99 protein-coding genes, 1 tRNA gene and 2 pseudogenes (1 of these 102 cut by a window edge) are annotated in these 114,513 nt (G+C 71.3%); 39 read left to right on the top strand and 63 right to left on the bottom strand.

The window, feature by feature from the left end; translation table 11 throughout:
• Positions 1-429: pseudogene (locus AB0A95_RS08200) on the top strand (hypothetical protein); the annotation flags it as partial.
• A 1-nt stretch (position 430) separates the two neighbouring features.
• Entirely contained in the window at positions 431-1,129 is a 699-nt protein-coding gene (locus tag AB0A95_RS08195) for a class F sortase (protein WP_357554909.1), read from the top strand.
• Between the two features lie 73 nt (positions 1,130-1,202).
• On the opposite strand, the gene AB0A95_RS08190 is transcribed toward AB0A95_RS08195, so the two are convergent.
• Positions 1,203-6,284, bottom strand: coding sequence for an NAD-glutamate dehydrogenase (locus tag AB0A95_RS08190; protein ID WP_357554908.1), 5,082 nt, complete (start codon positions 6,282-6,284; stop codon positions 1,203-1,205).
• Positions 6,285-6,573: 289 nt separating this feature from the next.
• On the opposite strand from AB0A95_RS08190, the gene AB0A95_RS08185 reads away from it, so the two are divergent.
• Positions 6,574-8,538, top strand: coding sequence for a penicillin-binding transpeptidase domain-containing protein (locus AB0A95_RS08185; protein WP_357554907.1), 1,965 nt, complete (start codon positions 6,574-6,576; stop codon positions 8,536-8,538).
• 740 nt (positions 8,539-9,278) lie between these two features.
• Here AB0A95_RS08185 and AB0A95_RS08180 read toward each other — a convergent pair.
• From AB0A95_RS08180 to AB0A95_RS08155, 6 genes and pseudogenes are all read right to left on the bottom strand, one after another.
• A pseudogene (locus tag AB0A95_RS08180) lies at positions 9,279-10,247 on the bottom strand (arginase family protein); the annotation flags it as partial.
• Positions 10,248-10,313: 66 nt separating this feature from the next.
• Positions 10,314-11,237 (bottom strand): tetratricopeptide repeat protein, encoded by a 924-nt coding sequence (locus AB0A95_RS08175; protein ID WP_357554906.1) that lies wholly within the window; start codon positions 11,235-11,237, stop codon positions 10,314-10,316.
• 220 nt (positions 11,238-11,457) lie between these two features.
• The gene (locus tag AB0A95_RS08170; protein ID WP_357554905.1) at positions 11,458-13,146 is read right to left on the bottom strand and encodes a methylmalonyl-CoA mutase family protein; all 1,689 of its coding nucleotides are present in this window, start codon (positions 13,144-13,146) and stop codon (positions 11,458-11,460) included.
• Between the two features lie 118 nt (positions 13,147-13,264).
• A complete protein-coding gene (locus AB0A95_RS08165) occupies positions 13,265-13,666 on the bottom strand; it encodes an Asp23/Gls24 family envelope stress response protein (RefSeq protein WP_357554904.1) in 402 nt (133 codons plus the stop codon).
• A gap of 99 nt (positions 13,667-13,765) precedes the next feature.
• A complete protein-coding gene (meaB, locus tag AB0A95_RS08160; RefSeq protein ID WP_357554903.1) occupies positions 13,766-14,770 on the bottom strand; it encodes a methylmalonyl Co-A mutase-associated GTPase MeaB in 1,005 nt (334 codons plus the stop codon).
• Positions 14,767-15,966: an acetyl-CoA C-acetyltransferase gene (locus AB0A95_RS08155; protein ID WP_357554902.1), complete on the bottom strand. Its 1,200-nt coding sequence runs from the start codon at positions 15,964-15,966 to the stop codon at positions 14,767-14,769. The genes meaB and AB0A95_RS08155 overlap by 4 nt, the downstream gene beginning before the upstream one ends.
• A gap of 62 nt (positions 15,967-16,028) precedes the next feature.
• On the opposite strand from AB0A95_RS08155, the gene mce reads away from it, so the two are divergent.
• The 7 genes from mce to AB0A95_RS08120 all read left to right on the top strand — a co-directional run bounded on the left by mce (position 16,029) and on the right by AB0A95_RS08120 (position 23,809).
• On the top strand, positions 16,029-16,505 hold the full coding sequence (mce, locus tag AB0A95_RS08150) for a methylmalonyl-CoA epimerase (protein WP_357554901.1): 477 nt from the start codon (positions 16,029-16,031) through the stop codon (positions 16,503-16,505).
• Positions 16,506-16,795: 290 nt separating this feature from the next.
• A complete protein-coding gene (gene ccrA, locus AB0A95_RS08145) occupies positions 16,796-18,151 on the top strand; it encodes a crotonyl-CoA carboxylase/reductase (RefSeq protein ID WP_357554963.1) in 1,356 nt (451 codons plus the stop codon).
• A gap of 314 nt (positions 18,152-18,465) precedes the next feature.
• Positions 18,466-19,725 (top strand): DivIVA domain-containing protein, encoded by a 1,260-nt coding sequence (locus tag AB0A95_RS08140; protein ID WP_357554900.1) that lies wholly within the window; start codon positions 18,466-18,468, stop codon positions 19,723-19,725.
• Positions 19,726-19,902: 177 nt separating this feature from the next.
• Positions 19,903-22,098 (top strand): hypothetical protein, encoded by a 2,196-nt coding sequence (locus tag AB0A95_RS08135; protein ID WP_357554899.1) that lies wholly within the window; start codon positions 19,903-19,905, stop codon positions 22,096-22,098.
• A gap of 65 nt (positions 22,099-22,163) precedes the next feature.
• Positions 22,164-22,445 (top strand): Scr1 family TA system antitoxin-like transcriptional regulator, encoded by a 282-nt coding sequence (locus AB0A95_RS08130; RefSeq protein ID WP_357554898.1) that lies wholly within the window; start codon positions 22,164-22,166, stop codon positions 22,443-22,445.
• The gene (locus AB0A95_RS08125; protein ID WP_357554897.1) at positions 22,436-22,600 is read left to right on the top strand and encodes a DUF397 domain-containing protein; all 165 of its coding nucleotides are present in this window, start codon (positions 22,436-22,438) and stop codon (positions 22,598-22,600) included. The genes AB0A95_RS08130 and AB0A95_RS08125 overlap by 10 nt, the downstream gene beginning before the upstream one ends.
• Positions 22,601-22,615: 15 nt before the next feature.
• Positions 22,616-23,809 carry an AI-2E family transporter gene (locus AB0A95_RS08120; protein ID WP_357554896.1) on the top strand — a complete coding sequence of 398 codons (1,194 nt, stop codon included), beginning with the start codon at positions 22,616-22,618 and terminating at the stop codon, positions 23,807-23,809.
• Between the two features lie 72 nt (positions 23,810-23,881).
• On the opposite strand, the gene AB0A95_RS08115 is transcribed toward AB0A95_RS08120, so the two are convergent.
• The 7 genes from AB0A95_RS08115 to AB0A95_RS08085 form a co-directional block, all read right to left on the bottom strand.
• Positions 23,882-24,691, bottom strand: coding sequence for an alpha/beta hydrolase (locus AB0A95_RS08115; protein WP_357554895.1), 810 nt, complete (start codon positions 24,689-24,691; stop codon positions 23,882-23,884).
• A gap of 129 nt (positions 24,692-24,820) precedes the next feature.
• A complete protein-coding gene (locus tag AB0A95_RS08110) occupies positions 24,821-25,150 on the bottom strand; it encodes a hypothetical protein (protein WP_357554894.1) in 330 nt (109 codons plus the stop codon).
• A 37-nt stretch (positions 25,151-25,187) separates the two neighbouring features.
• Positions 25,188-26,249, bottom strand: coding sequence for a hypothetical protein (locus AB0A95_RS08105; protein WP_357554893.1), 1,062 nt, complete (start codon positions 26,247-26,249; stop codon positions 25,188-25,190).
• Positions 26,246-26,740 (bottom strand): SigE family RNA polymerase sigma factor, encoded by a 495-nt coding sequence (locus tag AB0A95_RS08100; protein ID WP_357554892.1) that lies wholly within the window; start codon positions 26,738-26,740, stop codon positions 26,246-26,248. Before AB0A95_RS08100 ends, AB0A95_RS08105 begins: the two co-directional genes overlap by 4 nt.
• 40 nt (positions 26,741-26,780) lie before the next feature.
• Positions 26,781-28,571 (bottom strand): 3-hydroxybutyryl-CoA dehydrogenase, encoded by a 1,791-nt coding sequence (locus tag AB0A95_RS08095; RefSeq protein WP_357554891.1) that lies wholly within the window; start codon positions 28,569-28,571, stop codon positions 26,781-26,783.
• Between the two features lie 128 nt (positions 28,572-28,699).
• Entirely contained in the window at positions 28,700-29,773 is a 1,074-nt protein-coding gene (locus AB0A95_RS08090) for an alpha/beta hydrolase (RefSeq protein ID WP_357554890.1), read from the bottom strand.
• An 84-nt stretch (positions 29,774-29,857) separates the two neighbouring features.
• On the bottom strand, positions 29,858-30,274 hold the full coding sequence (locus AB0A95_RS08085) for an FHA domain-containing protein (protein WP_357554889.1): 417 nt from the start codon (positions 30,272-30,274) through the stop codon (positions 29,858-29,860).
• 255 nt (positions 30,275-30,529) lie between these two features.
• Between AB0A95_RS08085 and AB0A95_RS08080 the strand changes: the two genes are divergently transcribed.
• Positions 30,530-32,026 carry an aldehyde dehydrogenase family protein gene (locus AB0A95_RS08080; RefSeq protein WP_357554888.1) on the top strand — a complete coding sequence of 499 codons (1,497 nt, stop codon included), beginning with the start codon at positions 30,530-30,532 and terminating at the stop codon, positions 32,024-32,026.
• Positions 32,027-32,105: 79 nt separating this feature from the next.
• Positions 32,106-32,765 carry a class I SAM-dependent methyltransferase gene (locus AB0A95_RS08075; RefSeq protein WP_357554887.1) on the top strand — a complete coding sequence of 220 codons (660 nt, stop codon included), beginning with the start codon at positions 32,106-32,108 and terminating at the stop codon, positions 32,763-32,765.
• Between the two features lie 5 nt (positions 32,766-32,770).
• Here the strand turns inward: AB0A95_RS08075 and nucS are convergent, their stop codons facing one another.
• Positions 32,771-33,430 (bottom strand): endonuclease NucS, encoded by a 660-nt coding sequence (gene nucS, locus AB0A95_RS08070; protein ID WP_357554886.1) that lies wholly within the window; start codon positions 33,428-33,430, stop codon positions 32,771-32,773.
• A gap of 71 nt (positions 33,431-33,501) precedes the next feature.
• On the opposite strand from nucS, the gene AB0A95_RS08065 reads away from it, so the two are divergent.
• Together AB0A95_RS08065 and AB0A95_RS08060 are read left to right on the top strand one after the other, a co-directional pair.
• Positions 33,502-34,119 (top strand): DUF4126 domain-containing protein, encoded by a 618-nt coding sequence (locus AB0A95_RS08065; protein WP_357554885.1) that lies wholly within the window; start codon positions 33,502-33,504, stop codon positions 34,117-34,119.
• A 170-nt stretch (positions 34,120-34,289) separates the two neighbouring features.
• A complete protein-coding gene (locus AB0A95_RS08060) occupies positions 34,290-34,586 on the top strand; it encodes a DUF1540 domain-containing protein (RefSeq protein WP_357554884.1) in 297 nt (98 codons plus the stop codon).
• 14 nt (positions 34,587-34,600) lie between these two features.
• Here AB0A95_RS08060 and AB0A95_RS08055 read toward each other — a convergent pair whose 3' ends face one another.
• On the bottom strand, positions 34,601-36,607 hold the full coding sequence (locus AB0A95_RS08055; protein ID WP_357554883.1) for a protein meaA: 2,007 nt from the start codon (positions 36,605-36,607) through the stop codon (positions 34,601-34,603).
• A 151-nt stretch (positions 36,608-36,758) separates the two neighbouring features.
• Between AB0A95_RS08055 and AB0A95_RS08050 the strand changes: the two genes are divergently transcribed.
• Genes AB0A95_RS08050 through AB0A95_RS08040 form a run of 3 tightly spaced genes read left to right on the top strand, consistent with a single transcriptional unit; the run spans position 36,759 to position 39,181 of the window.
• Complete coding sequence (locus AB0A95_RS08050) at positions 36,759-37,610, top strand: ABC transporter ATP-binding protein (RefSeq protein ID WP_357554882.1); 852 nt, start codon at positions 36,759-36,761, stop codon at positions 37,608-37,610.
• Entirely contained in the window at positions 37,607-38,452 is an 846-nt protein-coding gene (locus AB0A95_RS08045; RefSeq protein WP_357554881.1) for an ABC transporter permease, read from the top strand. Before AB0A95_RS08050 ends, AB0A95_RS08045 begins: the two co-directional genes overlap by 4 nt.
• Positions 38,453-38,500: 48 nt before the next feature.
• The gene (locus AB0A95_RS08040; protein WP_357554880.1) at positions 38,501-39,181 is read left to right on the top strand and encodes an alpha/beta hydrolase-fold protein; all 681 of its coding nucleotides are present in this window, start codon (positions 38,501-38,503) and stop codon (positions 39,179-39,181) included.
• Between the two features lie 44 nt (positions 39,182-39,225).
• Here the strand turns inward: AB0A95_RS08040 and AB0A95_RS08035 are convergent, their stop codons facing one another.
• The gene (locus AB0A95_RS08035) at positions 39,226-40,074 is read right to left on the bottom strand and encodes a 3-hydroxyacyl-CoA dehydrogenase family protein (protein ID WP_357554879.1); all 849 of its coding nucleotides are present in this window, start codon (positions 40,072-40,074) and stop codon (positions 39,226-39,228) included.
• Between the two features lie 304 nt (positions 40,075-40,378).
• Positions 40,379-41,821, bottom strand: coding sequence for a UDP-N-acetylglucosamine 1-carboxyvinyltransferase (murA, locus tag AB0A95_RS08030; RefSeq protein ID WP_357554878.1), 1,443 nt, complete (start codon positions 41,819-41,821; stop codon positions 40,379-40,381).
• On the opposite strand from murA, the gene AB0A95_RS08025 reads away from it, so the two are divergent.
• Positions 41,820-42,392: a cob(I)yrinic acid a,c-diamide adenosyltransferase gene (locus AB0A95_RS08025; protein WP_357524736.1), complete on the top strand. Its 573-nt coding sequence runs from the start codon at positions 41,820-41,822 to the stop codon at positions 42,390-42,392. The genes murA and AB0A95_RS08025 overlap by 2 nt on opposite strands.
• Positions 42,393-42,878: 486 nt before the next feature.
• Here the strand turns inward: AB0A95_RS08025 and AB0A95_RS08020 are convergent, their stop codons facing one another.
• From AB0A95_RS08020 to glyA, 13 genes are all read right to left on the bottom strand, one after another.
• A complete protein-coding gene (locus tag AB0A95_RS08020) occupies positions 42,879-43,334 on the bottom strand; it encodes a DUF2550 domain-containing protein (RefSeq protein ID WP_357554877.1) in 456 nt (151 codons plus the stop codon).
• 12 nt (positions 43,335-43,346) lie between these two features.
• Positions 43,347-43,628 carry a F0F1 ATP synthase subunit epsilon gene (locus AB0A95_RS08015; protein WP_357066889.1) on the bottom strand — a complete coding sequence of 94 codons (282 nt, stop codon included), beginning with the start codon at positions 43,626-43,628 and terminating at the stop codon, positions 43,347-43,349.
• Between the two features lie 88 nt (positions 43,629-43,716).
• Positions 43,717-44,862, bottom strand: a complete 1,146-nt coding sequence (locus AB0A95_RS08010) for an LCP family protein (protein ID WP_357554962.1) — start codon at positions 44,860-44,862, stop codon at positions 43,717-43,719.
• Positions 44,863-45,085: 223 nt separating this feature from the next.
• Complete coding sequence (atpD, locus tag AB0A95_RS08005; RefSeq protein ID WP_357554876.1) at positions 45,086-46,522, bottom strand: F0F1 ATP synthase subunit beta; 1,437 nt, start codon at positions 46,520-46,522, stop codon at positions 45,086-45,088.
• Positions 46,522-47,451, bottom strand: a complete 930-nt coding sequence (locus AB0A95_RS08000; RefSeq protein ID WP_357554875.1) for a F0F1 ATP synthase subunit gamma — start codon at positions 47,449-47,451, stop codon at positions 46,522-46,524. Before AB0A95_RS08000 ends, atpD begins: the two co-directional genes overlap by 1 nt.
• A gap of 4 nt (positions 47,452-47,455) precedes the next feature.
• The gene (gene atpA, locus AB0A95_RS07995; protein ID WP_357554874.1) at positions 47,456-49,108 is read right to left on the bottom strand and encodes a F0F1 ATP synthase subunit alpha; all 1,653 of its coding nucleotides are present in this window, start codon (positions 49,106-49,108) and stop codon (positions 47,456-47,458) included.
• 117 nt (positions 49,109-49,225) lie between these two features.
• Entirely contained in the window at positions 49,226-50,047 is an 822-nt protein-coding gene (locus AB0A95_RS07990; protein ID WP_357554873.1) for a F0F1 ATP synthase subunit delta, read from the bottom strand.
• The gene (locus AB0A95_RS07985; protein ID WP_357246368.1) at positions 50,047-50,586 is read right to left on the bottom strand and encodes a F0F1 ATP synthase subunit B; all 540 of its coding nucleotides are present in this window, start codon (positions 50,584-50,586) and stop codon (positions 50,047-50,049) included. Before AB0A95_RS07985 ends, AB0A95_RS07990 begins: the two co-directional genes overlap by 1 nt.
• A 27-nt stretch (positions 50,587-50,613) precedes the next feature.
• Complete coding sequence (locus AB0A95_RS07980; RefSeq protein ID WP_357246371.1) at positions 50,614-50,856, bottom strand: ATP synthase F0 subunit C; 243 nt, start codon at positions 50,854-50,856, stop codon at positions 50,614-50,616.
• A 64-nt stretch (positions 50,857-50,920) separates the two neighbouring features.
• Positions 50,921-51,718 (bottom strand): F0F1 ATP synthase subunit A, encoded by a 798-nt coding sequence (gene atpB / locus AB0A95_RS07975; protein WP_357554872.1) that lies wholly within the window; start codon positions 51,716-51,718, stop codon positions 50,921-50,923.
• Positions 51,719-51,729: 11 nt separating this feature from the next.
• Positions 51,730-51,966 carry an AtpZ/AtpI family protein gene (locus AB0A95_RS07970; RefSeq protein ID WP_039908965.1) on the bottom strand — a complete coding sequence of 79 codons (237 nt, stop codon included), beginning with the start codon at positions 51,964-51,966 and terminating at the stop codon, positions 51,730-51,732.
• A 181-nt stretch (positions 51,967-52,147) separates the two neighbouring features.
• A complete protein-coding gene (locus AB0A95_RS07965) occupies positions 52,148-52,573 on the bottom strand; it encodes a hypothetical protein (RefSeq protein ID WP_357554871.1) in 426 nt (141 codons plus the stop codon).
• Positions 52,566-53,855, bottom strand: a complete 1,290-nt coding sequence (gene glyA / locus AB0A95_RS07960) for a serine hydroxymethyltransferase (RefSeq protein WP_357554870.1) — start codon at positions 53,853-53,855, stop codon at positions 52,566-52,568. The genes AB0A95_RS07965 and glyA overlap by 8 nt, the downstream gene beginning before the upstream one ends.
• A gap of 35 nt (positions 53,856-53,890) precedes the next feature.
• Between glyA and AB0A95_RS07955 the strand changes: the two genes are divergently transcribed.
• A complete protein-coding gene (locus AB0A95_RS07955) occupies positions 53,891-55,351 on the top strand; it encodes an SDR family oxidoreductase (protein WP_357554869.1) in 1,461 nt (486 codons plus the stop codon).
• 256 nt (positions 55,352-55,607) lie between these two features.
• On the opposite strand, the gene AB0A95_RS07950 is transcribed toward AB0A95_RS07955, so the two are convergent.
• The 4 genes from AB0A95_RS07950 to prmC all read right to left on the bottom strand — a co-directional run bounded on the left by AB0A95_RS07950 (position 55,608) and on the right by prmC (position 60,038).
• Positions 55,608-57,722: a transglycosylase domain-containing protein gene (locus AB0A95_RS07950; RefSeq protein WP_357554868.1), complete on the bottom strand. Its 2,115-nt coding sequence runs from the start codon at positions 57,720-57,722 to the stop codon at positions 55,608-55,610.
• A 106-nt stretch (positions 57,723-57,828) separates the two neighbouring features.
• Entirely contained in the window at positions 57,829-58,443 is a 615-nt protein-coding gene (locus AB0A95_RS07945; protein ID WP_357554867.1) for a phosphotyrosine protein phosphatase, read from the bottom strand.
• A complete protein-coding gene (locus AB0A95_RS07940) occupies positions 58,444-59,091 on the bottom strand; it encodes an L-threonylcarbamoyladenylate synthase (protein ID WP_357554961.1) in 648 nt (215 codons plus the stop codon). It lies immediately after the preceding gene.
• Positions 59,091-60,038 carry a peptide chain release factor N(5)-glutamine methyltransferase gene (gene prmC / locus AB0A95_RS07935; protein ID WP_357554866.1) on the bottom strand — a complete coding sequence of 316 codons (948 nt, stop codon included), beginning with the start codon at positions 60,036-60,038 and terminating at the stop codon, positions 59,091-59,093. The genes AB0A95_RS07940 and prmC overlap by 1 nt, the downstream gene beginning before the upstream one ends.
• Before the next feature lie 74 nt (positions 60,039-60,112).
• Here prmC and AB0A95_RS07930 point away from each other — a divergent pair, with 74 nt between their 5' ends.
• Positions 60,113-61,657, top strand: coding sequence for a GGDEF domain-containing protein (locus tag AB0A95_RS07930; RefSeq protein WP_357554865.1), 1,545 nt, complete (start codon positions 60,113-60,115; stop codon positions 61,655-61,657).
• Between the two features lie 51 nt (positions 61,658-61,708).
• On the opposite strand, the gene prfA is transcribed toward AB0A95_RS07930, so the two are convergent.
• Both prfA and rpmE read right to left on the bottom strand, forming a co-directional pair.
• Positions 61,709-62,797, bottom strand: a complete 1,089-nt coding sequence (gene prfA, locus AB0A95_RS07925; protein WP_357554864.1) for a peptide chain release factor 1 — start codon at positions 62,795-62,797, stop codon at positions 61,709-61,711.
• Positions 62,798-62,930: 133 nt separating this feature from the next.
• The gene (rpmE, locus tag AB0A95_RS07920; RefSeq protein WP_007464546.1) at positions 62,931-63,155 is read right to left on the bottom strand and encodes a 50S ribosomal protein L31; all 225 of its coding nucleotides are present in this window, start codon (positions 63,153-63,155) and stop codon (positions 62,931-62,933) included.
• Between the two features lie 326 nt (positions 63,156-63,481).
• Here rpmE and AB0A95_RS07915 point away from each other — a divergent pair, with 326 nt between their 5' ends.
• Positions 63,482-64,378, top strand: a complete 897-nt coding sequence (locus AB0A95_RS07915) for an AAA family ATPase (RefSeq protein ID WP_357554863.1) — start codon at positions 63,482-63,484, stop codon at positions 64,376-64,378.
• Between the two features lie 76 nt (positions 64,379-64,454).
• Here the strand turns inward: AB0A95_RS07915 and rho are convergent, their stop codons facing one another.
• The 9 genes from rho to argS form a co-directional block, all read right to left on the bottom strand.
• Positions 64,455-66,605, bottom strand: coding sequence for a transcription termination factor Rho (gene rho / locus AB0A95_RS07910; protein ID WP_357554862.1), 2,151 nt, complete (start codon positions 66,603-66,605; stop codon positions 64,455-64,457).
• A 299-nt stretch (positions 66,606-66,904) separates the two neighbouring features.
• Positions 66,905-67,849, bottom strand: coding sequence for a homoserine kinase (gene thrB / locus AB0A95_RS07905; protein ID WP_357554861.1), 945 nt, complete (start codon positions 67,847-67,849; stop codon positions 66,905-66,907).
• Between the two features lie 168 nt (positions 67,850-68,017).
• The gene (locus AB0A95_RS07900) at positions 68,018-69,262 is read right to left on the bottom strand and encodes an MFS transporter (RefSeq protein WP_357554860.1); all 1,245 of its coding nucleotides are present in this window, start codon (positions 69,260-69,262) and stop codon (positions 68,018-68,020) included.
• A gap of 11 nt (positions 69,263-69,273) precedes the next feature.
• Positions 69,274-70,095 (bottom strand): polysaccharide deacetylase family protein, encoded by an 822-nt coding sequence (locus AB0A95_RS07895; protein WP_357554859.1) that lies wholly within the window; start codon positions 70,093-70,095, stop codon positions 69,274-69,276.
• Between the two features lie 169 nt (positions 70,096-70,264).
• A complete protein-coding gene (locus AB0A95_RS07890) occupies positions 70,265-73,531 on the bottom strand; it encodes an efflux RND transporter permease subunit (protein WP_357554858.1) in 3,267 nt (1,088 codons plus the stop codon).
• Positions 73,532-73,672: 141 nt separating this feature from the next.
• Positions 73,673-74,722 carry a threonine synthase gene (gene thrC / locus AB0A95_RS07885; protein WP_357554857.1) on the bottom strand — a complete coding sequence of 350 codons (1,050 nt, stop codon included), beginning with the start codon at positions 74,720-74,722 and terminating at the stop codon, positions 73,673-73,675.
• 140 nt (positions 74,723-74,862) lie between these two features.
• The gene (locus AB0A95_RS07880; protein ID WP_357554960.1) at positions 74,863-76,173 is read right to left on the bottom strand and encodes a homoserine dehydrogenase; all 1,311 of its coding nucleotides are present in this window, start codon (positions 76,171-76,173) and stop codon (positions 74,863-74,865) included.
• A gap of 8 nt (positions 76,174-76,181) precedes the next feature.
• Positions 76,182-77,567 carry a diaminopimelate decarboxylase gene (lysA, locus tag AB0A95_RS07875; protein ID WP_357554856.1) on the bottom strand — a complete coding sequence of 462 codons (1,386 nt, stop codon included), beginning with the start codon at positions 77,565-77,567 and terminating at the stop codon, positions 76,182-76,184.
• A gap of 1 nt (position 77,568) precedes the next feature.
• Positions 77,569-79,236, bottom strand: a complete 1,668-nt coding sequence (gene argS, locus AB0A95_RS07870) for an arginine--tRNA ligase (RefSeq protein ID WP_357554855.1) — start codon at positions 79,234-79,236, stop codon at positions 77,569-77,571.
• 97 nt (positions 79,237-79,333) lie between these two features.
• On the opposite strand from argS, the gene AB0A95_RS07865 reads away from it, so the two are divergent.
• The 4 genes from AB0A95_RS07865 to AB0A95_RS07850 all read left to right on the top strand — a co-directional run bounded on the left by AB0A95_RS07865 (position 79,334) and on the right by AB0A95_RS07850 (position 82,028).
• The gene (locus AB0A95_RS07865) at positions 79,334-80,140 is read left to right on the top strand and encodes a DUF3105 domain-containing protein (RefSeq protein ID WP_357554854.1); all 807 of its coding nucleotides are present in this window, start codon (positions 79,334-79,336) and stop codon (positions 80,138-80,140) included.
• A gap of 8 nt (positions 80,141-80,148) precedes the next feature.
• Complete coding sequence (locus AB0A95_RS07860; RefSeq protein WP_357554853.1) at positions 80,149-80,823, top strand: DUF305 domain-containing protein; 675 nt, start codon at positions 80,149-80,151, stop codon at positions 80,821-80,823.
• Positions 80,824-81,171: 348 nt separating this feature from the next.
• Positions 81,172-81,864: a winged helix-turn-helix domain-containing protein gene (locus AB0A95_RS07855; protein ID WP_357554852.1), complete on the top strand. Its 693-nt coding sequence runs from the start codon at positions 81,172-81,174 to the stop codon at positions 81,862-81,864.
• A gap of 92 nt (positions 81,865-81,956) precedes the next feature.
• Positions 81,957-82,028: transfer RNA gene (locus AB0A95_RS07850), tRNA-Arg, on the top strand.
• 92 nt (positions 82,029-82,120) lie between these two features.
• Here the strand turns inward: AB0A95_RS07850 and AB0A95_RS07845 are convergent.
• On the bottom strand, positions 82,121-83,089 hold the full coding sequence (locus tag AB0A95_RS07845; protein ID WP_357554851.1) for a WYL domain-containing protein: 969 nt from the start codon (positions 83,087-83,089) through the stop codon (positions 82,121-82,123).
• A 111-nt stretch (positions 83,090-83,200) separates the two neighbouring features.
• On the opposite strand from AB0A95_RS07845, the gene AB0A95_RS07840 reads away from it, so the two are divergent.
• Positions 83,201-83,626 carry a VOC family protein gene (locus AB0A95_RS07840; protein ID WP_357554850.1) on the top strand — a complete coding sequence of 142 codons (426 nt, stop codon included), beginning with the start codon at positions 83,201-83,203 and terminating at the stop codon, positions 83,624-83,626.
• Between the two features lie 36 nt (positions 83,627-83,662).
• Here AB0A95_RS07840 and AB0A95_RS07835 read toward each other — a convergent pair whose 3' ends face one another.
• The 5 genes from AB0A95_RS07835 to AB0A95_RS07815 all read right to left on the bottom strand — a co-directional run bounded on the left by AB0A95_RS07835 (position 83,663) and on the right by AB0A95_RS07815 (position 89,487).
• Complete coding sequence (locus AB0A95_RS07835; RefSeq protein WP_357554849.1) at positions 83,663-86,044, bottom strand: excinuclease ABC subunit UvrA; 2,382 nt, start codon at positions 86,042-86,044, stop codon at positions 83,663-83,665.
• Between the two features lie 30 nt (positions 86,045-86,074).
• Complete coding sequence (locus AB0A95_RS07830) at positions 86,075-86,485, bottom strand: VOC family protein (protein WP_357554848.1); 411 nt, start codon at positions 86,483-86,485, stop codon at positions 86,075-86,077.
• A gap of 5 nt (positions 86,486-86,490) precedes the next feature.
• Positions 86,491-86,940 carry a helix-turn-helix transcriptional regulator gene (locus tag AB0A95_RS07825; protein WP_357554847.1) on the bottom strand — a complete coding sequence of 150 codons (450 nt, stop codon included), beginning with the start codon at positions 86,938-86,940 and terminating at the stop codon, positions 86,491-86,493.
• A 71-nt stretch (positions 86,941-87,011) separates the two neighbouring features.
• Positions 87,012-88,031: an ATP-dependent DNA ligase gene (locus AB0A95_RS07820; protein ID WP_357554959.1), complete on the bottom strand. Its 1,020-nt coding sequence runs from the start codon at positions 88,029-88,031 to the stop codon at positions 87,012-87,014.
• Positions 88,003-89,487, bottom strand: coding sequence for an MFS transporter (locus AB0A95_RS07815; RefSeq protein WP_357554846.1), 1,485 nt, complete (start codon positions 89,485-89,487; stop codon positions 88,003-88,005). Before AB0A95_RS07815 ends, AB0A95_RS07820 begins: the two co-directional genes overlap by 29 nt.
• A 76-nt stretch (positions 89,488-89,563) precedes the next feature.
• Here AB0A95_RS07815 and AB0A95_RS07810 point away from each other — a divergent pair, with 76 nt between their 5' ends.
• The 3 genes from AB0A95_RS07810 to AB0A95_RS07800 all read left to right on the top strand — a co-directional run bounded on the left by AB0A95_RS07810 (position 89,564) and on the right by AB0A95_RS07800 (position 92,926).
• Complete coding sequence (locus AB0A95_RS07810; protein ID WP_357554845.1) at positions 89,564-89,998, top strand: helix-turn-helix domain-containing protein; 435 nt, start codon at positions 89,564-89,566, stop codon at positions 89,996-89,998.
• 100 nt (positions 89,999-90,098) lie between these two features.
• Positions 90,099-90,686, top strand: coding sequence for a TetR/AcrR family transcriptional regulator (locus AB0A95_RS07805; RefSeq protein ID WP_357554844.1), 588 nt, complete (start codon positions 90,099-90,101; stop codon positions 90,684-90,686).
• On the top strand, positions 90,686-92,926 hold the full coding sequence (locus AB0A95_RS07800; RefSeq protein ID WP_357554843.1) for an MMPL family transporter: 2,241 nt from the start codon (positions 90,686-90,688) through the stop codon (positions 92,924-92,926). The genes AB0A95_RS07805 and AB0A95_RS07800 overlap by 1 nt, the downstream gene beginning before the upstream one ends.
• Positions 92,927-93,032: 106 nt before the next feature.
• Here AB0A95_RS07800 and AB0A95_RS07795 read toward each other — a convergent pair whose 3' ends face one another.
• Both AB0A95_RS07795 and AB0A95_RS07790 read right to left on the bottom strand, forming a co-directional pair.
• Positions 93,033-94,289, bottom strand: a complete 1,257-nt coding sequence (locus tag AB0A95_RS07795; RefSeq protein WP_357554842.1) for an erythromycin esterase family protein — start codon at positions 94,287-94,289, stop codon at positions 93,033-93,035.
• Positions 94,290-94,438: 149 nt separating this feature from the next.
• Entirely contained in the window at positions 94,439-95,341 is a 903-nt protein-coding gene (locus AB0A95_RS07790) for a Gfo/Idh/MocA family oxidoreductase (RefSeq protein ID WP_357554841.1), read from the bottom strand.
• Between the two features lie 183 nt (positions 95,342-95,524).
• Between AB0A95_RS07790 and AB0A95_RS07785 the strand changes: the two genes are divergently transcribed.
• The 3 genes from AB0A95_RS07785 (at position 95,525) to AB0A95_RS07775 (ending at position 96,807) form a co-directional block, all read left to right on the top strand.
• A complete protein-coding gene (locus AB0A95_RS07785; protein WP_357554840.1) occupies positions 95,525-95,887 on the top strand; it encodes a cupin domain-containing protein in 363 nt (120 codons plus the stop codon).
• Between the two features lie 118 nt (positions 95,888-96,005).
• Positions 96,006-96,398, top strand: a complete 393-nt coding sequence (locus tag AB0A95_RS07780) for a hypothetical protein (RefSeq protein WP_357554839.1) — start codon at positions 96,006-96,008, stop codon at positions 96,396-96,398.
• Complete coding sequence (locus AB0A95_RS07775) at positions 96,391-96,807, top strand: hypothetical protein (RefSeq protein ID WP_357554838.1); 417 nt, start codon at positions 96,391-96,393, stop codon at positions 96,805-96,807. Before AB0A95_RS07780 ends, AB0A95_RS07775 begins: the two co-directional genes overlap by 8 nt.
• A gap of 115 nt (positions 96,808-96,922) precedes the next feature.
• Here AB0A95_RS07775 and fabG read toward each other — a convergent pair whose 3' ends face one another.
• Positions 96,923-97,681, bottom strand: coding sequence for a 3-oxoacyl-ACP reductase FabG (fabG, locus tag AB0A95_RS07770; RefSeq protein ID WP_357554837.1), 759 nt, complete (start codon positions 97,679-97,681; stop codon positions 96,923-96,925).
• A gap of 172 nt (positions 97,682-97,853) precedes the next feature.
• On the opposite strand from fabG, the gene AB0A95_RS07765 reads away from it, so the two are divergent.
• Positions 97,854-101,582 (top strand): S8 family serine peptidase, encoded by a 3,729-nt coding sequence (locus AB0A95_RS07765; RefSeq protein ID WP_357554836.1) that lies wholly within the window; start codon positions 97,854-97,856, stop codon positions 101,580-101,582.
• 84 nt (positions 101,583-101,666) lie between these two features.
• Here the strand turns inward: AB0A95_RS07765 and AB0A95_RS07760 are convergent, their stop codons facing one another.
• Positions 101,667-103,319: an alpha-amylase family protein gene (locus AB0A95_RS07760; protein ID WP_357554835.1), complete on the bottom strand. Its 1,653-nt coding sequence runs from the start codon at positions 103,317-103,319 to the stop codon at positions 101,667-101,669.
• A 57-nt stretch (positions 103,320-103,376) separates the two neighbouring features.
• Here AB0A95_RS07760 and AB0A95_RS07755 point away from each other — a divergent pair, with 57 nt between their 5' ends.
• Together AB0A95_RS07755 and AB0A95_RS07750 are read left to right on the top strand one after the other, a co-directional pair.
• A complete protein-coding gene (locus AB0A95_RS07755; protein ID WP_357554834.1) occupies positions 103,377-103,991 on the top strand; it encodes a DUF1349 domain-containing protein in 615 nt (204 codons plus the stop codon).
• A gap of 58 nt (positions 103,992-104,049) precedes the next feature.
• Positions 104,050-104,721, top strand: a complete 672-nt coding sequence (locus AB0A95_RS07750) for a DedA family protein (RefSeq protein WP_357554833.1) — start codon at positions 104,050-104,052, stop codon at positions 104,719-104,721.
• A 4-nt stretch (positions 104,722-104,725) separates the two neighbouring features.
• Here the strand turns inward: AB0A95_RS07750 and AB0A95_RS07745 are convergent, their stop codons facing one another.
• Both AB0A95_RS07745 and AB0A95_RS07740 read right to left on the bottom strand, forming a co-directional pair.
• Positions 104,726-105,472, bottom strand: a complete 747-nt coding sequence (locus tag AB0A95_RS07745) for a membrane protein insertase YidC (protein WP_357554832.1) — start codon at positions 105,470-105,472, stop codon at positions 104,726-104,728.
• Positions 105,473-105,573: 101 nt separating this feature from the next.
• Positions 105,574-105,867, bottom strand: coding sequence for a DUF6412 domain-containing protein (locus tag AB0A95_RS07740; RefSeq protein WP_357554831.1), 294 nt, complete (start codon positions 105,865-105,867; stop codon positions 105,574-105,576).
• Between the two features lie 161 nt (positions 105,868-106,028).
• Between AB0A95_RS07740 and AB0A95_RS07735 the strand changes: the two genes are divergently transcribed.
• The 3 genes from AB0A95_RS07735 (at position 106,029) to AB0A95_RS07725 (ending at position 109,609) form a co-directional block, all read left to right on the top strand.
• On the top strand, positions 106,029-107,165 hold the full coding sequence (locus tag AB0A95_RS07735) for a glutamate--cysteine ligase (protein ID WP_357554830.1): 1,137 nt from the start codon (positions 106,029-106,031) through the stop codon (positions 107,163-107,165).
• Between the two features lie 24 nt (positions 107,166-107,189).
• Complete coding sequence (locus tag AB0A95_RS07730) at positions 107,190-108,569, top strand: FAD-dependent oxidoreductase (RefSeq protein WP_357554829.1); 1,380 nt, start codon at positions 107,190-107,192, stop codon at positions 108,567-108,569.
• Positions 108,570-108,640: 71 nt separating this feature from the next.
• Positions 108,641-109,609, top strand: coding sequence for a LacI family DNA-binding transcriptional regulator (locus AB0A95_RS07725; protein ID WP_357554958.1), 969 nt, complete (start codon positions 108,641-108,643; stop codon positions 109,607-109,609).
• Positions 109,610-109,859: 250 nt separating this feature from the next.
• On the opposite strand, the gene AB0A95_RS07720 is transcribed toward AB0A95_RS07725, so the two are convergent.
• From AB0A95_RS07720 to AB0A95_RS07710, 3 genes are all read right to left on the bottom strand, one after another.
• Complete coding sequence (locus AB0A95_RS07720) at positions 109,860-110,813, bottom strand: carbohydrate kinase (RefSeq protein ID WP_357554828.1); 954 nt, start codon at positions 110,811-110,813, stop codon at positions 109,860-109,862.
• Entirely contained in the window at positions 110,810-112,075 is a 1,266-nt protein-coding gene (locus AB0A95_RS07715; RefSeq protein ID WP_357554827.1) for an AGE family epimerase/isomerase, read from the bottom strand. Before AB0A95_RS07715 ends, AB0A95_RS07720 begins: the two co-directional genes overlap by 4 nt.
• Before the next feature lie 331 nt (positions 112,076-112,406).
• The gene (locus AB0A95_RS07710) at positions 112,407-113,387 is read right to left on the bottom strand and encodes an NmrA/HSCARG family protein (protein WP_357554826.1); all 981 of its coding nucleotides are present in this window, start codon (positions 113,385-113,387) and stop codon (positions 112,407-112,409) included.
• 101 nt (positions 113,388-113,488) lie between these two features.
• On the opposite strand from AB0A95_RS07710, the gene AB0A95_RS07705 reads away from it, so the two are divergent.
• Entirely contained in the window at positions 113,489-113,968 is a 480-nt protein-coding gene (locus AB0A95_RS07705; RefSeq protein ID WP_357554825.1) for a MarR family transcriptional regulator, read from the top strand.
• A gap of 39 nt (positions 113,969-114,007) precedes the next feature.
• Here AB0A95_RS07705 and AB0A95_RS07700 read toward each other — a convergent pair whose 3' ends face one another.
• Together AB0A95_RS07700 and AB0A95_RS07695 are read right to left on the bottom strand one after the other, a co-directional pair.
• On the bottom strand, positions 114,008-114,433 hold the full coding sequence (locus AB0A95_RS07700; RefSeq protein ID WP_357066782.1) for a nucleoside deaminase: 426 nt from the start codon (positions 114,431-114,433) through the stop codon (positions 114,008-114,010).
• Positions 114,430-114,513, bottom strand: the 3' portion of a protein-coding gene (locus AB0A95_RS07695) for a TIGR03619 family F420-dependent LLM class oxidoreductase (protein ID WP_357554824.1). Its footprint extends 792 nt past the window's final position; only the last 84 of its 876 coding nucleotides appear in the window; the start codon falls outside the window, past its right edge; the stop codon is at positions 114,430-114,432. The genes AB0A95_RS07700 and AB0A95_RS07695 overlap by 4 nt, the downstream gene beginning before the upstream one ends.

Raw genomic sequence — 114,513 nt, 5'->3', positions numbered from 1 at the left:
GACGAGTACGGCTCCGACAAGAGCTGGGACTCCAAGGACAAGGACGAGGACGAGTACGGCTCCGACAAGAGCTGGGACTCCAAGGACAAGGACGAGGACGAGTACGGCTCCGACAAGAGCTGGGACTCCAAGGACAAGGACGAGCACGGCTCGGACGAGGACCGCTGGGAGAAGGAGCGGGAGTTCGTCTACTACGGCGAGGCCAAGATCGACAAGGATGCCAAGCCGGGTCGCTACGAGCTCAAGGGTTCGTGCGGCGAGGGCGAGCTCGTCGTGCTGCCGCACGGCGGTGTCGACGGTGGTGACGGTGGCGCCAGCACCGGTACCGACCGTGGCCTGGCCACCGGCGGGGCGGGTCTGCTCGGCGCTGCCGCGCTGGGCGGGATCGTGCTGATGCGTCGCCGGCGGACCGATGGTTCGCTCGTCTGACGTGACGACGACACGGGCCGGCGGCCGTCACGGGAGACCGTGGCGTGCCGCCGGCGCGGCCGTCGTCGTCACCATGGCCATGATCGGCGCCGGCATGATCGGCGCCGCACTGAAGACCACTCCCCCGGCCCGCCCGCCGCAGCCACTGGCCCAGGCCGGTCCGACGGTGAGCGGGCCGACCGCCACCGCCAACCCACCTGCCGACGGACAGCCAGCCGGACCGGGGGACGTACCGGCCGGGCTGGCGCGCTCCGTGCCGACCAGCATCGAGATCCCCCGGATCGGCGTCCACGCGACGATCATGTCGCTCGGCACCAACCCGGACGGCACCGTCCAGGTCCCCCCGTTGGAGCAGGCCGACCAGGCCGGCTGGTACGAGCCGGGCGCGAGCCCCGGCGAGACCGGTAACGCGGTCATCGTCGGGCACGTGGACTCGGCGAAGCTCGGCCCGGCGGTCTTCTTCGACCTCGGCGCTCTCGTTCCCGGCGACACGATGACGGTGCAGAGGGCGGACGGCCGGCCCGCCACGTTCCGGGTCGACTCGGTGGCGTCGTACCCGAAGACGGCCTTCCCCACCGAGTTGGTGTACGGGCCCGGTGACCGGCCCGGCCTGCGGGTGGTCACCTGCGGTGGTCAGTTCGACGAGGCCGCCAAGAGCTACCCGGACAACATCGTCGTCTTCGCCACCCTGGCGGGGTGACCCGCGGCGAACGACAGCGGTCCGGCCGGTCGGGGGTGACCCGACCGGCCGGACCGCGTCCGGCGTACCTGACTCAGGCGGCTGCGGAGGTCCGCACCAGGGTGCGGATCTGGCGCAGCAGCACCGACAGGGCGGCGAGATCCGCCCGCGACTCGTCGAACTCCCCCATCGCCCGGCGGGCGCGGTGGATCGAGGTGGCGTTCGACTGCTCCCACTGCTGCACCCGCTCGTGCGGCGGCAGATCCTCCGGAGTGGAGCCGAGCACCTCCGCGGTGAGCGCGGCCAGCGCGGCGTACAGGTCGTAGCGCAGCGCCATCCGGGCCAACGTCTGCCAGCGGTCCTCACGGGGCAGCAGGGAGATCTTCGACAGCAGCGAGTCCACCCGGAACAGGTCGGACAGCACGAAGTAGACCGAGGCCACCTCGCTGACGTCCCGCCCGCTGGCGTTCGCGGTCTCCACCACGTCCATCAGGCCGAAGCTGTACATCAGCCGGGTCGCCCGCTCGGCCAACTCGCGGGGCAGCCCACGGTCGGTCATCGAGTCCATGTGCGCGGCGATGCCCTGCCGCTCGTTGCCGTAGAACAGCTCCTCCAGCCCCGGCAACAGCCGGGTGACGCCGTCGCGCAGCCGGGCGATCTCGGCCGGCACGTCGATCGGCGAGCGCCGGTTCGACACCAGCCACCGCACCGCCCGGTCGAGCAGCCGGCGGGTGTCCAGGTAGACGCTCGTCTGCAACTCCGGTGCGACCTTGTTGTCCAGCGCCTCGACCGCGTCCCACAGGTCGCGCAGGCCGAACACCTCGCTGACCACCACGTACGCCCGGATCACGTCCGCGGCGCTGGCCGCGGTCTCCTCGACCACCCGGAAGACGAACGAGATACCACCCCGGTTGATCGCCTCGTTGACCAGCACCGTGGTGACGATGTCGCGGCGCAGGCGGTGCCGGCCCATCCGGTCGGCGAACCGCTCGCGCATCGGCGTCGGGAAGTAGTTGACCAGGACGTCGGTCGTCCACTCCTCGTCCGCCAACCCCTCGGTGAGGATCTCCCGTTCCAGGACGATCTTCACGTACGCGAGCAGCACCGCGAACTCCGGCGCGGTCAGCCCGGACTCGCTGCGGACCGCCAGCTCCTCGTCCGGCGGCAGCGCCTCCAGCGCCCGGTCCAAACCACCCGAGCGCTCCAGCTCGTTGATCATCCGACGGTGCACCGGGAGCAGCGAGGCGGCCTGGGCCTGGGCGTTGTTGATCGCCCGAGCCTGGTCGTAGTTGTCCCGCAACACCAGCTCGGCGACCTCGTCGGTCATCCCGGCCAGCAGCTCGTCCCGCTCGGCCGTGGTCAGCTCCCCGTCGGCCACCGCCGTGTTCAGCAGGATCTTGATGTTCACCTCGTGGTCGGAGGTGTCCACCCCGGCCGCGTTGTCGATGAAGTCGGAGAAGATCCGGCCGCCGGTCAACGCGTACTCGATCCGGCCGAGCTGGGTCCAGCCCAGGTTGCCGCCCTCGCCCGCGACCCGGCACCGCAGGTTGCGCCCGTCCACCCGGATCGCGTCGTTGGACTTGTCGCCGACCTCGGCGTTGGTCTGGGTGGACGCCTTGACGTAGGTGCCGATGCCGCCGTTCCAGAACAGGTCCACCGGAGCGGTGACGATCGCCTTCATCAGCTCCTGCGGTGACAGGTGCGTGACGTCGCCGTCCAGGCCGATCGCCGCCCGGACCTGCGGCGTGATCGGGATGGACTTCGCGGTACGCGGGAAGATGCCGCCGCCGGCCGAGATCAGCTCCGGGTTGTAGTCCTCCCACGAGGATCGGGGCAGGTCGAACAGCCGCCGCCGCTCCGTGTACGAGGTGGCCGCGTCCGGCTCCGGGTCGAGGAAGATGTGCCGGTGGTCGAAGGCGGCCACCAGCCGGATGTGCTCGGACAGCAGCATCCCGTTGCCGAACACGTCGCCGGACATGTCGCCGACGCCGACCACTGTGAAGTCCTGGGTCTGGGTGTCCAGCCCCAACTCCCGGAAGTGGCGCTTGACCGACTCCCAGGCGCCCCGGGCGGTGATGCCCATCTTCTTGTGGTCGTAGCCGGCGGAACCACCGGAGGCGAACGCGTCGCCCAGCCAGAAGTTGTGCGCCGTGGAGATCTCGTTGGCGATGTCGGAGAACGTGGCGGTGCCCTTGTCCGCCGCCACCACCAGGTACGGGTCGTCGCCGTCGTGCCGGACCACGTCCTCGGGCGGCACGATCTGCCCGCTGACGATGTTGTCGGTGACGTCCAGCATCGCGCCGACGAACTCCTGGTAGCAGGCGACCGCCTCGTCCCGGTCACCCGGCTTCTGCTTCAGCACGAAGCCGCCCTTGGCGCCCACCGGCACGATCACGGTGTTCTTCACCATCTGCGCCTTGACCAGACCCAGCACCTCGGTCCGGAAGTCCTCCCGACGGTCCGACCAGCGCAACCCGCCCCGGGCCACCGGCCCGAACCGCAGGTGTACGCCCTCGAACCGGGGCGAGTAGACGAAGATCTCGAACTTCGGGCGCGGCGCGGGCAGGTCCGGAATGGCCTGCGGGTCGAGCTTGAACGCCACGTACGCCTTCGGCCGCCCGTCGGCGCGCCTCTGGTAGAAGCTGGTCCGCAGGGTCGCCTCGATCAACGTCAGGTACGAACGCAGGATCCGGTCCTGGTCCAGGCTGGCCACGTCGTCCAGCGCGCCCCGGATCGTCTCCACCAGCTCACCGCTGCGCTGCTGCCGCTGCTCGGCGCTCAGCTCACCCGGCGCGAACCGGGTCTCGAACAGCTCCACCAGCAGGCCCGCGAGCTTCGGGTACGCGATGAAGGTCTGCTCCATGTAGTCCTGCGAGAAGACAGTGCCGGCCTGCCGCAGATACTTCGCGTACGCCCGCAGCACCACCACCTGCCGCCAGGTCAGCCCGCCGCGCAGCACCAACTCGTTGAACCGGTCCACCTCGGCCTCACCGCGCCAGGCCGCCGCGAAGGCGTTCTCCACGTGCGGGCGCACCTCGGCCAGCTCGTGGTGCCCCTCGGGCAGCATGAGGCCGAAGTCGTACAGGTAGACCCGCCCGTCGATCCGGTCCACCTCGTACGGGTGCTCGTCGACGACCCGCACACCGAGGGAGTGCAGCACCGGCAGCACGGCGGAGAGCATCATCGGTTCGCCGTACCGGTAGACCTTGAACCGGACGTCCATGGCCTCGGCCAGGTCCGCACCGGGCACCCGGGTGCCGGGGCGGGGTGCGAGCTGCTTGCGGAACAGGTGCATCTCCAGCTGGCCGGGCTCCTCCAGCAACTCCAGCTTCGCCAGGTCCTTCATCGCCTCGTACGGCGTGTGCCCGTCCTTGTAGCCCTCCGGGAACGCGTCGGCGTACCTGGTGAACAGGTGTTTGGCCTGCTCGTCGCCGAGCTTGCGTTCCAACACCAGCCGGTAGTCGTCGTCCCAGAGCCGGGTCGCGTCGGCCAACTCCTCGGCCAGCAGGTCGGCGTCGATGTCGCCGGGCGGCCGGGTCGGGTCGGTACGCACGATGAAGTGCACCCGGGCCAGCATCGACTCGGTGACGCGGGTGGTGTAGTCCACCCCGACACCGTTGAGCTCACGCAGCAGGATGTCCTGCATGCGGAGGCGGTTCTGAGTGGTGAACCGGTCCCGGGGGAGGTAGATCAGGCAGGAGATGAACCGCCCGTACGCGTCCCGGCGCAGGAAGACCCGCAGCTGCCGGCGACCGGCCATCCGCAGCACACCGATCACCGCGTGGTAGAGGTCGTCGGTCTTGATCTGGAACAGCTCGTCGCGCGGGTAGGTCTCCAGGATCTGGATCAGATCCTTGCCGGAGTGGCTGCGCCGGCTCAGGCCGGAGCGGTCCAGCACCTCGGCCACCTTGCGGCGCACCACCGGCAGCTCCCGGACGCTGGTCCGGTACGCGGCGGTGGAGAACAGGCCGAGGAAGCGCCGCTCGCCGATCACCTCGCCGGCCTCGTTGAAGATCTTGAAGCCGATGTAGTCCAGGTACGCCGAGCGGTGCACGGTGGCCCGCGAGTTGGCCTTGGTGATGATGAGCAGGCGCTTCTCCAGCACCTTCTCGTGTGCCTCGGGTGTCATCGACGCCAGCGGTCGGGCCTCCGGCGCGTCGGAGCGCAGGATGCCCAGACCGGTGCCGAGCACCGCTTCGAGGGCCTTGCCGTCGACCGGGTCCGCCGTGTCGCCGCCCGGGGCGTCCACCAGCCGGTACTCGCGGTAGCCGAGGAAGGTGAAGTGGTCGTGGGCGAGCCACCGCAGCAGCTCCACCGAGTCGGTGATGTCCTTCTCCGGCACCGGCGGGCGGTTGTCGGAGGTGCGCGCGGAGGCCAACTCGTCGGCGAGCGCGAGGGAACGCTGCCGCATCTTCGGCCAGTCCTCCACCGCCTCCCGCACGTCGGTGAGCACCCGTTGCAGCTCGCGGCGCAGCCGGTCCCGCTCGGCCGCGTCCCGGACCGGGTCGATCTCGATCCGCATCCAGCTCTCGATGATGTCGCCGGCGATCGCGTCGTCCGGCTCCACGTCCGCGGAGACCTCGGTGAGGCGGCCCAACGGCTCACGCCGGACCACCACCAGCGGGTGCACCAGCAGGTGCACGTCCAGGTGGTACGAGTTGAGCAGCGCGGTCACCGAGTCGACAAGGAACGGCATGTCGTCGGTGACGATCTCGACGACCGTGTGGTGCTGGTCGGCGTGCGGTTCGTGGATCCGCAGCTTCAATTCGCCGGGCACCCGTTGTTGGGCGAGGTCCCGGTGTGCCCGGGCCGCGTCGAGCATCTCTTCCGCCGTGAAGCCGACCAGCTCCTCGTCCGGTGCGAACCGCCAGAAACGGCCGACAAGTGTCGCCGCGTCGTGGTCGTCCCCGGCGAGCGCGACAGCCTGGGCCACCAGGCGCTCCGCGTTGGGAACTGGTTCGTCGAGCTCGGCGTCCTCCACGTCGTCGGCCAACGCCTCGGTGGGCAGGCCCAGATCGTAGATGGTGTCGATGCTCGACCCGGTCAGCCCGGTGACGCCCGTGTCGAGCCGGCCGTAGCCGTCCCCGTCGGTCGCCGAATCGAAGCTGTCGTCGTCCCGGCCGGAGTCATCCTGCCGGAGGTCGGGTTCCGGTTTGATCGCCGGACGCCGGTCCATCGGTGCCACTCCCCTCGACCCACCGCGTTGTGGGTCACTCTGCCGCCCAGCCTAGGCCCTGCCGTTGTGCGCCTTCGTCGGCGGACCACTGGCCAGACGTCCGGATCGGGACTTTGTCCTTTCACCCGTTGCGGGTCCGAGGTTGGCCGGCTGCGGGATACCCCGCCACGCGATGTTCATCACACTGGCCCGGCCCGTCTTTGAGCGCGGCCACCGCCGTGGGGGACGTTGGGGACGCCCTCGGCGTACTACCGTGCGAAGGCGCTCCGAGATCGGAAGGACCAGCTTCATGCCCTCGTCGTACCCCCGGCCCCACCGGCCGAACCCCGCCCGCCGCACGCTCGCCGGCCTCACCGCGGCGCTGCTCGTGGCCGGTGTTCTGGCTGGCTGCTCGGGTGACGACGGGCCGGAGCGCACCGTGGACGCGTTCCTCGCCGGCTGGCGCAGCGGCGATCTTCAGGCGGTCGGCCTGATCGAACCGACCGGCGGCAAACTGCCCTCGGCCGACGTGAGTCGCGAGATCAAGGAACTCTCCGGTGAGCTGGCCGCCACCCCGCCCACGCTGACGCGTCGCGGCGAGCCGAAGGTCACCGCGGACATCGCCACCACAACGGTGCAGGTGGAGTGGAACCTCCCCGGCCAGACCCGCTGGACGTACGACAGGGAGGTGCGTCTCGCCCAGGGCGACGACGACCAGTGGCAGGTGATCTGGGATCCGAAGGTGGTGCACGAGCAGCTCAGCAAGGGTGACCGATTGGCGTTGCGCCGCGACGCCAGCACCCGTGCGGGGGTGCTGGACGCCGCCGGGCAACCGATCGTTGCGCCCCGCCCGGTGGTGCGGGTCGGCGTGCAGCCCGACGGGGTCACCGACATCAACAAACTCGTGAAGGATCTCGACGCGGCGTTCAAGGCGATCCGCCCGGCGCTGGTCCCCGCCGTCGACCTGGCCGACCTGCCCGAGCGCGTCGCGAAGGCCGAACCGGGAGCGTTCGTCGAGGTGGTGTCGCTTCGGGAGGAGGCGTACCGCCAGATCAAGCCCCGGATCTACGACCTGCCCGGCACCAAGTTCACCTCCGACAAGATCGACCTGGCACCGACCCGGGAGTTCGCCCGTGCGCTGCTCGGCACCGTCGACCCCGCGCAGGCCGACGACCTCGCCGCACACCCCGACCGGTACGTCGTCGGCGACCTGGTCGGGCACGGTGGTTTGCAGGGCCGCTACGACGAACGGCTGCGCGGCGGCCCCGGGCTGACCGTGGTGGTCGAGCGTCCCACCGAGGGCGGCAAACTCGAACCCACCGGCACCGAGCTGTTCCGCCGTGAGCCGCAGCCCGGTCAGGCCCTCAAGACCACGCTGGACGTCGCCGTCCAGAACGCCGCCGACGGGGCACTGCGCGCCGAGCCACTGCGATCCGCGCTGGTGGCGCTCCGGATCAGCGACGGTGCGGTGCTCGCCGCCGCGAACGGTCCCGGCCCGGCCGGAGAGAATCTGGCCTTCGACGCTCAGGTGCCGCCCGGCTCCACGTTCAAGATGGTCAGCGCGCTGGGCCTACTGGACGGGGGCGCGGTCACCCTGGACGGGCCGGTGGCCTGCCCGAAGACCTTCACCGTTGACGGTCGATCCTTCAAGAACTCCGACAACTTCGAGCTCGGCTCGGTGCCGTTCCGCACCGACTTCGCCAAGTCCTGCAACACCGCGTTCGCCTCGCTGGCGCCGAAGCTCGGCGGCGACGGGCTGGCCGCCGCCGGCCGCAAGGTGGGCCTGGAAGGTCAGTGGGACCTCGGCACCGACGCCTTCACCGGCAAGGTGTCCACCGGCGGCAGTCCGGCCGAGCAGGCCGCGGCGTCGTTCGGGCAGGGCACCACGCTGGTCAGCCCGCTGGCCATGGCCGGTGCCACAGCGGCGGTCGCCCGAGGCCGCTTCGAGCAGCCGAAACTCCTGATCGACCCGGCACCGGCCAAGCCGGCCCCGCCGGGCGAGCAACTCAAGCCGGAATCGGTCGCCGCGCTGCGCGCGATGATGCGCGAGGTGGTCACCACCGGCACCGCGAGCGCCCTGAAGGACGTGCCGGGCGAGGTCTACGGCAAGACCGGCACCGCCGAGTACGACGACAACCCGGCACACACCCACGCCTGGTTCGTCGGCTGGCGGGGCGATGTGGCGTTCGCCGTCTTCGTGGAGAAGGGTGGCTCCAGCACGGCGTCCGCCGTCCCGATCGCCGAGCGTTTCCTGCGCGCCCTCCCCAAGTCCTGACACCAACGCCGCACAGACGCGCCAAGCCCCGACCCCACGCACCCGCCCCCGCGCCAACCCCACCCACCGCCCACGCGGCACCCCCGCCCACCGCGCAGGCGTTGATCGACTCGGTTTTCCTGAAACTGCGGTATCCGAGCCACCCGGACCCCGCGACATCAGGAAAGCCGAGTCGATCTTGGCCGGGCGGCTCGGCACCCAGACCTGGCGGCTCGGCATTCGGGTCAGGCAGTGTCGGCTTTGTGGTGGTCGGGGATGTTTTCTGGCGGTGGGGCGGAACGGCGGAGCAGACCTGGGCCGGCCGACGCGGGTGGGCCGACCGGCTCCCGCTCGGCCGTAGCCGGGATCTGGGCCGCGCCCTCGGCCGAGTCACCGCCGAATCGGCCGGTAGCAGCCAGCGCACCGTCGGAGCCGTCGATGTCGGCCCGATCGGCGGCGGCTCCCGGGTTGGAGGACCCGGCCTCCGTGAGCGGCGTGGCATCGACGGTCGTGTCCCACGAGGTGGCATCGGCGAAGGACGCCGCGCCGCCGATCACGCCAGCCGCCCCACCGGCCCGCTCGGCGCGAGCCAGCCCGCCAACCGCCTCGGCGCGATCCGCCCCACCGAGCCCCTCGGCGCGATCCACCCCACCGGCCCGCTCCACACGGGCCAGCCCACCGGCCCGCTCCACACGGGCCAGCCCACCGACCCGCTCCGCCCCATCGGGTCGCTCGGTCGGGGCCGGGGACCGCCCGTCACCGCGCCGAGGGCCGGGAGTCGGCCGGGACGACAGCAGTCGGGGCGGCACCGCCTCCGGGGCCGTGACCGGGGCCAGACCGGCGACCACGGTGTTGACGATCTCGGCCGCGTACGAGCCGTCGGGGTCGTAGTCGGGGTCGAAGACTGTCAACTCCACCCCGAGGCAGTGCGGGGTGTCGACAAGGCCGGCGAGCAGGATCTCCAACTCGGCGAAGGCGATCCCACCCGGATCGGGGGCGTCCACGGCGGGCATCACCGCGGGGTCGAGCACGTCCACGTCGATGTGCACCCAGTAGCCCGCGCAGTCGGCGAGTTGCTCGTGCGCCCACTGGGCCGTCCGGGCGGCGCCCTCGGCCCGCAGCGCCGGCACCGGCCGGGTGGTGATCCCGGCGGCCTGGAGGTCGAGCCGGTACTCGTCCTGGGCTCGGATGCCGAGCACCACGACGTCGACGTCACGGAAGTAGGGCCGTCGCCCCTCGATCGCGGCCAGGTCGGCCTGTCCCCGGCCGGTGACGAGGGCGAGGTCCTCCCCGGCTGCCGCACCGACGTACGAGGCGTTGCCGGGGTGCCGGAAGTCGGAGTGCCCGTCGACGAAGACCAGCCCGATCCGCCCGCCGACGGCCTCACCGAGGCGGTGCATGGCCAACGCCGAGCCCAGCAGCACCGAGCAGTCGCCGCCCAACACCACCGGGAACTCGCCCCGGTCGATGATCGAGCCGATCCGTTCGGCGAGGGCCAGCGAATAGTCGGCGATCTCCCGGGCGTGGCACACCCCGTCGCCGGGTCGCCAGTCGCCGGGGTCGTACCGGGCCGGGGTGACGCAACCGGCGTCGCGGGCGCGCAGCCGGGCCAGCAGGTCGTGGTCGCGCAGTGCGCCTGGCGCCTTGGCGCAACCGGGCACCGACGTGGACGTCGGTGGTCGCAGACCGAGATTTGTCGGCGCGTCGAGGACGGCGATCCGGCGCATCATGAGCTCCCGTCCTCGTTGGTCGGGCGGGCCGGCCGGAACGCCGGCCCGCGCTGGCGTGCTAGGAACTCAGAACAGGGCGCTGGCCAGTGCCCGGCGTGCCGAGGCGACGGCCGGGTCGTCCGGGCCGGCGATGGTGAAGAGCGAGACCAGGTGCTGGCGGGCCGTCTCCCGGTCCTCGCCGGCGGTGCGCCGGACCAGACCGACGAGCCGGGCGTACGCCTGCTCGGCCAGGCCGCTGAGCACCTCGATGTCGGCGGCCAGCAGTTGGGCGGCCACGTCGTCGGGGGCGCTCTCGGCGGCGGCCAGCGCGGCGGCCGGGTCCGCGCCGGCGACCCGGCGGGCCACGCCGACCTGGGCGAGCCCAGCCGTGGCCGCGGCGTCCGCCGGGGCATCGGCCAGAATCTTCCGGTACGCCTGCTCGGCCGCGTCCAGATCGCCGCTCATCAGGGCGTCGTCCGCCTCGTCGAGGCGGGGGTCCTCCGGCTCGGCCACTGTCACGCCGCCGGCCTTGAGCACGGCCTGGATCCACTGCCGCAGCTGCGCCTCGGGCACCACCCCGGAGAAGGCGTCGACCGGCTGACCGCCGACGACCGCGTAGACCATGGGGACGCCCTGGACCCGGAACATCTGGGCGATGCGCGGATTTTCCTGCACGTCGACCCGTGCCAGCACCCAGGTGCCGCCGCTCTCGGCGTTCAGCTGCTCCAGGACCGGGGCGAACTCGTCGCTCTCCGGGAAGCCGGCCGCGCCGAAGAACACGACGACGGGCATCGCCATCGACCGTTCGAGCACCTCGGACTGGATTGTCGCCTCGGTGACGTCGACGATGGCGGTGCCACCGCCGGCGGCGGGCGTGCCGGGGGTGCCGTTGGACGGGCCGCCCTGCGGGGGCGTGCCGGGGCGCGTACTTGCTGGTGCGGGGCCACGCAGCGTGCTGAGGTCGACCGCGCCGCGGGTGAAGATCGACGAGGTGATCCGTGGGTCGCTCATGGTTACCTAGTCTCGCACGTGAGCCCCCGATCTCAGGTCACCCACAACCCCGACGTTGCAACTCTCACCCTGCCCCAACCACCCCACCCACACCCCGCCCCGCACCCCGCGATCTTGCACTCTCTGTCGCCGGTACGCGGCATTCACCCTTATGCGGGGACAGAAAAGTGCACGATCGCGGGAGCCGGGAGGCAGCGCGGGGACGGGGTGTGGGGTGGAGTTAGAAGCGGGCTGGTTCGCGGTGGGTGCCCCATTCGGCGCGCAGGGCGTCGCAGATCTCGCCGAGGGTCGCTTCGGCGCGTACGGCGTCGAGCATGGCGGGGATCATGTTCTCGTCGGTGCGGCTGGCGTCGACCATCCGGGCCACCGCCGCGCGGACCGCCGAGGAGTCCCTCGCGCCCTTGCGCTCGGCGAGCACCCGGCGCTGCTCCAGCTCCACCTCGTGCGAGATGCGCAGGATCTCCAGCTCCTTGGCGACCGTACCGGTGTGGCAGTTGACCCCGACGATCTTCTTGTCGCCCTTCTCCAGGGCCTGCTGGTAGACGAAGGCCGACTCGGCGATGTGCCCGGTGAACCAGCCGTCCTCGATGCCGCGCAGGATGCCCGAGGTCATCGGGCCGATCTGGTGCGGCCCGTCCCCGCCGAGCTGCCGGATCCGCGCGAAGATCTCCTCCGCCTCGGCCTCGATCTTGTCGGTCAGCGCCTCGACGTACCAGGAGCCGCCGAGCGGGTCGGCCACGTTGACCACGCCGGTCTCCTCCATCAGCACCTGCTGCGTACGCAGGGCGATCTCGGCGGACTCGTCGGTGGGCAGGGCCAGGGTCTCGTCCAGTGCGTTGGTGTGCAGCGAGTTCGTGCCGCCGAGCACCGCGGCGAGAGCCTCGACGGCGGTGCGTACGACGTTGTTGACCGGCTGCTGCGCGGTCAGCGACACCCCGGCGGTCTGCGTGTGGAACCGCAGCCAGAGGGCCTTCTCGCTGGTGGCACCGTAGACGTCGCGCAGCCAGCGGGCCCAGATCCGGCGGGCGGCGCGGAACTTGGCGATCTCCTCGAAGAAGTCCAGGTGCGAGTCGAAGAAGAAGCTCAGCCCCGGCGCGAAGACGTTCACGTCCAGCCCGCGCGAGAGGCCCAGTTCCACGTACCCGAAGCCGTCGGCCAGGGTGTACGCCAACTCCTGCGCGGCGGTCGAGCCGGCCTCGCGGATGTGGTAGCCGGAGACCGACAGCGGCTTGTAACGCGGGATCTCGGCCGCGCAGTATTCCATCAGGTCGCCGATCAGGCGCAGGTGCGGCTCCGGGTCGAAGAGCCACTCCTTCTGCGCGATGTACTCCTTGAAGATGTCGGTCTGTAGCGTGCCGTCCAGCTTGGACAGGTCGGCGCCCTGCCGCTCGGCGGCGACCAGGTACATGCAGAACACCGGCACGGCCGGGCCGGAGATGGTCATCGAGGTGGTGACGTCGGCCAGGTCGATGCCGTCGAAGAGCGCCTGCATGTCGGTGGCGGTGTCGATGGCGACGCCACAGTGGCCGACCTCGCCGAGCGCCTGCGGGTCGTCGGAGTCGCGGCCCATCAGCGTCGGCATGTCGAACGCGACAGAGAGGCCGCCACCGCCAGCGCCGAGGATCATCTTGTAGCGCTCGTTGGTCTGCTGGGCGTTGCCGAAGCCGGCGAACTGCCGGATCGTCCAGGTCCGCCCCCGGTATCCGGTCGGATACAAACCCCGGGTGTACGGGTACTCGCCCGGCCAGCCGATCCGCTCGAAGCCCGGATACGCGCTGCCCTCGGGCGGCCCGTAGACCGGCTCCACCGGCATCCCGGAGAGCGTGGTGAAGTCCGCGTCGCGCTTGCGCGCGGTGTCGTACCGGGCCTGCCAGCGCGCCCGTCCGGCGTCGATCTCGTCGGCGTCCATGAGCAGGGCTCCTCCTCGGGTCCTCGACTGCACGTCGAGTGTAGGACCCTTACCTGAACGATCGCTAAGTCCCGCCGTACCGACGGGTAACCTGCGACCGGGACGCCCCGCCGCGCGCCTAGGCGGTCGGCCCGCCCATCGCCACGTCGTCGACCCGGATGTTGACCTCGTCGACCCGCAGCCCGTACGCCTCGACCGCCTCGGTGACCCGGGCCCGCACCTGACCGGTGATCTCCGGCACCGGCTGGCCGGCCTGGATCACCAACACCAGGTTGACCACGGCGGCGTCCCCGGTCACGTGGGCCGAGCAGCCCCGCCGGGCATCGCCCACCTGGTCCAGCCCGACCCGGTCGAGCACCGAGTTGAAGAAGCGGGCCACGTCACCGCCCAGCTCGGCCACGCCGGGCACCGCGCGGGCGGCCGCGACGGCGATCTTCTCGATCACCTCGTCGGAGACCCGCGTCGTTCCGCCGGCCACCGCCGACGCCGTGGTCAGCTCCTGCGTCGCCTCGTGCTCCATCGCAACTCCCCTGGTCCTCGCGCCACCGCCCGGCCCACCGCCGTGGGGCGCTGCGAGCCTACAAGGACGACGTACCGCCGAGGTGTCCCCGGTGGACGGTCAGCGGGCGAGCTGGGCGAGCAACTCGTCCGCCGCCGTGTACGGGTCGATCGCACCCCCGGCGACCTTGGTGGCGAGCGTGCTCAGCTCCGTACCGTCACGCAGGGAGCCGATGCGGGCGCGCAGGGTGCCGAGCGCGATCGCCTCGACCTCGGCGGCGGCCCGCGCCTCCTGGCGGCGGCGCAGCTCGCCGTGCTCGACCAACCAGCCCCGGTGCTTGTCGATCGCCGCCGCGATCTCGTCGATGCCCTCGCCGCGCGCGGCGACCGCGCGGACCACCTGCGGCCGCCACTGCCCCGGGCCGCGCTCGCCGAGGGCGATCATGCCCTGGATGTCGCGGACGGTGGCGTCGACGCCGTCGCGGTCGGCCTTGTTCACCACGAACACGTCGGCGATCTCCAGGATGCCGGCCTTGACCGCCTGGATCGCGTCACCCATCCCGGGGGCCAGCAACACCAGCGTGGTGTCGGCGAGCGAGGCGACCTCCACCTCGGCCTGCCCGACGCCGACGGTCTCCACCAGCACCACGTCACAGCCGGCGCCCTCCAGCACCCGCACCGCCTGCGGCGTCGCCGCGGCCAACCCGCCGAGGTGACCCCGGCTGGACATGGACCTGATGTAGACGCCCGGGTCGGTGGCGTGGTCCTGCATCCGCACCCGGTCGCCGAGGATCGCGCCGCCGGTGAACGGGCTGGACGGGTCGACCGCCAGCACGCCGACCCGATGCCCCTGCGCCCGCAGCGCGCGGACCAGCTCGTTCGTGGTGGTCGACTTGCCCACCCCGGGCGAACCGGTCAGCCCGACGACCTGGGCCTGCCCGGCGTACGGCGCCAACGCGGCGGCGATCGCCGGCAGCAGCGCGTCGCCATTCTCCACAAGGGTGATCAGCCGGGCCACCGCGCGAGGATCACCCGCACGGGCCCGCTCGACGAGCATCGGTACGTCCCGACTGCGGCGCACCGACGTGGTGCCCGCGGACGGGACGTGCGCGGCCGCCTCGCTCACCGGGCCGACTCAGCCTTGCCCGGCACGTGGATGATCAGCGCGTCGCCCTGGCCACCGCCACCGCAGAGGGCCGCCGCGCCGGTGCCGCCACCGCGCCGCTTCAGCTCCAGGGCGAGAGTGAGGACGAGACGCGCGCCGGACATGCCGATCGGGTGCCCCAGCGCGATGGCGCCGCCGTTGACGTTGACCCGGTCCGAGCTGATGCCGAGGTCCCGGGTGGACTGCACGCCGACCTGCGCGAACGCCTCGTTGATCTCGACCAGGTCCAGGTCGGCGACGCTCAGCCCACCCTTCTTCAGGGCGTGGTTGATCGCGTTGGACGGCTGCGAGTGCAGGGAGTTGTCCGGGCCCGCCACGTTGCCGTGCGCGCCGATCTCGGCCAGCCAGGTCAGCCCCAGCTCCGTGGCCTTGGCCTTGCTCATCACGAGCACCGCCGCGGCACCGTCGGAGATCGGCGACGAGCTGCCGGCGGTGATGGTGCCGTCCTTGGCGAAGGCGGGACGCAGCTTGGCCAGCGACTCGACAGTGGTGTCCGGGCGGATGCCCTCGTCCTCGCTGATCACCAGCGGGTCACCCTTGCGCTGCGGGATCACCACCGGGGCGATCTCGTCGGCGAAGTGGCCGTTCTTCTGGGCGGCGGCGGCCCGCTGGTGGCTGGCCGCGGCGAAGGCGTCCTGCTCCTCGCGGGTGATGCCGTGCCGGGCACCGAGGCGCTCGGTCGACTCGCCCATCGAGCAGCAGTCCCACGCGTCGCTGAGCCCGTCGTGCGCCATGTGGTCCTTGACCACCACGTCGCCGTACTTGTAACCGGTGCGCTGGCCCATCAGCAGGTGCGGGGCATTCGTCATCGACTCCATGCCACCGGCCACGACGATGTCGAACTCGCCGGCACGGATCAGCTGGTCGGCCAGGGCGATCGCGTCGAGACCGGAGAGGCAGACCTTGTTGATGGTCAACGCCGGCACGGACATCGGCACACCAGCCTCGACCGCGGCCTGCCGCGCCGGGATCTGGCCGGCGCCGGCCTGCAACACCTGCCCCATGATCACGTACTGGACCTGGTCGGGGCTGACCCCGGCACGCTCCAGCGCGGCCTTGATGGCGATCCCGCCGAGCTTGGTGGCCGGGAGGTCCCTGAGGTTGCCCAGCAGCCGCCCCATGGGGGTCCGCGCGCCGCTGACGATCACCGAAGCCATGCCTGCCTCCGAGGGGGGTGCCGTGCTGTACGCCTTAACGATTGTTCGGCCAGACTAGCGCCATGACTGAGAACTCCTCCGCCGAGCCCGGTGCCGACTCCGTCACAGACATCGGGCTTCGCAAGATCGACCACGTCGGGATCGCCGTGGCCGACCTGGACGCCGCGATCGACTTCTACCAGCGGACGTTCGGAATGCGCTGCGTGCACGTCGAGACCAACGCCGAGCAGGGCGTGCGGGAAGCGATGCTGACCGTCGGACCGACCACCGAGGGTGGCTGCGTGCAACTGCTCGCCCCGCTCACCCCGGAGTCGACGATCGCCAAGTTCCTGGATCGCAGCGGGCCGGGAGTCCAGCAGGTCGCGTACACCGTGGTGGACATCGACGCGGCCTGCGCGGCGCTGCGCGCGCGTGGGATGCGGCTGCTCTACGACGCACCGCGGCGCGGCACCGCGGACAGCCGGATCAACTTCGTCCACCCCAAGGACGCGGGCGGCGTCCTCGTCGAACTCGTCGAACCCGCCCCCACCCCCCACTGACCCCCGTGCCCCGCCGCGCGGGCGGGGCGCGGCGCACCCCCGCGACCTCATTTCGGAGGTCGCGGCGCACGTCGGTGCGCGATTGGCGGGGCGGCCGGGCATCTTCACGCATCGGCGGATGCAGTTTTTCACAGAGGACTTCCCGGCCTAGCTACCGTTCAGTAACGTCCGCCCCCACCGGAGCACGACCGGTGCTGGATGTGTCGAATGCCGACATGGCGGTCGTGTCCACCGGCCCCGACGATGGCAGCACCCGGGCCCGTGCGGGTGCGGACGAACCGGAGGTCACCGTGCAGGACATCCTCGATGTGATCATGGCGGCGGAGGAGTCGAACGATCCGGACCGCGAACTCGCCGGCGTCGCCGGGCTGCCCGTACCGGAGAGTTACCGAGGCGTCGTGGTCCGCGCCGAGGAGGCCCGGATGTTCGACGGTGTGCCCACCCGGGACAGGGACCCGCGCAAGGCGCTGCACGTGCAGGAGGTGCCGACCCCGGAGTTGGCGCCGGGCGAGGCATTGGTCGCGGTGCTGGCGAGCGCGATCAACTACAACACGGTCTGGACCAGCATCTTCGAGCCGCTGCCCACCTTCACGTTCCTCCGACGCTACGGCCGGGTGTCCGAGCTGACCCGCCGGCACGACCTGCCGTACCACGTGGTCGGCTCGGACGCGGCGGGCGTGGTGCTGCGTACCGGCCCCGGGGTGACCCGGTGGGCGCCCGGCGACGAGGTGGTGGCGCACTGTCTCTCCGTCGAGCTGGAAGACGCCGCCGGGCACGACGACACCATGCTGGACCCGCAGCAGCGGATCTGGGGCTTCGAGACCAACTTCGGTGGGCTGGCCGAGCTGACGGTGGTCAAGGCCAACCAACTGATGCCCAAGCCGCGTCACCTGAGCTGGGAGGAGGCGGCCAGCCCCGGGCTTGTCAACTCCACCGCGTACCGGCAGCTCGTCTCGCACCACGGGGCCAACATGAAGCAGGGCGACGTGGTGCTGATCTGGGGTGCCTCCGGCGGCCTCGGCGGGTACGCCACCCAGATGGCACTCAACGGCGGTGCGATCCCGGTCTGTGTCGTCTCCTCGCCGGAGAAGGCGGAGCTGTGCCGTCGGATGGGCGCGGACCTGGTCATCGACCGCGCGGCGGAGGGTTTCCGCTTCTGGAAGGACGAGGTGACCCAGGACCCGGACGAGTGGAAGCGCTTCGGCGAGCGGATCCGCGAGCTGACCTCCGGCGAGGACCCGGACATCGTCTTCGAACACCCGGGTCGGGAGACGTTCGGCGCCAGCGTCTACGTGGCCCGGCGCGGTGGAACGGTCGTCACCTGCGCCTCCACGAGCGGTTTCCAACACCAGTACGACAACCGCTACCTCTGGATGCACCTCAAGCGGATCGTCGGCAGCCACTTCGCCAACTATCACGAGGCGTGGCAGGCCAACCGTCTGGTCGCGCTCGGAAAGGTGCACCCGACGGTGTCCCGCACCTACCCCCTGGAGCAGACCGGCCAGGCCGCGTACGAGGTGCACCGCAACGCCCACCAGGGCAAGGTCGGCGTGCGCTGCCTCGCACCGACGGACGGCCTGGGCGTACGCGACGGGGAGTTGCGGGCCCGACACGAGGACGCGATCAACCGGTTCCGGGGGCACTGACCGGCGACGCCGGCCCGGGGGCACTGAGCCCGGCCACCGGCCGGACGGGTGAGACCTCGATGACCATTGCGGTGATCGGACATTGTTCTTCCGCTCCCATTAGCGGAAAACCCGCCCGGATCGAACAAAGGGCCTCGGGGCAACCCCGGGGCCCTTTTTCACGTCACGCTGCGTGGCGTCCGACCCGCCCGGGACCTGCCAAGATCGCCGATTGGTCCCGCCCCGCCGATGGTGGCAGTTGACCATGTAAAGAGGCCACGAAAGCTGCGCACCGCTCTTGCGAAGCACCCTGGGGCGTCTGCCAGTATGTCCCAATGCCCCAGCAGCAGTCCTCCCCTCTCGCGTTCTTCGATAACGCGAACTCGCAGCCAGACTTCACCGTCGGCCTGCGCGGTTACAACACCCACCAGGTCGATGACTTCCTCGGCCGGATGACCGCCGCGCTGACCCAGTCCGAGCAGGCCCGTGCCGAGGCCGAGCAGCGGATGAACGACGCCCAGCGTCGGCTCCGCCAAGCCGAACAGCGCATGAGTGCGCTGGAGCAGAAGCTCACCGACACGAACAAGCAGCTCGAAGAGAACAGCCGGCCCACCCTCTCCGGGCTCGGCACCCGCGTCGAGCAGATCCTCCGGCTCGCCGAGGAGCAGGCCAACGACCACCGCAACGAGGCCAAGCGCGAGTCGGAGGGCATCCTCTCCGCCGCCCGCCTGGAGGCCCGCGAGATCACCGACAAGGCGCGTGCCGAGGCCGCGGCCATGAAGGCCAGCGCCGAGCGCGAGGCGGGCAACCTGCGCACGGCCGCGGAGCGGGAGGCCGCCGAGGTCCGGGTGCAGGCCCGTCGCGAGGCTGACACGTTGCGCGCCGACGCCGACCGCGAGACCAAGCAGCTGCGTACGGTCACCGCGCACGAGGTGGCCGAGCTGAAGTCGACAGTCGAGCGGGAGGTGGCCACTCTCCGGGCCACCGCCGAGCGGGAGATCACCCAGCAGCGGGCCAAGGCCGCCCGCGAGGCCGAGGAGAAGCGCGCCGAGGCCACCAAGCTGCTCACCGACGCGCGGGACAAGCGCGACAAGGACCTCCAGGCCCTGGAGCTTCAGCTGGCCGAGCGCCGCGAGAAGGCGGAGCGCGAGGAGTCCGAGCGGCACGCCGCCCAGGTCGCGCAGACCCAGAAGATGGTCAGCGAGGCCGAGCAGCGCGCCCGCGCCGCCCAGGAGCGCGCGAAGGAGATCGAGCAGCGCGCCGAGGCCCGCCGGGTCGAGTCGGAGCGCAACGCCGCCGAGACGATCGACAAGGCCAAGGCGCACTCCGAGAAGACGCTCAACGAGGCCAAGGCCGAGTCGCAGCGCCTGCTCACCGAGGCGCGCACCGAGGCGGAGCTGACCACGCAGGCCGCCCGCCGCGAGGTCGAGGACCTCACCCGGCAGAAGGACGCGGTCACCTCGCAGCTGGGCCAGATGCTCTCCGGGCTTGCCGGCATCGTGCCGGGGATGCCGGCGGCCGCTCCGGCGGCCAAGGCGGAGGCCAAGAAGACCGAGGGCGGTCAGGAGCGGGTGCCGGCGGAAACCGCCGGCTGACGCGCGGCGTCAGGTCGGGGCATCAGCGGCGCGAGGTGACACCGGGTAACCGGTGTCACCTCGCGCCGTATGCGTTTCCCAGCCCGTGGTATCCCGTGCTCGCAACGGAGTGAAGTAGCTCGCACAAGGCGCGTCCGTATCGCCCCAGCAGGCCCTGTTGCGTGTGAGGATGGGGGCATGTCGCACGGCGAGGAACTGTTCGCTCTCGGCGGGGACGTGACGACGGAGCCCAGCTTCGAGTCCGCTCTGCGGGGGTACGAGAAGAAACAGGTTGATCGGTATGTCGCGCGTGCCGAGCACGAGATCGCGACCCTCGCGTCCGAACGGGAACAGGCGTATACACAGATCCACAAGCTCGCCGGCCAGGTCGAGGTGCTCCAGCGTGACCTGACCCAGGTGCGCAAGCAGATGAACGTGGTCGACCGGGCCTCGTTCAAGCATCTCGGTCCGCTTGTCGACTCGATCGTCACACAGTCCGAAGAGCTGGCCGAGAAGATCGTGGCCGACGCGAACGTGGAGATCGAGGCCCGTCGTGCCGCGGCCGAGCACATCATCGAGGAGGCCCGCGAGCAGTCCGCGCGGGCACTGAAGGACTTCGAGATCGCCCTCGCCGCGCGGCGCTCGGAGGAGGAGCGGCACAGCGCCGCCCGCCGGGCCGAGGCGGAGGCCACCCTGCGGTCCGCCAAGGACGAGGCGGCGCAGTTGCGCAAGGCCGCGCAGGACGCGCTGGCGAAGGCGCAGCAGGAGGCCACCCAACTGCGGGACACCGCCAAGGAGATCCACACCCGGGCCCAGCAGGAGTCGACAAAGCTGCGCGAGTCGGCCCGCGAGACGTTGGCCAACGCCCGGCAGGAGGCCAGCGACCTGCGCGACGCCGCCAAGGAGGTGCACGCCAAGGCCCTCCAGGAGGCCAAGCGGCTCACCGACACCGCGACCGAGGCCGGCCGGGCCACGCACGCCAAGGCGCAGCAGGAGGCCAAGCAGATCATCGACGACGCGTCGATGGCGGGCCGGGCCACCCGCGCCAAGGCGCAGCAGGAGGCGGAACGGCTGACCACGCAGGCCGCCGAGGCGGCCAAGCGCAGCCGCGCCGACACCGAGGCGTACGTGCAGCGGATGCGCGCCGAGACCGAGGCGTACGTGCAGCAGACCCGGGCGCAGACCCAGCAGGAGCTGGGCGCGTGGCGGGCCGGCGTGGAGCAGGAGGTCAACTCGCGGCGCGAGGAGGCCGACCGGGAGTTGGCGCAGCGACGGTCCACTGCCGAGCAGGAGTTCGCCAAGCGCCGTGATGAACTGGACCGGCAGCACGAGTCCCGCCAGCAGGAGCTGGAGGCCGGGTTCGCCAGCCGCCAGCAGGAGTTGGAGTCGGGCTTCACCACCCGCCGCGACGAGCTGGAAACCGAGTACACGAGCCGCAAGAACGAGCTGGAAACCGAGTACACGAGCCGCAGGGACCTGCTGGAGACCGAATACTCCACGCGCAAGAACGAAATCGAGCAGGGCGCTGCCGGAATTCGCCAGGCGGCCGAGCAGGACGCGGCGGCACTCCGCCAGCGGTCCGAGGCGGAGGCCGCCGAGCTGTTGAGCCGGGCCAAGACCGAGGCTGGCGACAAGCGCCGCGAGGCCGACGAGCACGTCGCGGCGTCGCGGCGGCAGTTCGAGGAGTACGCGGCCACCACGCAGCAGCACCTGGCCACCACTCAGCAGCACCTGGCGGCCACCCAGCAGGAGTCGGCGGCGGGTCGGCAGCAGTTGGCCCAGGTGATGTTGGAGATCGCCCAGGCCCAGCAACAACTCGCGGACCTGCGGCAGGAGACCTGGAAGTCCCGGCAGGAGTCCGACGATCTTCAGCGACAGATGGCCGAGCTGCGGTTGCAGAGCGTCGCCGGCCCGATCGACGGCCCAACCGCTGGCGACGGGGTGAGCAGGGGCGCGGCCGACGCTGTTGACGAGGGCACGGCCGTCTCCGGCACGGCGACCGCCGACGCGGGCGCAGCCGCCTCAGGCACGACGACCGCCGACGACGGCACGTCGCCCAGGTCGGATGCCGCCGACGACGGCACGTCGCCCAGGTCGGGTGCGGCCGCCGGCCTCAAGACCGAGCCCGCCGACACCCGGCAGCCGGTGAACGCCGCAGCCGAGGGGCAGTCCACGACCCGGCCGGTGGCCGAGCCGGTGACCACCGTCGACGGAGGCGCGGCCAGCGCCGGGGTGGACGGGGAGCCGACAGTGGCCGCCGTTCCGGGCGAGGGTGGCCGGGGCGCCAAGCCGACCAAGATCACCAGCACCGGTGAGAACGGCAAGCGACCCAGCAAGCCGACCACCGACGAGCGCAGCGCCAAGCCCAGCAAGGTCACCATCGAGAAGGACTGACGGGTACGCCGCCAGCCGCATGATCGACACGACATCAGTGAAATCGGGGTGTCCGGGCTACCCGGATGCCCCGATTTCGTGAAACGCGAGTGGATCAGGGGCGCCGCCGAAACGCGAGTGGATCAGGGGCGCGGCCGGAGCCGGGCCTTTCCGGACCCTTCGATCTGGCCCGAGGTGCCGACGGTGGTTGGGTGGGGCACATGGAGCACCAGATTGACGGTCTCGTGGTCGATGGCGACCATGAGGTGGCTACGCTGCTGGCGCGCTGGGCGATGATCAGAAACGGTGCGTCGTCCCGCCGCCAGCCGATCGAACTGATGAAGGAAGTTGTGACCTCATGGACCTGACCGGTGCACGCTGGCGCACGTCCAGCCGGAGCGGCAACGGAGAGTGTGTCGAGGTGGGAGCGCGGGACAGCAGGGACCCGGCCGGCCCGGTGCTGGTGTTCGCGCCGGCCGTGGGGCGGGCGTTCGTGACCGCCGCCCGTCGTCCCACCCCCTGAGCCGGGAGGCCCCTGGTGCCGCAGCACGACCCGTCCGGCGACAACCCGGACCTGACCCCCGGCCCCCCAGCAGCGGAGACGCCACCCTCGACGGAGACACCACCGCCGGTACCGGTCCCTGCTCTCGGAACCGACCCGGATGAGCCGCCGGCGGTCCCGTCCGGCAGGTTCGGCACGCCGGGGCGTCCGCTGCGCCGCAACAGTTTCCTGATCGGGTTCACCGGTGGGCTGGGCGTGCTGCTGGCGTACACCCTCTATCTGGGGATCCGCAATGCCGGCGGCATCCTGGTGCTTGTGGTGATCGCGCTCTTCCTGGCGGTCGGCCTCAACCCGGCGGTGGTCCGGCTACGCCGCTGGGGCCTGCCGCACGGCCTGGCGGTGGCGGCGGTCGCGCTGACCGTGGTGCTGCTGCTCTGCGGGGGCGTGTGGGCGCTGGTCCCGCCGATCGTGACGCAGTCGGGGCAGTTCATCGACCAGATCCCGAGCCTGCTCGCCGAGTTGCGGCGCAGTTCGACGGTCAATGACCTGATGGAACGGTACGACGTGGTGGAGCGCGTGCAGGGCGCGGCCAACGCGGACACCGTCGGCCGGGCGCTCGGCGGGGTGCTGGGCGGCGCTCAACTGATCTTCGGCACGGTGTTCCGGACGCTGACCGTGTTGGTGCTGACCATCTACTTCCTGGCCTACTTCAACAAGCTGCGCTCCCTGGGCTACTCGTTGGTGCCTCGGTCGCGGCGGGAGCGGGTGCAGCTGATCGGCGACGAGATTCTGGCCAAGGTCGGGGCCTACATGGTCGGCGCGTTGAGCATCGCGGTGCTGGCCGGCGCGACCACCTTCGTCTTCGCGCTGATCGTCGATCTGCCGTACCCGTTCGCACTGGCCGTGGTGGTCGCGGTGACCGACCTGATCCCGCAGATCGGCGCCACCCTCGGCGCGGTGATCGTGAGTCTGGTCGGCTTCGCCACCGATCTGCGGGCCGGCATCGCCTGCGCGGTCTTCTTCCTCATCTACCAGCAGGTGGAGAACTACCTGATCTACCCGAAGGTGATGCGACGCTCGGTGGAGGTCAACGAGGTGGCCGCCCTGCTGGCCGCGCTGCTCGGGGTGGCACTGCTGGGCGTGGTGGGCGCGCTGATCGCCATCCCCACGGTGGCCGCGCTGCAACTGATCCTGCGCGAGGTGGTGCTGCCCCGACAGGAGACCCGCTGACCCCACGCACACCGGGGCAGACCCGCTGACCCCCGCCCCGCAGGGCAGACCCGCCGCGTCGTCGCTCGACGGTCAGTCGGCCTTGCCGGCGGCGGGGCCCGGAACGGGCGTGTCGGCGAACGAGGCCACCGTCCGGTCGGCATACGCGCTGACGTCGCCGGACTCCATCGGGCCGTCCCACGTCGTCGGCAGCGGCACCTCGACGGCCGGGTTGACCCGCCGGACGATCTCGTCGAGCACCGTCTCCGCGTCGCCCACCCAGAGGTGCTTGGCGCCGGGCACACCGACCACCTCTGCCTGCGGCACCGCGGCGAACCGCTCCCGCGCCTCGACCGGGCGCAGGTAGTCGTCGAACTCCGGCACCAGCGCCGTCAGCGGCCGACCCGAGGTGGCCCAGGTGGTCAGGTCCGCAGGTGTCGAGAAGCGCAGCGGCGGGGAGAGCAGGATCGCCCCGGCGATCGCCGGGTCACAGCCGTACCTCAGGGCCAGGTCGGTGCCGAACGACCAGCCGACGAGCCAGATGTTGGGCAGCTCGGCGAACTCCGCGTACTCGATGGCGGCGGCCACGTCGTAGCGCTCCCCCACCGCCCCGTCGAACGCTCCCTCGCTGGTGCCGCGCAGGCTGCTGGTGCCCCGGGTGTTGAACCGCAGCACGGCCAGGTCGGCGAGGGCGGGCAGCCGCCACGCCGCCTTACGGAAGACGTGGCTGTCCATCATTCCGCCGTGGGTGGGCAGCGGATGCAGGCAGACCAGGGTGGCCACCGGCGGCCGGTCGGCCGGCAGGGCCAGCTCACCGACCAGCCGCAGACCGTCGGCGGTGTGCAGCTCGATGTCCTCCCGGCGGCCGGGCAGGATCGACGACGCGCGAATCGCTGTGCTCACCACCCAAGTCTGTCGCGAAGTCACCGCCACCGCCCGCCCAGGCACAAACAGCGTGATCCAGGTCGCTCAGCCGCGGCGGGTGACACCCCGGCGGGGCCGCTGAGCGGCGGAACACCCCGGCGGAATCGCTCAGTAGCGGGGGGTGCCCCGGCCGCGTTGCACCGCCGGCCCGCGCCGGTCCCGGGCTCGCCAGCAGCCGCTGTGCCAGTGCCGCCGGTCGGTCAGGTCACCCAGACCGTCGGCCGGCCAGGCCACCAGGTGGGCCACTCCGGGTGGGATCTCCTGGTCACAGCCGGGGCAGCGGTACGTCTTGACGGACGCCCCGGCGCCGATTCCGCGCACCTGCCAGGCGCCGTCGGCCCACTGCTGCACCGAGGCGACACCCTGCCGGACCCGGTCGGCGTCCAGGTTGGCGTTCTCGTCCCGGCGAGGGCGATTGCGACGGGGGCTCACAGTCACCAAGGGTACGGTCTGCCTGGTGAAGCGGCCCGGCCGGTCACCAGGACGCCGGCTCGTCCAGTGACTCGCTGACCTGCGCCCCGGCCAGCACCGTCGCCGCGTCTTCCTCGTCGTACCCCTGTGCCGGCCAGCCGAAGTTGGCGGTCAGGTGGGCCTTGGGGAAGCCGAGCAACTCAAGTTCTCCGACCTGGCGATCGATGTGCGCCGGTTTGCCGCCGACAGTCCGGTTTCCCTCGGTGCGGCTCCCGGCGATGCCTGTGGCGTACTGCAACTCGACCTGGATCGCGCCCGGGTTGCTCCCGGAGACCATCATCTGCACGCCGAACGCCGCCGGGAACGGTGCCACAGTCACCTCGCATCTCGTGAGCTGTGTGCCCGCCGGCAGCGTGGTGAGTCGCAGCGGGCCACCGCACCGGTGCGCCTGGTCGAGCCGCAGCGCGGCGGCCACGGCGAACAGGTCCCGCTCGTTCGGGCCGCTGCCGCTGGCCCGGGCGTACACCCCGGGGGCGGGTTGCCAGTGTCGCAGCCACGCCGGCACGCCGTAGGGCCCCTCGGCGTGCGACACCGACCCGTCGTAGACGCCGTCCTCGACCAGCTCCGGCACCAGGGCCGGCAGGCCCTGGGCGCGCATCGGCAGGGCGTCCGCGGTGGCGGCCAGTTCCAGGGTGACGGTGCGCCCGTCGACGTCGAGCCGCGCCATCTCCACGCCGCTCTGCACCGACCAGGAGAGGTATCGGGGCCCGTCCGGGGCGAACCCGAAGTGCAGCACGTCCGGGTCCGCGCCGACCAGGTCGGGTCGGGTGGCCGCGCCGGGTACGCCGTCGAGCCGGGGCGGCGTCACGGCCTGCACCGCGTCACTCGGCAGGCCCAGCCCCGGAATGACGACGTCCAGGCCGGAGCCGGAGAGACTCACCGGACCGAGGGCCACGCCCGCGCCGAGCACGGCCACCACTCCCAGCACCGAGGCAGCGGTGGCGCGTCGGCGGCGGATCCGGGCCCGGCCCCGGGACACCGCGACGGCCAGCAGCCGGTCGGTGTCCACAGTGCCCTCGGCGTGCTCGCGCAGCGTCTGGTCGATCCGCTGGTCGAGGTCTGTCACTGTCGGCTCCCGTTCGTGGCCGGGGCACCGCAGCGCTCCCGAAGGTTGGCAAGCGCCCGCATCGCGTGGGTGCGGACGGTGACCGGTGAGCAGTCCAGGATCTGGGCGATGGTCTGGTCGTCGAGGTCCTCGTAGTACCGCAGCACCAGCACCGCCCGCTGACGGTCGGGCAGGCCGAGGATCAGCCGCCACATCTCGTCGCGATCGGCCGCCTCGCCGCCGAGGTCGCCACTGTGTGGCCGCTCGGCGAAGGACCCGACGACCAACTCCCGGCTCGACCGACGGCGCCACCAGGAGTTGTTGGCGTTGACAAGCATGCGACGCACGTACACGTCAGGCCGGTCGGCGCGGACGATCCGGCGCCACTGCACGTACGCCTGGGACAGCACCTCCTGGGTGAGGTCCTCGGCCCGGTGTTCGTCACCGGTCAGCAGCCGGGCGAGCCGGACCAGCGCCGGTCCCCGGCTGCTGACGTACTCCTCGAAGGTCACACCCTACAGACGTCCTGGGTGCCCCGTGGCGTTGACCCGCTCAGCGGTGCGAGTGGTCGCGGAAACCGCGGCGGGCCTTGCGACCCAGGTAGCCGGCGGTGACCAGATGCTCCAGCAGCGGCGCGGGCGCGAAGCCCGGCTCGCGCAACTCCAGGTACAGCTCGCGCTGGATCGCCAGCGCGACGTCCAGCCCGACCACGTCGAGCAGCTCGAACGGGCCCATCGGGTAGCCGCAGCCCAGCTTCATGGCGTGGTCGATGTCGTCGGCGGTCGAGTAGCTGGCCTCCAGCATCTTCACCGCGTCGTTGAGGTAGGGGAAGAGCAGCGCGTTGACGATGAACCCGGACCGGTCACCGCAGACCACACCGGTCTTGCCGAGCGTGGCGCAGACGGCGCGGGCGGTGGCGGTGGCCTCCGGGGAGGTGCGGATCGTGCGGACCACCTCGACCAGCGGCATGACCGGCGCCGGGTTGAAGAAGTGCAGCCCCACCACGTCGGCCGGCCGGTGGCTGGCCATCGCCACGTCGATCACCGGCAGCGAGGAGGTGGTGGTGGCCAGCACGACGCCCGGCTTGCAGATCTCGTCGAGGCTCGCGAAGAGCGCCTTCTTCACGCTCAACTCCTCGACGACCGCCTCGACCACCAGGTCGACGTCGGCGAGGCGGTCGAGCGTGGCCGACCAGCTGATCCGGCCGAGCGCGGCGTCCCGGTCGGCCTCGGCGAGCCTGCCGCGCACCACACCCTTGTTGAGCGAGGTCCGCACCGCCTCGCGGAGCGTCGCGGACTTCTCCTGGCCCCGGGCCACCGACACGACCTCGTAGCCGGCCTTCGCGAAGACCTCGACGATCCCGGTGGCCATCGTCCCGGAACCGACGACGCCGACCTTCGCGATGGCGCGCGCGCCGTCGGCGAGCGCGGCGTCAGTGGCCAGCGGCGTCGCCTCGTCCGGTACGACCACCGGCGAGCCGGGCCGTTCGTAGGTGTAGAAGCCCCGACCGGACTTCCGGCCGAGCAGTCCCGCGGTCACCATCTGTTTGAGCAGCGGCACCGGGGCGTGCCGGCGGTCCCGCCCGCCGCGCCGGTACATGGTGTCCAGGATCTCGTACGCGGTGTCGAGGCCGATCAGGTCCATCAACGCGAGCGGGCCCATCGGCAGGCCACAGCCGAGCTTCATCGCGGCGTCGATGTCCTCCCGGGCGGCGTAGTGCGACTCGACCATGGCGACCGCGTGGTTGAGGTAGCCGAAGAGCAGCGCGTTGGCGATGAAGCCGGCCCGGTCGTTGATGGTGACGTCGACCTTGCCGAGGCGGGTGCAGAGCGCCTCGACGTCGGCGACCACCTCGGGAGCGGTGACGACGGTGCGGACCACCTCGACAAGCTTCATCACCGGGGCGGGGTTGAAGAAGTGGATGCCGATCACCTGGTTGGGCCGGGTGGTGGCCACCGAGATCTCGGTGACGCTCAGCGACGAGGTGTTGGTGGCGAGGATGGTCTCCGGCCGGCAGACCCGGTCCAACTCCGCGAAGATCCGCTGCTTGAGGTCCAGGTGCTCGGGCACCGCCTCGATGACCAGGTCGACGGAGTGCAGCGCGTCCAGCCCGACCGCGAAGTGCACCCGCTCGTGCAGGGCGTCGCGGTCCGCCACGGCGAGCTTGCCCTTGGCGACAGCCCGGTCGGTGGAGCGGGTCAGGGTGGCCCGGCCACGTTCCAGCGCCGGCTCGGAGATCTCGACCGCCACCACGTCGACACCGTTGCGGGCGAAGACCTCGACGATGCCGGCACCCATGGTGCCCAGCCCCACCACGCCCACGGTGCTGAACTCGCGCGCCACGACCGGCCTCCCCAGACACTCCGCACGACCCCTGAACGGCCGCTAAGGCTATGCGCGCGAGTCTGCCACGTGACGCTTGGTTGTCGAGACGCCGTGGCCTATGTCACCGCCGGCGACAGGCCGCGACCCTAGGCGGCGGGACCGGTGGTCAGGGCCAGCAGCTCCGCGACGAACTCCGCCGGGCGCTCCAGGTGCGGGCTGTGCCCGCAACCGGGCAGCACCACCTCGTGGTACGCGCCGCCGGCCGCCGCGTACCGCTCCAGCACCGACCGGGTCTGGCCGATCATCGGCTGCGGCGGGCAGACCTCCTCCCCGGGCCAGCCGGGCACGAGACCCAGCGAACCCAGGTACGCCAGGTCGAACAGCGAGGTGTCCGAGACGATGACGTCGGCGTCGCCGCGTACCCAGGTGATCGGAGGCTTCTCGGTGACGGCCACCAGCTCGTCGGCGAGCCGGAAGTGGGTCGGCGCGAGCGCGTTGAGCACCCCGCGCGTGCCCGGCGCGGTGCCCGGCCAGTTCTCCGACGGCTCCGCGGTGCCCGGGTAGTTGTCGTCCCCGGTGGCGGTGGAGAGCACGGTGTCCAGGAGCAGGTCCTCGTCGGCGCCCAGGGCGGCGGGATCGGCCACGTAGGTGGCTCGCAGGACGGCGCGCGGGCTGGCCGGAGTGTCCGCACTGCGGTCGCCGGCGGCGAGCAGGGCGACGAAGTCCGGATTGGCCGTGCCGGCGCCAGTGCCGGCGAAGTCGGGGGTGGTCGGCGTGCCGGTCAGGTCGCGGGTGCCACCGAAGCCGTACGGGGAGACCGGCGCGGCGAGCAGCAGCGCGCCCACCCGGTGTGGGCTGTCGACGAGCAGTCGCATCGCCACGCCGCCACCGAGGGAGTGCCCGACCACCACCGGGCGGGTGTCCCCGGCACCGAAGAGCGTCGGGTCGTCAAGCAGGGCGGCCACGTCGTCGGCGAAGTCCCGTAGGCCGCGGGTGGCGTCCACCGGGGCCGTCGCGGAGTCGCCGTACCCCCGCAGGTCGGGGGCGACCACCCGGAGCGTCGGCGGCAGCCGACGGACCAGCGGCTCCCAGAACAGCGCGGACGAGCAGTTGCCGTGGATCAGCAGCACCGGGGTGCCGTCCGGCGGGCCGGCCACCCGGACCGCCTGGGTGATGCCGTTCGCCGTCACGATCCGCTGCTCGGTTTCCATCCGCGGCATGCTGCCACGCCCGCCGGTGCCGGTCCAGGTGCCGAACAGCCACCCCGGGTGCGGCCCAGGTGTGGGCCGTACCCGGGTCGCCGGTCAGCGCCGGACGCCGGGCGGCGTGGCCAACGGCAGCGGAAGGGTCGGTCGGACGTCCCGCCGGCGCGGCCCGAAGCTGAGCCCCACCGGGTCGGTGTGTGCCACCCCCGGGTCGAACAGGCGCAGCTCGGTACGGCCGAGTCGGATCACGTCACCGTCGGAGAGCCGCTCCACCTCGGTGATCCGGCGGTCGTTGAGCCAGGTGCCGTTCGTCGAGCCGAGGTCCCGCAGCGACGGGCCCTCCGGGGCCAGCCACACCTCCGCGTGCCGGCGGCTCAGATGCGGGTCGCTGATGACGACGTGACCGGTCGGCGCCCGGCCGACCACCTGCGGTTCGACTCGAAGTCGGAAACTCGCTCCGCGCATCGGCCCACCCGCCACCGTCAACAGCGGCATAAGTTCTAGAAGTTCCTCCATGGACAGTCAGCCCTCCACCCCACACCGTCACTCCGCGCGTCAGCCTGCCACCAGACGGTAGTCATCGACACCGACCCTCCGGTCAGCTCCTCGTCACCTCCCGGCCACCCGCCGTTCGACGATTCGGGCGGACCGCGCACGTCACCAACGGCCTGACCTGCCCTGATCAACGACCAGTCGAAGCGGCACGGCGGTGGGCCGGACGGTTACGATCCGGACCTACCCGTGAGTAATCCTCGGGTCTAGACTTCCGCCATGACGGCTGTGCATGTCCCGGGTCTTCCGCTCATCGAGGCGGGCCTGCTGGTCTCCACCAGCCCGGCCACCGGCGCCGAGGCCGGTCGTTTTCCGGTCTCGACCGAGGCCGACGTGCGGCGGGCCGTCGAGGCCGCCCGCACCGCCGGCGGGTGGTGGGCCGGGCTCGGCTTCGCCGACCGCCGCGAACGGATGCTGCGGTGGCGTGCCCTGCTGGCCAAACGCATCGAGGAGCTGGCCGAGCTGGTGCACGTCGAGGGTGGCAAGCCGGTCGCCGACGCCATCGTCGAGGTCGTCACCGCGATCGAGCACATCGACTGGGCCGCCCGCAACGCCAACCGGGTGCTCGGCCCGCGCCGGGTGCGGTCCCGGCTCATCCTCGCCGAGTTCTCCGCGCACCTCGAATACCAGCCCTACGGCGTGGTCGGCGTGATCGGGCCGTGGAACTACCCGGTCTTCACGCCCATCGGTTCCGCCGCGTACGCGTTGGCCGCCGGCAACGGTGTGGTGCTCAAGCCGAGTGAATACACGCCCGCCGCCGGCCAGTGGCTGGTGGACAGCTTCGCCGAGGTGGTGCCCGAGCAGCCGGTGTTCACCGCCGTGCACGGGCTGGGCGACGTGGGCGCCGCGCTGTGCCGCTCCGGGGTCGACAAGCTGGCCTTCACCGGCTCGACCGCCACCGCCCGGACGGTGATGGCCGCCTGCGCCGAGACGCTGACCCCGGTGCTGATCGAGGGCGGCGGCAAGGACGCCATGATCGTCGACAGCGACGCCGACCTGGACGCTGCCGCCGAGGCGTGCGTCTGGGGCGGCATGACCAACGCGGGCCAGACCTGCATCGGCATCGAACGGGTCTACGCCGTCGACTCGGTCTTCGACGCCTTCGTCGACAAGGTGGTCACCCGCGCGGGTCGGCTGACCGTCGGACCGGAGGGCACCGACATCGGCCCGATCACGATGCCCAAGCAGATCGACGTGATCCGCCGGCACATCGACGCCGCGATCACCTCGGGCGGGCGCGCGGTGCTGGGCGGTCCGAGCGCGGTGCAGCCGCCGTACGTCCACCCGACAGTGCTTGTGGACGTCCCGGAGGAGTCGGCCGCCGTCCGCGAGGAGACCTTCGGCCCCACGCTGACCATCAGCCGGGTCCGTGACGCCGACGAGGCCGTCACCCGCGCCAACGCCCTGCCGTACGGCCTGGGAGGTTCGGTCTTCGGCCGGCGGCGCGCGGTGTCCATCGCGCGGCGGCTGCGCTCCGGAATGGCCTCGATCAACTCCACACTGACCTTCGCCGGCATGTCCACCCTGCCGTTCGGCGGGGTCGGCGATTCCGGCTTCGGGCGGATCCACGGGGAGGACGGGCTGCGCGAGTTCGGCAGGGCCAAGGCGGTCACCCGGCGCCGGGCCCGATCGCTGTTGCCGTCGATGACCTTCGAGCGCACCCCGACCGACGTGGCACGACTCGTCAAGGCCATCAAGGCGATGTACGGCAGGTGAGTGTCGGATAACCGATCTCGACCAAGATCAGCGTATCCACATGTTTATACGTGGTGTCCGCGGCGGTACATTGCGTTAAATGGGCCCCAATCGATTGCGCTACCGCCTTGTCGACAGCGACCAGTCGTGGAGCGCGCGGCGGCGCCGGCATCGCTCGGACTGGTTGGCACGCACCTTTCCCGAGATCGGCGACATGCACGTGATCGATCTCGGCGGCCGGCTCGGCACCTGGCACCGCGCGACAGTCCGGCCGGCTCGGGTGACAGTCGTCAACCTGGAGCAGCCGCCCGCCGCCGTACCAGACTGGGCCCACGTCGAGCAGGCCGACGCCTGCGACCTGCCCCCGCGCATCGCCAAGGGTGACTACGACCTGGTCTTCTCCAACTCGGTGCTGGAGCACGTGGGTGGGCACGAGCGCCGGCTGCGCTTCTCCGCCGCCGCCCGCGCGATGGCCGATCGGCACTGGGTGCAGACGCCCTACCGCTACTTCCCCATCGAGCCCCACTGGATCGCGCCCGGGATGCAGTTCCTGCCGGTGCGACTGCGCACCGCGCTCGCCCGCCGTTGGCCGTTGGGGCACAAGCCGACCCGCAGCCACGACGCCGCCATCCACCAGGTGCTCTGGACCGAGCTACTGGACCGTTCGCAGATGCGCCACTACTTCCCCGACTCGACGATGCTGATCGAGCGGGCGTTCGGCCTGCCCAAGTCGTTGATCGCGGTGCGCAACGGCAGGTGAGCCGATCAGAAGAGCGTCAGCTCGTCCTTCTCGATGCCCCGCAGCCGGTCGTAGTTCACGACCACGCACCGGATGCCCCGGTCGGCGGCGAGCACCCGGGCCTGCGGCTTGATCTCCTGGGCGGCGAAGACACCGGCCACCGGGCTGAGCAGCGGGTCACGGTTCATCAACTCGAGGTAGCGGGTCAACTGCTCCACACCGTCGATGTCGCCCCGCCGCTTGACCTCGACGGCGACCGCGCCGGCGTTGGCGTCCCGGCACAGCAGGTCGACCGGGCCGATCGCCGTCATGTACTCGCGGCGGACCAGCGTGAACCCCTCACCCAACGCACCCGGGTTGGCGGCCAACAACTCCTGTAGGTGCGCCTCCACCCCGTCCTTGCGCAGGCCCGGGTCGACACCCAGCTCGTACGAGGTGTCCTGGAAGATCTCCTCCAGGGTGATCCGCAGCTCCTCGCCGGCCTTGTTGACCACCCGCCACACGCCGGGGGCCTCCTCCAGCCGACAGGGCGGGCTCATCCAGTTCAACGGCTTGTAGGCCCGGTCGTCGGCATGGATCGACACCGACCCGTCCGCCTTCACCATCAGCAACCGGGTGGCCGGCGGCAGGTGAGCCGAGAGCCGTCCGACGTAGTCCACCGAGCACTTCGCAATGACCAACCGCACCCGACGAGGGTAGCCGAGGACCCACCGGTCGCCACCGAGCGGCACTGGCGCGTCGATGCGATGCTGAGGTCGTGTTCGAAGTCCTCACCGGTACCGGCCTCGCCGCCTCAGCGGGGTTGAACGCCTACATCCCCCTGCTCGCCCTCGGTCTGCTCGGTCGCTACACCGACCTGATCGACCTTCCCAGCGGCTGGACCTGGCTCGGCAACGGCTGGGTCATCGTCATCCTGGCCGTGTTGCTCGCCGTGGAGATGGTGGCCGACAAGGTGCCGGTGGTCGACCACGTCAACGACTTGGTGCAGACAGTGGTCCGACCCACCGCCGGCGGCCTGGCCTTCGGCGCCGGCTCCTCGTCGGAGACGGTGACGGTCAGCGACCCGGGGAGCTTCTTCTCGTCGCACCAGTGGGTGCCGGTCGCCACCGGCGTGCTGCTGGCACTGGGCGTGCACCTGCTCAAGTCCGCGGCACGCCCGGTCATCAACGCCACCACCGCCGGGTTCGGTGCGCCGGTGGCCAGCACCGCCGAGGACGCCACAAGTGTGGTGGTCTCCCTGGTGGCGATCATCCTGCCGGTGCTGGTGCTGGCGTTCCTGCTCGGCCTGGTGGTCTTCGTCTACTGGTTCCTCCGACGGCGCTCGGAACGCCGTCGGGAACGCGAGGCGGCCCGCGCCGCCGGCTTCCGCGTCTGACGCTCGATCGACTCGGGTTCCTGGAAACCGGGCCATCCCCCGCAGCGGGACACCCCGTATTCCGGAAACCCGAGTCGATCACGCCGGTCGTGGATCGGCGGCCTGCCATACCGAGGCTGCCCGGGCCGACAAAAGCCTAGGATCGGGGCAAAGACCTAGAGGAGATTGGCATGACCGCAGCGTTGGAGATGCCCCGGGTCCAGGAGTGTGTGGTCGCCGCATGCGCGTACAACCAGTCGGGTGACTGCCACGCCTTCGCGATCACGATCGGCAGCATGGATCACGCCCACTGCCACACCTTCGTCGAGTCGCCCATCCGGGGTGGCGTGGACGGCCTGACCGCCCAGGTCGGCGCCTGCCAGCGTGCCGACTGCCGGCACAACGAGCAGTTGGAGTGCCACGCGTCCTCGATCAGGGTCGGCCCGGACAACGACCTGGCCGACTGCGTGACCTACGCCGGCCGCTGACCCACCGACAGCGGTCAGGGCAGGTCGTTGGCGCGTCGGATGACAGTCACCAGGTCGTCGATGATGCCGGTGAGGGCGAAGTCCTTCGGGGTGAACACCCGGGCCACACCGGCTGCCCGCAGGGTGTCGGCGTCACCGGCGGGGATGATGCCGCCCACGACCACCGGCAGGTCGGCCCGGCCGGCGGCGCGCAGCCCGTCCAGCACGGCGGGCACGGCGGCCAGATGCGATCCGGAGAGCACGGACAGCCCGACCAGGTCGACGTCCTCCTCGACGGCGGCGGCGACGATCTGCCCCGCGGTCAGTCGGATGCCCTGGTAGACGACCTCGAAGCCGGCGTCGCGGGCGCGTACCGCGATCTGCTCCGCACCGTTGGAGTGCCCGTCCAGCCCGGGTTTGCCGACCAGCAGCCGCAGCCGGCCGCTGCCCAACTCCCGGGCGGTGGCGGCGACCCGCTCGCGGACGGCGGCCAGACCCGGGTCGCCACCGCCGCCGGCGGCACCGGCCAGGCCGGTCGGCGCCCGGTACTCGCCGAAGACCTGCCGCAGCGCTCCGGCCCACTCGCCGGTGGTCACCCCGACCCGCACGCACTCCAGGGTGGCGGGCATCAGGTTCGTTGTGGTCGCGGCGTCCGCGCGCAGCCGGGCCAGGGCCGCGTCGACGGCGTCCGCGTCCCGATCGGCCCGCCACCGGTGTACGTCGGCAGCGGCGGCCGCCTCGACCGCGGGGTCCACCCGCTCGACGGCCTGCGCACCGGCGGCGGTCAGCGGGGACTGCTCGGTCTCGGCGTACCTGTTGACGCCGACGACCACGTCGGCGCCGGACTCCATCCGGTGGCGGCGCTCGGCCAGCGAGGCGACGAGCGCGCTCTTGAGGTAGCCGGACTCCACGGCGGCGACCACACCGCCCGACTCCAGCACCTTGTCCAGCTCGACGCGGGCCCCGGTGACGATCTCGTCGACAAGCGCGGTCATCACGTGCGAGCCGGCGAAGAGGTCGGGGTATTCGAGCAGGTCCGACTCGTACGCCAACACCTGCTGCATCCGCAGCGACCACTGCTGGTCCCACGGGCGGGGCAGGCCGAGCGCCTCGTTCCAGGCGGGCAGTTGCACGGCCCGGGCCCGCGCGTCGCGGGACATCGTCACCCCGAGCATCTCCAGCACGATGCGCTGGATGTTGTTCTCCGGCTGCGCCTCGGTGAGACCCAGCGAGTTGACCTGCACGCCGTAACGGAACCGCCGTTGTCCGGCCTCGGTAACCGCGTACCGGTCGCGGGTGATCTCGTCCCAGAGCACGCCGAACGCGCGCATCTTGGCGATCTCCTCGACGAAGCGCACCCCGGCGTTGACGAAGAACGACACCCGCTGCACCACGTCGCCCATCCGCTCGGCCGGGACCTGACCGGAGTCGCGGACCGCGTCGAGCACGGCGACCGCGGTGGCCAGCGCGAAGCCGACCTCCTGCACGGGCGTCGCGCCGGCCTCCTGGAGGTGGTACGAGCAGATGTTGACCGGGTTCCACCGGGGCATCTCCCGCAGCGTGTACGCCACCACGTCGGCGGTCAGCCGCAGCGACGCCGCCGGCGGGAAGATGTACGTCCCCCGGGACAGATACTCCTTGACGATGTCGTTCTGCGTGGTGCCGGCGCAGCGGGCCGGGTCGGCGCCCTGTTCCAGCCCCACAGTGCGGTAGAGGGCGAGCATCCACATCGCCGGGGCGTTGATGGTCATCGAGGTGTTCGTGTCGGCGAGCGGGAGACCGTGGAAGAGCGCCCGCATGTCACCGAGGTGGGCCACCGGCACGCCGACCCGACCGACCTCACCGGCGGCCAACTCGTGGTCCGGGTCGTACCCGGTCTGGGTGGGCAGGTCGAAGGCGACCGAGAGGCCGGTCTGCCCCTTCGCCAGGTTGCGGCGGAAGAGGGCGTTGGTCGCGGTGGCCGACGAGTGGCCGGCGTAGGTGCGCATCACCCACGGCCGGTCCCGCTCGGGCAACCGCCCCGGATATGCCGTCTCGTCCATGGCCGGAGTTTAAGTTACTCATCGGTAAAAAGGGTTGTGGAAAACCACACAGGTCCATGTCGGGGACGTCCGGGTCGGAACCGCACGAGGTGTTGCCCGTCGCCACGCCCCGGGGCACCGCGCCGGCCTGGTCAGGCGCACACTTGACGACATGGATGACGAGCTGGCCATCTCCGTGCGGGGGCTGCGCAAGACGTACGGCGACAACGTCGCCGTGGCGGGCGTGGACCTCGACGTCCACCGTGGTGAGGTGTTCGCGTTGCTCGGCCCGAACGGCGCCGGCAAGACCACCACGGTGGAGATCCTGGAGGGTTACCGACGCCGCGACGCCGGCGAGGTCACAGTGCTCGGCACCGACCCGGCGCACCCGGACGCCGACTGGCGCTCCCGCGTCGGCATCGTGCTCCAGGGCACCGGCGAGTTCGACGAGCTGACAGTGGCCGAGGTGATCCGGCACTTCTCCGGCTTCTATCCCGACGCGGACGACCCGGACAAGGTGATCGAGCGGGTCGGGCTGGCCGACAAGGCGACGGCCCGTACGCACAGCCTCTCCGGTGGGCAGCGGCGTCGACTGGACGTGGCGCTGGGCATCATCGGTCGCCCCGAGCTGCTCTTCCTCGACGAGCCGACCACCGGTTTCGACCCGGAGGCCCGCCGCGAGTTCTGGGAGCTGATCCGCGATCTCGCCGCCGCCGGCACCACAATCGTGTTGACCACCCACTACCTGGACGAGGCGGAGGCGCTGGCCGACCGGGTCGGCGTGATCGCCGGCGGCCGGTTGGTCGCGGTGGCCGCCCCCAACGAGCTGGGCAACCGGCGGGAGGCGCTGGCGACGGTCTCCTGGCGTACCCCGGACGGGTCGCTGGAAAGTGCGCAGACCGCGACGCCGACGGGCCTGGTGGCCGACCTGGCCGCGCGCCACGGCGGCGAGGTTCCGGGGCTCACAGTGACCCGGCCGACCCTGGAGGACGTCTACCTCACGATGATCGGACACGCGCGATGACGACCACGACGAAGCCGGCGACGCCGGTCGCCGCGACCCGCAGCCGTCGGCGGGGTGCCGGCGCGCTCGCCCTGCGCCAGGGTCGGCTGGAGATCACCCAGTTCCTGCGCAGCCGGGAGTCCGTGGTCTTCACGATGGGTTTCCCCATCATCATGATCCTGATCTTCGCGTCGATCTTCCACGGCACGATCGGCGGCGGGGTCAAGTTCACGCAGTACTTCATCACCGGCATGATCGCGACCGGCCTGATGACCGTGAGCTTCCAGAACCTCGGCATCTGGATCCCTATCGAACGGGACCGGGGCGTGCTCAAGCGCTACCGGGGCACTCCGATGCCCAAGTGGGTCTGGTTCGCCGGCAAGGTGATCATGGTGGTGGCGATCGGCATCGCCGAGACCGCGCTGCTGCTGGCCGTCGCGGTGGCGCTGTTCGACCTCGACCTGCCGGGCACCGCCGGGAAGTGGTTGACCTTCGGTTGGGTCGCCGTGCTCGGGGTGACCGCCTGCACCCTGTGCGGCATCGCCATCTCGTCGCTGGCCCGCACCGCCCGCAGCGGCTCGGCGGTGGTCACTCCGGTCGCCCTGGTGCTCCAGTTCATCTCCGGGGTGTTCTTCGTCTTCACCGACTTGCCCACCTGGATGCAGCAGGTCGCGGCGCTGTTTCCGCTCAAGTGGATGTGCCAGGGCCTGCGATCGGTCTTCCTGCCGGAGAGCTTCGGCGCCCAGGAGCCGGGCGGCTCGTTCGAGCTGGGCCGGGTCGCAGTGGTGCTGGCCCTGTGGTGCGTGATCGGTGTGGTGCTCTGCCTGACCACCTTCCGGTGGACCACCAAGCGCGACGGCTGACCCGTTCCCGGGGCCCCGAATCGCCCCGGGGCCTGCCAGACTCTGTCGATGGCCGCTCGACCGACCCGGCGTGCTCGACCGTCCGCCGCACGTGGTCGCTCTGTCGACTTCTACACCGCCGTCCCGGACGGGCACGGCGACGGCCAGGGGCTGCCGGTCTGCCTGGTGCTGCACGGCGCTTCCACCACCGCAGGCGACTTCCCCGGGCTCGGCCTGGGGCGCTTCCTGACCGACGCGGTACGCCGAGGCACGCCACCGTTCGTGCTCGCCGGAGCGACAGGCGATCGCCTCTCCTGGCGCCCCGCCGGCCGGGACGACCCGCAACTGATGGTGCGGGAGGAGTTGCCGGCCTGGTGCGCCGAGCGGGGCTTCGACACCACCCGGCTGGCGGCCTGGGGCTGGTCGATGGGGGGCTACGGCTCGCTGTTGCTCGCCGAGACCTGGCCGGGCCTGCTCCGGGCGGTGGCGGCCTTCTCCCCCGCCGTCGCGCCCGGCGATGCCGTCTTCGCCGGCGTCGACCGGCTGCGCGGCACTCCGCTGGGCCTCTGGTGCGGCCGGCAGGACGACTTCCTCGACGACGTGCAGGCGCTGGAGCGGGCCCTGCCGGAGCCGGCGGTCCGCGCGGAGTACGCCGACGGCCGACACGACTTCCGGTACTGGGGCTCGGTCATCCCCGACGCCCTCGACTTCGTCGCGGCGGCGTTAACCGCGCCGGCCGGCCCCACCTGAGCCGACCGCGGGGGCCCGTGAACGCGCCCCCGCGGTTGCCTGCCTCAGTAGGTGTAGAAGCCCTTGCCGGTCTTGCGGCCCAGGTCACCGGCGGTGACCATCCGCTGGAGCAGCTCCGGCGGGAAGAACTTCTCGTCGGCCGTGTCCGCGTAGATGTTCTTCATGGCGTGCAGCAGCACGTCCACGCCGGTCAGGTCGATGGTGGCCAGCGGGCCCATCGCGTGCCCGAAGCCCAGGCGGCAGGCCGTGTCCAGATCCTCGGCGGACACCACCCCGGACTCGACCAGCTTGGCCGCCTCCGCGACCAGAACGGAGATCAGCCGGGTCGTGACGAAACCGGCGATGTCCCGGTTGACCACCACCACCGTCTTGCCGACCTCCTCGGCGAAGGCCCGTGCGGTGTCCAGCGTGGCGTCACTCGTCTGGTAACCGCGGACCAGCTCGCAGAGCTGCATCATCGGCACCGGGGAGAAGAAGTGGGTGCCGACGACAGCCTCCGGCCGCTCGGTCACCGCGGCGATCTGGGTGACCGGAATGGCCGAGGTGTTGGTGGCGAGCACCGCGTCGGCCTTGCAGATCTTGTCGAGGGCGCGGAACACCTCGTGCTTGATCTCCAGCCGCTCGAAGACGGCCTCGACCACGATGTCCGCGTCCGCCGCCGCTTCCAGGTCGGTGGTCGGGGTGATCCGGGCCAGCGTCGGCTCGACCTCGGACGCCTCGATCTTGCCCTTCTCGGCGAACTTCTCCAGTGACTTCCGGATGCCGCCGAGCCCTCGGGTGGTGGCCGCGTCGTCCAGGTCGCGCAGCGTCACCTGCCAGCCCGCCTGTGCCGCCACCTGGGCGATGCCGGAGCCCATCAACCCAGCCCCGACGACCGCGAGTCGACCCGCCATCTACTTCTCCCTCGCTGCGATTGAGTGCCTCACTGCACAGTAGTCGGCGAGCCTGAACGATGACTAAGCGCTCCACACGTGACGGATGTCTGGCGCTTTCGGTGAGCCTGAGCGGGGTAGGGAGCGGTGACGGATTCACGACTCCGCTCGGCGAACAAAGGTCCCCGCGGGTGCGGGCGAACCCTACGGCAGCAGCCCAGCGGAATTGCCCAGGCGTTCGTCATGCGTGCCACGCCCTTGGTCGGAACCCGTTGCCACCGCCGGTGGACGCCGGGCTCGGTGTGCCCCACGCACGGAACTGGCCTCAGATCTCCAGCGACGGTTCCTCGGGGGTGGTGCCCCGCTCGACCGCCACCCCGAGGGCGCGGAGATCGGCCACGAAGTCCGGATAGCCCCGGTCGACGTGATGCACGTGGGAGACCTCGGTGACCCCCTGCGCACACAGCCCGGCGATGATCAGCCCGGCACCGGCACGGATGTCGGTCGCCTGGACCGGGGCACCGGAGAGCCGACCCCGCCCACGGACCACCGCGTGGTGCCCGTCGGTCTTGATGTCCGCGCCGAGCCGCATCATCTCGTTGGCGAACATGAACCGGCCGTCGAAGATGTTCTCGGTGATCAGGGAGGCGCCGTCGCTGACCGCGGCCAGCCCGATCGCCATCGGCAGCAGGTCGGTGGCGAAGCCGGGGTACGGCAACGTCACCACGTCCACCGCCCGGGGCCGGTCGTCCATGCGTACCCGGAAGCCGTCCCCCCGGGTCTCCACCAGGCCGCCGGCCGCGACCACCTTGTCCAGCGCGACCTCCAGGTACGCCGGGTCCAGCCCCGTCACCGTCACGTCGCCCCGGGTCATCGCGGCCCCGAACGCCCAGGTGCCGGCGACGATCCGGTCCCCCACAGTGGCGTGCCGGACGGGATGCAGACCCGGCACTCCGGTGATCCGCAAGGTGGACGTGCCCGCGCCGGAGATTCGGGCGCCCATCTGGTTGAGCATCGTGCAGATGTCGACGATCTCCGGCTCCCGGGCCGCGTTGTCGATGGTCGTGACGCCCTGGGCCAGCACCGCCGCCATCACCAGGTTCTCGGTCGCGCCGACGCTGGGGAAGTCCAGCACGATGTCCGCGCCACGCAGCCCGTGTGCGGCGGAGGCGATGACGAAGCCGTGCTCACCGGAGATCTCCGCGCCCATCCGGGTCAGCCCGGAGATGTGCATGTCCAGCCCCCGTGACCCGATGGCGTCGCCGCCGGGGTGGGCGACCCGCACGTACCCCCGGCGGGCCAGCAGCGGGCCGAGCACACAGATCGACGCGCGCAACCGGCGGACCAGGTCGTAGTCGGCGTCCGTGCCGGGCTGCTCGGGCACGTCGATGGTCACCGACCGGGACCGGGCCACGCCGCCGCGGGCGACCATCGGGTCGACCGGGTCGTCCGCGTCGAACCGGACGTCGCACCCCAGCCGACGCAGCACCTCACCCATGATCGCGATGTCGGTGATCCGGGGAACGTTCGTGATCACGCTGCGGCCCGGGGCGAGCAGCGCGGCGGCCATCAACTTCAGTGCCGAGTTCTTGGCGCCGACCACGTGCACGGTGCCGGCCAGCCGGACGTCACCATGGACCCGAATGACGTCGACATCGTTGACCGCCGGATCGCCCGCCTCGCCGGGGCCCACCACCACCGGCCAACTGGGAGCACTGTCCGGCCGCGCCGGGATCGTCAGGTCGGGAATCCGTAGGCTGTGCGTCATGGCCGTCCACCTCACGCGCATCTACACCAAGGCCGGCGACGCCGGCATGACCAGGCTGAGCAACAACGAGCAGGTGCCGAAGACCGATCCACGGATCGCCGCGTACGCGGATGTCGACGAGTGCAACGCGGCGATCGGCGTCGCGCTCGCCCTGGGCGGGCTCGACCAGGAACTGCGGGACGTGCTGGGGTCGGTGCAGAACGACCTGTTCGACGTCGGCGCCGACCTGTCCACCCCTGTCGAACCGGAGCCGAAGTACCCGCCGCTGCGGGTGACCGAGGAGTACGTCGAGCGCCTGGAGGGCTGGTGCGACGAGTACAACGCACGCCTGAGCAAGCTCGACTCCTTCATCCTCCCCGGCGGCACCGCGGGCGCGGCGCTGCTACACGTGGCGCGGACGACCGCCCGGCGTGCCGAGCGGGCAGCGTGGGCGCTGGTCAGCCACGATCCGGAACGAACCAGCACGCTCCCGGCAAAGTATCTCAACCGGCTCTCCGATCTGCTCTTTATCCTGTCAAGAACGGCAAATCCGGCGGGAGACGTGCTATGGGTGCCGGGCGGCAAGCGCTAGAACGTCGGTGCACCGCACCCCGTCGAGGTCTGGGTTCCCAATCCGTCCGCCCCCACGCGTAGCCACTGCCGGCGACTCACAAGCGGCGCCCACGCCACACCGCCCGGACGCAGCAGCCGGACGCAGCAGGCGAGGCGAAGCGGCCGGGCGCAGCAGGCCGAGGCGCAGCGAGGCAAGCCCCGCCCATGATCCACTCGGAATCATGAATACCGCGGCATCCGGCCCAGCAGAACACCCCGACATCAAGAAAGCCGAGTCGATCAACCAGCCTGCTCGCCCACCGCGAGGCGGCCGGGGCAGCAACAACCACCGAGCAGGCAAGACTCCGCCAAACCGGTAACGGGCAGGTGCTGAAGACCACGCCAGACAGACGCACAGCGACAAGAACGGGCTTCCGGGGGCGCCCGCCCGGCGCAGGGATCAAGCCTGACCGCCCGGAGCCGGGTGGGCTCCCCCGGAAACCCCCACAGCACCCAAAGGCGAAGCTCAGGCAGCCGGCCAATCCTGGGAGGCCATACGCGGCGAGACCGCCCCCGGAGGAGCGGCCTCAAGCCAAGACAGGAACCCGGTAACTGTCGACCGCGCCATGGCGATCTCCACCGGTGCGTGGTTACTGGTACAGCGGAGGATCACCCAGTCGGCCGGCATGGAGAGCCGTTCCTGGCCCTCCGGCAGTCGACGGCGCTCGACCGCCAACCCCTTGCGGGAGAGAACCCGCTTGGGTCGGATCGCGAAGCTGAACATCCTGTACCACCGCAGCTCGTCACCGGCGAACCGGCCGAAGCCGGGCGACCAGCCACGGCCGTCGAGCACTGTGGTGACTCGGACGCTGAGCCGGATGATGCCACCGCTGCGGGTGACGAGGGCTCGCCGGACGAAGAGGGTCAGAAGCGCGCCGAGGATGACGACAACGCCGATCCCGATTCCTTCGACGATGTCCATCCCCGGTGTGGCTCAGCGGCTCTGCGCGGAGACCGGGGTTGCGCTCTCGGCCAGCACGATGACGCCGTCGGCGCTCACCGAGAGGAAGCCGCCGGCCACCTCGTAGGAGACCTGCTCACCGCCGGCGAGCTTGATGCGGACCTGACCGGGCTCCGCGAGCTGGCCGAGCAGCGGCGCGTGCCCCGGCAGGACACCGAGCTCGCCTTCGGTCGTCCGGGCGACGAGCATCTCGGCGTCACCGGACCAGACCTTCTCCTCGACGGCGACGAGCTCGACGTGAAGCTGCTTTGCCACGCTGTCTCCTTGCTGCGGCGACGGATTGCCGAAAGTCTAGCCTGACGCGCGGGCGCTCCCAACGCGGGTGGCGAGAACCGCGCCGCGACTACTTGGTCTTGTTGACGAAGTCCGGATGCTCCAGCAGGAACGGATCGAGCTGCTCGTTGTGCAGGGCGGTGAAGAAGTCCGCGACGCCCGGCTGGAACTGCTCGCCGAGATAGACGCCTCTGCTGTTCGTGAGTTCGCCACCGGCGAGCTTGATCATTTGGATGGTGTTGGGGCGGAGGTCCTTCAGGGCGAGCCCGAAGTCGACGACGCTGCTGCCCCGACCGTTGAAGATCAGCGACTGACCTGCGGCGCGGAGCACCTTGTCCAACTTGATCGGGTTGGCCACCACGTCGGCGCTGAACGCCTGGCCGACCATGGCCTTGACGAACTGCTGCTGGTGGCGCTGCCGGCCGTAGTCGGAGTCCGGGACGCCGTTCTTCGGGTAGCGCTGCCGGACGTAGTCCAGGGCCTGCCACCCGCTGAGGTGCTGGTTGCCCTTCTTGTAGACCGCCTGCGGGCCGACGTAGCCCTCGCCGTACGTCTTGCCCGGTCGCGGCTTACCGTCGGGCTGCTTGTGCTCGGACTTGACCTCGCGCTCGATGTACATGTCGACGCCACCCATGGCGTCGACGATCTTCTGGAAGCCGGTGAAGTTGATGATGGCGCCGGCGTCGAACCGTTTGATGCCTGTCACGTTCTGCACCGTGGTGGCCAAGAGCTCGAAGCCGCGCGCCGCGTCGGGGTTCCCTCCCGGCATCTGACTGCCGAACGACATGGCAGCGTTGATCTTCGTGGTCTCGCCGGCGAAGTTGGCCTTCTTGAACGCCGGGATCGGCACGTAGAGGTCACGCGGCAGGGAGAACAGGTAGGCCCGGTCCATCGACTCCGGCACGTGCAACACCATGATCGAGTCGGCCAACGGCGCGGCCGTCGCCGTACGCGGGTCGATGCCGACGAGCAGGATGTTGAGTGGACCCTTGATGTCGCTCTTCTTCGGCTGGGCGCCGGCCGCCTGGTCGCCGAAGAGGTCCGCCTTGCCGACCGCGCCCTCGTAGCGGGCCATCAGGACCTCCGCGCCGACAAGCACCGCACCGCTGAGCACGACCAGCACGGTGCCGAACACCGTGCAGATCCTGGCCCAGCGCGGGACGCCCCGCCAGACGGACGACTTGCGGCCACGCTTGCCGGCCTTACCCACGAGCAGCTCCGTTCGTTACGCCCACACGAGGGAAGACGGGCGCACGTCGTCGAAAGGTTGCAAAGATCAACGCTCGTCGGGTGAGCGTGCGGATAGAACGTATCTCGGGTTGTTGGAAACGGACGACCCCGAGTAACGGACCGCGACGATGGTAAGACGCGAAGATGAACAAAAGACTGCCCCGGCGTTGCCGGGGCAGTCTTTTTCGTTCGGGTCGAATCGGGGCTTATCAGCCCTTCATCAGCTCCTCAGCCTTGCGCTCCAGGTCCTCGAGACCGCCGCACATGAAGAACGCCTGCTCGGGGAAGTGATCGTACTCACCCTCGCTGATCTTCCGGAACGCCTCGATGGTCTCCTTGATCGGGACCGTCGAGCCCGGTACGCCGGTGAACTGCTCCGCCGCGTAGGTGTTCTGCGAGAGGAAGCGCTCGATCCGCCGGGCCCGCGCCACGGTGATCTTGTCTTCCTCGGAGAGCTCCTCGATGCCGAGGATGGCGATGATGTCCTGCAAGTCGCGGTAGCGCTGCAGGATCCGCTTCACCTCGGTGGCCACCTGGAAGTGCTCCTGGCCGACGAACTCCGGGGCGAGGATCCGGGACGAGGACGCCAGCGGGTCCACGGCCGGGTAGATGCCCTTGTCGGAGATCGACCGCTCCAGGTTGGTGGTCGCGTCCAGGTGGGCGAACGTGGTGGCCGGGGCGGGGTCGGTGTAGTCGTCCGCCGGCACGTAGATCGCCTGCATGGAGGTGATGGCCTGGCCCCGGACGGAGGTGATCCGCTCCTGGAGCTCGCCCATCTCGTCGGCCAGGGTCGGCTGGTAACCCACGGCGCTCGGCATACGGCCGAGCAGGGTGGACACCTCGGAACCGGCCTGCGTGAAGCGGAAGATGTTGTCGATGAAGAGCAGCACCTCCTGCTTCTTCACGTCCCGGAAGTACTCCGCCATGGTCAGCGCGGAGAGCGCCACCCGCAGCCGGGTGCCCGGCGGCTCGTCCATCTGGCCGTAGACAAGTGCGGTCTTGTCGATGACGCCGGACTCGGTCATCTCGGCGATGAGGTCGTTGCCCTCACGGGTGCGCTCACCCACGCCGGCGAACACCGAGGTACCACCGAAGTTGCGGGCAACCCGGGTGATCATCTCCTGGATGAGCACCGTCTTGCCCACGCCCGCGCCGCCGAACAGGCCGATCTTGCCGCCCTTGACGTACGGGGCGAGCAGGTCGATGACCTTGATGCCGGTCTCCAGCATCTCGGTCTTCGGCTCCAGGTCCGCGAAGGCCGGGGCCTTGCGGTGGATGCCCCACCGGTCGTCGGCCTCGAACGTCTCGCCCTCGGTGAGGTTGAGCACCTCGCCGATCGCGTTGAACACGTGGCCCTTGACCGCGTCGCCCACCGGCACCGTGATCGGCTCGCCGCGGTCGCGCACCTCGGCGCCGCGGACCAGGCCGTCGGTCGGCTGCATCGAGATGGCACGGACCAGGTTGTCACCCAGGTGCTGGGCGACCTCCAGGGTCAGCGTCTTCTCACCGCCGGACAGGTTCACCGTGACGTTGAGGGCGTTGAACAGGGGCGGCATGGCGTCACGCGGGAATTCGGCGTCGACGACCGGGCCGATGACCCGGACCACGCGACCCGTGGCCGTCTTGGTCTCTACTGGTGCAGTCATCACACTTCACTTCCCGACGCGGCCAGCGCGTTGGCGCCGCCGACGATCTCGCTGATCTCCTGGGTGATCCCGGCCTGGCGAGCCGAGTTCATCTCGCGCGTGTACTTCTCGATCATCTCTTCGGCGTTGTCGGTGGCGCTCTTCATCGCCCGCCGCCGGGCCGCCGACTCACTCGCCGCCGACTCGATCAACGCCGCGTAGATCCGCGTGTTGATGTACCTCGGCAGGAGCGCGTCGAGCAGCGCCTCCGCCTCCGGCTCGAACTCGTACGCCGGCAGCAACCCCTCGGAGCGCGGCCGGTCCTCCACCTGCATCGGACCAATGATCTTGGTTACCGGGTTCTGCGTCATGAGCGAGTGGAACTCGGTGTAGACGATGTGCAACTCGTCGACGCCGAGCACCCCGTCCGCCCCGGCGCTGCCGTCGGCGTCGTCCGCACCGGCGGTGAACGCCTTGATCAGCGTCTCACCGACGGTACGTGCGTCCTCGAACGACGGCTGCTCACTGAAGCCGGTCCAGTTCGCCTCGATCGGCCGGTTGCGGAACCGGTAGAACCCGACACCCTTACGCCCGATCACGTAGAGCACCGGCTCCTTGCCGTCCGCCTTGAGCCGCGCGATCAGCGACTCCGCCATCCTGATCGCGTTGGAGCTGTAGCCGCCGGCCAGACCACGGTCACTGGTGACCAACAGGACGCCCGCCCGCCGCACCCGCTCGCGCGGGGTGAGCAGCGGGTGGTCGATCCGAGCGTTGGACGCCAGCGCCGTGAGCACACCGGTGATGGCCTGGGCGTACGGCAGGGACGCCTGCACCCGGGCCTGAGCCTTGGCGATCCGGCTCGTCGCCACGAGCTCCATCGCCTTGGTGATCTTCTTCATCGACTTCGCCGAGCGGATCCGTTGACGAAGAACGCGTACCTGGGCGGCCATCAGATCAGCTCTCGGCCGGGCGGTCGGTCGCGCTGTCGCGGAAGCGGGTCACCGTCTCGCGGTTCTCGTCGCCCTCAAGCGGTGCGGCCGGCGCGTCATTGACCGTGCGCTCGTCGTCCTTGTTGAGGAAGACCTGCTTGAACTCGGTGATCGCGGCGTCCAGGGAGCTGACGATGTCGTCGCCCCACTGGTTGTCGGCGATCCCGGCCAGCACGCCCTGGTGCTTGTGCCGCAGGTACTGGAGGAACTCCGCCTCGAAGCGACGAACCTCGCCCACCGGGATGTCGTCAAGCTTGCCCTCGACACCGGCCCAGACCGAGACGACCTCCTGCTCGACCGGGAACGGCGAGTAGTTCGGCTGCTTGAGCAGCTCGACGAGGCGTACACCGCGGTCGAGCTGGGCCCGGGAAGCCCGGTCCAGGTCGGAGGCGAAGGCGGCGAACGCCTCCAGCTCGCGGTACTGCGCGAGGTTCAGCCGCAGCGAACCGGCGACCTTGCGCATCGGCTTCACCTGGGCGGCACCGCCGACCCGGGAGACCGAGGTGCCGACGTTGATCGCCGGACGAACGCCCTGGTTGAACAGGTCGGTCTCCAGGAAGATCTGGCCGTCGGTGATCGAGATGACGTTGGTCGGGATGAAGGCCGAGATGTCGTTGGCCTTCGTCTCAATGATCGGCAGACCGGTCATCGAGCCGCCACCCAGCTCGTCGGAGAGCTTCGCGCAGCGCTCCAGCAGGCGGGAGTGCAGGTAGAAGACGTCGCCCGGGTACGCCTCGCGGCCCGGCGGGCGACGCAGCAGCAGCGACACGGCCCGGTACGCCTCGGCCTGCTTGCTCAGGTCGTCGAAGACGATCAGGACGTGCTTGCCGCCGTACATCCAGTGCTGCCCGATGGACGAGCCGGTGTACGGGGCCAGGTACTTGAAGCCGGCCGGGTCGGACGCCGGGGAGGCCACGATGGTCGTGTACTCCATCGCGCCGGCCTCTTCCAGCTGGCCCTTGATCGAGGCGATCGTGGAGGCCTTCTGACCGATGGCGACGTAGATGCAGCGGACCTGCTTCTTCGGGTCGCCGGTGCGCCAGTTGTCCCGCTGGTTGAGGATCGCGTCCAGGGCGACGGTGGTCTTACCGGTCTTCCGGTCACCGATGATCAGCTGCCGCTGGCCCCGGCCGATCGGGGTCATCGCGTCGATGGCCTTGATGCCGGTCTGTAGCGGCTCGAACACCGACTGGCGGGACATCACGTTCGGAGCCTGCAACTCCAGCTCGCGGAAGCCCTCGTTGGCGATGTCGCCGAGCCCGTCGATCGGCTTGCCGAGCGCGTCGACAACGCGGCCGAGGAAGGCATCGCCAACCGGAACGGAGAGAACCCGCTCGGTGCGCTTGACGCGCTGCCCCTCCTCCAGCTTGGCGGAGTCACCGAGAACGACGACACCGATCTCCCGGACGTCGAGGTTCAACGCCACGCCGAGCGTGCCGTCCTCGAATTCCAGGAGCTCGTTGGTCATGGTCGAGGGCAGGCCCTCGACGTGGGCGATGCCGTCACCGGTGTCGGCGACGGTGCCGACCTCCTCGCGGGAGACGTCGGACGAGTAGGAAGAGACGTAGCGCTCCAGGGCGCCGCGGATCTCCTCCGTCGAGATGGTCAGCTCGGCCATCCTCTGCTTCCTTAAAATTCAGGGGCCCGGGATACCTAGTACCGACCGGTCCGAATGGCGTCTGTCAATCCGGGCGCTGAGCGGTCCAGCCACCCCAAAGCTGGGCGGCGAAGCCGCTCAGCGCTTCGCGAGCGCGTTGCGGGTCTCGTTGAGGCGACGCAGGATGGTGCCGTCGTACAGGTCGGAGCCGACCCGAACACTCACGCCACCCAGGACGTGCGGGGCGACCGTCTGCTTGACGGAGACCTCTCGACCGTATATCGCGGCGAGGCTCGCACCCAGCCGGCGTTCGTCCTCGTCACTCAACGGGGCCGCGACTGTCACGTACGCCACCTGCCGGTCGCTTCGCTCGGCGGCGAGCTCCACCAGCCGGGTCAACGCGCCGGTGAAGGAGCGCCCGCCGAACCCGCCGAGCGCCACCTCGACGAGGCGGACGGTGACCGGACGGGCCTTGTCGGCGAGCAGCTCGCGGGCCAGCGTGGCCCGCTGCTCGACCGGGGCGACCGGGTCGGCCAGCGTGTTGCCCAACGCCGACTGACCGGCCACGACCTGACCGAAGCGGAACAGCTCGTCCTCGACCTCACCCAGTTCGCCGGCTTTGTCGGCGCTGGCGAGCAGCGCCTCCACGCCGAGGCGCTCGACGCCGTCGAGCAGCTCCGACGGTGCCGACCACCGGCCGGCGACAAGCGACACGAGCAGGTCGAGCGCGTCCGCGCCGATCCGCCCGCCCAGCATGTCGCCGAGCAGGGCGCCACGGTCCTCGCCGGACCGGGACGGCTCGGAGAGCGCCCGGCGCAGCCGCGGCTCACGCCGCAGCAGGGTCGCCACGGAGAGGATGGCATCGGCGGTGGAGGTCACCGCCGACGGCTCCGCGCCGCGGACGTACGCGTCGAGGCGCTCGGCCGCGACCTTGTACGACTCCCGGCTGGCGGCCTGCATCAGCGGGCCCCCGTGCTCTCGAGGCCGCTCAGGAACCGGTCGACGGTGCCCTTACGCCGCGCCTCGTCGGCCAGCGACTCACCAACGATCTTGCTGGCCAGGTCCACCGCGATCGTGCCGACCTCCGCGCGCAGCTCGCGCACGATGGTGGCCCGCTCGGCGGCGAGCGCGTCCTTGCCCGCCTGGATGACCCGGTCGGACTCTTCCCGCGCCTTCGCGAGGATGTCCTGTCGGATCCCCTCGGCGTCGGCCCGCGCGTCGTCACGGATCTTGGCGGCGTCGGTCCGGGCCTCAGCGAGCTGGGCACGGTACTGCTCGAGCAGCTGGTTCGCCTCGGCCTGGGCGGCCTCGGCTCGCTTGATGCCGCCCTCGATCGCGTCGACCCGAGCCTGGAACGTCTGCTCCATGCGGGGGAAGACGAACTTGATCAGCACGAAGCAGAGCACGGCGAAGGCGACAATGCCGACCACGATCTCCTCGGGAATCGGGATGATCGGGTTGTGGTCTGACTCACCACCCTCAGCGGCGAGGAAGTACATAGGTGACCTCCCGGTCGACGAGCGGGATTAGAGCTCTCCCTGCCAGATGAAGCCGAAGGCGATGCCGAACAGCGCGAGCGCCTCGATGACGGCGAAGCCGATCCAGACGTACGGCAGGGTCATCCGGGACGACTCGGGCTGCCGGGCGGTCGACTGGATGTAGGCGGCGAACACCAGACCAACGCCGATGCCCGGGCCGATGGCCGCGAGGCCGTAGCCGATGGCGGCGGTGCTGCCAACGACACCTTCTGCGGCGGCGACGTAATCCATTAGTGGTTCCTCCTGGTTATCACGCGTGTCTCTCACGCGGGACGACAACGGATGGTGCGGTGGATCAGTGCTCTTCGGCGATCGCGCCCTGGATGTAGCTGGCGCTCAGCACCGTGAAGACGTAGGCCTGTAGGACGATGACCAGCGCTTCGAGAAGGGTCAGCGCCACGGTCATCACCCAGGAGACCACCGAGACCGGCGCCAGCAAGGCGTTGGAGCTGAGCATCGCGAAGCCGCCGAGCGTGAAGACCAGCAGGAGCATGTGGCCGGCGAACATGTTCGCGAAGAGACGGACGGCCAGTGAGAACGGCCGGATGATGAAGGTCGAGAACGCCTCGATCGGGATCAGCAGCGGCAGGATGTACCAGGGTGCCGGCGGGATCAGGGCGTGCTTGAAGTATTTGGCGAAGCCGTGGTGCCGGATGCCGATGTAGTTGAACAGCACGTAGCTGATCACCGCGAGGATCGCCGGGAAGGCGATGTGCGAGTTCGGCGAGATCTGGAAGAACGGGATGATCGCGAACGCGTTCGTCACCAGCACGAAGCAGAACAGCGTCGTGAAGTAGGGCGCGAACCGCACACCCTGGTGACCGATCATGTCGACCGAGATGTTGTTGCGCACGAAGCCGTAGATCGACTCGGCGAACCACTGCTTCTTGGTCGGCACCAGCTTCGGGTTCCGGTAGGTCGCCAGGAAGAAGATGATCAGAACGCCGACCGCGATCCAGACCATCAACGTGAACTTGGTGAACCAGTAGGAGTCGTGCGCACCCCAGGGCAGGATGCTGGGCAGGTAGAAGTCCTCCTTGCTAGGTGGGAATTCTGCCTGGCCCGCTGCCAGGACGTTCGCCTGTCCGAACACCGCGTCCCTTCCTAAGTAGGCGTGCCGAGTCGGCGGATGACCAGGATGACTCCCCCGGCCATGCCGAGCACGAAGCCGATCCCGGTGGCGACGCCACCGGTGTCGAGCCACTGGTCGACCAGCCAGCCGATGAAACCCCACACGAGCATGCCTCCGACGAGGTAGCTGAGTGCGGTCCAGCCCTGACCGGCACCGGACGGATAGTCGTCCGGTTGACCGGGGGGACGGGGGGTTTGGTCATCAGCCATGACGGGGCGAACGATATCAGCCGGGAAGACGAGGCTGTGCCTCACCCCCCGCACAACCATCGTTGTGTGGGCTTCTCGTGGGCGCCGTCGTCTGTGGGCACGCTACTCCCCTTCCGCCCGTCGGAAAATGACCGGAGGCCGACACATTGCGGCGCGTCCGCTGGTTGGGACGACCGCCGGGTCAGCCGCGCGGCCGGCGAGCGTGCACCGTGGTCAGCCACCAGAGGTGCACCGCAGTCCACACTGCCACCCCGGCGACGATGCCGAGGCAAAGAGGGATCAAACCGGGCCACCCGGTCGACGCCACCGCCACCAGCACCGCACCCAGCAGGCTGAACTTCAACACGTACAGGCCCAGGCCGAGCGGCAGCAGCAACTGCGGGTTGACCTCGTCGGCCCGGGCCAACACCACTGTGGTGAGCGTGTAGCTGAGCACCGTGACGCCCACGCCGGCCGCCGCGCCGAGCGCGGCCGTCACACCACCGGTCACCCCGCCCACCACCGCGGCGAGCACTGCCAACGCCGCCGACGCGCCCAACAGGACCGGCAGGTGCCGCAGCCGCCACCGCCGGTCGGTGTCCGGCGCGACCACCCCGGGCTCAGCCACGGGGGTACGCCGGAAACGCCGCGACCAGCTCGGCCACCTCGGCACCGATCCGGGTCAACTCGTCGGCACCGCCCGCAGCGGCGGGATCGGTGCGCACCGCACTGGCGATCAGCGTCGCCACCTGCCGCAGCTCCCCCTCCCGCATGCCCTGGGTGGTCACGCTCGGGGTGCCCACCCGCAGGCCGGAGGCCACCATCGGCGGCTGTGGGTCGTACGGGATGGCGTTCTTGTTCAGGGTGATCGACGCGGCGTCGCAGCGTCGCTCGGCCTCCGCGCCGGTCACCCCCACCTCCCGCAGGTCGATCAGGGCGAGGTGGGTGTCGGTGCCACCGGACACCGGCCGCATCCCCTCGTCGGCCAACCCGGCCGCGAGCGCCTGGGCGTTGCTGACCACCTGCCGGGCGTACGTCTGGAACTCGGGCTGGGCGGCCTCGCGCAGCGCGACCGCCTTGGCCGCGACGGCGTGCATCAGCGGGCCGCCCTGGGTGAACGGGAAGACCGCCTTGTCGATCCGCTGGGCCAGCGACTCACGGCAGAGGATCATGCCGCCGCGCGGGCCGCGCAGCACCTTGTGGGTGGTCGCGCAGACGACGTCCGCGTACGGCACCGGGGACGGGATCGCCCGGCCGGCGACGAGGCCGATGAAGTGCGCCGCGTCCACCATCAGGTACGCCCCGACCTCGTCGGCGATCTCCCGGAACCGGGCGAAGTCGATCAGGCGGGGGTACGCGGTCGCGCCACAGATGATCAGCTTGGGTCGGTGCGTCCGCGCCAGATCGCGTACCTCGTCGTAGTCGATCAGCTCGGTGTCCGGGCGGACCGGGTAACCGACCGGGTGGAACCACTTGCCGGAGAAGTTCACCCGGCTGCCGTGGGTCAGGTGCCCACCGTGCGGCAGGTCCATCGCCAGCACCGTGTCCCCCGGCTGCACCAGCGCGGCGTACGCGGCCAGGTTGGCGCTCGCCCCGGAGTGCGGCTGGAGGTTGGCGTGCTCGGCCCCGAAGAGCTCCTTGGCCCGGGCGATGCCGATCTCCTCGGCCCGGTCCACCTCGGCGCAGCCGCCGTAGTAGCGCCGGCCCGGATAGCCCTCGGCGTACTTGTTGGTGAGCGTCGAACCGAGCGCGGCAAGCACCGCCGGCGAGGTCAGATTTTCGCTGGCGATGAGCTGCAGGCCACCCCGCAACCGGTCCAGCTCGCCGAGGACCACCCCGGCGATCTCCGGGTCGGTGGCCCTGAGCTGGGCGAAATCCGGCCCCCAGAAGGTGCTCGTCTCGGTCTCCACAGCGAACGAGTCTAGGGGGCCGCACACTGGGACCTGTGAGATGCCTGGTCACCGGAGCCACCGGATACATCGGCGGGCGGTTGACGCCACTGCTGCTCGCCGAGGGTCACACAGTGCGGTGCCTGGCCCGCAAGGTGGTCCGGCTGCGCGATGTGCCCTGGGCCTCGGCGGCCGAGATCGTCGAGGGGGACCTGAGTCGGCCGGACACGTTGCCCGCCGCCTTCGCCGACGTGGACGTCGCGTACTTCCTTGTGCACTCACTCGGCCGACCCGACTTCGAGGCGGCCGACCGGACGGCGGCGACGAACTTCGCGGCGGCGGCCCGCGCGGCCGGCGTACGCCGGATCGTCTACCTGGGCGGTCCGCTCCCGGCGACCGACGCGGTCCCCTCGCCGCACCTGCGTTCCCGGGCCGAGGTGGGACGGATCCTGCTGGACAGCGGGGTGCCCACGGCGGTGCTCCGGGCCGCGGTGATCATCGGCTCCGGTTCGGCGTCGTTCGAGATGCTGCGGTACCTGACCGAGCGACTGCCCGCGATGATCACACCGCGTTGGGTGCGCAACCGGATCCAGCCGATCGCCGTCCGGGACGTGCTGAGCTACCTGGTCGGCTGCACCGAGCTACCGCCGGAGGTCAACCGGGGCTTCGACATCGGCGGGCCGGACGTGCTCACCTTCCGCGAGATGATGCAGCGCTACGCCCGGGTGGCCGGGCTGCGCCGGCGGATCATCGTGCCGGTCCGGGCGCTCACCCCGGCACTCTCCTCGCACTGGATCGGCCTGATCACCCCGGTGCCGAACGCCATCGCCCGCCCCCTGGTGGAGAGCCTGATCCAGGAGGCGGTCGCCCACGAACACGACATCGTCCGGTACGTTCCCGACCCGCCCGGCGGGCTGACCGGCTTCGACGACGCGGTGGCGCTGGCGCTGGCCAAGGTCCGGGACGCCCAGGTGGAGACCCGCTGGTCGACAGCGAGCGGCCCGGACGCGCCGGCCGAGCCACTGCCCAGCGATCCGGGCTGGTCCGGCGGCACCGCCTACACCGACGTCCGGGAAAGAACCGTGGACGCGCCGGCCGCCGCGCTCTGGCGGGTCGTCGAGGGGGTCGGCGGCGAACACGGCTGGTACTCGTTCCCGCTCGCCTGGTCGGTGCGCGGCTGGCTGGACCGCCTGGTCGGCGGCGTCGGACTGCGTCGGGGCCGACGGGACCCGCACCGCCTCCAGGTCGGTGAGGCGCTGGACTTCTGGCGGGTCGAGGAGATCGTCCCCGGCGAGCTGCTGCGCCTGCGCGCCGAGATGCGGCTGCCCGGCCGGGCCTGGCTGGAGATGCGCGTGCTGCCCGCCGACGACGGTCGCAGCCGCTACCAGCAACGCGCGGTCTTCCTGCCCCGCGGCCTGGCCGGCCACGCCTACTGGAAATCGGTGGCCCCGTTCCACACCGTGGTCTTCGGCGGGATGGCCCGCAACATCGCCCGCAACGCCGAACAAACTCCCTGATCGGCTCAGTGGGGATCGTCCAAGGGCGTCGGTTGTGCCTGCCTGCCGCCGCCGCCCCGGCCTCCTGCGTACCTCGCGCGGCGCGTCCTCGCGCGGCGAAGGGGCACGGCAGACCACCCCCACCCTGACCCCCTTTGCTCTGCACCCCGATGTGCACCGATCACGGACCGTAGCCGTCGCATCCGCGGGTGCAGAGCAAAGGGTGGCAGGGTGAGGGTTGATCCCTGTCGCCTCTTACGTGCGGTTCGCTGTCGAGTCAGTTGCCGGTGCGGGCTTCGGTTACCTGGTAGGCCGTGCGTTCGCTGGGGGGCACGAAGTCGCGGATCGGTTGGTCGCGCAGGGCGGTGGCGAGCACCTCGCCGACGGCGTCCACCATTCGGGCCTGCACGGCCTGACCGACGGCGTCCCGGGGGTCGTCCGGGTTCGCCGCCATCGAAGCGACCGCGAGCTGCGGTGTGAACGCCACGACCGTCTCCGTCTCGTACCGTTCCGAGCTGCCGGTCTTGCCCGCCACCGGTCGACCGAGCCGCGCCCGCAGACCGGGTGCGGTGGCACCGTCGCAGCGCCCGTACATCGACTGGTCGCCGACGGGGCAGCGGGCCGCGTCGGTGGCCGCCCGCGCCACGTCGGCGTCGAGCACCTGTCGGCAGTCCGGCTTGGCGGCGTCGACCGGCCGACCGCCCGAGTCGGTGATCGACACCACCGGCAGCGGCGCGCACCGGATCCCCTCGGCCGCCACCGTGGCGTACGCGGTGGCCAGGTCCAACGGCGTGGTCGCGGCAACGCCCAACGTGAACGGGCCCCAGTCCTTCGCTCCGTAGCGGGCCAGGCGGGCGTCGGCGTCGGCCCGGAGCACGATGCCGAGCCGCTCGGCCATCTCCACCACCCGGTCGGCGCCGACCTTCTCGGTGAGCCAGGCGAAGTACGTGTTCACCGACCGACCGAACGCGCTCCACATGGTGCGGGGGCCGTCCATCGCCGACGGGCTGGCGTTCGCCGGACACCAGTGGCCGTCACAGCTCGCCTCCCCCGTCACCGGGAAGCGGGTGAGCAACTGGGTGGGCGCCACGAAGTCGGTCGACAGCGGCAGACCCGCCTCCAGCGCGGCCAGCATGGTGAAGAGCTTGAACGTCGAACCGCCCTGGTACCCCTCGATCGCACCACCACCGGCGATCAGCTGGTTGACCGTGTTGGGGCGGTTCTTCTGCCCGACCGGGTTGTCCCGCACGCTGTAGGCGCGGTTCACCGACATCGCCAGCACCCGCCCGGTGCCCGGTTGCACCACAGCGGTCGGCACCGTCTCGGCATCGGTCGGCTGATAGATCTTCAGCACCTGCTCGGTGGTGGCCCGCTGCACCCCGGGGTCCAGCGACGACACGATGGAGAAGCCGCCCCGGCGCAGCGCCCGCTGCCGCTCGTCGGCCGTCGACCCGAACGCGGACTGGCTGCTCCACCAGCGGGTGAACCAGTCGCAGAAGAACCCCCAGTCGTTGTGCTTCTCGGGCACCGCCGTGCAGTCGTTCGGGGTCTCGCTGGGCCGTAGTTGCAGTGGCTCGGCCCGCGCCGCCGCCGCCGCGTCCGCCGGCACCTGCCCCGACTCCACAAGTCGCTCCAACACGTACGACCGCCGCGCCAGCGCGCTGTCGGCGTCGCCGTTGATCGGGTCGTCGCTGTCCGGTGAGCGGACCAGACCGGCCAGCAGTGCCGCCTGGGCCAGGGTCAGCTCGGCCGGAGACCGGGAGAAGTAGCGCTTGCTGGCCGCCGCGATGCCGTACGCCCCGGCGCCGAAGTAGGCGATGTTGAGGTAGCGGGTGAGGATCTCCTCCTTGTCGAGTTCGCGTTCCAACGCGAGCGCGTACCGCATCTCCTGGAGTTTGCGGGCGGTGGTGACCTCGGTGGCCGCCGTGCGCTGCGCCTCGGTCAACCGGGGGTCGCTGCTGAGCACGTTGCGGACGTACTGCATGGTCAGCGTGGAGGCGCCCTGCCGGGTCTGGCCGTCGCGTCGGTTGACGGTGAACGCGCGTACCACGCCCCGCAGGTCCACGCCGCTGTGCTTGTAGAACCGGACGTCCTCGGCGGCCACGATCGCCTGGCGCATCACCGGGGCCACCTCGTGCAGCGGCACGTCCACCCGATCCTCCTGGTAGAAGGAGGTGATCAGGGTGGTGCCGTCGTTGGCGTAGAGGTTGGAGCGCTGGGCGGTGGGCGGCGTGCGGAGCGTGTTCGGCAGCTCCGAGTACGGCGTGGACAGGGCACTGAAGCCGATCCCGAACACCAGCGCCGCCGGCAGGGCGGCCGCGGCCAGCACCAACCCGGCGAGTACGCCGGCGATCACCACGGTCAGCAGTTTGTCGAGATGGGCCCGGATCATCAGCTCTCCCCGCAGGAGCCGGTCACGCTAGGACCCGTTCAGAATGACCCGCAACACCCCTTTCGCCCCGGGTTTTCCCCAAACCCGGAGGAAACTCGCACCGCGCTCAGGGCAGCAGTGCGCCGGCCAGCGGGTGGACCGTCTCCTCGATCTCGTCGGCGACCCGGCTGAAGCACTGGTCACCACGACCCCACGGGTCGTCCAGATCGTCCGTCGGCAGCGTCGAGGCGCCCACCCGGGCGTCGTGAGCCGCGGCCACCAGGGCCACGCCCCGGGCGTACACCGCCTCCGGGGTCGCGTCGTCGCCCGGCGGCAACGCGGCGGCGTCCACCGCGGCCAGCAGCCGACCGAACTCGCCCAGGACGAACGTGCGGGCCGCCGCGTCCGGGCGCAGCGCCACCACGTACTCCTGCTGGTCGGCGGTGGCGGTCAGGACCAGGTCGGCGGCGTCGATGTGGTCCGAGCGCAGCTTGCGCGCGGCGAACCCCTCCACGTCCCCACCACGGCCGGTGACCTGCCGGGCCGCCGGCGGGTTCATCTCCTCACCCGCGTGCCAACCACCAGTGCCGGCGCTGTGGCTGTGCACCAGCCCGTCGGCCTGGGCCGGGTCCTGCGCGCGCCGCGTCAACCGCTCCCGCACCGCGAGGGCGAGCAGCCGCTCCGCCATCGGGGAGCGGCAGATGTTGCCCATGCAGACGTGCAGGACCGTGAACGGGGGCACTCAGACCCCCCGGACGTCGACGAGGTCCGGCACCACGTCGCGCAGCTTCTCCAACGGGATCGCCCCGGCCCGCAGCAGTTGCGGCACCTCACCGGTCAGATCCACGATCGTGCTGGGCACCGGGTCGGGGCACGGCCCGGCCTCCAGGTAGGCCCGCACCGAGTAGCTGAGCTGGTCCCGTGCCTCCTCGGCGGTCACCGCGGCGGGCTGGCCGGTCTTGTTGGCCGACGAGACCGCCATCGGGCCCGTCTCGCGCAGCACCTCCAGGGCCACCGGGTGCAGCGGCATCCGCACCGCCACAGTGCCCGTCTTGTCGCCCAGATCCCACTGGAGGCTCGGCGAGTGCTCGACCACGATCGTCAGCGCACCCGGCCAGAACGCCTCCACCAGGTCCCGGGCGGCGGTGGGCAGCGAGAAGACCAACCCGTCCAGGGTGTGCCGCGAGCCGATCAGCACCGGCGGCGGCATCTGTCGACCCCGGCCCTTGGCATCCAGCAGGGCCTTGACCGCGTACGGGGTGAACGCGTCCGCGCCGATCCCGTAGACGGTGTCGGTGGGGAGGACGACAAGCTCGCCGTTCTTGACCGCCTCGATCGCCGCGGCGATGCCGCGGTCCCGATCGGCGGGCGACCGGCAGTCGTAGAGCATCACGGGGAGTCAGTCTGCCACGCCGCCCCGGCCGGGGCGTGCTGGCCGTCCGCCCGTCGGGACGCGGTGGCGTAACGGGGCCGTCCGGTGAGGTCCAGATGTTCCGCGACGGCGGTGAATCCGCCGTCCTCGGCCAGCAGGCCGGGGACCGCCGCGCCGTGGGTGTCGTCGTGCTCGACCCCGAAGACGCCGCCCGCGCGCAGCAGCACCGCCGCCCGACCGACGACCGGACGGATCACCGTCAGGCCGTCCGCGCCGCCGAAGACCGCCTCGGCGGGGTCGTGCCCGGCCACCTCCGGCGGGACCACCACGTCGTCGGGCACGTACGGCGGGTTGCAGAGCAGCACGTCCACCGAGCCCACCAGCGCCGCCAGCAGGTCCGGCGCTGTCACGTCGGCCTCGACCACCTCGATCGGCCGGTCCCCCGCCCCGACCCGCTCCGCCGCGTTGCGCCGCAGCCAGGCCAGCGCCCGCGGGGACCGCTCCACAGCGATCACCCGCGCCCCCGGCACCTCCTGGGCCACCGCCAGCGCGATCGCGCCCGAGCCGCTACAGAGGTCGACCACCACCGGATCGACCCGCCCCCGGGCCTGCTCGATGCCCCAGCCGGCCAGCAACTCGGTCTCCGGCCGGGGCACGAAGACACCCGGGCCGACCGACAGTTCGAGGTGCCGGAACCCGGCCCGGCCGGTCAGGTGCTGCAACGGCTCGCGCGCGGCACGCCGACGGGTCAGGCCGTCGAGCCGCGCCACCTGCTCGCGGCTGAGGTCGTCGGCGAGCGCCAGCCGACCACGGGGCACCCCCAGCACGTACGCAGTCAGCACCTCGGCCTCCACCCGGGCCGAGCCGACCCCGGCGGCGGCGAGCGCGCGGGCCGCTCGGGCCACCGCGGCCGACGGGCGGACGGGGCCTGTCCCTTCGGGGGGGTGTTGCGGCAGAGTGGTCACGCGATAATCATGATGCGTCGCGGGCGGCGCGACCAACGGGTGCGCGGACGGCGCACACGACAGGAGGTTGGCGGGTGGGCTGGCTCGACCGGGTCGATGACCAGGTTGATGCCCTCACGCGCGCCCGGGCGTTGCAGGAGGCCAGCCGCTCCGCGGAGTCGTACGTGCTGCTGGAGCGTGTGATCCGCACCACGACCGACCCGGCGGCACGGGCGGACGCGATGGTGCAGCGCCTCTCCGCGCTGATCAATCTCGGTCGGACGGCGGAGTTCACCAGGGCCATCGAGGAGGCGTCGGCGGCCGTCCGCGATCTCGCCGAGCCGTACCTGCACGGGCACCTCAACGCACTGGCCGCCCTCGCCGCACACCACCAGGGCGCACTGGACCGCTGCGTCACCCACCTCGTCCGAGCCGCCCGGGCGCTGGGCGCCGTCGAGGACCCGGACCGGGACACCGCCTGGGGCTGGCACGACCTGGCGATGGCGTACAGCTACCTCAGCTTCCACGGGTACGCCCTCGGGGCCATCGAGCGGGCCCGGCAGCTCGGGCTCACCGCCGGGATCCCCGAGGAGACGTTCGCCGCGCCGGGCATCCGGCTGCGCAACGCCGTGGCACTTGACCACAACGGCGACAGCGACGGCTGCCTGCGGGTGCTCCGGGACGTGGCCGCCGACCTGGCCCGCTTCGTACGCTCCGGGCGGGCCGGCCGGCTACGCCCGAGCAGCCTCGCCGCGTACGGCTACGCGGCGGCCCGGCAGGCAGCGCTCGGCGACCAACTGGAACCCGACCGGAAGACCGAACCGGCCCGCCTGATCAGCCACGGTGGGGACAGCGCCCGCGCCCGCGACATGCGCCAGCTCGGGCAGGTGTGCCTCGCCGTCGCCGACGGGCGGCCGATCGAGGCGGTCACCCGACTGGACACCATCCACGTGTCCAACGAGACGCTCGGTGCGGCCGAGCCGGCCCGTCTGCGCAGCATCGCGCTGGCCCGTGCCGGGGACCACCCGGCGGCGCACCGGGCCGACCGGCTGGCGTTCCGGCTCGCCGCCCAGCGCAACGACCGGCTGCGGGACGTCTACATCGACGGCATCGCCGCCCGGATCGACCACGAGGAGATGCGCCGCGAGGCGGCACGGTTCGAGGGCGAGGCGTTGACCGACCCGCTCACCGGGCTGCCCAACCGGCGCCGGCTGGAGCGCTACATCACCGCCGTGGTCAGGCGGGGCGAACGGGTGGTGATCGGTGTCTGCGATCTGGACGGCTTCAAGGCGGTCAACACCCGCCACGGGCACCACTCCGGTGACCTGGTGCTGCAACGCATCTCCGGGGTGATCAACCGGGTGATGCGCCGGGGTGACTTCGTGGCCCGTTACGGCGGTGACGAGTTCGTGGTGGTCCTGCCGGACACCGGCATGGCGGAGGCCGCCGAGGTGGCCCGCCGGATCGAGGCCGCCGTCCGACTCGAAGACTGGGAGTCGCTGGTGCCGGGGACCCCGGTCGGGGTGAGCATCGGCTTCGCGGAGGTCTCCGGCGGCGGGCTGCGGGACGCGCTCAGCGTCGCCTTCGAACAGGCCGACCGGGAGATGCTCCGCGCCAAGTCCCGCCCCCGCGCGAGCTGATCGCCCGCGCGCCCGCGGCGGCGCGTCCGGCCGGATGGCCGCCGGGTGCGCTCAGCGGCGGGTCAGTTCGGTGTCGCCGGCCAGGCGGGCCGCGCGGTCGGCCTCGGCGAGCGCGTCCAGCACCCCGTCCAGGTCGCCGGCGAGCGCCAGATCCAGGTTGTACGCCGTGTAGCCGATGCGGTGGTCGCTGATCCGGTTCTGCGGGAAGTTGTAGGTGCGGATCCGCTCCGAACGGTCCACGGTGCGCACCTGCGCCTTGCGGGCGTCCGAGGCGGCGGCGTCGGCCTGCTCCTGGGCGGCGGCGAGCAGCCGGGCCCGCAGGATCCGCATCGCCTGCTCCCGGTTCTGCAACTGGGACTTCTCGTTCTGGCAGGAGACGACGATGCCGGTCGGCAGGTGGGTGATCCGCACCGCCGAGTCCGTCGTGTTCACCGACTGGCCACCCGGGCCGGACGACCGGAACACGTCGATCCGCAGGTCGTTGGCGTCGATGGTGACATCGACGTCCTCGGCCTCGGGCAGCACCAGCACCCCGGCGGCGCTGGTGTGGATGCGGCCCTGCGACTCGGTGACCGGGACCCGCTGCACCCGGTGCACGCCGCCCTCCCACTTGAGCCGCGACCAGACGCCGTTGCCACCCTCCGGCACACCCTTGGTCTTGATCGACAGCGAGACGTCCTTGACCCCGCCGAGGTCGGAGTCCTGCGCGTCGATCACCTCGGTGACCCAGCCGTGCCGCTCGGCGTAGCGGGTGTACATCCGCAGCAGGTCGGCGGCGAAGAGCGCCGACTCCTCACCACCCTCACCGGCCTTGATCTCGACGATCACGTCCTTGGCGTCGTGCGGGTCGCGCGGGATGAGCAGCTCGGCGAGGCGCTCCTCCAGCGTCGGCAGGGACGCCGCTATCGCCTCGGTCTCGGCCGCGAAGGACGGGTCCTCGGCGGCCAGCTCACGGGCCGCGGCCAGGTCGGCGCGGGCCTGTTCCAGCTCACCGGCGGCCTTGTGCAGCGGCACCAGCTCCGCGTAGCGGCGGCCCACCCGGCGCGCGGTGGCCTGGTCGGCGTGGATGGCCGGATCGGCCAACCGCTTCTCCAGCTCCGCGTACTCGTCGAGGAGGCCGGCCAGACGCTCGCTGCTCATGCTGCGGATGCTCCTTCGACGGTGTGACGCCGGCATGGTCGGCCCGAAGGCCGACCGCCGGGTGCGTAACGGGGCACAACGCGGACGGCGCCCGCGTCCGGTGGGAAACCGGACGCGGGCGCCGAACGAGGAGTTACTTGGCCTTCTTGGCCTGAACCTTGGCGTACTTCTGCTGGAACTTCGCGACCCGGCCGGCGGTGTCGAGAACGCGCTGCTTACCGGTGTAGAACGGGTGGCAGGCGCTGCAGGTCTCGACGTGGATCGCCCCGCCCTTGGCGGTGCTGCGGGTCGTGAACGTGTTGCCACAGGAGCAGCTGACCTCGGTGGTCACGTACTCCGGGTGGATGTTTGCCTTCATCTCGCCTCGGTCCTCTCGTTGGTGGTCGCCGGGTCGCCGTCATCACTCGTCGCGCCGTACACGACGGGCTCGGGCGTGAACCGGAACCGGTGGCCGATTGACCAGTGTGCCATGGGCCTGAGCCGACCCGGTAATCGGGCCGCACACCTCGTCCGGCATCGTCAACACGTGCTCCCCCCTCCGCATTCCCGCCGCCCGGCGGGGCATTCGCCCACCCGGCGGGCCGCCGCCACGTGCCCCACCGGGGGTACGCGCCAGAGCGCCGGTTTCGGACGTGTCGACTCGACCGGCACGTCCGGATCGCGCACCGAGCCGAAGGGGCGTCGATGACCCGACTGATCGCCACCCGAGGACTGCCCGCCTCGGGCAAGACGACCTTCGCCCGTACGCTCCAACCGTCCGTCCTCCGGGTCGACCGGGACGACCTGCGCCGGATGTTGCACGGCGAGCGGCTCTTCACCCAGTGGGCCGAGGCGCAGGTGACAGCCGTCCAGCGGGCCCAGGTCGAGGCCCTGCTGCGGGCCCGGGCGGACGTCTGCGTGGACGACACCAACCTGCGCGCGCGGACGCTGCGGGGCTGGGCCGACCTGGCCGCCCAGCACGGTGCGACCTTCGAGGTGCACGACTTCACCGACGTGCCGCTGGACGAGTGCCTGCGGCGTGACGCCGCACGCCCGCCCGCCGAGCAGGTCGGTGCGGACGCGATCCGCCGGCTGCACGAGCGGTACCTGGAGGGGCGGACGCTGCCGTTGCCGGTGCCGCAGGCCCGCACCGGAGGCCCCGCCGCCGTGCACGCGCCGTCGAGCGAGCCACCGGAGATCGTCCTGGTGGACATCGACGGCACCGTCGCGCTGGCCGTCTCCCGCAGCCCGTACGACATGACCCGGGTGGGCGAGGACCAGCCGAACACGGCGGTGATCGCGGCGGTCCGGGCGATGCACGCCGCCGGCTACGGAGTCGTCTTCTGCTCCGGACGGGACACCTCCGCCCGCCCGGCCACCGAGGCGTGGCTGGCCCGGCACGTGCGGATCCCGTACCTCGGCCTGCACCTGCGTGCCGTCGGCGACTCCCGGAAGGACTGGATCGTGAAGCGGGAGATCTACGACCGGGAGATCCGGGACCGGTTCCGGGTCGTCGGTGTCTTCGACGACCGGGTCCAGGTGGTCCAGATGTGGCGAGCCCTCGGCCTCACCGTCTTCCAGGTGGCCGACGGCGACTTCTGAGGGCGGCCCTCTCGGGCACGACGAAGGGGCACGGCCGGACGGCCGTGCCCCTTCGTCGTCGGTCACCCGGGACCTGTTACTCCCCCGGCGTCGACTTCGCGATCTGCATCAGGAACTCGATGTTGGTGCGGGACTGCTTGAGCCGGTCCAGCAGGAGATCCATCGCCGCCTGCGAGTCCAGCGAGTGCAGCACCTTCCGGAGCTTGTGGATGATGGCCAGCTCTTCGGGTGCGAGCAGGACCTCCTCCTTACGCGTACCGGACGGGTTGATGTCGATGGCCGGGAAGGTCCGCTTGTCGGCGATCTTCCGGTCCAGCTTCAGCTCCGCGTTGCCGGTGCCCTTGAACTCCTCGAAGATGACAGTGTCCGCCATGGACCCGGTCTCCACGAGCGCGGTGGCGATGATGGTCAGCGACCCGCCGTTCTCGATGTTGCGGGCCGCGCCGAGGAAGCGCTTCGGCGGGTAGAGCGCCGTGGAGTCGATACCACCCGACATGATCCGGCCGCTGGCCGGCGCCGCCAGGTTGTACGACCGACCGAGCCGGGTCACCGAGTCGAGCAGCACGACAACGTCGTGGCCAAGCTCGACCAGGCGCTTGGCCCGCTCGATGGCCAGCTCGGCCACTGTGGTGTGGTCCTGCGGCGGACGGTCGAACGTGGCCGCGATGACCTCGCCCTTGATCGACCGCTGCATGTCGGTGACCTCTTCGGGCCGCTCGTCCACGAGCACCACCATGAGGTGGCACTCCGGGTTGTTGCGGGTGATCGCGTTCGCGATCGCCTGCAACACCATCGTCTTACCCGCCTTCGGCGGCGACTGGATGAGTGCCCGCTGGCCCTTGCCGATCGGCATGACCAGGTCGATGACCCGGGTGGTCAGGATGTGCGGCTCGGTCTCCAGGCGCAGGCGCTCCTGCGGGTAGAGCGGAGTGAGCTTGTAGAACTCCGGCCGGCGCCGCGCCTCCTCCGGCTCCATCCCGTTGATGGTGTCCAGCCGCATCAGCGGGTTGTACTTGTCGCGCCGCTGGTCGCCGCTGTTGCCGCCCTCGCGGGCCGCCCGCACCGCACCGGTGATCGCGTCACCGCGGCGCAGGCCGTACTTCTTGATCTGGGACATCGAGACGTACACGTCGTTCGGGCCGGCCAGGTAGCCGGTGGTCCGGACGAATGCGTAGTTGTCGAGCACGTCGATGATGCCGGCCACGGGGACGAGCACGTCGTCCTCGCTGACCTGCGGCTCACGGCCGCCGGTGTCGGTGCCGGTCTCGGTGCGCTCGCCGCGTCCGCGGCGACGGTCCCGGAAGCGGCTGCGCCGGCCACGCCGGCCGCCACCCTCCTCGTCGTCGCCGTCGCTGTCCCGCTCGACACGCTGACCACGGTCGTTGCGGTCGGCGCGGTCGTTGCGCTCCGGACGGTCGTTGCGCTCGGCACGCTCGCCCCGGTCGGAACGCTCGGCGCGGTCGTTGCGCTCGCCCCGCTCGGCGCGGTCGCCCCGGTCGTTGCGCTCGCCCCGGTCAGCACGCTCGCCCCGGTCGGCACGCTCGCCCCGGTCGTTGCGCTCGCCCCGCTCGGCGCGCTCGCCCCGGTCGGCACGCTCGCCCCGCTCAGCACGCTCGCCCCGCTCGTTGCGCTCGCCCCGGTCGGCACGCTCGCCGCGATCGGCACGCTCGGCGCGCTCCGGACGCTCGGCCCGGTCCCGGCGATTCTCGCCGCGGTCGGTCCGCTCGCCGGCGCCAGCCTCTTCGGTACGCGCCTCTTCGGTGCGTGCCTCGGTCGGACGGGTCTCAGCGGGACGCGTCTCGGTCTGACGGGTCTCCGCCGCCGCGGTCCGGCTCCGCCGGGTGCGGGTGCGGCCCTCGGTCTCGGCGGCCGGCTCGGCGGGCGCCGGTTCGGCGCTACGCCCTTCGGCTGCCGGCCGATCGGCGGTCTCCCGCACCTCGGCACGCACCCCCTCGCGGGTCGGGGCGGCCGCGGCCGCGACCTCGGCCCGCGGTCGAGGGGTCCCGGCGGCGTTGCCGCCCTGCCGCTCGGAGATCGCGGCGATCAGCTCGCCCTTGCGCATGCGAGCCGTGCCGGAGATGCCGAGCGACGCAGCCAGGCTCTGCAGCTCTGGCAGCAGCATCGCCGACAGACCGGTGCCGCTACGCCGCCGACGGGCGGGAGCGGCGGCGGTGGCATCGCCAGCGACGTTGGAAACATCCGACGTCACGTCGGTGGTGTCGCTCAATGGATTCCTTCCCTCGATAAAGGCCGGGACTGCCCGGAGTCGGAACTCAGGTGGCCGGGCGGCCTCGGTGCACCCGCCTCGCAAGGACGCGTCGCGGGAGTCTGTGACACAGCAGCCGGTCGGTATCCCGACTCACCAACGTCGGTGAGCAGGTCTCGCCGTCTGCGGCGACCTGTGGAATCTGCGGTGCGGCGTGGGCCTTTGGCAGGGGTGTGACGGGCTGACCGCCGAGAGCTTCGGGGGTGCGCCGCCTCGCAGGAGATCGCGTGCTTCGCGGCTGTGCTAGGTCTAGAGCGTAATCAACTCTTCCGACCTGCGGCAACAGGGTCCCGCTCGGCGTGTCCCAGTCTACCCCGAGCAACCCGCGCACCGCTGACGTCTATCGGTAACTGCCAAATCTGCCAGTCTGTTCCCACCGGGAAGCCCGCCGGAGGCTCGCCGAACGCCAGCACGGTGGGCCCCGCACCACTGACCACAGCCGCCACATCCGCCGCACGCAACGCTCTGACCAGGGCCAATGTGCCTGGCATCCCGGGTGCGCGGTAGTCCTGGTGGAGCCGGTCGACGGTCGCCGGCAGCAGCAGGGTCGGGTCGGCGGTGAGCGCGTGCACCAGCAGCGCCGCCCGGCCCGCGGTCAACGCGGCGTCCTGATGCGGCACGGCGGCCGGCAACGCGGCCCGCGCGGCGGCGGTCAGCCCGCGCTCCGCCGGGACGAAAACGGTGGGCCGGACCCCGTCCGCGACCGGCAGGGACACCGCCCGCGCGCCCCCCGGCTCGGACCAGGCCACAGTGAAACCGCCGAGCAGGCACGGTGCGACGTTGTCGGGATGGCCCTCGATCTCGGCGGCCAGCCGGAGCGCGGCCGGGTCGTCCAGCCGGTGCTCCCCGTCGGTGACCAGGGCGCGGGCCAGCAGCACCCCGGCGACGATCGCGGCGGACGAGGAGCCCAGACCGCGCGCCTGGGGGATCCGGTTGACGCACTCCACGCTCAGGCCCTCGGGGTGGGCGCCGAGCACGTCGAACGCGGCCCGCATGGCCCGCACCACCAGGTGCTGGTCGTCGGCCGGCAGCTCACCGGCACCCTGCCCGGTCACCGTCACCCGGACCCCGCCCGACGCGACCTCGGCGGCCACGTCGTCGTAGAGCCCGAGGGCGAGACCCAACGCGTCGAAGCCCGGGCCCAGGTTGGCGCTGGTCGCGGGGACCCGGACACGGACCGGCCCGGCGGTGAAGTTCGTCGGCACGCGCTCATGCTAGGGCGTGTGTCCTCGGTCGAGTCGAGGCGGAGTCCAGGCGGCGGTCCGGTGGTCGTCGTCCGGGCCCGCCGCAGGCTGGCCGGGGGCTTTTGACACACCCCCCGGGGCTCGGCACCGACGATCCGGTCGGCTGCCCGCAGCCGGGGATCGACAGCCTCAGTTGGCCGGAGTCGGCACCGGCTCCGCAGCCGGATCGCTGAGCGTGAGCCGGCGGGTGGCGATCCGCCAGCCGACCGCGTACACGAGGGTGATCAGCCCGCAGCCGGCGAGCACCACCCGTTCGTCCACCACGTCCACCACCAGGGCCACCGCCAGCTGACTCACCGAGATCGCCAACGTCGCGAGCATCATGTCGGTGGCGAAGACCCGCCCCCGCAACCGGTCCGGAACCTCGCCCTGGAGGGCGAAGTTCGACATCACCCAGTTGCTGCCGCCGGCGAAGTGCGCCACGAAGACCAACAGCAGCACCAGCGGAAACCAACGCGCCACCGACGCGCCCAGATAGGACAGCCCGTAGAGCGACATCGACAGCGCGAGCCCCGGCAGCAGCCACGCCCGCCTGGTGAGCACCCGACGCATCAGGATCGGCCCCACCAACGCCCCGGCGCCGCGCACCGCGAAGAGCAGGCCGGCGCCGAGCGAGCCGACGCCGTACACGCCGGCCAGCAAGGGGAACACGGTCAGCACGCCGTTGCCCAGGCCCACCGCCGACTTCACGGTGACCAGCGCGAGCACCCGGGGGCGGTGACCGATGTAGCCGAGCGCCTCGCGAACCGCGGCCCAGGTCCGCTGGGGCGGCTGGTCGGTGTCCCGTGGTGCCTGCAACGGCCGGCGGATCCGGGTGGCGAGGGCCGCGGCCAGCACCAGGCCCGCCGCCGCCACCCAGAAGCAGGCGTACGGACCGGCAGCGGTGCTGAGGACGCCGCCGAGCGAGGCACCGACCACTGTCATGGTGCCCCAGGCGGAACCGGCCACCGCGTTACCAGCGGCCAGCTCGTGCGGCTCCAGCACGTTGGGCAGCGCGGCCTGGGCGGCCGGCGAGTAGAACGCCTTCGCCACCGCGACCACCCCGATCGCGACAAGGGCCAGCCACGCCGTTCCGGCGCTGCGCACGCCGAGCAGGAGCAACACCCCCACCAGGGTGGCCAGGTTGGCGCCGATCATGATCTTCCGGCGGTCGACGCGGTCGGCGATGGTGCCGGTGTACGGCAGCAGCAGCGCCACGATGCCGGTGTCCACCGCCAACACCAGCGCGCCCCAGACCCCGCTGCCGGTCAGCTGCGGCAGCAGCACCAGAAGCGGCACCATGACGAACCAGTCGGCGCCGAAGACCACCAGTTCGGCCAGGAAGAGGTTGCGGAAACTCCGATTGCCGGTCAGGACCGAGAGGGTGGACGCCACGGAGCGGGACCCTACCGGGTCGGTGCGGGCGTCGGCCGTACACCCGCTGCGAGCAGCGCGGAGACGGTGACGAAGGTGAAGCCCCGTGCCCGCAGCCCGTTGATCATGTCTGGCAGGCCGCGGAGCGCGACCAGACGTCGCCGGTCACCGACGTCGTGTCCCAACACGATCGTCCCCGGCCGGACCTCGGTCGTGATCCGCCGGGCGTGGCCGGCCGGATCGTCCGGAAACTCGCGCTCCACCATCTGCAACGACCAGAGCACCAGTCGATAGTTGAGCCGCGCCGCCGCGTGCAGCACCGCCCCACCCAGGTGACCGTACGGTGGGCGGACCAGTTGGGGTGCGCTTCCGGTCGCGTCGGCGATCGCGTCGTGGCTGCGGCTCAGGTCGTCGTACACCTCGGCGGCGTCCATCTGGGCCAGGTCGCGGTGTTGCCAGCTGTGGTTGCCCACCTCGTGGCCGGCGAGCCGACCGCGGACGACGTCGGCGTGCCGCTTGGCCTGCGACCCGACCAGGAAGAAGGTGGCAGGCACCCGGTGCTGGGCCAGGGCGTCCAGGACCATCGGGGTCCACTGTGGCGCCGGGCCGTCGTCGAAGGTGAGCGCCACGAGTCGTTGCCCGGTCGGCACCGACCAGACGACCGCCAGCTCGCCGGAGCCGACTCCCCGCCCGTTGCCGAGCGTGGCGCTGGCCGGGCCCCCGGCGAGCGGCAGCCGGCGATGGGTGCTCCGCCACGCCTCGGACGCCCCCACACCGACGGCCACGCCACCCACCAGCAGGGCGCTCCGGCGCAGCAGGTCGCGCCGGGACCAGCCGCGCGTGCCTTCGCTCATCCGTCCGCCCCACTCCGCACAGCACGTCCACCAGACCACTAGGAGTATGCAAGAAGTAACGCAAGGTGCAGGCACGGATCTCCCATCGGAGTGTCCCGGTGCCGGATAGCCGCAACGCCCCCGGCGGGGCCCGTCGGGGGCGTTGCGCAGTGCTTGTCGGAGCCGGGCCCTACTCGGTCGGCTCCGACGGGGGCAGCGGCGAGGTACGGCTACGGGGAAGCCGTAGGACCTCGAACTGGTCGGTGCCATCCACAAGCGCACCCGACGGGGCCCCTCGCCCGGCCGACGGCGCACTCCCGGCCGACGCCGGCGCGGACACGTCACCGGGCACCGCCACCTGGTTCGGGCTGGTCGCCTCGTCGGTCTCCGCCGGCCCGCCGGAGCGCCGCCGGTCGCGTCGAGCCCGCAGCGACTCCTTGGTGTGCTCCACCATCGTGTAGAGCGTCGGCACCAGGATCAGGGTGAGCAGCGTCGAGCTGAGCAGACCGCCGATCACCACCACCGCCAGCGGCTGCGAGATGAAGCCGCCCTCACCGGTCAGCCCGAAGGCCATCGGCAACAGCGCGAAGATGGTCGCCACGGCGGTCATCAGGATGGGGCGCAGCCGACGCCGGCCGCCCTCGACCACCGCCTCCTGGACCCCCATGCCCTGTGCCCGGTACTGGTTGATCAGGTCGAGCAGCACGATCGCGTTCGTCACCACGATGCCGACGAGCATCAGCACACCGATCAACGCCGGCACGCCGAGCGGCGTCCCGGTGACCAGCAGCAGGCCGATCGCGCCTGTCGACGCGAACGGGATGGAGATCAGCAGGATCAGCGCCTGGGTGAGACTGCGGAACGTGGCCACCATGATCAGGAAGACGATCGCGATCGCCACCAGCACCGCCAGGCCCAGATCACCGAAGGCATCCGCCTGGTCCGCGCTGACGCCACCGATCGTGAAGCTCGCGCCCGGCACGTCGATGCCGTCCAGGCGCTTCTGTAGCTCCTTGCTCGTCGCGCCCAGGTTCGAGCCGGTCGCCGCACCGGTCACCGACACGCTGCGCTCACCGTCGATCCGGGTGACCTGCTGCGGCCCCTCGCCCTGGGTGACGTCCGCGATGTCGTCCAGTTTGACCGAACCCACCGGCAGCGCCCGCAACTCCTCCACAGTCATCGGTGGCTGCGAGCCCAGCCGAAGGACGACGTTCTGCTGCTGACCGTCGAGCGCGACCTCACCCAGCGGCGCTCCCCGGAACGCCTGCGACACCAACTGCCCCACTGCGGCCTCGGTGAGCCCGGCCCGACCGGCGGCGACCCGGTCGACAGTCACGTCGACCCGCGGCACCCGCTCGGCCAGGCTGGTGGAGACGTCCTCGACGTCCGGGACACCGGCCATCGCCGCCCGCGCCTCCTCGGTGGCCCGGGTCAGCGCCTCCGGGTCGCTGGCCTGGACGATCACCTCCAGCTGGCTTGTCGACGCCTCCTGCCCGCCACCGAAGCTGATCTCACCCACACCGGCGCCGAGCCTGTCGAACTCCTTGCGCAGCACCTCACGCATCTGCTTCGCGTCGGTGTCACCGTCGAGCGCCAACGACCAGTTGGCGACGTTGTTGCCGCCGCCACCCGCCCACGGGTTGTCCCCCGCGCCGGCGGTCACCTGGTACGTCTCGACGCCCTTGGTGGCCGACAGCACCGACTCGACCTGCTTGGCCGCCGCGTCGGTGGCCGCCAGGCCACTGCCGGCCGGCAGCTCCTGACTCATGTTCAGGGTGTCCTGGCCAGAGTCGTCCAGGAAGTTGGTCTCCAGCTTCTGGGCCAGGCCGAAGGTGCCGAAGAGCACCAGCAGACCGAGCCCCACGGTGATCCACCGGGTCGCCCGCTTGCGGGTGGCGAACCCGACCACCGGCAGGTACGCCCGCTGCAACGGGCTGCGCAGCTCCTTCTCCTCCGCGACACGTCGCACCGCCTCGTCGTCCGCGGTGCCGCCACGCGGCTTGAGGAACCAGTACGCGAGCACCGGGATCACGGTCAGCGACACCAGCAGCGAGGCGAGCAGCGCCACCGTCACGGTGATCGCGAACGGTGCGAAGAGCTGGCCCACGAACCCGCCGACCAGCGCGATCGGCGCGAACACCGCCACAGTGGTGAGGGTGGACGCGGTCACGGCACCGGCCACCTCGCGGACGCCGGTGACGATGGCGTGCCGCTTCTCCTCGCCGTACTCCAGATGTCGTTTGATGTTCTCCAACACCACGATCGAGTCGTCCACCACCCGGCCCACCGCGATGGTCAACGCGCCGAGGGTGAGCAGGTTGAGCGAGTAGTCGCCGATCCACAGGGCGATCAACGCCACCAGCACCGAGAGCGGGATGGAGACCGCCGTGACCACCGTCGACCGCACCGACAGCAGGAAGACGAGGATGACGAGGACCGCCATCACCAGGCCGAGCAGGCCCTCGGTGGTCAACGACTCGATCGACTTCTCCACGAACGGCGCCTGGTCGAAGACCACAGTCAGCTCCGCGCCGGAGGCGTCCTTCAGGTCGGCGAGCCGGTCGCGGATCTCGTGCGAGATCTGCACGGCGTTGCCGTCCGGCGCGGCGGTGACCGCGATGCCGAGGCTGTCCTTGCCGTTGGTCCGGGTGATCGCGGTGGCCGGAGCGAGCTGCTGCTCGACAGTCGCCACATCACCGAGGCGGACCGGCGACGCGCCAGGGGTGATGACGATGCCGCGCAGGTCCTCCAGGCTGGCGATCGGCGTACCGACCTGCACCGGAAGGGTCAACCCGTCGTCGGTCACCGCGCCGGCCGGAACGGCCACGCCGTTCGTCTTCAGCGCCGCGCCGATCGCCGTCGGCTGCACCTGCGCGGCGGCCAGCTTCGCCGGGTCCGGGGTGACCACCACGACGTCGTCGCGGGTGCCGGTCACCTCGACGGTGCGGACCCCCTCGATGCCCTCCAACTCCGGCACCACTGTCGCCCGCAGCTTCTCCGCCAGCGCCCGCTCGTCCGCCGCGCCGGCCGCGGCCAGCACCACCGCCGGCAGGTCGTCGGTGCTACCCGCGATGACCTGAGGGTCGACGCTCGACGGCAGCTGGGCGTCGATCCGGCTCAGCGCGGTCTGCATCTTGTTGACCACGTCGTCCAGGTCGGTGCCGAACTCGTACGTCACCTGGACGGTGGCCGACCCCTCGCGGGACGTGGAGGTGACCTTGTCCAACCCCGGGATGCCCTGGAGGGCGTTCTCGATCGGCTCGGTCACCTGCGACTCGACGATCTCGGGGCCGGCACCGGGGTAGGCGGCCACGATGAACGCGGCCGGGAACTCGAGCGACGGCAGCAGTTGCTGCTTCAGCGACGGAACGGCGAACGCTCCGAACGCCGTGGTCACCACCGCGATGAGGGCGATCAGCCCTCGGTTGGCGAGGCTGAATCTGGCGAGCAGCGACATCGGCCTGGTTCACTCCTGAACGAGAATGCGGGCGGGGATACCCGAAAGTGTGCCGGACTCGCGCAGCCCGACCCCCGCCGCCCCCGGGCCGTCCCGAGGTCCGCCGGCCCGCCGCCGATCAGCAGCCGGACGGTGGCGCGCTCAGGCCAGGTCGAGGGCGCGGGCGGCGGCCATCGGGTCGTTCGCGATGGTCAGCGGCGCCGGGGCCGTGGAGATCGCCCACTCCGGGTCCTTCAGGCCGTGACCGGTCACCGTGCAGACCACAGTCGACCCCGGCGGCACCGCGCCCGCCGCGGCCTGCTGGAGCAGGCCGGCCACGCTGGCCGCGCTGCCCAACTCCACGAAGACACCCACCTCGCGGGCGAGCAGCCGGTACGCGGAGAGGATCTCCCGGTCGGTCACCGCGGCGATCAGACCACCGGAAGTGTCCCGGGCGTCCAACGCCTTGGTCCAGCTCGCCGGGTTGCCGATCCGGATGGCGGTGGCGATCGTCGACGGCTCCGGCACCACCTGGCCGGTCACGATCGGGGCCGCACCGGAGGCCTGGAAGCCGTACATCTTCGGCGCGCGGGTGGTGGCGCCGGCGGCCTGCTCCTCCGCGTAGCCCATCCAGTAGGCGGAGATGTTGCCGGCGTTGCCGACCGGCAGGCAGTGGATGTCGGGCGCGTCACCGAGCGCCTCGACGATCTCGAAGGCGGCGGTCTTCTGGCCGTGCAGCCGGTCGATGTTGACCGAGTTGACGAGCGCGACCGGGTGGTCCTGAGCGAGCTTCGCGGCGAGCGACAGACAGTCGTCGAAGTTGCCACTGACCTGGAGCAGCTTCGCGCCGTGCACCAGCGCCTGGGCCAGTTTGCCCAACGCGATCTTGCCCTGCGGCACCAGCACCGCGCAGGTCAGCCCGGCCCGCGCCGCGTACGCCGCGGCGGAGGCGCTGGTGTTGCCGGTGGAGGCGCAGATGATGGCCTTGTTGCCGGCCTCGACCGCCTTGGACACCGCGAGGGTCATCCCCCGGTCCTTGAAGGAGCCGGTCGGGTTGGCACCCTCCACCTTGAGGTGCACGTCGCAGCCGATCCGCGCGGACAGCACCGGCGCGGGCAACAGCGGGGTGTTGCCCTCGTGCAGCGTGACGACAGGCGTGGCCGCGGTGACCGGCAGCCGATCCCGGTACGCCTCGATCAGACCCCGCCACATGTCGTTCTCCTCGCCTCAACCACTGCGCCGACCCGCGCATCGGGCCACCTTGGACCAGCCTGCCGGAGTGGTCAAGGGCACACCCCGGCTTACCCACCTGGCGGGACGCGCGAGCCAGCCCCACCCCTGGTGTCAACGAATCAGGCGCCGCCCTCGACCCGCAACACACTGGTCACGGACCGGACAATGTCCAGACCACGCAGCTCGCCGACTGTGGCGGCGAGCGCGGCATCCGGTGCGACGTGGGTGACGATGACCAGCTCGGCGTCGCCGGCCCGGCCGGGCGACCCACTCGCCGAACCCTGTCGCACCGTCGCGATCGACACGTCGTGCCGGGCGAACACGTTCGCCACGGAGGCCAGCACACCGGGACGGTCGGCCACATCGAGGCTCACGTGGTAGCGGGTCAACGCCTCGCCCATCGGCCGGACCGCCAGGTCCGCGTACGCGCTCTCGCTCGCCGCGCGCACCCCGGCGAGCCGATTGCGGGACACCGCGACCACGTCGCCGAGCACCGCGCTGGCGGTCGGCGCACCCCCGGCGCCCCGACCGTAGAACATCAGCTGCCCAGCCGCGTCCGCCTCCACGAAGACCGCGTTGAACGCGTCGCCGACGCTGGCCAGCGGGTGGCTGCGCGGGATCATCGCCGGGTGCACCCGGACGCTGACGGTCTCCCGGCCGGTGCGGTCGACGCCCCGGGCCGCGATGCAGAGCAGCTTGATCGTGCAACCCATCGCCTGGGCGCTGGCCATGTCCGCGGCGGTCACCTCGGTGATGCCCTCGCGGTGCACGTCGGCGGCGCCGACCCGGGTGTGGAACGCCAGCGAGGCGAGGATCGCCGCCTTCGCCGCCGCGTCGAAGCCCTCCACGTCGGCGGTCGGGTCGGCCTCCGCGTACCCCAGGGCGGTTGCCTCCTCCAGGGCCTCGGCGAACCCGGCGCCTGTCGCGTCCATCGCGGAGAGGATGAAGTTGGTGGTGCCGTTGACGATGCCGGTGACCCGGTTGATCCGGTCACCGTGCAGCGACTCGCGCAGCGGGCGCAGCAGCGGGATCGCGCCGGCCACGGACGCCTCGTAGTAGAGGTCGCCACCGCCCTCGGCCGCCGCCTCGTGCAGGGCCACACCATCCTCGGCGAGCAGCGCCTTGTTGGCGGTGACAACGCTCTTGCCGGCCCGCAGCGCCTCGACCAGCCAGCCTCGGGCCGGCTCGATGCCACCCACCACCTCGATCACCACGTCCACGTCGTCGCGCTTGATCAGGCCGAGCGCGTCGGTGGTGAACAGGGCCTCGTCGACCGGCAGATCACCCCGGTCGCGGCCCAGCCGACGGACGGCGATGCCGGCGATCTCCAGTGGAGCACCGATGCGGGCGGCCAGGTCGGCCGACTGCTCGTGCAGCAGCCGGACCACCTCCTGGCCGACAGTGCCACAACCGAGCAGCGCCAAGCGCACAGGTGACGTCATCCCACATCCAATGCCAGCAGATCGTCTTCGGTCTCCCGCCGGACGATCAGACGCGCCTGGCCGTCGCGCACCGCGACAACCGGCGGCCGGGGCACATGGTTGTAGTTGCTGGCCATGCTCCGGCAGTACGCACCGGTGCCGGGCACCGCGACAAGATCTCCGGGCTGCACGTCGGCGGGCAGGAATTCATCCTTCACCACGATGTCCCCGGACTCACAGTGCTTTCCCACCACGCGGGCGAGCAACGGCTGCGCGCCCGACGCGCGGGAGGCCAGCGTCGCCGAGTAGGACGCGTCGTAGAGCGCGGTGCGGATGTTGTCGCTCATCCCGCCGTCGACGCTGACGTACGTGCGGAGGCCGTCGAGCTCCTTGACCGTGCCGACCTCGTAGAGGGTGAACACGGCCGGCCCGACGATGGCCCGCCCCGGCTCGATCGACAGGCGCGGCACGGCCAGGTTCTCCGCCGCGCACTCCGAATCGACGATCTTGCGCAGTCGCTTGGCCAGATCCTGCGGGGTGGCCGGGTCGTCCTGGGTGGTGTACGCGATGCCGAAGCCGCCACCCAGGTCCAGCTCGGGCAGCTCCACGCCGCGCGCGTCGCGGATCTGGGCCTGGAGGGCGAGCACCCGGCGGGCCGAGACCTCGAAACCGCTGGCGTCGAAGATCTGCGAGCCGATGTGCGAGTGCAGACCGCGCAACTCCAGCACACCCTCGTCGAGGATCTTGAACGCGGCGTTCGCGGCGGCACCACCGGCCAGCGAGAAGCCGAACTTCTGGTCCTCGTGGGCGGTCGCGATGAACTCGTGGGTGTGCGCCTCGACGCCGACGGTGACCCGGACCAGCACCCGGGGCCGGACCCCGCGCTCGCGGGCCAGCGCGGTGAGCCTGTCGATCTCGGTGAACGAGTCGACGATGATCCGGCCCACCCCGGCGTCCAGCGCCCGGCCCAGCTCGACGACCGACTTGTTGTTGCCGTGGAAACCGATCCGCTCCGGCGGCATGCCGGCCGACAGCGCCGTGGCCAGCTCGCCACCGGTGCAGACGTCCAGGTGCAGCCCCTCCTCGGCGATCATCCGGACCACCGCCCGGCACAGGAACGCCTTGCCCGCGTAGAAGATGTCCTCGGTCGGGAAGGCCGCCCGGAAGTCGCGGCAGCGCGACCGCAGGTCGGCCTCGTCCAGGACGTACACCGGGGTGCCGAACTCGGCAGCGATGTCGCGGACGCTCAGGCCCGCGACGGCGACCGCGCCGTCCGCGCCGCGCGTCACCGACCGCGGCCACAGCGTCGGCAGCAGGGCATTGACATCCTCCGGGGTACGCAGCCAGGCCGGCCCCCGGTTGTTGATGTCCGCGTGCAGCGCACCCGCCTCATGAGCCCTCATGTCACATCCTCTCCGGAGCGGAGACGCCCAGCAGGCGCAGCCCGTTGGCGATCACCGTGCGGGTGGCGTTGTTGAGCCAGAGCCGGGCGCGGTGCAGGTCGGTGACTTCCTCGTCACCCAGCGGCAGCACCCGGCAGTTGTCGTAGAAGCGGTGGTAGGAGGCGGCGACGCCCTCCTCCAGGTAGCGGGCCACCCGGTGCGGCTCCCGCAGCTCGGCGGCCGTCGCCACCACGGCGGGGAACTCGGCGAGCGCCTTGAGAAGCTCGTTCTCCTTCTCGTGGTCGAGCAGCTCGGGGCGGAACGCGTCGGCGTCGCCCGGGACCAGCCCCACCTCGGCGGCGTTGCGGGCCACGCCCGCCGTCCGGGCGGCCACGTACTGCACGTAGTAGACCGGGTTGTCGCGGGTCGCCCGGGTCCACAACTCGATGTCGATGTCGATCGGGGAGTCGCTGGAGTAGCGGGCCAACGCATACCGGGAGGCGTCCACGCCGATCGCCTCGACCAGGTCCTCCAGGGTGATCACCGTGCCGGCCCGCTTGCTCATCCGCATCGGGGCGCCGTCGCGCAGCAGGTTGACCAGCTGCCCGATGAGGATCTCCAGGTTGCGCTCCGGGTCGTCGCCGAAGCAGGCGGCCATCGCCTTCATCCGGCCGATGTAGCCGTGGTGGTCGGCACCCAACATGATCACGACCCGCTCGAAGCCACGCTCGCGCTTGTCCAGGTAGTAGGCGCAGTCCGCGGCGAAGTACGTCCACTCGCCGTTGGACTTGCGCAGCACCCGGTCCTTGTCGTCGCCGAAGTCGGTGGTACGCAGCCAGGTGGCGCCCTCGGACTCGTAGAGGTGCCCCTGCTCGCGCAGCCGGTTCAGCGCCAGGTCCAACTCGCCCCGGTCGTGCAGGTCCTTCTCGTTGAAGTAGGTGTCGAACTCCACCCCGAAGTCGCGCAGCGAGGAGCGGATCTCGTCGAACATCAGCGCGACGCCCTCGACCCGGAAGACCTCCTGGGCGGCGTCGTCGTCGAGGGCCCGCACCTCCGGGCGGCGGGCCTGCACCTCGGTGGCGATCTCGGCGATGTACGCCCCGCCGTAGCCGTCCTCCGGCGCCGCCGCACCCTTGGCCGCGGCGAGCAGCGAACGGGCGAACCTGTCGATCTGCGAACCGGCGTCGTTGAAGTAGTACTCAGTGCCGACGTCGGCGCCGGTGGCCCGCAGCAGTCGGCTCAACGCGTCGCCGACGGCCGCCCAGCGGACCCCGCCGATGTGCACCGGCCCGGTCGGGTTGGCCGAGACGAACTCCAGGTTGATCCGCTCGCCGGCCAGCCGGTCGCTGCGGCCGTACTCCGCACCGGCCTCGACGATCACCCGGGCGAGCTGACCGGCGGCGGCCGCGTCGAGCCGGATGTTCAGGAAGCCCGGACCGGCGATTTCGACCGACTTGACCCCCGCTGACCGGCCCAGCTCCTCGGCCAGGGCGGCGGCCAACTCCCGGGGCGGAACACCCACCTTCTTGCTCAACTGCAACGCGAGGGTCGAGGCGTAGTCGCCGTGCTCGGGATTGCGCGGTCGCTCCACCACCGTGTGCTCCGGCAGGGCTGCGCGGTCCAGGCCACGCTCGACGAAGACGGCGTGGGCGGCGGCAAGGACGACCGAGGCGAGTTCTGCAGGAGTCACCCAGCCATGTTATCGGGGGTAGACTCGGGCACTCGGCGGCTACCCTGCGCGTCATCCGGCCCGCCATTCCCCTGACCGACCGACTTGACGAGGCACGATGAGCATCAGCACCCCCGGTGGCCCTGAGCGCCGCCCGACCGTGGTCAGCACCGGGAAGAAGCCGGCCGCGGGCCGGCCGGCGTCCGGCGCCAAGGCCGGTTCCGGCAAGCCGGCGGGCTCCCCGCGGGCAGGCGGCAAGGGCCCGCGCAAACCGGTCACCCCGGTCAAGGTGAGCCAGGGCCGCGCCTGGGGCCCCATCGCGCTCTTCGTCGCGGTGGGCGTGCTCGCGGCCGGCATCATCGGCTACGGCGCCTACGCGGCGTTCCAGGGCTCCAAGCCGTGGGACAAGCGGGCCAACGCCATCGACGGCATCGTCAACATCCGCAAGACCGACGGGGAAAGCCTGAAGTACGAGTCGCACAAGTCGGGCCCGCTGACCTGGAAATACTCCCCGCCGGTGGGTGGCGTGCACAACGCCGCCTGGCAAAACTGCATGGGCGACGTCTACGACGCCCCGATCGCCAACGAGCACGCGGTGCACAGCCTGGAGCACGGCGCGGTGTGGATCACCTACCGCCCCGACCTGCCCAAGGACCAGGTCGACAAGCTCGCCGGCAAGGTGCGCGGCGTCGAGAAGATGCTGATGAGCCCGTACGAGGGCCTGGACAAGCCGATCTCGCTCCAGGCCTGGGGCTACCAGCTCAAGCTCGACAACGCCGACGACTCGCGGATCGACGAGTTCATCAAGGACCTGCGGGTGAACGCCTCCGCCGAGGGTCCGACGGCGCTGTGCAACACCGGCATCACCGCCACCGGCACCACCCCCCGCGAGCTTCCGCAGCAGCAGCAGCCACCCCAGCAGTAAGGACGCCGATGACCGCCCCCGCCACCACCGACAGCGAGTACGACGACACCCCGGCCGTCCCGGACGAGGACGGCCGGGCCCCGGCGTCGCGCTATGGCGTGCTGGCGCTCGCCGTCATGGTGGTGGTGGGGCTCCTCCTCGGGTACGCCGGTGGCCTGCTCACCCCGCGACTCACCCGGCCGGGTGACGCGTCGGTCGAGGCGGGCTTCGCCCGGGACATGACGACCCACCACGCGCAGGCGGTGGAGATGAGCCTGATCGCGTACCGGTCGGCGACCCTTCCCGAGGTGCGGCAGATCGCCGTCGACATCGCCACCGGCCAGCAGGGCGAGATCGGCGCCATGCAGACCTGGCTGCGCGAATGGGGTCTGAGCCCGACCGGGTCGCGGCCGGCGATGTCGTGGATGTCCGACGGGGCCCGCCTCAGCAAGGACGGGCTGATGCCGGGGATGGCCACACCGCAGCAGATGACCGCCCTGCGCGACGCGCGGGGCATCGAGGTCGACAGGCAGTTCCTGACCCTGATGTACGACCACCACCTCGGCGGCATCCACATGATCGACGCGGCGCTCGACGAGACCGACAACGACGAGGTGGTGCGGGTGGCCAAGACCATGAAGGCCACCCAGCAGACCGAGCTGAACAACCTCCGGCAGCTCCAGGCACAGGCGGCCAAGGGCTAGCCCCACCGAGACGGCCGTACCCGGGCCCGCGCCACCGCCGCTCATCGGCACGGGCGCGGGCCCGCCCCTGTCGGGCGGGCTTGCCCCAGTTCCCGCCTCAACGCCCGACGCCCACGCGGCCGGCGGATGATCGACTCGGTTTCACGGAAACCGGGCTGTCCGGGCGGGCGGGACGCCCCGACTTTCAGGAACCCGAGTTGATCAAGAGGCGCGCATGGGGGGATTGTGGCTTGAATGTCGGCTTGTCTCCTGTGTGGGGGATTTGACCGGGACAGGCGATTACGTTGCTTAGAGAGTTTTCTCCGCACATATCGTGACCAGTTGTGATTCGTGCTCGTTGCCCAAGGCGTGGGGGTTGCACTCAGAGACGCACGGCGTTCGGTCACCAGCTGGTGCCGACGCCACACCATCGGTGGTGACGGGGCGGTGGCAGCCGTCCGTCGCGGACAGCGGCAGGGCGAGCCGGGAATGCTCAGCCGCGAACAGGAACTCGAACTGATCGACATACTGCGGGGCGTCCATCCCGACGAGTTCGGCCTGGACGAGGAGCTGTGGACACGGCAGAGCCTCACCACGCTCATCACGCGCCGATTCGATCTGCCGTTGGACGCGGGCGCGGTCGGGGCGTACCTGCGGGCCTGGGGGTTGGGTCCGCGCGAGCCGCGCGAGCGCGCCTGCGGGCTCTGCGTCAGCGCGGTCGAGCGCTGGGTGCGCAGCGAGTACCCGGCGATCACCCGGGCCGCCCAGGAGCACCTCGCGGAGGTCTACTGGATCGGTCGGGTGCGGCTGCGCGGCACCATGCCGGCAGCCGACGTGATCTCCGCGGTCTCGTCCCGCGGCCGGGTGCGCTTCATGATCACCACGCCGACTGTGGACCCGCCGCTCCCCCGCGACTTCGTGCTGCGGCTCAGCGGTGCGGAGCAGCGCACCGTGCATCTGATCGTGGACGGTTCCTGGCCGCGCAACGAGTGGCCACGTCGGCTGCCGCGGCGAATCGTCCTGCACCCGCTGCCCAGTTGTGGGCGGGCGGTCGCGGCCTGAGCGCAGGGGTGAGCCGGTCGCCGACACGATCGGCTCACCCATACCGATTCGGCGTACGCAGGGGAGGTTTGCTAGTCTTCTCCAGTCGCTGAGCCCCCGTAGCTCAGGGGATAGAGCACCGCCCTCCGGAGGCGGGGGCGCAGGTTCGAATCCTGCCGGGGGCACACTTGCTAAGAAATCAGGCCGGGCGCAGGAGCATGGTGGCTCCCCGCGCCCGGTTTTCGCATTCCCGCTGGCCGTAGCCGCCGCAACGGGGTCATCCTGCCGCGGCGGCGAAGCGGCGGGCGAGACCCGCGAAGGCGGCCCTCAGCTCCGCGGGCCCGACAACCTCGATATCGGCGTCGAACCTACCGAGGGCGGCGGCGAGGCCGGTCCAGGACCAGGAGCCCTGCACGAGTCGGCACCGGTCGGGGCCGAGTTCTTCGACGAGCCCGTCGTGCGTGTACGTGGCGGCCACGGCGGCGGGAAGGTCGAGGATGACCTCACCGAGGCAGGGCCACGCCGACGCGTCGGTGGACCCTCGGAATCGGGCGGCCACGAAGGTGGCCACGTCTGTCGCGGGGAGCCGTCGGGGGGCGAAGCGCGGTCCGGTCGGGGTACGCGGGCTGATGCGGTCGACCCGGAACGTTCGCCAGTCGCCACGGTCGAGGTCCCAGCCGACGAGGTACCAGCGTCCCTTCCAGGTGACGAGGTGGTGGGGCTCCACGCGGCGGGGTGGCGCGGGGCTGCCGGTCGTCGCCGAGGCGTAGTCGAAGCGCAGGACATCGTGGGCGTGCACGGCCGTCCCGATGGCCGTCAGCACGCTGCTGTCGACAGGGAGGTCCGGGCGGGTGGTGGGTTGTTCGACGGCGGTGACCCGCAGGGTGTCGATGCGGTGCCGCAGCCGACTGGGCATGAGCTGCCGCATGGTGTGCAGCGCTCGCGCGGCGCCCTCCTGGATGCCCGCCCCGGAGAAAGGGGCCAGTTGCAGCGCGACGGCGATGGCGACGGCCTGTTGGTCGTCGAACAGCAGCGGTGGCAGGTGGGCGCCGGCGTCCAGCCGGTACCCACCGTCCGGGCCCTTGACGGCCCGGACCGGGTAGCCAAGCTCGCGCAACCTGTCGACATCGCGCCGCACGGTGCGCGGGCTGACGTCCAGCCTTTCGGCGAGCAGGCCGCCCGGCCAGTCGCGGCGTGCCTGGAGCAGGGAGAGCAACGCCAGCAGTCGCGCCGAAGTCTTGGGCATGCCTCCGATCTTCCCGTAGGTAGCGGCCACAACCTGACCGCTACCGCTGTCATCGTTCCCTCGTCCCCGGGCAGCAGCCACGGGTGAGGACACGTACCAGGAGGGGCAACCATGAGCATCGACACCGTCGCGCACGTCAACCTGCGGGGCAACGCGCGTGCCGCTCTCGAGTTCTACCGGTCGGTGTTCGGCGGTGACCTCGTCGCGGTGACCTACGCCGAGGCCCAGAACGTGCGGCACCCGGACGAGGCCGACCAGATCATGTGGGGTCAGGTCCGGTCCGCCGAGGGCTTCCAGATCATGGCGTACGACGTGCCGTCCGCGCGGCCGTGGAGCCCGGGCGAGAGCCCGTTCTTCGTCTCGGTGCGGGGTGCGGACGTCGACGAGATCACCGGTTACTGGAAGAGGCTGAGCGTCGGGTCGACGGTCGTTGTCGATCTGGCGCCCGCCGGCTGGGCGCCCCTCTACGGCATGCTCACCGACCCGTTCGGCATCACCTGGGTGCTCGACGTCGCCGCCGGGTACGACCCCTGCTGAGCGGAGGGCGAGCGCAACCGGCGGCGGGCCTGTTGGTCAGCTGCCGACGTACGCCGCCAGGTGCTCGCCGGTGAGGGTGGAGCGACCGGCGACGAGGTCGGTCGGGGTGCCCTCGAAGACGACCCGACCACCGTCGTGGCCGGCACCGGGACCGAGGTCGATGAGCCAGTCGGCGTGCGCCATGACCGCCTGGTGGTGCTCGATGACGATCACCGACTTGCCGGCGTCGACGAGACGGTCCAGCAGGCCGAGCAGTTGCGCGACGTCGGCCAGGTGCAGGCCGGTGGTCGGTTCGTCGAGGACGTAGACGCCGCCCTTCTCGGCCATGTGGGTGGCCAGCTTGAGTCGCTGCCGCTCGCCGCCGGAGAGGGTCGTGAGCGGTTGGCCCAGGCTGAGGTAGCCGAGCCCGACGTCGGCGAGCCGGTCGAGGATGGCGTGCGCGGCCGGCGTACGTGCCTCGCCGGCGCCGAAGAACTTCTCGGCCTCGGTCACCGACATCGCGAGCACCTCGCTGATGTCGCGACCGCCGAGGCGGTATTCCAGCACCGACGCCTGGAACCGCTTGCCCTCGCAGTCCTCGCAGGGTGCGGCGACGCCGGCCATCATTCCCAGGTCGGTGTAGATGACACCGGCGCCGTTGCAGCTCGGGCACGCGCCCTCGGAGTTGGCGCTGAACAGCGCCGGCTTCACACCGTTGGCCTTCGCGAACGCCTTGCGGATCGGGTCGAGCAACCCGGTGTACGTGGCCGGGTTGCTCCGCCGTGAGCCACGGATCGCGCCCTGGTCGATCGACACCACACCGGCACCGGCGGGGATCGAGGAGTGCACGAGCGAACTCTTGCCGGAGCCGGCGACACCTGTCACGACGACGAGCACCCCGAGCGGGACGTCGACGTCGACGTTTTGGAGGTTGTTGGCCGTGGCGCCACGGATCTCCAGCCTGCCGGTGGGCGTACGCACCGTCTCCTTGAGGGCCGCCCGGTCGTCGAGGTGGCGGCCGGTGATGGTGCCGCTGGCGCGTAGGCCCTCCAGGGTGCCCGCGTAGCAGATCGTCCCGCCGTCCGTGCCGGCTCCGGGACCGAGGTCGACGACGTGGTCGGCGATGGCGATGGCCTCCGGCTTGTGCTCCACGACCAGCACGGTGTTGCCCTTGTCGCGCAGTTGGAGCAGCAGCTCGTTCATCCGCTGGATGTCGTGCGGATGCAGCCCGATCGTGGGCTCGTCGAAGACGTAGGTGACGTCGGTGAGCGACGAGCCGAGGTGGCGGATCATCTTGGTGCGCTGGGCCTCACCGCCCGACAGGGTGCCCGACGGCCGGTCGAGCGAGAGGTAACCCAACCCGATCTTCTCGAACGAGTCGAGGAGGTGTTGCAGCCCCGCCAGCAGCGGAGTCACCGACGGCTCCCTGATCCCCCGGACCCAGGCGGCGAGATCGCTGATCTGCATGGCGCAGGCGTCGGCGATGTTCTTTCCCTGGATCTTCGACGACCGGGCCTCCTGGCTGAGCCGGGTGCCGTCGCAGTCGGGGCAGGTCGTGAAGGTCACGGCCCGTTCCACGAAGGCGCGGATGTGCGGCTGCAACGCGTCGATGTCCTTGGCGAGGAAGGACTTCTGGATGGACGGGATCAGGCCCGTGTACGTCAGGTTGATTCCATCGATTTTGATCTTGGTGGGCTCCCGGTGGAGCAGGTCGTGCTGCTCCCGCTTGGTGTACCTGCCAATCGGCTTGTCCGGGTCGAAGTAGCCGCAGCCACGGAAGATCCGGCCATACCAGCCCTCCATGCTGTAGCCCGGGATCGTGATCGCGCCCTCGTTGAGCGAGAGACTGTCGTCGTACAGGGCCGACAGGTCGATGTCGTTGATCGAACCCATGCCCTCGCAGCGTGGGCACATCCCGCCGAGCCGGGTGAATGTCGCCTTCTCGGTCTTCGTCCTGCCAACGCCACGCTCGACGGTGATGGCACCGGTGGCCTTCACCGAGGGGACGTTGAAGGAGTACGCGTTGGGCGAGCCGATGTGCGGCTGACCGAGCCGGCTGAACAGGATGCGCAGCATCGCGTTGGCGTCGGTGGCGGTGCCGACAGTGGACCGGGAGTTGGCGCCCATCCGCTCCTGGTCCACGATGATCGCCGTGGTCAGGCCGTCCAGTAGGTCGACCTCGGGCCGGGCCAGCGTCGGCATGAAGCCCTGTAGGAACGCGCTGTAGGTCTCGTTGATCATGCGCTGCGACTCGGCGGCGATGGTGCCGAACACCAACGAGCTCTTGCCGGAGCCGGAGACACCAGTGAACACGGTCAGCCGCCGCTTCGGGATCTCGACGCTGACGTCCCTGAGGTTGTTGACGCGCGCGCCCTGCACACGGATCAGATCGTGGCTGTCCGCGACGTGCGGCGTGGACGGCGGGGTGGCCGTGCTCATCAGGTCTCCATCTGGCCGGGGTTGGACGGGTCAGCGCACTTCCTGGATGCGGATCAGATTGCCGGCGGGATCGCGGAAGGCGCAGTCGCGCACGCCGTACGGCTGCTCGGTTGGCTCCTGGACGACCTCGGCGTCACTGGCCTCCAGCTTGGCGAAGGTGGCGTCGAGGTCGGCGGTGGCCAGGTTGACGCCGAAGTAGCTGCCCTTGGCCACCAGTTCCAGGATGGTCTGGCGCTCGTCGTCGGTGATGCCGGGGCTGGCGGCCGGCGGGTGCAGGACGATGGCCGTGCTGGGCTGCCCGGCCGGCCCGACGGTGATCCAGCGCATCCCCCCGTAGCCGACGTCGAGGCGGACCTCGAAACCGAGGACGTCGCGGTAGAAGGCCAGCGAGGCATCAGGATCGAGGTGCGGGAGGAAGCTCGAGTGAATGGTGATGTCCATGGCCGTCACGCTAGTTGTGGCTCCGTGACCTGCGCTTCTCGATTCCTGATCGGTCTGGTCACCTGTTTCGCCACGCAGGACGGCATCCCCGCCGTCGCCCGCCCCGCCTGCCGCCGGTAGACGCTCGGCGGCACGCCGACCAGCTCGGTGAAGCGGGTGCTGAAGGTGCCCAACGACGAGCAGCCGACCGCGAAACAGACATCGGTGACGCTGAGGTCGCCGCGACGCAACAACGCCATCGCGCGCTCGATCCGCCGCGTCATCAGGTAGCTGTACGGAGATTCGCCGTACGCGAGCCGGAACTCGCGGCTGAGGTGCCCGGCCGACATGTGCGCGCCCCGGGCGAGCGCCTCGACGTCGAGCGGAGACGCGTACTCCCTGTCGATCCGGTCGCGGACCCGGCGCAGCCGCGCGAGGTCGCTCAGTCGCTGTGTCGCGTCGGGTTTGCTGCTCACCTGGGAAATCGTGCCACAAGCCACCGACAATCGGCCGCTCGCCGGGCGCGGCCGGAGGCCGACGAACCCGGTCAGCCGGCCTCGCGGCGGGCGCGGGCCCGGCGCTTGCCCTCGTGCATGGCCTGCACCCGGGCCACCGGGATGGTCCGGCCCTCGGCGACCAGGTCGGCCGGGAGGGGCTGCGGCGGCGGCAGCAGTGCGGCCCACGGGTCGCCGTCGCCGAGCAGCGCCGGCGCGGTCCGGATGGTGAAGTCGGCCGGGGCCACCTCGGTCAGGTCGGCCCAGTCGACCGGGAAGGACACCGGCATCCCGGGGCGCAGCCGCGGGCTGTACGTGGCCACCACCGTCGCCCCGCCCGCGCGGGTGGCGTCCACGAAGACCCGGCCACCCCGGTCCTCCTTGATGTACGCGGTGGTGGCCAACGCCGGGTCGAGCCGCTCGGCGCGGACGGCCAGCGCCCGGGTGGCTGCGGCCAACTCCTCCGCAGTGGGTTCGTCGGCCACCGGGACGAACACGTGCACGCCCTTGGCCCCGCTGGTCTTGACCGCACCTGCCAGGCCGACGTCGGCGAGTGCCTGGCGGACCAGCAGGGCCGCGGCGACGGCCGCCCGGAAGCCGTCGCCCTCCGGCGGGTCCAGGTCGAGCACCAGGTGCGTCGGGCGCTGCGGATCCGCCGCGGTGGCAAGTGTCGGGTGGTACTCCACAGCGCGCTGATTGGCGAACCAGAGCAGGGTGCGCCGGTCGTCGCAGAGGGCGTACGAGATCTCCCGGTGCGACGCCTCCGCCCAGACCGGCACCCGGCGGACCCAGTCCGGGGTGTAGCGGGGCAGGTTCTTCTGCATGAAGGGCGGCTGGCCGGGGCGGACCCGGATCACCGACAGTGGGCGGCCCCGCACCTGCGGGAGGATCCGCCCACTGACCGCGTCGAGGTAGTCGACCAGGTCGCGCTTGGTCGCGTCGTCGCGGTCGGACAGCGGCTGGTCCAGGTTGGTCAGGGCCACGCCGTCCCGGGTCTCGTCAGCCTCGCTCACCCGACCACCTTCGCGGCCCCGGTGCCGTCGGTCAACGGGACGCGACGCTCGGGTCCGGATCGATTCCGGCGCCCAGCGTCGCCGGCTCCGCCGGGTCGGCGTCCGGTCCGAGCGGGGCTGGGCGTCGGGGCAGTGTCGTCACCGCCAGCAGCAAGGCGGCGGCCACCACGGCGGCGGCCACGAGGAACGCCGTCCGGTATCCGCCGGACAACGCGGCCGTCTCGCCCCAGCCGGCGGCCCGCAGGCTGTCGCTGCGGGCGGCGGCCAGGGTGGCCAGCGCGGCCAGGCCGACCGCCCCACCGACCTGCTGCGTGGTGTTGGCCAGGCCGGAGGCGAGCCCGGCGTCCGTGTCCGTCGCGCCGGCCATGGCCAGGGTGGTGACCGCCGGCAGGGTCAGACCGCCGGCCATCCCGAAGACCACCATCGCCGGGAGTACGTCGGCGAGGTACGCGCCGTCGGCGGGCAGCCGGGCGAGCAGCAGGAAGCCGACGGTGGCCAGGCCGAGCCCGGTCAGCAGCACGCTCCGGGCGCCCCAGCGGGCGATCAGCCGACCGGCCAGGCCGAGTGACACCACAGCGATCACCACCGGGGTGGGCAGGAAGGCCCAGCCGGTCGTGGCCGCGTCCAGCCCGAGCACCAGTTGCAGCTCGACGGCGAGCAGGAACTGGAAACCGAAGTACGCGGACACCATGAGGAACTGCACGGCGTTCGCCGCCACCAGACCCGGGACGCGCAGCACCCGACCCGGCAACAGCGGGGTCGCCGCCACCCGTTGGCGGAGCACGAACCCGCCGAGCAGCAGCACCGCGAGGGCCACCGCGCCGAGGGTGCGCGGGCTGGTCCAGCCGTGCTCGCCGGTCCCCACGATGCCCAGCACGGCGGCCATCAGACCGGCGGTGACGAGCAGCGCGCCGGGCAGGTCCAGGCCGGCCCGCAGGCCGATACCCCGTTCGGCGGGGAGCCGGCGGACGGCCGTGAGCAGGATGGCCGCACCGATCGGCAGGTTGACCAGGAAGATCGCCCGCCACCCGGCCGCGTCGGTGAGCACCCCACCGGCGACGGTGCCGACCGACGCGCCCGCCGCTCCGGTGAAGCTGAAGACGGCGATCGCGCGGGCGCGCTCGGCCGGCTCGGGATAGAGCCGGACGATCATGCCGAGGCTGACCGCCATGGCCAGCGCCCCGCCGACGCCCTGGCCGAACCGGGCGGCCACCAGCAGGGCCGGCCCGGTGGCGACCGCGCAGGCCAGCGAGGCCAGCGTGAACAGCGCGACGCCGGCCAGGAAGACCCCCCGCCGGCCGAGCAGGTCGCCGAGCCGGCCGGCGAGCAGCAGCAGCCCGCCGAACGCGACAAGGTAGGCGTTGACCACCCACGCCAGGCCGGCTGCGGTGAAGCCCAGGTCGCGCTGTACGGCGGGCAGCGCCACCGCCACGACTGTGCCGTCCAGGATGATCATCAGGCTGCCGGCGCAGAGCACGAGCAGTGCCGGCCAGCGGGACGCGACGACGCGGTCCATGGAACCCCCTCCTTGGTGCACGGTTTGTTACCGAGGTCATCGTCTGTGACCATGAACCGGAGCGGAAGGAGGCACTGTGATGTCCCAGCGGAACAGCGATGTGTCCGCGCTGGTCGACGCCGAGGTGACCTGCGCGGCCGAGGACGTGCCGTTCACCCCGGGCCAGGCTCGGGCGTGCACCGTCCGCCAAGTGCTCGACCGGGTCGGCGGCAAGTGGAGCATCGGCGTTCTGGTGGCCGCCTCACCCGGGCCGGTGCGCTTCACCGAGTTGGAGCGGCACATCGAGGGGATCAGCCGCCGGATGCTCACCCTGACGCTGCGCAACCTGGAACGGGACGGCCTGCTGCACCGCCGGGTCTACCCGACCGTTCCGCCGAAGGTCGAATACACCGCCACCCCCATGGCCCTGGAACTGTACGAGTCACTTGTCGCCCTGACGGCCTGGGCCGAGCGGCACCGTCGGGCCATCGCCGAGGCGCGGACCAGGTACGACGCCGAGCACGCCGAGTAAACCAGCGCCGCATGTGGGAAACGCCACCGCAGTACTCTGACCGATCGGTCAGGATCTGACCGATCGGTCAGGCATGCTGGTTCACGGAGGTGGACCAACGATGGTCAGAGCGGTGTCCGAAACGCACGGCGAGATTCTCGCCGCGGCGGCGCGACGGTTCGCGGTCACCGGCTACCGAGGCACCTCGCTCCAGGACATCGCCGGCGAGGTCGGCTGCTCCAAGGCCACTGTGCTCTACCACTTCGCGAACAAGGAAGCCCTGCTCGCCGAGCTGATGGCTCCCGCGATGGGTGTGCTGCGAGACCTCGACGACCAGCTCACCGGCCTGACCGGGGCACCCGCCCAGGAGGTCGCCGCGATCGGCTTCGTCGACCTCGCGGTCCGGTTCCGGCGGGAGATCGCGGTGCTGCGCGGCGAGTTCCCCGAGCTGCTGTGCCAGCCGGCCTTCGCACACATCCAGCAGATCTCGGATCGGCTGCGCGACGCGCTGGCCGGGCACTCCGACCGCCCGGGTGCCCGCATCGCCGCGCTGGTGCTGCTCGCCGGCATCTCCGAGGCGTGCGCCGAATTCGTCGACATGCCCGACGACGAGCTACGCCCCGCCCTGATCACCCTCGTCCGGCGGGCCGTCGAGCCCGTCGAGCCACCCCTGTTCCCAGCACCCACGACCGAGGACAAGGACTCCTGATGGCCACCCTGCTCTACCGGCTCGGCCGGGGCGCGTTACGCCGGCGTCGACTCGTCGTCGCGCTCTGGCTCGTCGTACTCGTCATCGCCGGCCTGGCCGCGGCGACCCTGCGCGGCCCGACGGCGAGCAACTTCACAATGCCCGGCACCGAGAGCCAGCGGGCGCTCGACCTGCTCGCCGAGCAGTTCCCCGCGGCCAGCGGCGCCACCGGCACCATCACGGTCAAGGCGCCGGCCGACGGGCAACTGGCCACCCCCGAGGGCCAGGCCGTGGTGCAGGAGCTGGTCCAGGAGGCCTCGGCCCTGCCCGGCGTGGTCGGCGCGGTCAACCCGCTCCAGGTCGGCGCGGTCTCGCCCAACGGCCGGTACGCGCTGGTCCAGGTCCAGTTCGCCACCGGCGGCGACGAGGTGAGCGACGAGCAGCGCACCGCGTACGAGAAGGTCGGCGCCGCCGCCGAGGCGAAGGGTTGGCAGGTGGCCCCCGGCGGCGAGGTGCTGGGTGGTGAGCCGGAGATCGGCTCCACCGAGGCCCTCGGCGTACTTGTCGCAGCGATCGTCCTGGTCATCACGTTCGGTTCACTTGTCGCCGCCGGAATGACGATGCTCAACGCGCTGATCGGCGTGGGCGTCGGCATGGCCGGCCTGTTCGCGCTCAGCGGCGTCATCGAGTTGACGAGCACCGCGCCGATCCTGGCGCTGATGCTCGGCCTCGCCGTCGGCATCGACTACTCGTTGTTCATCACCTCCCGGCACCGGCAGAACCTGCTCGACGGGCTGTCCCCGGAGGAGGCGGTCGGCCGAGCGGTCGGCACCGCCGGGTCCGCTGTGGTCTTCGCGGGCGCGACAGTGGTCATCGCGTTGGCCGGACTGGCCGTGGTGAACATTCCGTTCCTCACCGTGATGGGTCTCGCCGCCGCCGGCACGGTCACCGTCGCGGTGCTCGTCGCGATCACCCTCCAGCCGGCACTGCTCGGCTTCGCCGGTCGCCGGGTGCTCCCCCGCCGACTGCGCGCGGTCGCCGCCGACGACACCGACACCAGGGCTGGCACCACCACCGACACCAGCGCTGTCGCCGACCACTTCGGCGACGTCGACCGATCGGCCGCCGAGGACGAGTCCCGGTTCGGGTTCCGCTGGGCACGGTTCGTCACCCGCTTCCGCGTACCCGTCATCCTGGTCGGTCTGCTCGGCCTGGGCCTGCTCGCGCTGCCCACGCCGGACATGCGGCTGGCCCTGCCGGGGGCCGCGACGGCCGCCGTCGGCTCACCCGCCCGGGTGGCCAACGACCTGACCGTCGAGGGTTTCGGAGCGGGCTTCACCGGCCGGCTCGCGGTGGTGGTCGCCGGTGACACGCCACAGGCCACCGCGACCGCCGTGCCGCAGGTCACCGCGCTGCTCCAGCGCACCAAGAACGTCCTCGCGGTGGCACCGGCCCAGCTCAGCCCGGACGGTCGGACCGCGCTGCTCGGCGTGGTGCCCAAGACCGGCCCGACCGACGAGGCCACCGAAACCCTTGTGCACGACATCCGCGGCGCGGTGGGCGGGATCCGCGGCGCGGACGTGCTGCTCACCGGTGCCACAGCGATCGGCATCGACGTCTCCGAGAAGCTCTCCGACGCCCTACCGGTCTACCTGCTGTTGGTGGTCGGGCTCTCGGTGCTGCTGCTGATGTTGGTGTTCCGCTCGCTGCTGGTGCCGGTCAAGGCCGCGTTGGGCTTCCTGCTCACCGTAGCCGCCACGTTCGGCATCACCGTGGCGGTCTTCCAGCAGGGGCACCTCGCCGACCTGGTCGGCCTGGACACGCCGGGCCCGCTGATCAGCTTCCTGCCGATCCTGCTGATCGGCATCCTGTTCGGGCTCGCCATGGACTACGAGGTCTTCCTGGTGTCGCGGATGCGGGAGGACTTCGTGCACGGCAAGTCCGCCCGGCAGGCCACCATCAGCGGCATGGGGCACGGCGCCCGGGTGGTCACCGCCGCCGCGCTGATCATGATGTCGGTCTTCGGGGGCTTCGTCTTCCTGGACGACCCGGTGATCAAGTCGATGGGCTTCGCGCTCGCGGTCGGCGTCGCCATCGACGCGTTCGTGGTCCGGATGACGATCGTCCCGGCGGTGATGTCACTCCTGGGTGACCGCGCCTGGTGGCTGCCGAGCTGGCTCAACCGCGCCCTACCGAACGTCGACATCGAAGGCGAAGGCCTCCGCACCCACCTGGAGGACCGCACCCCAGCCCGGGTCTAACCCACCGCACCCGGTTGATCATGGAGTTGTGGTGCCCGCAGTGCCCCGATCAGAGGCATTCATCCGGCACCACAACTCCATGATCGACACGATCGGGCCGCGGCCGTCAGACGCCGGCCGGGTAGGTCTCCATCTCGCCGGGGGCGGCCGGGACCGGCAGCGGGTGCAGAGCGGTCGTCTCGTCGCACCAGATGAACGCGTCATAGCGGTCACCGAGCCGGGTGGGCACGTAGTTGCCCCAGGACTCGAAGGACGGGTCGTAGACGACACCGATCGCCCGATGGTCCGCGGTGTCGGTCACCCAGCCGGGCTGGTCGTCACCGCCGAAGATCAGCACTGCCCGGTCCGGCATCAGCTCGTGCAGCCGCCGCTCGATCGACCCCTCCCGGGCCGGCGGCACCACCATCGGCTCGGGCGGCGAACCCCACCGGGGTGCGGCGATCACCGTGCCCCGGTAGCTGCCGAAGCCGACAAGCGCCACCGCGTCGTCGCCGTGTCGTTCCCGGGCCAACTGACCAATGTTGACCATCCCGTCCGCTGCCATGTCGGTGGCCCGCGCGTCCCCGACGTGCGTGTTGTGCGCCCAGACGATGCCCCGGGCCTCCGGGCCGTAGCGGTCCAGCAGCCGGTCCAGGGTGTCCTGCATGTGGGTGTCGCGGATGTTCCACGAGTCCGGCCCGCCGGCCACCATCGCCCGGTAGTACCGCTCCGCACCGGCCACCACCTCCGCGTTCTGCCAGGCCGAGAAGCGGTCCGGGCCGTCGGAGAGGGCATGTTCGCGGGTCCGGGCGAGCAGCCGGACGACCTCCTCCTCACAACGGGCGGAAACGAACCGGCTGGCCGCGCCGTACTCCTCGACCCTCTTGCCGTACGGCTCGAAACACCGGTACGCGTCCTGCGCCGCCTCCAGCGACGTCGGGTCCTCCTCCCCCAGGTAGTCGAAGATCGCCTGCATCGACTCCCAGAGGCTGTACACGTCGAGCCCGTGGAACCCGGCACGTTGCTCCTGCGGCCGCTCCAGGTTCCAGGCCCGCAACCAACTGGCGAACCTTGCCACCTCGGCGTTGGCCCACATCCAGGTCGGCCACCGCTGGAACTGGTCCAGCGCAAGCTGCGGTTGGAGCGCGCCGTCCGGCGCGGCGGTCACCGAACGGTGCACCCGGTCACAGTCCGGCCAGTCGCCCTCCACCGCGACGAAGGAGAAGCCGCACTCCGCGACCAACCGACGGGTGAGCTGCTCACGCAGCCGGTAGTAGTCGTAACTGCCGTGGGTGGACTCACCGATCATCACCACCCGGGCGTCCCGAACGCGCTCCAGCAACGGGTCGAAATCGCTCGGCGCGCCGAGCCGCTGAACCAGCATGCCAGCGGCTACCCGACCCCCGCCGAGACAAACCGCGAGCCACCCGCCCCGCCCCGCCCCCGGTGATCATGAGGTTATTGCCATCCGGCACGGCGTGTCGCGCCGCTAACTCCATGATCACCGGGGCCGGTGGGCTGAGCTGGGGGGTGTCAGGGGAGCAGGACTGTGCGGGATTCGGTGCGGGCGGTTTCGGCGGCGGCCAGGATGCCGACGACCTCACGGCCGAAGCGGACGTCGCAGCGGTGGTCGCGGGTGCCGGCTCGCACCTGCTCGATGAGCTGGTCGATGGCGACGCCGAACGCGGTCGCGGCGTCGTTCTCGCCGAACGGCACGGTCTCGATGCCGTTCTCGCCGTAGAAGACGAACTCCCGGGCCATCGACTCGGTCGGGGCGTCCAGGGAGAGCGAGGCGCTGCTCGTGGCTCCTCCCTCGTGGGTGAGCAGCAGGTGCACCATCCCGCTCGGTCCGTCCATGGCCGCGACCTTGGTCACCCGACCCAGCACCGGAAGGAGGATGGAGAGCGCGTGCGGGGCGATGTCCCAGAGAGCGCCGTGCTCCCGGCGCCACAACGATCCGCCGTACGGGCTGCCGTCCTGGAAGATCGAGGCGAACGCGGTGGTGCGACAGTGCTGCCAGCCCCCGGCGGCGGCGGTGGCGGCGAGGAAGGCCGTCACGTTCGGCTGGAACCGCTGGGTGAAGAAGACCACCGAGGCGACGCCGGACTCCTCGGCGGCGGCCACGACGCGGTCGGCGTCGGCCACGCTGAGCGCCAGCGGCTTGTCCAGCAGCAGGTGCCGCCCGGCAGTGGCCGCCCGGGTCGCGATGTCGGCCTGGATGTCCGGCGGTAGCGCGACGGCCACTGCCTCGCACTGCTCGATCAGCGCGTCGACGTCGGCGTAGGCGGGCACCCCGTACCGCTCGGCCAGCGCGGAGGCCCGCTCCGGGTTACGCCCCCACACCCCGACCAGTTCCGCGTCCGGATGTGCGTGCAACGCCTTCCCGTGCGTCTCGATCGCCCAGTGACCGGTGCCGAACAAACCGAACCGCAGCACGTGTACCTCCGCTGTTTCCCCACCCCGTGACAACGCCACGGCCGTGCTCCACGCTAGTCGCCCTACCAGCCACGACGGCGGCGGGTTCGACCAGTCGACGCTGCCCGACACGGACCCGCTCAGGGCAACGCCACGTCCGATTGCCGCCAGACGGGCCGGGTTCGGCGCGGCAGTGTCGATGGCATGCCGAGCACGAATTCAGCACCGACAAGCGGTCCCGTCGACTTTGCCCACTGGTACGACTTCGTCGAGGGCGGGCCCGTGCACCGCGGGCTGTTGCCGTATCCGTCGGCGGCGCCCGCGCCGTTCGAGGTTGCTCGCTGGTCGGTTGCCCCGAACACGTCCAACGACCTCGATGTCCATCGGTCGCGCGAGGTGTGGATCATCGTGTCCGGCACCGGAACGCTGACCTTCGGCGAGCGGACGAGCGTTCTGCGGTCCGGCGACGTCGCGGCGTTCGACAGCAGGGTGCCGCACCAGATCCGCAACGACGGGCCGGACCCGCTCCTTGCCGTCTCCGTCTACTGGTTGCCGGAGAGCGACTGAGGCCCGTGCCGGTCACCCGAACCACCCCTCGTCGGACGCCTCCCGAGGCGGGTACAGCCGTTTACTACGACGGTTAGTAGGCTGTGCCGGTGACCGAGGCAACGACCGGACAGCTCCGGTGACCAGCGTGGGCGCCGACTCACCGGTGGACGGAATCGTCGCGACGGTGTCGATCGTGCTGTCGCTGCTCGTGGCGGTGTGGGCGCTGGTGGCGGCGGTGCGCCAACGGCCGCCGGATCGGGTGCAGTTCGTCGGCCTGGCCGTACTCGAAGGGGCCTTGCTCGTGTTGGCCGTGCTGGCCCTGGTCGCGGTCGGCGGCGGGGACCGGCCCGGTGAGCCCGGCGCCTTCTTCGGCTATCTGGTCACGCTGGTGTGCCTGCCGCCGTTGGCCTGGGTGCTGGCCCGGATGGAGCCGACCCGTTGGGGTTCGGCGATCGTCTGTGCGGTCTGCCTGGTCACCCCGGTGGTGGTGGTCCGGTTGCAGCAGACCTGGGAGGTGCTCGGTGGGTGAGACCCGACCGGCCGGCCGCGCTACGAACGCCGGCCCGGGTCGGCTGCTGATCGCGGTCTACCTGCTCTTCGCCATCGCGGCGACGAGTCGGGCGGGCCTACAGATCGCCACCAAGTTCGACGAGGCGCCGGTGGCCTACCTGCTCTCCGGGGTGGCCGCGCTCATCTACATCGTGGCGGCGGTGGGGTTGGCCCGCGCCGGGCACACCGGCCGACGGGTCGCGCTGGCGTGCTGTTCCGTGGAGCTGGTCGGGGTGGTCGCAATCGGCATCCTGAGCCTGGTCGACAAGGAGCTGTTCCCGGACGAGACAGTCTGGTCGCAGTTCGGCAGCGGGTACGGCTACATCCCGCTGGTGCTGCCGGTGCTCGGCCTGATCTGGCTCTGGCGCACCCGCCGCGCCGCCGCCTGACGCGACCGGCACCCGCCGCGCCGCCGCCTGACGCGACCGGCACCCGCCGCGCCGCCGCCTGACGCGGCGACGAGGGCACCCCTTCGCGAAGGAGCGCCCTCGTCGGGAGTACGGGTCAGTCGCGGGGGCCGCCAGCGACGTAGATGACCTGACCGGAGACGAAGCCGGCACCCTCGCTGGTCAGGAACGAGATGGTGTGGGCGACGTCCTCCGGGAACCCGGGACGGCGCACCGGGATCTCGGCCGCCGCGTGCTTCTTGAAGTCCTCGAAGTCGACCTTCATGCGGGCGGCGGTGGCCGCGGTCATGTCGGTGACGATGAAGCCGGGTGCGACCGCGTTGACTGTCACCCCGAACGGCCCCAGCTCGATGGCGAGCGTCTTGGTGAAGCCCTGGAGGCCGGCCTTGGCGGCGGCGTAGTTCGCCTGGCCCCGGTTGCCCAGCGCGGACGTGCTGGAGAGGTTGACGATCCGCCCCCACTTCCGGTCCACCATGTGCTTCTGGGCGGCCTGGCTGAACAGGAACGCGCCGCGCAGGTGCACCCCCATCACCGTGTCCCAGTCGGCGTTGGTCATCTTGAACAGCAGGTTGTCGCGGAGCACACCGGCGTTGTTGACAAGCACCGTGGGCGCGCCCAGCTCGGCGGCGACCCGGGACACCGCCGCCTCGACCTGATCGCGGTCGGACACGTCGGCGCCCACCCCGAGCGCCCGGCCGCCGGCGGCGGCGATGGCGTCCACCGTCTCCTTGGTGGCCGCCTCTTCGATGTCGACCACGGCGACGGCCATTCCGTCGGCGGCCAGCCGTCGGGCGGTGGCCGCGCCGATACCGCGTGCGGCTCCGGTGACGATGGCGACGCGGGGCTGCTCCGACATGATTACCTCCCGGTAACGTGGGGTCGATCGAAGGAGCTTAACCTTCCACTGCTAGTTAACGGCGACGACCATGGTTTGATCCAGGGATCTATACGAGATGATCTTCCGCGCGTAGCGTCGCGATCGCTGTCACCCGCCAGCGAACAGACGACGACGTAAGGAACGACATCACGTGACGTTCTCGCGTACCCGTGGGGCCTGGCTAGCCGCCGTGGTCTCCACCGCCCTCATGGCGACCGGTGGATCACCCGCCCTGGCCGCCGCCCCCGGAGCCCCGGCCGATCCCGGCGCCACCCCCACCCCCGCGACCAGCCTGCCCACCCCACCCGGCACCCACTCGGTCACCCTGATCACCGGTGACACGGTCACCACCCGCCGGAGCGCCAACGGCGGCACCCTCGACGTACGGCGCCCAGACGGCGCCTCGACACCGGTGCGGGTGGTCGAGGCCGGCGACGACCTGTACGTCTACCCGCAGTCGGTGCTGCCCTACGTGGCCGCGAACACCCTGGACAAGCGGCTGTTCAACGTCACCCGGTTGATCGCCGACGGATACGACGACGAGCGGGTGGACCACCTGCCGCTGATCGTGTCGTACGACGCCGGGGCAGCCGGACTGCGCACCGCCACCGCGCCCGTCGGCGCGACCCGCACCCGCACGTTGAGCAGCGTCTCGGGTGCGGCGCTGAGCGAGGACCGGGACAGGGCCGACGAGTTCTGGGCCGCGATCACGGCCGCCCCCACCGCGAAGGCGGCCGCCGCGACCGGTCACCAGGGACGCTTCTCCGACGGAATCGCCAAGATCTGGCTGGACGGGCGGGTACGCACCGACCTGGCCGACACCACCACGCAGATCGGCGCACCCGCGGTCTGGGCCGGCGGCGACACCGGCACGGGCGTGCGGGTTGCCGTCCTGGACACCGGCATCGACGCGGCCCACCCGGACCTGACCGACCGGATCAGCGCGTCCGCCGTGTTCGTGCCGGGCGAGGAGATCACCGACCGGGTCGGGCACGGCACCCACGTCGCCTCCACCATCGCCGGCACCGGCGCCGCCTCCGGTGGCAACGAGAAGGGTGTCGCCCCCGACGCCCGGCTCGCCATCGGCAAGGTGCTCAGCGACGACGGTTACGGGATGGACTCCTGGATCCTCGCCGGCATGGAGTGGGCGGCCCGGGAGGCCGACGCCCGCGTCGTCAACATGAGCCTGGGCTCCAACCAGCCCAGCGACGGCACCGACCCGCTGAGCCAGGCGGTCAACACGCTCAGTGCCGAGACCGGTGCCCTGTTCGTCATCGCCGCCGGCAACGCCGGACAGCCCGGCAGTGTTTCCGCACCGGGCGCGGCCGACGCGGCGTTGACCGTCGGCGCGGTCGACGGTGCCGACCAGCTCGCCCCGTTCTCCAGCCAGGGCCCCCGGATCAGCGACGAGGGCATCAAGCCCGAGCTGACCGCGCCCGGCGTCGGGGTGCTCGCGGCCCGTTCCCAGTACGCGCCCGGCGAGGGCTCGTACCTGAGCATGGACGGCACCTCGATGGCCGCGCCGCACGTGGCCGGCGCCGCCGCCCTGCTCGCCGCGAAGCACCCGGACTGGACCGGTCAGCAGCTCAAGGACGCCCTGGTCAGCACGACCAGGGCCACGCCGCAGTACGACGCCTTCCAGGCCGGCACCGGCCGGGTCGACGTCGCCGCCGCGGCCCGCGCCCCGATCATCGCCACCGGCACCGTCTCGACAAGCGTGCGCAAGGACACCACGAAGGCCACCCATCCGGTGACGTACACCAACACCACCGGCCAACCCATCACGCTGGGCGTGTCGGTGGACGCGCCGGACGCGCCGGCCGGGCTGTTCCGCCTGTCCGCAACGCAGCTCACCGTGCCGGCGAACGGCACCGCCACGGTCACCCTGACCACGGACACCTCCCGGGCCAGCGCCGGCAGCCGGTACACCGGCCAGGTCGTCGCCGTCGGGCCGGACCGGGCCGTGCTGGCCCGCACCGCGATCGCGGTCGGCACGTTCACCCCGTACCACCTGCTCCGCCTGGAGATGACCGACCGGGCCGGCAAGCCCGCCGCCGGCATGATCGAGCTGGGCCAGCCGGGCAGCTACGACATCAGCTTCGTCGAGACCGACGCGGACGGCACGGCGCAGCTCTACCTGCCCGAGGGCGTCTACTCGGCGATGAGCTTCCTGAACGTCACCGGCAGCCATGGCCCGAACTCCCTCGGCCTGGCGCTGCTCGGCAACCCCGACATCGACCTGCGCGCGGACACCACTGTCCGGTTGGACGGAAAGTCGGCCCGCCGGGTCGAGTCGTCGGTGCCGCAGCAGACCGCCGACACCTTCACCCGGCTGGACTACTACCGGTCCCAGGGTGCGGGCCGGTGGCGCTCGTTCATCGCCGGCGGCGTCTTCTTCGACAGCTTCTGGGCGCAGCCCACCAGCAGGGACGTACGGCACGGCGACTTCTACCTCGGTGCCCGCTGGCGAAAGGAGCAGCCGGTGCTGACCGTCGGCACCACCACCGTGAACTTCGACGACGTGGTGCGGCAGCAGGGCACCACCCAGTTGCCGAAGGGCAGGTGGACGCTGCCGACGGTCTTCGCCGGCAAGGGCGCGGCGAGCGACTACGTGGGGCTGAACGCGCGGGGCGCGGTGGCAGTGGTTCGGCGCAACTGGGAGGTGAGCGACTCCGAGCAGGCCGCCGCGGCTACCGCCGCCGGGGTGAAGATGATGCTGGTGGTCAACGACTTCCCGTGGCGCGAGGTCCGCGACTACCGGATCGACTTCTTCACACCCACCCCGATCGAGGTGGCGATGCTCAGCACCGACGAGGGCGAGGCGCTGATCCGGCAGATCCAGCGCGGGTCCACGAAGGTCGAGGTGGTCTCGCAGCCGGTCGCCGGCTACGTGTACGACCTGGTCCAGGCGTACCACAACCGGATCCCGCGCGACCTGAGCCGGACCGAGACCTCGAAGACGCTGGCCCGGATCGACGTGGGCTTCAACGTCCCGAACCCGCAGGCCCGCGGTGGTGAGTTCCGGTACGACTGGCCGTCGTACAACAACTGGGGCATCGGCCAGACCAGCAACCGGCCGCTCGCCGCGGTCCGTACCGACTGGGTGTCCAACGGCGACCTGTACACCTGGGGTCAGGAGGCGTACCTCGACTCCGCGACGTACCAGATCGACCCCCGGACCAGCTTCCGCGCCGGCAGCAGGAGCACCGAGCAGTTCTTCGAGCCGATCGAACGGCCGCACCTGAACAACAACTTCAAGCTGCCCACCCGCTCCGGCGACACGCTCAACCTCGACGTGCCGGGTTGGGGCGGCGCCGACCACGTCGGCATGGCGATGAGCGCCGCAGGGCAGACCAACAAGCTCTACCAGGGCCGGACGCTGCTCGCCGAGAGCGCCAGCACGTGGATCAGCGGCACCGCGCCGAGCGCGGCCGACCTGCCGTACCGGCTGGTGGTGGGGACCACCCAGGACCCGACCGTCGGCCGGTACTCCACCAGCACCACCACCGAGTGGACGTTCCGGTCGAAGGCACCGGCCGCCGGGGTGGAGTCGAACGTGCTGCCGCTGCTCCAGCTCGACTACGGCGTCGACACCGACGCCGCCGGCACCGCGCACGGCCGAACCGAGCTGACCGTCTCCGCCGCGCACCTGCCCGGCGTCACCGGTTGCGGCAGCATCCGGCCGGTCCGCCTGGAGATCTCGTACGACGATGGCGCGCACTGGCAGCAGCAGGCGCTGGACCGCGCGAAGGACGGCGCCTGGACGGCGAAGCTACGGGCACCGAAGGGTACGACGTTCGTGTCCCTGCGGGCCGGTGCCACCGACGGCTCCGGCAACTCGGTCCAGCAGACCGTGCTTCGCGCCTTCGGCGTGCGCTGATCGGGACACGGCGATGAGGAAGTGTCATCGCCGGTGAGCACGTGAAGGGGGACCGCGCCGATCGGCGCGGTCCCCCCGATCCGTTCAGAACCCGTGACCCCGGCGGAGCCGGATCCACCGGTACCCGTGGCCGGACACCTTCACCGCGCCGAGCTTGCCCAACTCGCCGTAACCACGGTCGGTGAGCACGTCGATCGGCATGTCGGCCTCCGGTTCGAGACTGCTCAGGTCCACCTCGACGTCGTCGGTGCCGAGGTTGTGCACGAAGACCATGGTCCCTGTCGGTCCGTCCGCCCGGTGCGCCAGCACCCCGGCCGGCATCGCCACGTCGATGTGGGTGGTCGAGCCCGAGCCGATCTCCGGGGCCTCCCGCAGCGTACGGATCATGCGCTCGAACCAGGCGAGCAGCGACTTCGGGTCGCCGCGCTGGGCGGTGACGTTGACGGTCTGGTAGCCGAACTCACCCTTGTCGATCACCGGGCGGACCAGCTTCTCCTCCTCCGCCGTGGAGAAGCCGGCATTCGGCTTGTACGACCACTGCATCGGGGTACGGATCGCCTCCCGACCGGGCAGCGACAGGTCCTCGCCCATCCCGATCTCCTCGCCGTAGCGCAGCACCGGCGTGCCGCGCATCGAGAACTGCAACGCGTACGCCAGCTCGATGCGTCGCCGGTCGTTGCCGAGCATCGGGGCGAGCCGGCGGCGGATGCCCCGGTCGTAGATGCGCATGGTCTCGTCCGGGCCGAACTGCGCGTACACCTGGTTGCGTTGTTCGGTGGTGAGCCGGGACAGGTCGATCTCGTCGTGGTTGCGCAGGAAGGTGGCCCACTGCCCGCCGACGGGCAACTTCGGGGTGTCGTGCAGCGCGTCGATCAGCGGCTCCGGGTCCTCGCGGGCCAGGGCGAGCATGAGTCGACCGTTGAGCATGAAGTCGAAGAGCATGTGGATGCGGTTGCCGGAGCCGCTGCTGTCGCCGAAGAACGTGGGCAGTTGGTCCGGTTCGACGTTCGCCTCGGCCAGTAGGACGGCGTCGCCGCGCCGCCACTGCACGTGCTGGCGCATCTCGGTGAGGAACTCGAAGTCCTTCGGCGAGTTGGGGTTGCCCGGCTCGGTCAGCTCGATGATGAACGGCACCGCGTCCATCCGGAAGCCGGAGACGCCGAGCTGGAGCCAGAACGACATGATCTTCTTGATCTCGGCCCGGACCTGCGGATTGGCGAAGTTGAGGTCCGGCTGGAACTTGTAGAACCGGTGGTAGAACCACGCCTTGGCGGTCCGGTCGTAGCTCCAGGTCTCGTCCTGCTCGCCCGGGAAGACCATGCCCTGGTGCCTGTCGTCCGGCTCGGTGTCGGACCAGACGTACCAGTCGCGGTACGGCGAGTCGGGCGAGGATCGGGCGGACTGGAACCAGGGGTGCTCGTTGGAGGTGTGGTTGACCACCAGGTCGATGATCACCCGGATGCCCCGGTTCTGTGCCTGGTGCAGCAGCTCGGCGAAGTCGCCGAGGGTGCCGAAGCGCGGGTCCACGTTGTAGAAGTCGGTGGCGTCGTAACCGTCGTCGCGGTTGGGCGACGGGTGGATCGGGTGCAGCCACAGGCAGGTCACCCCGAGCCGGGCCAGGTAGTCCAACCTCCCGATCAGCCCACGGATGTCACCGACCCCGTCGCCGTCGGAGTCGGCGTACGTGTCGATGTCGAGGCAGTACACGACGGCTTCGGAATACCAGCGGTCACCCATGCGGGAGAGACTTCTCCGATCGGTCGGCGCGGCAAACCCTTGGTTATCGTGCCTGTCATGGGAGACGACCTCGTACCGCCGAGCACACAGTTGGACTGGTCCGCCGGCCGGTGGCTGCACCCACCGGTCCGCGTCGAGGAGGGCCCGGCCGGTGCGCTCGTCGTCGAGCCGGCGGCGGACAGCGACTTCTGGCGGCGGACCAGCTACGGCTTCGTGCACGACAACGGTCCGGCCCTGCTGGCACCGCTGCCGGTCGGCACCGCCATGGAGGTTAGTTTCCGGCTCGACTTCTCGGCGCAGTTCGACCAGGCCGGTGCGCTCGTCCGCGTCGACGAACGAACCTGGACCAAGGCCGGCGTCGAGATCAGCGACGGTGAGGCGCAGGTCGGCGCGGTGGTGACCAGGGAGTTCTCCGACTGGTCGGTGGCGCCGGTGCCGCAGTGGCCGGGCCGGGAGGTGACAGTCCGGGTCAGCCGGGCCGGCGACGCGCTTACCGTCCGTGCGCGCGCCGATGACGAGCCGTGGCGACTGGTCCGGCTCGCCCCGCTGGATCCGGCGGCCGAGGCAGTGGCGGGTCCGTTCTGCTGCGCGCCGTCGCGTGCGGGCCTGAGCGTGGTGTTCACCGGCTGGCGGCAGGGTCCGGCGGACACCGCGCTGCACCCCGAGGTGTAGCAATCGCCTTATTGGGTAAGACCATCCGATCCCCGACAGCCGACCGGAAGGACGACCCATGGCGTACGCCCAGGCTGGCGACCCGTCCGAATTCACCGGGTTGACCGGTTGGGTGGCCTCGGTGATCGAGGCGATGGGCCCGGTCGGCGTCGCGCTGCTGGTGGCGCTGGAGAGCATCGTCCCGCCGATCCCCAGCGAGATCGTGCTGGCGCTCGCCGGTTTCCTGGCGCACCAGGGCGAGTTCAACGTCTTCCTCGTGGTGATCGCCGCGACGGTCGGTTCGCTGGTCGGCGCGCTGGTGCTCTACTGGCTGGGCGCGGCGCTCGGCGAGGAACGACTCAAGCGCTGGTTGGACCACATCCCGCTCGTCGACAGCGACGACCTGGAGAAGGCCGACAAGTGGTTCGAGCGGCACGGCCGCTGGGCGGTGCTGATCGGCCGGGTGGTGCCGGTGGTCCGCAGCCTGGTGTCCGTGCCGGCCGGGGCCAACCGGATGCCGCTGGGTGAGTTCATCCTGCTCACCACCATCGGCAGCGGGGTGTGGAACGCGCTCATCGTCGGCGCCGGTTACGCGCTCGGGCGCCGCTGGCAGGATGTCGAGCGCTACAGCGACTGGTTCAACTACGCGATCGGCGCGGTCTTCGTGGTGATGGTGGCCAGTTGGGTGATCCGCAAGGTTCGCAAGCGTCGGGGTAGCGACGACCGGCGGTCGGTGACCGCCGGTCGCTGATCCGCTACCGGTCGGCCGGCGACGGCACCGCCTGCGGCCGGCGGAGCACCGCCTGTTCGGCGGCCGACCACACGCTCGTGGTCACCAGGTAGATGACCGCGGCCAGCGGCAGCACCAGCGCCACCAGCACCGTCGTGAACGGCAGCAGAGGCAGCAGTCGCCCGAGCACTGCCGCGCCCGGCCCCTCGGTGGGGGCGCCGGCCACCGTGCCGACTGCTGCCGCCGCCCGCCGAGCCCGCCGCGACGACCACCAGGCCACCGCCAGCAGCACGACCAGCAGTACGGCGAAGAGCGGGCCGGCCGCCCCGGCCACACCGTCGCTGAGGTGGTGGCCCAGCGGCACACCGGCGAGCCGTTCGTCGAGCAGCCCGGTGCCGCCCTCGCTCGTGGTGAACAGCCGGTACAGGACCAGCAGGAACGGCGCCTGGAGCAGCAACGGCAGACAGCCGGCGATCGGGTTGGCCCCGGCACTCCGGTACAACGCGAACACCTCGCGCTGAAGCGTCGCCGGGTCGTCGGCGTACCGCCGCTGGAGGTCACGCACCTGCGGGGCGAGCGCCGCGCGGCGCCGCTCGCCGCGGACCTGCGCGACGGTGAGCGGCGAGATCAGCAGTCGGACGGCCACGGTGAACAGCACGATGGCGGCGGCGGTCGCCATGCCGCCGGCAAACGGTTCGAGCAGCTCGGTGAGCCAGGACAGCGCGGTGCCGGCAGCGGCGACAGCGTCGTGCAGTGGTGCGAAGGCAAGCATGGGAAACCCCTCGGTCCGATTCCGGTGGGGCCCACCCCCGGGCGGTGTCCGCTCGACAGGGGGGCCGGTGACGGCGGGATCGGCCGCGCGGCGGCGTGACGCTACGCGGCCGAGGGAAGCCCGGGGGCACGGGGACGTGGGCGCCCGGCGGCGTCCGGGTCGATCTGCCGGGGCATTCGCCGAGCACGGGACCGGGCTCGCAACCCGGCCCAGCGCGGCCCGGTGCCGGGCACACCCGAGCGGCCGAGCACGCGCGCCGCGAGCACCACGGCGAGCAGCACCAGGGCGGTCAGCGCGGCACCGGCCAGCAGGTCGGCCGGACGGCCGGCGAGCAGGGTGAGCTGGGCGAACGCGGACACCCACGCGACCCCGACAAACCCCAGTGGCACCGGCACGGGCTCAGCATAGGACCCGCTGTCACGTCGTCCTGGCGAAACCGACGGCACGCCCCCGCACGACAGGACACCGCCACGTTTCCCGGCATCGCCACGTTGGGTAACCAAGCAGCGGACCGACGCGGACGGACCGCGAACGGTAGGAACGGACGGTGGTGTCGATGACCGGTCAGGTGGCGGAGGCGCCCAGCGAGATGGCTGGGGCGACCGGATTGCTCACCGTGGGTGTCGAGGAGGAGTTCCTGCTCGTCGACCCGCACACCGGGGCCGCGGTACCGGCCGTCGACCTGGTGATGGAGCAGGTGCCGGCCGAACTTCGCGGGCAGGTGGAGCGGGAGTTCCAGACCAGTCAGATCGAGATCGGCAGCCCGCCCGGCCTGGAGCTGTCGTCGATCCGGCACTCCCTCGGCGTACTCCGTCGGGCACTCGCCGACGCCGCCGAGCGGGCCGGCGTACGCCTGCTCGCCATCGGTACCGGCCCGGTGGACGGCCCGGTGCCGCCGGTGGTGGACAAGCCCCGCTTCGACCGGATGATCGAGCGGTTCCGGCTGCTCGTTCCCGGCCCCGGCAACAACGGCATGCACGTGCACGTCGGCGTTCCCGACCCGGAGACCGGTGTGCAGGTGCTCAACCACGTACGCCCCTGGCTGCCGATGCTGCACGCGATGACCACCAACTCGCCGTTCTCCCGTGGCGAGGACACCGGCTACGCCAGTTGGCGTTCGGTGGAGTGGGAGCGCTGGCCGTCGGTGGCGCCGACGCCGTTCCTGGAGTCGCACGAGCACTACCAGCGGCTGATCCGCCAGTTGATCTCCAGTGGGGTGATGCTCGACGAGGGGATGCTCTACTGGTACGCCCGGCTGTCGGCGAAGTACCCGACGGTGGAGCTGAGGATCGGCGACGTCTGCCCGTCGGTGGACGACGCGGTGTTGGTCGCCGCGCTGGTCCGTGCCCTGGTGGCCACCGCCATGGCGGACGTCGAGGCCGCCCGCCCGGCGTTGCAGACCGACCATCACCTGCTGGTCGGCGCGCACTGGCGGGCCGCGCACGACGGCCTGGAGGGCGACGCCGTCGACGTCGCCACCGGCGAGATCCGCCCGGCCTGGGAGCTGCTGGACCGGCTCGTCGAGCGGTTGCGGCCGGCGCTGGAGCAGCACGGCGACTGGGCCGAGGTCACCGACCTGCTGGGCGGGTTGCGCCGGCACGGCAGCGGGGCGGCCCGGCAGCGCGCGGTGTACGAGCGCACCGGCCGACTCACCGACGTGGTGCAGGACGTCGCACGGCAGACCCGTGGCTGAACACCGTCGTGACAGGATGAGGCCGTGGCGCAACGGCTGATCGTCATCGGCGGGGACGCCGCCGGAATGTCGGCGGCGTCCCAGGCCCGACGCCGCCGCGACAGTGCCGACCTGGAGATCGTGGTCTTCGAGCGGGGTCACTTCACCTCCTACTCGGCGTGCGGCATCCCGTACTGGATCAGTGGGCTGGTGTCCGGCCCGGAGGCGCTGATCGCCCGGGATCCGGAGACGTTCCGCACCAAGTACGCGATGGACGTCCGGATGCGCCACGAGGTCACGGCCATCGACCTGGACCGCCGCGAGGTGGTGGCCCGGGATCTGGAGGGCGGCGGCGAGGTCCGCGAGCGCTTCGACGACCTGGTGTACGCCACCGGTGCCGTGCCGGTGAAACCGCAGTGGGCGGACACCGACGCGGGCGGCGTGTTCGGCATGCAGACCCTCGACGACGGGGCGGCGCTGCGCGACTGGCTGGACGCCGAGCCGCAGCCGCGTCGGGCCGTGGTGGTCGGCGGCGGCTACATCGGCGTCGAGATCGCCGAGGCGCTGATCCAGCGCGGCCTCTCGGTGACCCTGGTCGAGGCCGGTGCGCAGCCCATGGCGACTGTCGACGGCGACATGGCCGAGCTGGTCGCCGAGGCGATGCGCGGCCTGGGTGTCACGATCCGCACCAACCTGCCGGTGACCGGCCTGGAACAGCGGGACGGCCGGGTGTCCGCGGTGGTCACGGCCGAGGGGCCGATACCGGCCGACGTCGTGGTCCTGGGCCTGGGAGTACGCCCGAACACCGCGCTCGCCCAGGCTGCCGGGTTCCCGATCGGGCCGTCGGGCGGCATCCGGGTGGACCGCCGGATGCGGGTGGCCGAGCTGTCCGGCGTCTGGGCTGCCGGCGACTGCGTGGAGACACTGCACCGGGTCAGCGGGATGCCTGTGCACGTGCCGCTGGGCACACACGCCAACAAGCAGGGCCGGGCGGCCGGGATCAACATCGGCGGCGGGTACGCCACCTTCGCCGGTGTGATCGGCACGGCCGTGACCAAGGTCTGCGACCTGGAGGTGGGGCGCACCGGCCTACGGGAGCGGGAGGCCACCCTGGCCGGCTTCGACTTCGTGTCGGTGATCGCCGAGTCGACAAACCGGGCCGGCTACTACCCCGGCGCCCGGCCGATGACCGTCAAGTTGATCGCCGAGCGGCCCAGCGGCCGGTTGCTGGGCGCGCAGATCGTCGGTTGGTCCGAGGCGGCCAAACGCATCGACACGCTGGCTGTCGCACTGTGGAACGGCATGACGGTGGACGATATGACGTCACTGGACCTGGGCTACGCTCCGCCGTACGCGCCGGTGTGGGACCCGGTGCTCGTCGCCGCGCGCAAGGCGGTCGACGCGCTCGCCGCCCCCGACCGCTGACCGGCGCCCGCCGTGGAGGACGACCCGTGACCCAGACCCCGACCCGGCCGACGGTGCGTCGGCGCCCGACGATGGTCGACGTGGCCCGGCACGCCGGGGTCAGTCTGAAGACGGTCTCCCGGGTGGTCAACGACGAGCCGGTGGGGCAAGAGTTGGTCAACCGGGTGCTGGCCGCCATCGCCGAGCTGGGCTTCCGCCGCAACGACATCGCCCGCAACCTGCGCTCCCGGCAGCTCAACGCCACTGTCGGGCTGCTCATCGAGGAGATCGCCAACCCGTTCTACGCGACAATCGCCAGCGTTGCCGCCGAGATCGCGGCCGCCCACGGCACCATGCTGATCACCGCCTCGTCGGAGGAGGACCCGGAACGCGAACGCGCCCTGCTCCAGGACTTCACCCAGCGTCGGGTCGACGGCCTGCTGGTGGTGCCGGCGGGTCTCGACCACTCGTTCCTGCGTCGCGAGGTCGAGCTGGGGATGCCCGTGGTCTTCCTGGACCGGCCGCCGCAGGGGCTGCACGCCGACGCGGTGCTGTTGGACAACCGGGGCGGCAGCCACGCCGGTGTCAGCGCGCTGCTCGACGAGGGGCACCGCCGGGTGGGCCTGCTGCTCGGCGCACCGAGCGTGCCCACGATGCGCGAGCGGCTGGCCGGGGCGCGGGCGGCGCTGGCCACGGCCGGGGTCGCACCGGACGAGACGCTGGTCCGTGAACGGCTCATCGCCCCCGAGGAGGCCGGTCGGGCCGTCGCCGCGCTGCTCGACCTGCCGAACCCGCCGACGGCCTTCTTCTGCGCCAACAACCGGCTCACCGTCGGCGCGCTCCAGGAGCTGCACCGCCGAGGCAGTGACGCCGCACTCGTCGGCTTCGACGACTTCGAACTGTCGCACCTGATGCCCCGGCCACTGACCGTGGTCGCCTACGACACGCGGGAGCTGGCCAGAGTCGCCACCGAGCGCCTCTTCCAACGGGTAGCCGGCGACGACACCCCCCCGTCCACCACGGTCCTCCCCACCAAGCTCCTCAAACGAGGCCTAACCTAACCCCACCCCCGCACCCCCCGCCCACCCCCACCCGGTCGATCATGGAGTTGTGGTGGGCGTTTGACTGCACTTCGCGGCGTTTGTGAGGCACCACAAGTCCATGATCGACCCGGCGAGCCTGGGCCCCGGCTCCGGCCCCTGCGATCTTGCACTTTCGGTGGTTGGTTCGTCCGAAACAAGGCGTTTCAGCACCGCAGAAGGTGCAAGATCGCGGGGGCGGGGGCGGGGATGGGGGCGGGGGGCGGGGTTTTTACGGGGTTGGGTTGAGGAGGGCTTGGACTTCTGCTTGGCGGGGCGGGTCGGCGCCTTGGCGGGCGCAGGTCAGCGCGGCCACCGTCGCCGCCTGCCGGAGCACCGCGTTCCACTGCTGCTCGGTCACCGCGGCGAGTCGGTCGGCCGGTCGGTCGCCGAGGGCGTCGAGATCGGCCAGCGCGGCCAACAGACCCCCGGTGAACGAGTCACCCGCCCCGACGGTGTCCACAACTGTGGTGCGTACCGCCGGTTGTTCGTGCAGTGATCCGTTCGGGGCGAGCAGCCAGGCGCCCTCACCACCGCGGGTCACCACCGCGCAGGAAACCCCGGCCTCGCGCCATTCGGCCAGCACGTCGCCTACCGACCGGTCCGGGTAGAGCCAGGCGAGGTCCTCGTCGCTGGCCTTCACCACGTTCGCGAGGGGCACCTGGCGGCGTACTCTGGCTTGCTCCGCCGCTCGGTCCGTGACGATGCTCGGCCGCAGGTTGAGGTCGATCGAGACGGTGAGCCCGTCGCGGCGGTGTTCGCGGGCGAGCAGGTCCTCCAGCACCTGGGCCCCGGGTGCCAGCGCGAGCGCGAGGGATCCGGTGTGCAGCGCGGTCGCCGGGGACCCGGCCAGGTCGGGCAACTCTCGCGGCGTCCACTGCCAGTCCGCCGTGCCGGCCAGCCGGAACTCGTAGCTGGCCTGCCCGCTGGCGTTCAACGTGGCCACCGCCACCGAGGTGGGCTCCGCGGCGCGGACCGCCCAGTCCAGGTTCACCCGGTTGGCGCTCAGGTGCGCGGTGAGTTGCCGACCGTACTCGTCGGTGCCGAGCCGGGCCAGCAGCCGTACCGGCTGGTCGAGCCGGGCCAGGGTGAGCGCCACGTTGGCCGGGGAGCCACCCGGCACTGCGCGCTGCCCCTCGGCGGTGACCACCAGGTCGATGAGCGCCTCTCCAGCGACCACGATCATGCGGTCACCTCGCCGGGCGCGAGCGGGCCGGGGCCACCGAGCCCGTTGGCCGAGCGCGACAGCAGCACCGCCTGGTACGCGTGGTAGACATCCGGCCGACCGTGCCAGACCGTGTCGGCGGGAAGGTTCCGCGCGTCCAACTCGTGCCGCCAGCCGGTGCCGTCGATCAGGTAGCGGCGCGCGTACGCCCAGAAGACCCGGTACCAGTCGGCGTAGACGCCGTCGCCGGTGCGGCGGTGCAGGGTGACCGCCGCGCCGATGGCCTCGGCGAGCACCCAGTGCATCCGGGAGCGCACCACCGGCCGGTCGTCCCAGTCGATCGTGTAGACGAAGCCGTCGGCGCCGTCGACCGCCCAGCCACGGCGCACGGCGGCGGCGAACAGGGTACGGGCGTCGGCGAGCAGCCAGTCTGGTGGCTGCGGCAGGACCGCCTCCAGTTCCAGCAGCAGCCGGGCCCACTCCAACCAGTGGCCCATCGTCGAGCCGTACGGCCGGAAGGGGTCGGCGGGCTGGTCGCGGTTGTAGTCGAGCAGCGGCGTCCAGTCGGCGGTGAAGTGCTCGGGCAGCCGCCAGTCGTGCCGGGCGGCCTCGGTGTGCACCAGGTGGGTGGCGATCCGCAGGGCGCGGTCGGCCCAGCTCGCGTCGCCGGTGGCGGCGGCAGCGGCGAGGAACGCCTCGACCATGTGCATGCTGCTGTTCGCGCCGCGGTAGTCCTCGGTGACCGTCCAGTCCCGGTTCCACGACTCGCGGACCGCGCCCGCCTCGTCGTCCCAGAACCGGTTCAGAACCACGCCCAGCACGTCGGCGAGCAGCCGGTCCGCGCCGGGTCGTCCGGCGCGCGCCGCGCTGGACGCGGCGAGCAGCACGAACGCGTGGTCGTAGCCGGCCTTGTGGTCGTCGACCGGCGCTCCCTGCTGGTCCACGGCGCTGAACCAACCGCCGAACCGGTCGTCGCGCAGCAGGGTGCTGAGCGCCGCGATTCCGTGATCGACGAGGGCTGTGGCGTCCGGGTCGCCGTTGCGGTGGGCGAGGGCGGCCACGTGGGTCATCCGACAGGTGATCCAGGTGTACACCGCTTCGCCGCGGTCCGGGGTGCGGTCGTCGGTCAGCCACCAGAAGCCGCCCTCGGGCCGGACCGCGCGGCGGGCCGTGTCGAGCAGGGTGCGGGTCTGGTCGGCGAGGAAGTCGTCCAGGTCGGGCAGGTCGGGTGACCCGGCCGGAGCGGGGGTCGTCAGGGCGTCGGATCGGGGTACGTCGGTCATCTCAGCTGGGTCACCGTCGAGTAGGGAAGGGACATATGGCCAGGATCGGCGTACGGACCGGGTCCGCGCCGCAAAACCGTCAACGGTACGCCACGAAGCAACTGGCCAGGCCGGCCACGCGACGGGAAGAACTTTGTTCCTTTTTGCCCGTTGACATCGTTGTCACTTCTCAACCCTGCTCCGGCTGCCGGCCGACTGTCAATTTCGGCTGCGTCACACCGCACCGCTGTAGTCCCAGCCGCGCCACACCGCACCGCCGTAGTTCCAGCTACGTCACACCGTGCCGCCGTAGTTCCAGCTACGTCACACCGTGCCGCCGTCGCCGCAGCCGTCAGGACGTGGTCGGCGCGTGGCTGGCGGGTGTGGCGGACAGCAGGGTGGCCCAGTCCTGGGCAGCGGCCCAGTCGGCGAAGCCGTGCCAGCCGACCTCCGGGTAGTCGCGGCGCAGCCCCTCGACGTCGACGTCCAGACCCACGTCGGTGAAGTATTCGAACATGGCCGCCAGGTCGCCGGACCACTGCCGGACACGGGCCAGGGGTACCCGCTGGTGGTCGATCGCGCGGCCGATGACACCGGCGAGGATCTCGGCCAACTGGGCGGGCGTCCGCTGGTCGGAGGCGATGTCGATGCGACGCCCGACGAACTGGCCGGGCTGCCGCAGGACGAGCGCGGCGAACGCGCCGATGTCGACCGCCGGAATGAGGGCGAACGGCCGGTCGGCGGGCATGGGCCAGGCGAATGTGCTGTGGCGCAGACCGTCGAGGGTCCAACCGCTGGCGTAGTTGTCCATGAATGCGGCCGGCGCGATGATCGTCCAGGGCACACCGGAGCCGCGCAGGTGCTGCTCGACCAGGTACTTGCTCTCGTAGTGCGGCACGCCCGTCCCCCGGTCCGCGTGCGCGACGGTGGTCAGCACGATGTGGCCGAGGCCAGCGGCCGCCGCGGCGTCGACGAGGACCCTGCCCTGCCGCACCTCGGTGGCGAGGCCGGCGCCGTGCCGGGCCTCGACGGCACGACCAGCTCCCTGCCGCGCCTCGACGGCAGGATCGGCGCCCGGCTGGGTGGCACGGTCGGTGCCGAAGGGGGTGGTGACCGCGAACAGCGAGTCGGCTCCGGCGAGCGCCGCGTCCAGGGATGCCTGGTCGTCGAAGTCGGCTTGGCGCACGTCGGCGCCGAGGTTGCGCAGGGTGTCGGCGGCCGGGGAGTCGGGCCGGCGGGTGAGTGCGCGTACCCGATGGCCTGCCTTCAGCAGGGCGCGGGCGGTGGCCCCGCCCTGCGCTCCGGTGGCTCCACCGACGGCGACGGTGAGCATGGGTCCTCCCGAGGTAAGATAGCTGCGCGACGCATTAGCTGCGTCACGCAGCAGACTAGGAAGAATCGCTGCGTCACGCAACTAAATGGGAGGTGATGTGGATGACCCCAGCGAGCCGGGCCCGGCGGTACGAGGAGCTGTCGATGGCGTCCCGCCGCTATCTGGCCTCGTACGTCCTGTTCAACCAGGCCATCGCCGACCACCTCGGGCTACACCCGACCGACGTGCAGTTCCTGAGCCTGCTCACCGCGGCGCCTGGTCCGCGCACGGTGCGGGAGATCGCCGAGATGACCGGCCTGACGACGGGCTCGGCCACCCGTCTGGTCGACCGACTCGAACGTGGCGGCTTCGTGCGGCGCACGCCCGACCGGGAGGACCGGCGCCGGGTGCTGGTCAGCCCCGTGCCGGACCGGATCGCTCGGGTCACGGCGGTCTGGGACGACCTCGGCCCAGCCTGGCAGGCGATCCTCGACGACCACACCGACGAGGAGCTTGAGGTGATCACCCGCCACCTGGCGCGCGCCCATGACCTCAGCCACGCCCAGATGGAGCGCCTGCGCGCCCGGCCAAAGCCCGACTGAGCCGCCCCGGCAGGTCGACGGCCTCCCCTACCGCCGCGGTCAGTAGTAGTCGTCGATCGGCTGACGCGCCTCGTCGAACAACGCCGGCCCCTCGTAGCGCACCGGAGGCAGCGGCGGGGTCGCCGGCTTGACCTCCTCGAACTGCTCGCTGGACAGGGCGTACACCACCCGTCCGAGCCCGGACCTGTCGATCGCAGTCGCGCACATCGGGCAGGGCTGGCAACTGGTGAACATTGTGGTGCCGGCGGCCACCTCGGGAGAGAGTTCCCGAGCGGCCCAGCGGGCCAGCTTGAGTTCCGGATGTGCGGTGATGTCCGCGTCGGAGACCACTGTGTTGTGGTCCTCGATCAGGACGGTGCCGTCCGCCCCGACGAGCAACGAGCCGAACGGCCGTTCGCCGGATGCTCCGGCCTGGCTGGCGAGTGCCACGGCGCGGCGGAGAAACGTCTCGTCGTCGGGTGTCATCGGACCTCCTGGGTCGTGCGGTACGCGGCCACGGCCCTCTTGCGGTACGCGGCCACGGCCGCGAGGGTCTGCCAGGCGCG

It is taken from the genome of Micromonospora sp. NPDC049230 (assembly GCF_040647875.1).
GTDB lineage: Bacteria > Actinomycetota > Actinomycetes > Mycobacteriales > Micromonosporaceae > Micromonospora.
This window is presented reverse-complemented; position numbering and strand designations above follow the sequence as displayed.

Coding starts and splice junctions, on each gene's coding strand:
- AB0A95_RS07845 (WP_357554851.1), bottom strand. CDS start 83,089: ATGCCCAAGACTTCGGCGCGACTGCTGGCGTTGCTCTCCCTGCTCCAG.
- AB0A95_RS07970 (WP_039908965.1), bottom strand. CDS start 51,966: ATGGCTGATGACCAAACCCCCCGTCCCCCCGGTCAACCGGACGACTAT.
- AB0A95_RS07785 (WP_357554840.1), top strand. CDS start 95,525: ATGCCGAGCACGAATTCAGCACCGACAAGCGGTCCCGTCGACTTTGCC.
- AB0A95_RS07950 (WP_357554868.1), bottom strand. CDS start 57,722: ATGATCCGGGCCCATCTCGACAAACTGCTGACCGTGGTGATCGCCGGC.
- AB0A95_RS07755 (WP_357554834.1), top strand. CDS start 103,377: ATGGGAGACGACCTCGTACCGCCGAGCACACAGTTGGACTGGTCCGCC.
- AB0A95_RS08085 (WP_357554889.1), bottom strand. CDS start 30,274: ATGGAGGAACTTCTAGAACTTATGCCGCTGTTGACGGTGGCGGGTGGG.
- AB0A95_RS08080 (WP_357554888.1), top strand. CDS start 30,530: ATGACGGCTGTGCATGTCCCGGGTCTTCCGCTCATCGAGGCGGGCCTG.
- AB0A95_RS07805 (WP_357554844.1), top strand. CDS start 90,099: ATGGTCAGAGCGGTGTCCGAAACGCACGGCGAGATTCTCGCCGCGGCG.
- AB0A95_RS07865 (WP_357554854.1), top strand. CDS start 79,334: ATGAGCATCAGCACCCCCGGTGGCCCTGAGCGCCGCCCGACCGTGGTC.
- AB0A95_RS07705 (WP_357554825.1), top strand. CDS start 113,489: ATGACCCCAGCGAGCCGGGCCCGGCGGTACGAGGAGCTGTCGATGGCG.
- AB0A95_RS07720 (WP_357554828.1), bottom strand. CDS start 110,813: ATGATCGTGGTCGCTGGAGAGGCGCTCATCGACCTGGTGGTCACCGCC.
- murA (WP_357554878.1), bottom strand. CDS start 41,821: ATGACGCACAGCCTACGGATTCCCGACCTGACGATCCCGGCGCGGCCG.
- AB0A95_RS07745 (WP_357554832.1), bottom strand. CDS start 105,472: ATGCTTGCCTTCGCACCACTGCACGACGCTGTCGCCGCTGCCGGCACC.
- AB0A95_RS07800 (WP_357554843.1), top strand. CDS start 90,686: ATGGCCACCCTGCTCTACCGGCTCGGCCGGGGCGCGTTACGCCGGCGT.
- AB0A95_RS07985 (WP_357246368.1), bottom strand. CDS start 50,586: ATGTACTTCCTCGCCGCTGAGGGTGGTGAGTCAGACCACAACCCGATC.
- AB0A95_RS08165 (WP_357554904.1), bottom strand. CDS start 13,666: ATGGAGCACGAGGCGACGCAGGAGCTGACCACGGCGTCGGCGGTGGCC.
- AB0A95_RS08040 (WP_357554880.1), top strand. CDS start 38,501: ATGGCCGCTCGACCGACCCGGCGTGCTCGACCGTCCGCCGCACGTGGT.
- AB0A95_RS07760 (WP_357554835.1), bottom strand. CDS start 103,319: ATGGGTGACCGCTGGTATTCCGAAGCCGTCGTGTACTGCCTCGACATC.
- AB0A95_RS08135 (WP_357554899.1), top strand. CDS start 19,903: ATGTCGCACGGCGAGGAACTGTTCGCTCTCGGCGGGGACGTGACGACG.
- AB0A95_RS08075 (WP_357554887.1), top strand. CDS start 32,106: ATGGGCCCCAATCGATTGCGCTACCGCCTTGTCGACAGCGACCAGTCG.
- atpD (WP_357554876.1), bottom strand. CDS start 46,522: ATGACTGCACCAGTAGAGACCAAGACGGCCACGGGTCGCGTGGTCCGG.
- AB0A95_RS08000 (WP_357554875.1), bottom strand. CDS start 47,451: ATGGCCGCCCAGGTACGCGTTCTTCGTCAACGGATCCGCTCGGCGAAG.
- AB0A95_RS07890 (WP_357554858.1), bottom strand. CDS start 73,531: ATGTCGCTGCTCGCCAGATTCAGCCTCGCCAACCGAGGGCTGATCGCC.
- AB0A95_RS08155 (WP_357554902.1), bottom strand. CDS start 15,966: ATGGCTTCGGTGATCGTCAGCGGCGCGCGGACCCCCATGGGGCGGCTG.
- AB0A95_RS07915 (WP_357554863.1), top strand. CDS start 63,482: ATGACCCGACTGATCGCCACCCGAGGACTGCCCGCCTCGGGCAAGACG.
- AB0A95_RS07940 (WP_357554961.1), bottom strand. CDS start 59,091: ATGCTCTACGACTGCCGGTCGCCCGCCGATCGGGACCGCGGCATCGCC.
- AB0A95_RS07860 (WP_357554853.1), top strand. CDS start 80,149: ATGACCGCCCCCGCCACCACCGACAGCGAGTACGACGACACCCCGGCC.
- AB0A95_RS08130 (WP_357554898.1), top strand. CDS start 22,164: ATGCCCCGATTTCGTGAAACGCGAGTGGATCAGGGGCGCCGCCGAAAC.
- prfA (WP_357554864.1), bottom strand. CDS start 62,797: ATGAGCAGCGAGCGTCTGGCCGGCCTCCTCGACGAGTACGCGGAGCTG.
- atpA (WP_357554874.1), bottom strand. CDS start 49,108: ATGGCCGAGCTGACCATCTCGACGGAGGAGATCCGCGGCGCCCTGGAG.
- AB0A95_RS07710 (WP_357554826.1), bottom strand. CDS start 113,387: ATGCTCACCGTCGCCGTCGGTGGAGCCACCGGAGCGCAGGGCGGGGCC.
- AB0A95_RS08020 (WP_357554877.1), bottom strand. CDS start 43,334: ATGGACATCGTCGAAGGAATCGGGATCGGCGTTGTCGTCATCCTCGGC.
- AB0A95_RS07715 (WP_357554827.1), bottom strand. CDS start 112,075: ATGACCGACGTACCCCGATCCGACGCCCTGACGACCCCCGCTCCGGCC.
- AB0A95_RS07835 (WP_357554849.1), bottom strand. CDS start 86,044: ATGAGCACGGCCACCCCGCCGTCCACGCCGCACGTCGCGGACAGCCAC.
- AB0A95_RS07840 (WP_357554850.1), top strand. CDS start 83,201: ATGAGCATCGACACCGTCGCGCACGTCAACCTGCGGGGCAACGCGCGT.
- AB0A95_RS07815 (WP_357554846.1), bottom strand. CDS start 89,487: ATGGACCGCGTCGTCGCGTCCCGCTGGCCGGCACTGCTCGTGCTCTGC.
- AB0A95_RS08140 (WP_357554900.1), top strand. CDS start 18,466: ATGCCCCAGCAGCAGTCCTCCCCTCTCGCGTTCTTCGATAACGCGAAC.
- AB0A95_RS08190 (WP_357554908.1), bottom strand. CDS start 6,284: ATGGACCGGCGTCCGGCGATCAAACCGGAACCCGACCTCCGGCAGGAT.
- AB0A95_RS07895 (WP_357554859.1), bottom strand. CDS start 70,095: ATGAGCGAAGGCACGCGCGGCTGGTCCCGGCGCGACCTGCTGCGCCGG.
- AB0A95_RS08060 (WP_357554884.1), top strand. CDS start 34,290: ATGACCGCAGCGTTGGAGATGCCCCGGGTCCAGGAGTGTGTGGTCGCC.
- AB0A95_RS07795 (WP_357554842.1), bottom strand. CDS start 94,289: ATGCTGGTTCAGCGGCTCGGCGCGCCGAGCGATTTCGACCCGTTGCTG.
- AB0A95_RS08175 (WP_357554906.1), bottom strand. CDS start 11,237: ATGAGCGACCCACGGATCACCTCGTCGATCTTCACCCGCGGCGCGGTC.
- AB0A95_RS07735 (WP_357554830.1), top strand. CDS start 106,029: ATGACCGGTCAGGTGGCGGAGGCGCCCAGCGAGATGGCTGGGGCGACC.
- AB0A95_RS07830 (WP_357554848.1), bottom strand. CDS start 86,485: ATGGACATCACCATTCACTCGAGCTTCCTCCCGCACCTCGATCCTGAT.
- AB0A95_RS07725 (WP_357554958.1), top strand. CDS start 108,641: ATGGTCGACGTGGCCCGGCACGCCGGGGTCAGTCTGAAGACGGTCTCC.
- mce (WP_357554901.1), top strand. CDS start 16,029: ATGACTGAGAACTCCTCCGCCGAGCCCGGTGCCGACTCCGTCACAGAC.
- AB0A95_RS07750 (WP_357554833.1), top strand. CDS start 104,050: ATGGCGTACGCCCAGGCTGGCGACCCGTCCGAATTCACCGGGTTGACC.
- AB0A95_RS08055 (WP_357554883.1), bottom strand. CDS start 36,607: ATGGACGAGACGGCATATCCGGGGCGGTTGCCCGAGCGGGACCGGCCG.
- fabG (WP_357554837.1), bottom strand. CDS start 97,681: ATGTCGGAGCAGCCCCGCGTCGCCATCGTCACCGGAGCCGCACGCGGT.
- AB0A95_RS08185 (WP_357554907.1), top strand. CDS start 6,574: ATGCCCTCGTCGTACCCCCGGCCCCACCGGCCGAACCCCGCCCGCCGC.
- thrC (WP_357554857.1), bottom strand. CDS start 74,722: ATGTGGCGGGGTCTGATCGAGGCGTACCGGGATCGGCTGCCGGTCACC.
- AB0A95_RS08035 (WP_357554879.1), bottom strand. CDS start 40,074: ATGGCGGGTCGACTCGCGGTCGTCGGGGCTGGGTTGATGGGCTCCGGC.
- AB0A95_RS07980 (WP_357246371.1), bottom strand. CDS start 50,856: ATGGATTACGTCGCCGCCGCAGAAGGTGTCGTTGGCAGCACCGCCGCC.
- AB0A95_RS07990 (WP_357554873.1), bottom strand. CDS start 50,047: ATGCAGGCCGCCAGCCGGGAGTCGTACAAGGTCGCGGCCGAGCGCCTC.
- rpmE (WP_007464546.1), bottom strand. CDS start 63,155: ATGAAGGCAAACATCCACCCGGAGTACGTGACCACCGAGGTCAGCTGC.
- AB0A95_RS07700 (WP_357066782.1), bottom strand. CDS start 114,433: ATGACACCCGACGACGAGACGTTTCTCCGCCGCGCCGTGGCACTCGCC.
- AB0A95_RS08050 (WP_357554882.1), top strand. CDS start 36,759: ATGGATGACGAGCTGGCCATCTCCGTGCGGGGGCTGCGCAAGACGTAC.
- AB0A95_RS08090 (WP_357554890.1), bottom strand. CDS start 29,773: ATGCCGCGGATGGAAACCGAGCAGCGGATCGTGACGGCGAACGGCATC.
- AB0A95_RS08045 (WP_357554881.1), top strand. CDS start 37,607: ATGACGACCACGACGAAGCCGGCGACGCCGGTCGCCGCGACCCGCAGC.
- AB0A95_RS08170 (WP_357554905.1), bottom strand. CDS start 13,146: ATGGACGCCGACGAGATCGACGCCGGACGGGCGCGCTGGCAGGCCCGG.
- AB0A95_RS08125 (WP_357554897.1), top strand. CDS start 22,436: ATGGACCTGACCGGTGCACGCTGGCGCACGTCCAGCCGGAGCGGCAAC.
- AB0A95_RS08025 (WP_357524736.1), top strand. CDS start 41,820: ATGGCCGTCCACCTCACGCGCATCTACACCAAGGCCGGCGACGCCGGC.
- lysA (WP_357554856.1), bottom strand. CDS start 77,567: ATGAGGGCTCATGAGGCGGGTGCGCTGCACGCGGACATCAACAACCGG.